The following is a 111,203-nucleotide window of genomic DNA, read 5'->3' on the forward strand; positions in this document are numbered from 1 at the left end:
TCCGCGAACACGCTCAGCAGGTTGCCTCCGACTGCCGCGAGGAGAACGTAGAAGGCGACGGCAGCGAGGCCCACCCAGATCATTCGGGGCACGGACTTGGGGTGGCGGATGTCGCTCATGACGTGATTTCCGATCTGAGAAGTCGTTTCGGCAGGCCGCCCGTTTGGAGCTTCGCTGCCATTCGAGCCGGTTGCCTCTCCCACCGGGGAAGCTTGCGGGACTGCGAACGGGACAATGTTGTCATGCGACCCACTGTGCTCGGTCTGTCAGCCGGTGAGTGCTCGGCGGCTGAGGACGGCAGCGCGAGTCGCCCGGGATCGCACCTGAGTGCATCCCGCTACGGCCAGCTCGGCTCCTCCTCGGGGAAGATCGCGAGCTCCCGCACCTCCACGCCTTGCGGCTGCTGCAGCACGAACACGACCGACCGGGCGACGTCGGCCGGGTCGTTCAGCTGCGCATCCGGGCCCGGCTTGTACTGCTCCGTGCGTCCGTCGAAGAACTTCGTGCGCATGCCTGCCGGGATGAGGGTCGTGACCCCGAGCCTGCCCCGCGTCTCCGCGGCGAGGGCGCGCGAGAAGCCAAGCACCGCGAACTTCGACGCCGAGTAGGCCGTCGCGTCCGACAGCGGACGCAGCGCGAGCGACGAGGCCACCGTGACGACGCGGCCGTGCGACGCCTCCAGGTACGGCAGGGCCGCGCGCACCGTCGAGACCGTGCCGAACAGGTTGACGGCGACGATCTTCTCCCACTCCTCGCCGCTCAGTTCCTCGAGCTTCGCCGGCCGGTCGATGCCCGCGGCCGTGACCACCGCATCCAGACCGCCGAGCTCTTCCGCGACCTCGATCACCGCGCGCTCGACGGCAGGCCGGTCGGTGACGTCGACGTCGCGGGCGAGCACACCGGACGCGACGCCGCCAGTGTCGAGATCGAGCACGATGGGCGTACCGCCGGCCTCGGCGACCGCGTCGGCGACGGCGGCACCCAGGCCGGACGCGCCACCCGTGATGAGCACACGCCCGACGGGGCGAAGGGGAGTTGCTGGCATGGAGATTCCTCCTTTGATCGTGGACTTCATTAATGGAATGGGTCGAGCGGGAAGGGAGCGCCTGATCAGCCGACGGCCGCGAGCGCCGCGGCGAGCGACGTCGTCGAGTGCCCGAGGTGGAAGGGAACCGTGACCGTGCGCCCACCCCACTCGGCGAGGAGCTTCGTCTCGGGGAGGGCGTCCACGCTGTAGTCGCCGCCCTTCACCCAGACATCCGGGCGCAGGCGTGCCAGGAGCGTCTCCGGGCTGTCCTCCTCGAAGACGACGACCGCGTCGACCATGCGCAGCGCGCTGAGCAGCTCGACGCGGTCGGCTTCGCCGATGATCGGTCGCTGCTCGCCCTTCAGGCGGCGCACCGAGTCGTCCGAGTTCAGGCACACGATGAGGCAGTCGCCGAGCCCGCGCGCCGTCTCGAGGGTGCGCACGTGCCCGGCGTGGAGCAGATCGAAGCATCCACCGGTCGCGACGACCGTGCCGCCTCGGGCGCGCACCGACGCGATCAGCTCCTCGGCAGCGCCGCCCGGAAGCTGGGAGGGGTGCGGATCGGGTCGGACGACGGATGCGACGCCGCCAGCACGCAGGAACGCGCCGGCCGTGTCGATGGCCGCGCGAACCGCATCCTCGAGGTCGTCGCCGGCTGCGATCCGCGTCACCGCAGTGGCCGCGAACCGGTCACCTGCACCGCACGTGTCCGCGGCCTGCACCGGTTCCGCAGGCAGGACCACCGGCTGCCTTGCCTCCCCGGTGCCGTCGTCGGAACGTGCGAGGAGCGCCCCGCGCTCCCCGAGGGTGACGGCAACGGCGTCGCATCCCCACCGCTCGAGCAGCTGCGCGGCGGCGACGGCGGGGTCGGTCTGCCCGGTGAGGCCGCTCGCCTCGGCGAGGTTCGGGGTGACGAGGGTCGCTGCGGCGACGGGCCGTTCGCCGCGTGGATGCGGATCCCAGACGAGCGGGGCCCGCCCTGCGACGGAGTCCAGGGCTGCCCGGATCTCCGGGCAGCGTGTCACGCCGCGGCCGTAATCGGCGACGAGGACGGTATCGGCGGCGGCGATGGCGGCGAGCATCTCCGGGCTCGCCGCGACCGGTGGCGGGGGAGCGCAGCCGTCGTCGATGCGCGCGAGCGCATGCCCGGCGGCATGGAGGCGCGTCTTGACGGGCGTCGGCGCGTTCGATGGGCCTGCGACGACGCGTACCCCCGCGAGCGCTGCCCGCAGGGTGCGGGCCGCCGTGTCATCGGCGAGCACCGTGACGAGCTCGACCTCGTGCCCGTCGGCGGCGAGCAGCGTGGCCACGAGGCCGGCACCTCCGGCCCGGTGCGTGCGGCTGTCGAGCTGCACCACGGGAACCGGAGCGTCCGGAGCGAGCCGCGTCGCGGAACCATCGAGGTCCTCGTCGAGGAGCGTGTCACCGACCACGGTGATCCTCATCGGGTGCCCCTCCGTTCCTCCTGGCCGCGCACGACGCCATCGAAGACCTCGCACAGGGCGTGGATGGCGGCGAGCTGGCACTCCTGCACGTGGGGAGACGGCGCATCCAGGCAGATCGCGTCGTCGGCGACCTCGGTGAGGGGGTTCGGCCCGGCCCCGGTGAGCGCCCAGGAGGTGGCGCCGATGTCTCGGGCGGCCGACGCCGCGCGCAGCAGGTTCTCGCTCGACCCGCTGGTCGACAGCAGCAGGAGGAGATCGCCCGAGCGGGCATGGGCCTGCACCTGCCTGGCGAACACCTGCGCGTAGCCGTAGTCGTTGCCGAGCGCCGTCAGGCTGGACGTCTCGGCGCTCAACGCGATCGCCGAGAACGCCTGCCGGTCGCCGCGGTACCTGCCGACCAGCTCAGCGGTCAGATGCTGCGCCTCCGCAGCCGAGCCGCCGTTCCCGGCCACGAGCAGGCGGTGGCCGCGCCGGAGTCGCCGCGCGAGCTCGAGCCCCCACTGCTCGAGGTGCTCGGCGTGCAGCTCGGTGGCGTGGGCGGCGTCGCGCAGGCCGCGCAGGTGCTCGCGGACCACCTCGCCGGGTCGCGCCAGCTGACGGTCGACGGTCCCCGCGACGGTCTGCGCCTCGGTTCCCGTCTCCGCGTTCGCGACCCGCGCGCCGACGGCGGTCACGAGGCGGCCCCTGCGAGCTGCTGCGACCGCTGGCTGGCCAGCGCCATCGTCTCCGCGTAGATCTGCTCGGTCGTCGCCGCGACCCGGTCCCACGTGTACCGGGTCTCGACCCTCGCCCGCCCGGCTCTGCCCATGGAGGCGCGCAGCGCAGCGTCGGTGAGGAGCTTCACGAGTCCATCGGCGAGCGCGCGCTCGTCGCGTGGCCGCACGAGGAGCCCAGTGGACCCGTCGACGACCGTATCCGCCAACCCGCCGACACGCGCCGCAACGACGGGCGCACCGCACGCCATGCTCTCGAGCGGCACGATCCCGAACGGCTCGTACCAGGGCGTGCACGCCACCACGTCCGCAGATCGCAGCAGCGAGGGCACGTCCTTCCGCGGCACCTGCCCGCGGAAGCGGACCCGGTCGGCGACGCCCAGCTGACTGGCGACCTTGCGAAGACGCTCGACCTCCGGGTCGGGAGTCACGCCCGCGCCGGAGGCGCCGACGACGACGAGCTCCACGTCCGTCACCCCGCGCTTCGGGAGCAGCGTCATCGCCCGGATGACGAGCTCCACGTCCTTGCGCGGCACGAGCCTGCCGATGCTGAGGATGCGCAGCGCCGCACCGCGCCGGTCGACGGGGCCGTCCAGGGTGAACTCGTCCAGGTCCACACCGCAGGGCGCGATCCGGACGCGGTCGCGCCTCACACCCATCGCGGTCAGTTCGTCGACCTCGTCAGCGCAGGTGGCGACGACCATGTCCACTTCGCGACCGACGCGTGGTTCCAGCCAGGCGCGCTGCGGCGGGCTCGTGTCCGCCGCCCCCTGGTGCCGTCGCTTCACCGTGCCCAGCGCGTGGAACGTCTGCAGCACCGCGGGCGGGGACGCGGATGCGCGGGCCGCGTCGGCGGCGGCGAGACCTGACATCCAGAAGTGGCCGTGCACGACGTCCGGCGGGCCGTTCGCCGCCCAGTCCGCGGCGACACCGGCCGCCAGCTCGGGCATGTACGGCAGCAGGTCATCCTTCGGGATGCGCGCCGCGGGCCCGGCGGGCACGTGGACGACCTCGACGCCGGCGTCGAGCTGCACCCGCTCGGGGAGGGCCTCGTCGTCGCGTCGCGTGTACACCGTCACCGCGTGGCCGCGTCTCGCGAGTGCTCGCGAGAGCGCCGCGACGTGCACGTTCTGTCCGCCCGCGTCGACGCTGCCGGGGGTGGCCAGCGGGCTCGCGTGCTCGGAGATCATGGAAATCTTCATCGGTTCGCTCCTTCGCTTCTGTGGTGTGCCTGGTTGCTGTGGTTCGCGGTGCGGTTGCGTCTGGCCGCGAACGCGTCGAGCTCGTCGTGGAGCAGCGCATCCCACGCGTCGAGGAAGCGCTGCAGGCCGAAGTGCTCGAGCACGAATGCTCGGGCGTTCGAACCGCGGCGCCTCGCCTCCTCCGGGTCCTCGATGAGCCGGACGGCTGCCGTGCGGAGCTCGCCGATGTCCGTCGAGATGGCGCCAGCCTCCGGCGGCACGGCCCGGTGCGCCTCCGTGGTGGCGAGGGCGAGCACGGGCATCCCCAGGTGCATCGCCTCGAGCAGGGAGAGGCCGAGTGAGGTCCAGCGGAACGGATGCAGGTAGGCGCGCCTGCGGGCGAGCTCCGCGTGCATCCGCGCCGTCGGCAGGTCGCCGACCGCTCGAATCGCGCTGCCGGGCAACGCTGCGGGCAGCAGGTCCGCGGCGATGCCGAAGGCGTCGACGGGCGCGACCTCCGCGAACGAGGGCAGCAGGTCGGTGCCCGTCACCCGCCAGCGGCGCACTGGCTCGTTGATGACGACGCCGAGCGCGGGCAGCTCACCGGTGTAGCGGTGACCGGGGTCGGGCACCCCGTGCTCGATGACCCGCGTCGCGGCCGGCCCGCAGTCCCAGACGAGGTCGTTGAAGTGCGTGACGTGCACGATCGTCACCGCGTCGTCGGCGAGGGGATGCCGCTCGGTGACCGGGAACATCTTCGGAGTGTTGTGCTCCACGAAGACCGCCGGGATGTCGTGGCCGGGGGTGCGCCCGAGATGCTCGATGACCAGCCCGAACTCCTCGAGTCGCTGCAGCACGACGATGTCGACGTGTTCCTCACGCAGCAGGGCGAGGGGGACCGCGCGCGCGTGTGCGGGCAGCGGCGGCGGCTCCTGGCCGGGAGCGACCGGCACCAGGTACTCGTGCGCGCCCGACAGGAAGCCGTTCGCCCACCCGCCATGCATGTACCAGACGAGAATCCTCATCTTCGAAGTCTTGCTGCTCCTCCTTCTCCAGAAAGGTGGTTGACAGATCGGAGAACTTCCGCTGCACTGACCCCTGTCAGGCACGGGTGGCCGGGTATCGGGCACTCCCTGGCGCGGGAGTTTCGGCACGGCGCATCCTGGTCGCCGAGCACGACGGAGGGCACCAGGTAGGGGCCCCAGCGGATGCTCGGCACCACCGGTGCGAAGAGACTCACGATGGGTGTCCCCACGGCGACCGCGAGGTGCGCCGGGCCGGTGTTGCCGACGACGACGACCTGCGCCGCCGCGAGGACGCCGGCGAGCTGAGGAAGATCGCAGCGTCCCGCCAGGTCGAGGGCCCCGGGGGCGGCGGCGCGGATTCGGGAGGTCAGCCCGCGTTCCGCCGAGGACCCCGTGAGCACCACTCGCGTGCCCTGCGCGGCGAGGGCCGCGGCGGTCTCCGCATACCGCTCGACCGGCCAGGTCCTGGCTGGGACCGCGGCGCCCGGATGCAGGACGACGAAGGGTTCCCGACCCAGGACGTCGGTCATGTCCGGGACGTCGCGGACGCGCATCCGGGCGTCGTCGCGCTCCGGCAGCGGGAAGCCCGCGGCTGCGGCGATGGCGAGCGCCCGCTCGGGCTCCGGGATGTCCTCGGGGAGGTCCTCACCCGGCCGGAGGCGAACGTCGAGGAGCGACCCCGGGTAGTCCACGGAGGCGCCGGCGATCCGAGCCACGCCCGCGAGGCGGAGCGCGAGGGCAAGGGGCAGCGGGGACTGGTGGAAGGACGTGAGGATCACGGCCTCGTCGACGTCCGCCGCTCGCACGAGGCGCAGCAGCTCAGCCAGATGCTCCTCGTCCGTGGTCGGCGCGGGGTTGGAGATCCACGGCGCATCCCAGACCAGCACGCGCTCCACGCCCGGCAGCATCCGGGCGGCGTCGGCGCCCCTCGGGCCGCACAGCATGACGACCGGTGCCTGGCTCGCCACGGCGCGCACGGCGGGGCCGCCGAGCAGCACATCCCCCATGCTGTCGAGCCGCGCGACGAGCACCCGACGCATCAGCCCTCACTCCGCTCATCGCTCGCGCGGGCGGGCAACGGTGCGCCGCCCGCCAGCAGCAGTTCGACGGCGTCGGCGAGGGTGCCGGAGACGGACGGTGCAGCGGCGACCTCCTCCGGGCGAGTCGCCGGGGTCGGGACGAGCACCGACCGTGCTCCCGCCGCGTGCGCGGCAGCCAGGTCAGCGGCGATGTCGCCGACGACGGCCACCTCGCTCGCCTCGAGGCCGAGCGCAGCCGCGGCCGAGCGCACCATCCCGGGCTTCGGCTTCCGGCACTCGCAGCCATCCTCAGGACCGTGCGGGCAGTACCGCCACACGTCGAATCCGCCGAACAGCTCGTCGACCCTGGCGTTGACGGCCTGCACCTGCGCCTCGGTGAGCAGTCCTCGGGCGACGCCCGACTGATTGCTGACGACCCCGACGCGCAGACCCGCCTCGCGAACCCGAGCAACAGCGTCGAGGGCCGTCGGCATCGGCTGCACGAGCGACGGATCACCGTTGTAGGGAATGTCGACGACCAGCGTCGCGTCGCGGTCGAAGAGCACCGCTCGAAGCGGAACCGGATCTGGCACGGGGCCTCCTCTGCACGGAACGGGTTCCGGAGTAGTAGACACACGAAGCCTGAAGATTCCTCACAGCCGTCGTCCGTTCGCGTATGCAGAATCGTCGGATGCGCACATTCGCGGAGCCAGCAGCCCGGCGCGACAGCGGCCGGCCGCCCACCCTTCTGGCCCTGCGGGCGCTGAAGCTCGGTGATCTGCTCGTCGCCGTGCCGGCCCTGAAGGCTCTCAAGCGCGCACATCCAGGCCACGAGCTCGTCTACGCGGGCCCGGCCTGGCTCGCCCCCGTGCTCGAGCTGATCCCAGCGGTCGACGCGCACCTGCCGACCCCGGGGCTCGATGATCTGCTTCCTCTCCCGCCAGGCACGGTCGATGTCGCCGCGAACCTGCACGGCAACGGGCTCGAGAGCCGCCGCATCATCTCCGCACTCCAGCCCCGCCGTCGGATCGTCCACGGCGCGCCCGCCGATCCGACCGCCGGTCTCGAGGCCGACGCGGGCCCCGGATGGCAGGACGGAGTGCTGGAGCGGCACCGGTGGGCGCGCCTCGTGAACGCGTTCGGCGCAGCTGCCGACCCGGACGACGTCGGCATCCTCGTGCCGGCCGCGCCCCCGCCGGTCCTCGGGGCGGCGGTCGTGCACGTCGGGGCCTTCTACGGGTCACGCCAGTGGCCTGTGGAACGCTTCGCCGCGGTCGCGAAGGCGCTCACGGCGGACGGGTTGCGCGTCGTCGTCACGGGGGACGGCGGTCGCGATCTGCCCAGAGCTCGGGCCGTCGCCGCGGCCGCTGGCCTCGACGCCACCGCCGTGCTCGCCGGCAGCCTCGACCTCACCGGCTTCGCCGCCACGATCGCGGCGGCCGCCGTCGTCGTGACGGCCGACACGGGGGCCGCGCACCTCGCATCCGCCTACGGAACCCCGTCCGTCGTGATCTTCGGGCCGGCCCCGCCCGAGGAGTGGGGGCCGCCGCCCGGACCGCACGTCGTGCTCACCGATGCGCGTCTCCGCCGCGGCGACGCGTTCGCCAGCGAACCCGACCCCGCCCTGCTCGCGGTCGGCGCGGACCAGGCGCTCGGCGCGGCCCGAAGGGTGCTGCGTTCGTGCTGAGCCGCGCTACTGAGTCTCGTCGAGCGGATGCGCGATGGTCGGGATCGAAGCCGTGAGCGGGCGCCCCTCCCGCTGCAGCTTGCGCTTCCGCAGCTGCCAGAGCACGGTGAGGATGAGGAACCAGACGGGAGCCGCGAGGAACGGCAGGCGCGTGTCGTCGCCGTAGATGAGCGTGCCGGCGATGAAGGCGAAGAACGCGAGCACCAGCCAGGGCGCGACGCGTGCCATCGGCATCTTGAACTTCGAGGCCAGGTGCTTCTCAGGGAAGCGTCGGAGGTACACGATGTAGCTCACGACGATGGAGCCCCACGTGAAGAGGATGAGCGTCGCGCACATCGACGAGACGAACGTGAAGGCCGCGATGACCTCGTCGCCCGCGAAGAGCAGCGGGATCGCGGAGAACAGGAAGACGCAGGTGAAGAAGACGGCCTTCGTCGGCACGCCCTGCCTGCTGGTCGACGCGAACGCCTCCGGTGCGTGCCCATCCTTCGAGAGGCCGAAGAGCATCCGCGTCCCCGAGTACAGGCCGGAGTTGGCGCTCGACGCGGCCGAGCTGAGCACGACGAGCTGGATCGCGAACGCCGCGAGGCCGAAGCCGGCGATCGCGAGCGTCGACACGAACGGGCTCTTCCCCGGCTCGATCTTGTCCCACGGCGTGACGCTCATGATGACGATGAGGGCGCCGACGTAGAAGATCAGGATGCGTGCGACGATCGAGTTGATGGCCTTCGGCAGCGTCTTGCGAGGGTTCTCCGTCTCCGCGGCGGCCGTGCCGACGAGCTCGACGCCGATGAACGAGAAGATGCCCATCTGGAAGCCGAGCACGAACCCGCTCGCGCCCATCGGGAACATCCCGCCGTGCTCCCACAGATTCGAGAGGGTCGCGGTGTCGCCGTCGGGGCTCTGGAACCGGGTCAGGATGAGCACGATCCCCACGGCGATGAGCCCCAGGATGGCGACGATCTTGATGATCGCGAACCAGAACTCGGTCTCGCCGAACCACTTCACGGGCTGCAGATTCAAGACCGTGAGAACGACCACCGCGACGAGCGCAGGCAGCCAGCTCGGGATGTCGGCGTTGAACCACTGCACGTACGCGGTGATGGCGACGATGTCGGCGACGCACGCGATGACCCAGGAGAACCAGTAGTTCCAGGAGACGAAGAACCCGGCCCATGGGCCGAGCATGTCCTTCGCGATGTCGCCGAACGTCTTGTAGTGCAGGTTCGAGAGCAGCAGCTCGCCGAGGGCGCGCATGATGAAGAAGACGAAGAACCCGATCACCATGTAGACGAAGACGATCGACGGCCCCGACACGCTGATGAGCTTCCCGGAGCCGAGGAAGAGCCCCGTCCCGATGGCGCCGCCGATGGCGATGAGCTGCAGGTGCCGATTCTTGAGGCCGCGCTGCATCTCGCCCTGCGGAGGTTTCGCGGTTGTGCTCGCGGTGGTCGTCGTGGACATGACACTCCTTTGTGCTGATGCCTTGATGGTGAAGCTGGCTGCTGGGTTGACGGGGATCGAGGTCTGGCGGCCGCTGCCGGCCGCAGGGTCAGGCGACCACGCGGAACGTGGTCAGGGCCGGGTCGTTGGCGCCGCGGACGTATCCGGAGGGGGCTGACCCCGTGTGCCTGAGGTAGTCGACGACCTCCTGGCTGAGCACCTCGCCCGGCAGCACGTTCGGCACACCCGGCGGGTACGCGGCCAGGGAGTCGGCGGAGATGCGGCCGACCGCCTCCGTGTACGGCACCGTCTCGACGGCGCTGAAGAACGCGTCCGAGAGGCCCATGGCCCGCTCGCAGCTCGCGGGCAGCGAGACCGGGCGAACCGGCTCGACCTCCGCCTCCGGCAGTGCCTGCAGGGCGCCCCAGAGCCGGTCGACGTCGACCCGCGCCGTCGCGCCGACGAGCACGAGCAGGGCTGAGGGGGTCGAGAGCTCGCAGTACACGCGGTGGTCGCGCAGCAGCTGGTAGTGCGCATCCGTGCCCGTGATGCCGGCGCCGCGCGTGTCGATGGCGATCTTGAAGGGGTCGTTCGCGATGGCGTCCAGGCTCGCGAGGATGTCGGGCGTCGCGTCCCGGTAGCGACGGTCGTCGTGCACGAGCCCGCGGATGCGCTGGGCGGAGGTGAGGGCCGCTTCGACCGCGTCCGGCCGTGTCACGAGGTGCCTTCGCGCTTCGTCGAGCGAGGCGAGGAGGAGGGCGCTGCAGCTCGTCGACTGGTACGAGCGCACGACCCGGTCCACGAGCGACTCGAGCCGCTGGGCCTGCGGCCCGTGCCCGAGCTGCAGCATCGCAGACTGCGTGAGCGAGCCCGCCCCCTTGTGGGTGCTCGAGATGACGAGGTCGGCGCCCAGCCGGGCCGCGTTCGTGGGCAGCGCCGGGTGCATCCCGAAGTGCGAGCCCCACGCCTCGTCGACGATGAGCGGCACCCCGTGACGGTGCGCGACGTCGGCGATCGCGGCGACGTCGGCGACGGCGCCGAAGTAGCTCGGGGTGACGATGTAGACGGCCGCAGACTCGGGATGCTCGGCGAGGGTCGCGGAGACCTGCGCCGCGGTCACGCCGTGGGCCGCCCCCAGCCCGGAGTCGACGGCCCCGTGCACGAAGTGCGGGGTGAGGTTCGCGTGCGTGATGCCGTCGATGACGCTCGAGTGCACGCTGCGCTGCACCGCGAACTCCGCACCGAGGCCACGGACGACGGTCGTCGCGACATGGTTGCCACCCGATGCGCCGTTGGTCGTGAACCAGACGCGACTCGCACCCCACGCATCCGCGGCGAGATCCTGGGCGCGCATGAGCGGGGTGACGCGGCCCGGCGTCGTGAGGCGCCACGTCTTCTGGTCGACGCCGCTGAAGAGCATGGGGAAGTCGAGGGTCAGCGCGTCGGCACCCACGAGGCTCGCCACGCCGGGCGCGTTCAGGGCCTTCGCATGGTGCGCTGGCACGTGCATCCGCTGCCAGTCGTGGGAGGCGAGGGAGCGGAGGGCGTCGGCGTACGGGGTCTCGAACTGCGCTCGCGGGATGTGCCGGTCGGCTGCCGCCGTGGTGTCGTCGTCTTGAGCGGCGCTGCTCGGGACGGGTGCGTAGAGGATGGACATGGGTTCAGGTTAGGAACGAAGTCAGGACGGCGATATAGCAGGATCCTGCCGCCAGTGACATACGGTCTATGTGTGATGAACCTGCAGCAGTTCCGTGTGCTCCTCGCCGTCCAGGAGCACGGGAGCCTGACGGGAGCGGCGAAGGCTCTGCAATACGGGGTGCCGACGGTGACGCACCACCTGCGCAGTCTCGAGTCGCACCTCGGCGCCCGGCTCGTCGTCCGCGGGCGACGTGGCACGTCGCTGACTCCGCTCGGGGAGTCGTTCGCCGCAGATATCGCGCAGGCGGTCGCGCGCATCGACCGGGCAGAGCAGACGGTCGCCGACCAGCGCGACGCCGGCGTCGTCACCCTGCGGGTCGGCACGTTCGCGTCGATGGGGTCGCGCCTGCTGCCCGCCGCGATCGCCGCCCTGCAGAAGCGAACGTCGGTGCGCGTCGAGGTGGTCGAGGGGGAGCCGACCGAGATCGTGCGGATGCTGCGCAGCGGCGAGGTGCACGCGGGGCTCATCTTCGACGTGTCCGTCGAACCCGCGTTTGCCGTCCCCGATCTGGTGCTGCAGCGGCTGCTCACGGAGCCGTACCGCGTGATGGTTGCGCGGGACAGCGAGTGGGCGGCGCGCGACAGCATCGACTTCGCCGACCTGCGGGATGTGCCCTGGGTGTTCAGCCGCAGCAACGACGAGGCCTCGGACCGTGTGCTGCGCCGAGTCGGTCAGTCGCTCGGCTACCCGGTGCGTGAGCTGATGCGCACCGACGACCTGTACATGATCCACGGCCTCGTCGCAGAGGGGCTCGGCTTCGCCCTCTCGACGGATGCCGCCATCGACCCCGACTTCGACGTCGTGCTGCGGCCCGCCGTGCAGGACCTGGGGGAGCGGCACGTGTCGTTCGTCACCCGCCGCGGTTCCGTGCCGACGGCCGCGGGCTGGCTCGCGGAGATCCTGCTCAGCGGCCGAGGGCCTGCAGCGGGTCGCCCGTGAGTCGGAACGTGTCCCAGTCGTCCATCGGGAACGCCCCGAGGCTCGTGTAGAACCCGATCGACGGCTCGTTCCACTTCAGCACCGACCACTCGAGGCGCCGGTACCCCTTCGCGACGCACTCCTGCGCAAGCGAGCTCAGCAGCGCCTTCCCGATGCCCCCGCCACGCGCATCCTCCCGCACGTAGAGGTCCTCCAGCCAGATGCCGTGCTCGCCCTCCCACGTCGAATAGCTCAGGAACCAGAGGGCCATGCCCTGCAGGCGCGGAGCACCCGCCCGGGCATCGGCGTCGGCCTCACCTGGCGCTTCGGCGACCGTCGCGAACACGGCAGGGTGCTCGCCGAAGAAGCTCCGATGGAGCTGCTCCTCGGTGGTCTTGACCGCGTCCGGTTCGCGCTCGTAGATCGCGAGCTCGTGGATGAGGTCCAGGATCTGCGGGACGTCGGCGGGGGAGGCGGGGCGGATGATCGGCTCGGTCACGGCACGACGCTAACAGCAGGCGCGGGCGTCAGGCCCAGCGCACCCAGTTCGCGCCGCTGCCCGTCTCGACCTGCTGCAGCTCGGTGAGGTGGTCGCCGCGGACTTCGTACAGCGCGACCTCCGTCGCTTCCTCGCCGGCAGCGACGAGGAAGCGTCCGTCGGGGCTGAGCGCGAAGCCTCGCGGCTGCTGCTGCGTGACCGTGAACGCGCGCGCGTCCTCGAGCGAGCCGTCCTCGGAGACCTTGAGGGGCGCGAGCGTGCTCGTCGTGCGCTCAGAGGTCCACAGGTACTGCTCGTCGGCACCCCAGTGGATGTCGGCTCCCCAGATCGAGCGGGGCTCAAGGGGGTTCCCGCCGAGGGCGCCCGGCTGGAGCCCCTGCAGCGCATCCGCGAAGCTCGCCGCGTCGGTGAACGACAGGACGCCCGTTGCCTGGTCGCGCTCGAAGCGCAGCACCTCGCCGCTGAACTCGGTGATGACGTAGGCAAAGCTCTCCGCGCCGTTCAGCACGATGTGCCGCGGGCCGCTGCCTGCGGGGGCTGCCGCCCCAACGGGGTCGAGTGGCTCGAGCTCGAGGTCGTCCGTGATCGCGTACTGGCCCACGAGGTCGTCGCCGAGCGAGACGAAGTACGCGAAGCGGCCGTCGGCGCTCGCCGCGACCGAGTGCAGGTGACGGTGCTCGACGATCGACGTCGGCTCGCCGACCTCGCCGTCGGTGACCGGCGCGATCAGGCCGTAGTTCGCCGAGTAGGCGGCGCCGAGCAGCACGGACCCGTCCCTCGTGAGGGCGACGTAGTTGAGGCCGCCGCGAGGCGTATCGCGTCGCGAGACCTCCGTGAGCTCGCCGGACTCGCGGTCGAGGCGCAGCGTCACGATGCCTGCCGGGCTGCCCTTCACCGAGGCGTAGACGAGGTCGCGAGCGGCGTCGACGACGAAGTTCGAGCATCCGGTGAGTCCCGGGGCCACGGAAAGCCGGGTGAGGGAGGCACCGTCGAAGCGGAACACCGAGATCGAGCCTTCGCCTGCGTTCGCGACGAGTAGAAGTGGGGTGGTCATGCAGTCTCCTTCTGTGGTGCTGTGGCCGCGCGTGCGGCCGCGACGACGAAGAGCACGTCGGCGCTGTGGTCGAGGCGGCGGTCCCGCTGGGCGGTGTCGTGCTCGCGGATGATGCGCTCGAACGCCACGAACTCCTCCACCATGCGGTGCGGGTGGTTCGTGAGGTCGACCTGCTTGGCAGCGCCGCCGCGGGTCTCGTAGCTCACCGAGGCCATGACGTTCGGTGAGCCGTCGACGACGATCCACCCGTCCTCCCCTTGGATCTTGCTGCGAATGGGGCCGTCAGAGTCCTTCGCGCAGACGCAGACGGCCGTGGTGTCGCCGTAGTCGAGGACCAGCACGCCGGACGTGTCGACGCCGCGCTGCACGTTCGCGGTGTAGGTCACGTTCTGTGGTCTGCCGAGCAGCCCGACGACGAAGTGGATGGCGTAGATGCCGAGGTCCATGAGCGCGCCGCCGCCCTGCGCGGGGTCGAAGGCCGGCAGCACGGTGCCCTCGCGGAACGCGTCGTAGCGGGACGAGTACTGCGAGTAGTCCGACTGGATGAGCTTGACCTTGCCGACCAGGTCGAGGTGCTCCGTGATCCACCGGTAGTTCGCGAGGTACTGCGTCGTGATGGCCTCGATGAGGATGAGGTCGCGTTCCGTCGCGAGGGTGCGCAGCTCCCGCAGCTCCGATTCCTCGAGCACGAACGGCTTCTCGCAGATCACGTGCTTCCCCGCCTCGAGCGCTTTGCGGGACACCTCGAAGTGCAGCGAGTTGGGCACGGCGACCCAGACGGTGTCGATGGAGGTGTCGGCGAGGCACTCGTCGAGGTCCGTGTGCACGCGTTCGATGCCGAACTGAGCCTGGAGCTTCTCGAGGTGCTCACGCCGGGGAGGTCGTCCGTAGATCGCGGCGAGCTCAAGCCCGGGGATGTCGGCCACATGGGGGAGGAAGTCGGCGACGATCTGCCCGGCGCCGATCACGGCGAGCCTCATCGGAGGGTCCTCGGGTGCGCGGCGAGCGTGGGGAAGGGCGTGGGATGCACGCTGTCGATCCTATTCGGGGTGCAGCGGATGTCGGCTGCTCCGCCCGTTCACGAGCGGCGGGTAGCACCGTCCGCTGCGAATGCGGGCTGGATCGCGGAGGAAACGTCCAGGGCATCACCGCGTCGCCCGCCACCGCGGGGAGGGGAGTTCTCCCCGCCTCCCGCTCGGGCGCTGCAGTGCCCGTGCATCCCAATCTGCGGGTCTACGCTCGCCGACATCCCGGACCAGCCGGGCCTGTCGAAGGAGTTCTCATGCGTCGAATCGCCTCAAGCATCACCGCAGCCCTCTTCGCCGTCGGCATCGCCGTCTCCGCCCCGGCGATCGCGAACGCTGGCACCGAGCAGATGTACTGGACCGGCGGATCTCTCGCCGACTGCCAGGCAGTGCAGCGCACGTACATCAGCTCGTGGACGAAGATCACCGAGTCCTGCCACCGCAACGGCAACGGCTACTCGTTCACCTGGGCCTCGCTGTAGGCATCTAGCCGCGGCGGGGTGCCTGGCTCGGTGAGACGACGCTGAGCGTGACCGTCCGCTTGTCCGGGTCGGCCGACTCGACTCGGACCACGACCGGCGCGCCCAGCTCGAGCGCTGAGGCGTCGCCGACGACCCTCGCCCTCACTGCTGGGTCTCGCAGCAGCACGGTTGCCTTCGCCCTCCGCCCATCGGCCCCGCCGGTCGGTGAGGACTCGACGACGATCCCGTCGAGCTCCTCGCTGACCAGCGGTCCGAGCAGCACCGCCTCGAGCAGGTCGACGGTTCCTCGCTCGTAGGCGTTCGCGCGCTGCGACCCGTCAGCCATCTCGCCCGGGAGCGCATCGAGCGCATCCACCACCCACGACGGCACCTCCCGGCCGGCGCAGTATGCGAGCGCGATCTCGGTGCCGTACCGGTCGACGAGGCGTCGCAGGGGCGCTGTGACGTGCGCGTACTCGGCGGCGATGGCGCTGTGGGATGCGCCGCTCGGCACGTCGGGGTTCTCCGGCGTCCCGAAGGCCGCGTATCCCGCCCCGCGGAACAGTCGGGTCGCTTCGGTCGCGAACGCCGCGTACTCGGGTCGCGACGGGTCGATGGTTCGCACGAACTCGGCGTATGAGGTGCTCGGGGACCAGTCGAACCCGAGGGCTGTGGCCACGCGGCGCAAGCGCTCGACGTCTTCGACGCGAGCCTCGTCGAGGGTGCGCCAGATGCCGACCCCGGCGCGGCGATGCAGCCTCGCCGCGGCGATGCCGGTGAGCAGCGACAGCTGCGCGTTGAACTCCTCGCTCGCCAGCGGCTCGCGCAACACCAGCCGGTAGCGGGACCCGTCTTCGCTGCGCTCGATCTCCTGATCTGGCACCTCGAGCGTCGCACCACCGCGGTCGAACTGGGCGTCGATGCGCAGCTGCCCGATCTCGGCGAGCAGCAGCAGGAGCTCACCGGCTGATCCGTCGTCGAGCTGACGCTGCACGGACCCGTAGTCGAGCTGCGCCCGAGAACGCACCATGGATCGACGCACGTCGATGTCGTCGAGCAGCTCACCCGACGCGTCGAGCCGCATCCGCCACACCACAGCCGGCCGGTCGACGTCGGGCAGCAGGCTTGCGGCGCCCTCGCTGAGCACGGCGGGATGCAGGCCGAAGCGGCCGTCGGGGCCGTACACGGTGAGGGCGCGGCGGTGCGTCTCGGCGTCGAGCGCGCCTCCGGGCTCGACGAACGCCGCCACGTCCGCGATGGCGTACAGCACCTCGTACGCCGCGGCGCCGTGCGCTCCGCCACCCTCGGCGGCTTCGACTCGGCGGAGGAAGAACGCCTGGTCGAGGTCTCGCGAGCCAACGGGATCAAGGGTCACGAAGGGCAGGTCGCGGAGGTCCTGCCTGGCGTCGCCCTGTGCGACGTCGAACGTCTGCGCCGCCGCGGCTTCGGCTTCGGCCAGCGCGTCGGCCGGGTAGTCGACGGGAATCTCGAGCTCCGCGCGGAGCTGCTCGAGGTAAGGGGCGAGCACGTCGGCGGCCGCGCCCGCCTGCACCGCGCGCTTGCTCATAGGGTGCTCAACTCCGGAGCGTGGACTCGGCTGTTCGACTGCATAGCGTCAACGTAGCCGGTGCCGCCGACATCCGAGCCGAGCCTGCATCAAGAGCCCAACCTGCGCGAGTGAGGGCTGGATGCGCGGGTGCTCGCGCCGGCTCGCCGGAGACGTGGGGGTGCACGTGGATGCGCCCGAGGGCGAGTCCTCGAAGTGGGTCACCTTCCAGACGCTGCGACTGCTCGATTGCCCCGGATTGCACCCAGTCCTCTCACTGATCACCTTGAGGGCTGGGCCAGATCGTCTCGATCACGTGTGTGCCTGGCCCAACCTGCCGCTCATCCATGCCGGGAATACGGAGCACCCCATTGACTGGTAAGTCGGCCGTGACAGTCAGAATGCCGTCGGAGATGTCCCAGCGCACCCGAACGTTGCCCTCGGTGAGTTCGAGAGACGTGTCGGCCGATTGGATTCCGCCCCCGGGTGAGGGGGCTACGAGTACAGCCGCGTACCCGGGCTCGGCTGGTGCAATACCTCCGATGTGACGGTGGATCCAGTCGGCGACCGAGCCGAGCGCGTAGTGATTGAAGCTCGTCATCTCGCCAGGATTGATACTCCCGTCGGGAAGCATCGAGTCCCAACGCTCCCAGACGGTTGTTGCCCCCATGCGGACGGCATAGAGCCACGAAGGGCACTCCTCCTGGAGCAGCAGCGCGTAGGCGTCATCGATGTGTCCAGTCATCGAGAGCGCCTCGGTCACGAAGGGTGTCCCAGCGAAGCCGGTCGAGATCGTGTGTTTGTTGGCGCGCACGAGCGCGGAAAGACGGACCCCGGCGAGCGGCAGTTCGTCAGCATCGAACAGCCCGAACACAATCGCAAGAGAGTAGGCGGTCACGGTCTCGGTCTCAAGGATCCCGTCGCGGACATATCGCCGACGGAACCCATTTCTCATGCGTGCAGCGAGGTCCCCGAACCGAGCGGCCTCAGAGTGCTTCTCGAGCAGCGTCGATGTATCGCGAAGCAGGGCGAAGGTGCGAGCACCGCTCGCTGTCGCAACAAGAGCCGTCGGGGTGAGGGCCGCCGCGGGATCTTCTGGTGGCGCGGCCGGGTCGAGCCAGTCGCCGAACTGGAACCCGTGGTCCCAGGTCCCGTCGTCACTCAGTACGGATGCGACAGCTTCACCGTGCGCGGTCATGACCGCGTAGTGGGAGGCCAATCGCTCGAGGTCAGCGTCGCGCTGGAACAGGGACCACGGCACCCAGACCGCTGCGTCCCCCCAGATCGCCGTCGGATCGGGCGACCCGAGGACCGGATTGCCTGACGCCCCGGGCTCCAGCTTGAGCGAGTCGGGAACGACGAACGGGACGATCCCACCTGCGTGCGTCGTCTCCTCGTGGACGTCCACGAGCCAGTCACTCAGGAAATCCTGAACGTCGAACAGGAAGGTGGCTGTCGGCGCGAAGACGGCGATGTCACCGGTCCACCCCAGTCGTTCGTCTCGTTGTGGGCAGTCCGTGGGCAGACCAACGAAGTTGCCGAGGAGTCCACGCACCACATTGCCGTGGAAGCTGTTGAGGAGGGCGTTCGAACTCGTGAACGTACCTGTGCGTCGGAGGCGCGAGCCGACTCGGATCGCACGTATCGCGGATGCGAGCTCCTCGTCCGTCCCTGGCCACCCGCGCACCTCTGCGAACTGGAAACCGTGCAGCGTGAAGGTCGGTTCGAACTCGTCGGCGCGGCCCGACAAGATGAAGCGGTCCGTTGCTTGAGCGGAGCGCAGGGGACGAGTTCCGAGCTCCCCCTCTTCGAGAACCTCAGCGTGCCGGATCTCGATGACGTGTCCAGCCGTTCCTTGAACGCGAAGCCGCGTCCAGCCGACGAGGTTCTCGCCGAAATCGACGAGCACACGCCCGGCGCGCGAACGGAACACCTTGCCGGGCGCTATCTCTTCGAGTCGTTCGATGGGCGGGCCCAGGTAGTCGTCGAAGCGGATTTCCTGAACTGCTACGACTTCGGTGCGGCCTGCCGACTGGTTCGAAGAAATGCGTGCATCGATGGTCTCCCCGTCGTAGAGGTCCGCGGAGGTGCTCGGGTCTATTGAGCTTTCCCATGCGCCGTCAGTGGCGATGACCTGGACGGTTCCGTCGTCGTAGGTGATGATCAGCTGGGCAGCGACGGCAGGGCGGTCGCCGTAGAGGCTTCGGTTCCCGCCCCATCCGAGGCGTCCCGCGTACCAGCCTGGAGCGAGCCGCAAGTCGATGGTGCTGCCGTTCTTCACGCGGCCCGTGACGTCCTCCTCTGCCACGCGGAGGCGCCACTCGTAGCTCGTCCAGCCAGGAGTGAGGAGAGCTGGACTGGTTGGGACATCGTCGATCCGTGCCTCGACGACGCCGAGCGCTGTGTATCTCAGGAGAGCAGACCGAATGGGCGTGTTCTCGGCGGTGAGTGAGATCTTCGTGCTGAAGCGAACGACACGATCTTGGGCGTGGGCGTCGAATGCAGGGGCGATGAAGGAACTGGCGAGGTCAGACAATGGTCTCTTTCTTGATCTTGTCGGCGGCGGCGGCAGGGTCGAAGTCGTCGGATTTCGCGATGCGGGGAATCCAGAAGAGGCCGATGGCCATGGCGACGGCCGACGCTGCCGTGATAGCGGCGAAGAGCGCTTGGGGGCCGGCGCTCGCAAGAGCTGGGGTGACGAGCGCGACGGCCGCTGCCACGATACGTGTGAACGCGATCATGATCCCCTGCGCGCTTGCACGGTGAAGCGTCGGGAACAGCTCCTGCGACCAGACCTTGAAGATGGGCTCGCCGGCGAGGTTGCCACCGAACGCGAAGAGCAGCGCTGTGAGCATCAGAGACGGGAGGTTGACGCCGACGATGGCCGGAATGCCATATGCGAGCAGCGTGAGCGCCGCTCCAATGGAGAAGCCCAGCATGCGGTAGCGGGTGTCGACGAGCCGCATCGTGATGTACAGGGCGCCGATACCGATGATCGCTTGCGCGATGTTGATCAGGGAGGCGGTCTGAACCGTCGAGCCAGCGACCTCGACGTAGAGGTACTGCGAGAACTGCCCATTCGTGTTCGCGGCGAGGTTTGAGATCGCGTAGAAGAGGCCGACGGCCACCAGCGGCACGATGTAGCGGGAACGAAGGAGGCTGGATAGCGCGCCAGCGTCGCGGAAGGCGCTGCCCGAGGCTCTCGCCGTCGCTATCGACTCGGTGCGCGTCTGCTGAGCCGCAGCCCAGGTTTCGGACTCGGGCAGTGTCGTGCGGAGGAGGATGACGATGATGGCGATGGCCGCGAGGACTGCGTAGATGATGCGCCCGCCGGTGGCACCCATTCCACCTACGATCGCGCCCATTGCGTTGACAGCGAGAATGCCTCCCACCCAGAGCACGTGCGTGAAGGACACAAGCTTCCCACGGCGATCGGCAGGTGCGCTTTCGGAGATCATCGCGATGGATACCGGCAGGTCGGCTCCAGCAGCGAAGCCGAGCAAGACCAGGCCTATCGCGATCATGACGGGAGTCGTCGCTGCAGCAAGCAGGATAGCCCCGAGTACGTACATGATGATGGTGACGGTGAAGACACGCCTGCGCCCGTACCTGTCACCGAGGCGACCTCCGACAATCGCGCCAACCGCGATCATCGCGGTCAGCAGCGCAGAGAACTGGCCGATGCTGTCAGCCGTCAGATCGAATTCGTCACGGTAGAGAACGAGCACTGTTCCGGTGGCGACGATCGCGGCGGCATCAAGGAATGAGGCCATACCGGCGACGATGGTGACCCACCAGGGGGAGCGGGCACTCTGGCGATCTGACATGGTTCTCCTTTGAACGTTGGGTCGTGGGCGTTGTTCGCCAACTGGGGCGCGTAGAACGTTCTACGTAGAACGTTCTACGCGATCGTAGAGTGGGGCCCGCGGCCCGTCAAGGCGCTCCCCGAACTTTTACCGCGCTCTTGCTTGGCCGGTCGATCCACGCACGCGCAAGGTGGGTTCGAGCAGGATGTCCTGAGGTGCACGACGTCCGGCTATTCGCTCGAGGAGCATCTTGCTCGCGTGCTGCCCCATGAGATGGCCCTGCTGATCCACGCTCGTGAGCGAGAACGGTGCCAGGGAAGCGACGGGACTGTTGTCGTGGCCGACGAGAGAGAGATGTTCTGGCACGGCGAAGCCAGCGCTATGTAAGGTGCTGTTCAGTCCGAGGGCGACCACATCTGACCCCGCGTGGACGGCGGTGACGCCTGTATCTGTCAGGAGCTGGCTGCCCGCGTCATGTCCGCCTTGCACACTCCAGGCTGCCTCGATGATCCTCATGCTGCGCTCCAGGTCGCGAATAGTCATCGACGCTTCGAATCCGCGACGTCGGAGGACGTCTGGCAGGGTCGGCGGGTCGTCCGAGCGGAGGTTCGAGACGAACGCGATGGTCTCGTGGCCGAGACGCACGAGATGGTCCACGACGAGCTCGGACCCGCGGGCGTCGTCACCAGCAACGGTGTCGTAGTTGAGCCCGGGCCCATGCCGGCCGATCACCACGATCGGGATCGTCGAGGCAAGGGCCTCCAACTGCTCCTCAGAGAATCGCGGCGAGACGAGGATGAGCCCATCCACGTCGTGATCCATCAGCAGGTCGGCCATGTGCTGCTGTTTGGCGGCGTCCACCCCAGCGGGGGAGATCAGCACGTCGTATCCCTCGAGGTCGAGCACCGATCTTGCACCCTCGAGGAGGAGCGCGTTGAAAGGGTTCTCGATGTCGCCGAGCACGAGGCCGACGCTGTAGGTGCTCCCGCGCAGCGCGCGCGCAGATTTCCGTGGCCTGTAGCTGAGCTCGGCAATCGATGCACTCACTCTTGCGCGCATGTCCTCACTGACGCCGGCAGCGTTGCGAATCACCTTCGAGGCTGCTGCGGTCGAGACCCCTGCGTGGCGAGCCACGTCCACCAACGTCACTCTCCCCGCCGCCTTCGGTGGTGCGCCTGACGATTCGCTCATGAGAGCATTCTCTCCTCTTGCGGCGCCTGGCGGTCCGCAGGCCGGGTCGACACGTCCGTCAGGGCCCGACTGCGCCGACGGTGCCGGGATCGTTCGACGCTCTGAGCGGAACCGGATGCGCTCCATACGTTTTCCATAGACCGATACGTCACGATGAGCGCATGGTTGACTTCAACAAGATTCTCGGCGCGGCCTCCAAGGCCCTTGGCAACTCCGGTGGCTCCGGCAACTCCGGCAACCGGGGCGGCGGGAAGAGCGGCTCCGGGGACTGGAAGGACATGGTCCGCAAGGTCGCCGACCAGGTGACCGGCGACGGTCAGCAGTCGCGCGGCCAGCAGGGCTACCCGAGCCAGCAGGGCTACCAGAACCAGCAGGGCCACCCGGGGCAGGCGCCCCAGTACGGCCAGTCCGGCCAGCAGCGCCAGTACGACCAGCGGCCGCCGAGCGCACCGAGCTACGGCTCACGACCCGGCGCGAGCGCTGGGGCTGGAACCGCTGCCGACAAGGCGGCCATCGCGAAGTACGACTACCTCCTCAAGACGGCTGCGCCCGATCAGCTCGAGCAAGCCCACCGCGAGGCGTTCCAGCGTCTCACCCCAGAGCAGCGCGACCAGGTGCGCGAGCGCCTGAGCGCCGAGTCCGGCCCGTACGACCGCCCCCAGTCGAGCTCGCCGGATGACCTGGCGCGGGCGGCGACGCGCGGAGAAGTGCAGCGGCCCGGGTTCATGGCGAAGGTGCTCGGCGCGGGAAAGCGCATCGCCTCCTCGCGTGGCGGTGGCAACTTCGCTCCCGGTTCCAGCCGTGGGGGCTCCTCCCGCTTCGGCCGAGGCATGGGCGTCGCGGGCGCTGGGGCCGCTGCGGCCGGTGCTGGCGCGCTCGGCGGCATCGCGCTCGGCGTCGTCGGAGGGGCCGTGGCGAGCTCCGTCGCCCTGCCTCTGCTCGGCGACGCGATGGCATCCGGCATCGACTTCGACGCTATCGCCGCGTCCGGTATCGAAGGCTTCGAGGGGCTCGCCGCCGACCTCGGCGAGTTCGGCGGCCTCGGCGAGACCGTCTCCGGTCTCGGCGAGCAGGTGGGCGGGTTCGGCGACCAGTTCGCCGGTGCCGGCGAGCAGCTCACGGGAGCGGGCGACCAGTTCCTGGGCGGCGTCGAGGAGCAGGCGGGCAACTTCGGCTTCGACATCCCCGGCCTCGGAGACCTCTTCGGCAAGTAGTCCACGCCCGTTCGGCGGCGTGGTTCACGCTCGGCTCCTGTGCTCGCGATCGGCAGAAGCATCACGGAAGTAGGCCACGATGCCCGCGTCCCGGGTCGCCGACCGCGGCGCCGAGACGCGGGCATCGCCCGTTAGGCTCGGGTGATGGCGAACCGCAGCTATCTCTACGTTGTCGACGAGATCCCAGGGCAAGGGGCCCCGCTCACGAGGGTCACGGGTCTCTCAGAGTGGAAGTGGGACGTGCCGCTTGTGCACGAGCTGCTCGTCTCCGGGTCCGGTCGCCTCGTTCCCTCGACGATCTGGGATGCGCCGGCCACCGCGATCCTCGGCGACTACGACCAGGGCGTCGCCAACCTCGAGCGCCTCTTCGCGCAGCTCCCGCACGACGAAGAGACGCAACGGCAGATCGCCGAGGCGCGCAACGCGTTGAACGACCCCGCGAACCGCGGTCGCTACCTGCTGCTCGAGGTCGCCGAGATCCACGTGCTCAGCGTCACGGACGACGACAACCCCTTCCCGGAGATGCTGACCGAGGCGCAGGGCATGGTCCACGGCGACGACGCGAGCGTGGACTCGCTCATCCGCTACGCGCTCGGGCTTCCCGCCGAGAAGCTCCAGCAGCTCACCGGCTCCGGGTCGTGGGCGAACAACCTCTACTTCGAGCCATCCGGGGCGCCGCAGCAGGAACAGGTGCCGGTGCCGGATGCCCTGCCCGAGGCCCAGCCAGCGCCGCCGGCCGCCCCCCAGCACGCTGCGCAGGCACAGCAGCAGGCACCGCAGCTCCCGCCACCGACGGGCCAGCCCCAGCAGGTTCTCCTCGTCCGGCCCCTGGCGAACGGGGCCGTGCAGTGGGGCGTCGGGCTGCTCGCGCTCATCCCGTTCCCGTTCGTGAGCGCCATCGTCGCCGGCATCGTCATGACGGCGGTCGGACGGTCGCGCGGGCCCGCGACTGAGGCTGGGGAGCGGAACCGCACGAACGCCGCCAACTGGGGGATCACCTACCTGATCTCCTCGGTCATCCTCATCGCGCTGCACATCGCGTTCCTCTTCACCTTCGACGACGAGTACTCGTCGACGTTCTACCCGATCGGAATCCCCATCACCATCTGGTTCGCCCTCTCGGTGACGCACGTCGTGCTCTCGATCGTCGGCCTCGTGAAAGCGTCGAAGGGTGTCGTCTTCAAGCCCATCGCGCTGCCGTTCTTCAGTCCCCGCGCTCGTCTCTGGTGAGTCGAAGGCGCTGACGCGCACTCGCATCCGCCTGCGCCGCCTGCCGTCGTGCAGTCGGCGGCTGAGGGATGCGTGAGAATAGTCGCGAGTGCTGCCGACGCAGGTCGGCGGCTGCAAGGGGAACTCAGGCTGGGGGGCCGAAATATGCCGATCAATGACAACGAGGTGAGGCTCGCGGCGCTCGAGGCGCTGCCGAGCTGGTCGTGGGGCGACTTCGCGAAGGATCCGCCGCAGACGGTGCAGCTCATGCGGCTCGAACCCAACGGGTGGCACGCGCTCATCGCCTACCTCGCGGGGCCGAGCTGGGTGTACCAGGAGCCTGCCCGCTCCGATCCGGTCGCTGCGACCGGCGGCACCGACCAGCGCGTCGATGCGGCCACGGCGGGCACCGTCTCGGGCGATGCGGACGGCACAGCGGCCCACGACGAGATGGCCAGATACCTGGCGGACGCCGGAGTGCCCGAGCCGCCTCGACAGGTGCAGTGGATGCTCTGCCTCCCTCAGGGGGTCACCGAATGGGAGCTCGAGCACGCGTGCCGACTCGCTGCGCAGGAGGTCGACCCGAGAGATCACCGCCGGATCGCGCACGAGGTGCACGCCTCGCTGCGGGTGCTCCTGAACGGGCGGATGCCGCCGCTGTCCTGGTGATCCCGGCTACGGCGGGCGCAGCGCATCGATGAGCTCGTGGGTGGCGCACTGCGCGGTGGTGGTGGCGCTCAGTCGACCTCGTGCGTATGTGGTGGATCCAGGTGCGTTCGCCGCGGCGCATCCGCGGCCCGCAGGTACTTGCGCAACGCCCTGATCGAGAGGATCAGGGCCCAGACCACGAGCACGAGAATGGCCAGGATGACGGCGAAGTACAGGACCATGAACGTCGTGTGCATTGGGTTGAATCCGAGCATCACCCGACGCTACGACGCTCGACTGAGTGAGCGGTCAGCGGCCGCGCGCGTGGGTGATCGCGGGCCGCGGGTATGAAGTCGGGGTCCGTCACTTCGTGTGACGGACCCCGACTCCGAGGGCTCTCTCGCCCAGGTCGAGTGGGCGTGGCGGGCGGTTCCTCAGCTCTGCGTGACGGCAGCTGCCTGACGGCCGCGGCGGGCGGCGATGAACGAGCGCACCCCGGCCGTGATGAGGGCGACGAGCAGGACGAGCATGATCGTGCTGCTGATGATCGCGCCAGGGCGCTCGGCCGTGCCGGCGATGAGGTCGCCGAGCTTCGCGACGTTCATGAGCGAGCCGAGCGCGCCGAGAAGCGCGACGGCGAGCGCACCGTGGATCGCGTGCTTGCGGAGCTTCGGGTTCCGCGCGATGAGGCCGGCGATGACGAGCAGCACGCCGACAGCTGCCGGGATGAGGGCCGTGAGGCTGCCGGTGTCGCTGACGAAGTACGCGACGGCACCCGTCACGACGAGTGCGGCACCGATGAGGATGGTGAGGAGAGGCATGCGGGACGGGATCCAATCTCGCGGTAGGCCAGCGGCATCCCAGGCGGACCGCTTCGCGCGGGCTCAGCCCTGGCGCGTGACGGCCGGCGACAGGGGAGTCGCTGGTCGTTGGTGTCTGGTCCCACGACTGTACCAGTCGGTCGGTTTCTGATCGGCGTGGAGGGTGCCGCTCTGCCGTCGTATGCGACCCGGGAAGCGGCGTAGTCTTCTGCCTTGTGAACTCGAAGGCCTCAGGTCAACGGCGATCGCTTCGGCGCTCGATGCGTCTCTCTCCTGCGCAGGCGATCGTCGGCGGGTTCGGTGGAGCCAATGGCGTCGGTGCGGTGCTCCTCTGGCTCCCGATCTCCCGCAGCGATGGGACCTTCACGGACCCCGTGGACGCGATCTTCACCGCCACTTCCGCGCTCTGCGTGACCGGGCTGACGGTCGTCGACACGGCCGTGCACTGGAGTCCCTTCGGGTTGGCAGTGATCTTGGCTCTCATTCAGATGGGGGGCCTCGGCATCATGCTTCTGGCCGCCCTCGTCGGGTTGCTGCTCGCGCGGAAGCTCTCACTGGCGTCTCGCCTGAACACCATGACCGAGGCGAAGTCGACCGGCGGGTACAGCGTGAAGCGAGTCGCGACCGGCATCCTCTTCACGTCGCTCACCATAGAAGCAGTCACCGCGGTGGCGCTGTTCTTCCGCTTCCTCCTTGGATATGGCTACTCTCCCGGCGAGGCTGCCTGGAACGCGGTCTTCCACGCGATCTCATCCTTCAACAACGCCGGATTCGCGCTCTTCAGCGACAACATGATCGGCTTCGTCGCAGATCCCTGGATCTGCCTGCCGATGTGCGCGGCGATCATTCTGGGTGGTCTCGGCTTCCCGGTGCTCGTGCAGCTGCGCCGCGAGCTGAAGACCCCGCTTCATTGGACGATGAACACTCGGATCGTCGTGACGGGAACTCTGGTGCTCCTCCTGATGGGGACGGCATACATCACCGCCATCGAATGGAACAACCCGAGCACGCTCGGCTCCGCTGATCCTGCGACGCGCGTCCTCGCCGGGTTCTTTCACGCCGTGCAGGTTCGAACGGCTGGCTTCAATTCGATCGACATCGGGCAGATGCACGACGAGACGCTGCTGGGTATGGATGTGCTGATGTTCATCGGCGGCGGCCCGGCAGGGACGGCGGGCGGAATCAAGATCACGACATTCGCAGTCCTCTTGTTCATCGTATGGACGGAACTTCGAGGTGGTACCGCCGTCAACGTATTCGGCAAGCGACTCTCGCGCGCCGTGCACCGCGAAGCCATCTCGGTTGCGCTCATCTCCATCGCGGCCGTCATGGGCGGAACCATTGCGATCCTCGCTTCCACCGACTTCGACCTTGACGCGGTTCTGTTCGAAGCTGTTTCCGCGTTCGCGACGGTCGGCCTCTCGACGGGCATCACGCCCCAATTGGACGCGGGCGCGAAGCTCATCCTCGTGGCCCTCATGTTCCTCGGTCGAATCGGCCCGTTGACGTTGGGTTCCGCGCTCGCGCTCCGCGACCGTCGAGTCGCCTACGAACTTCCCAAAGAACGCCCTGCCATCGGCTGACGCCAGACAACGAAACGGACACGGATATGGTCAAGTTCCTCTCATTCGGCGACAACTCGCACCGCATCGCCGAAGCCGATTCAGTCGCCGTCATCGGCCTCGGAAGGTTCGGCAGTTCACTCGCGCTAGAGCTCATGGCCTCCGGCACCGAGGTGCTCGGTATCGACGCCAATGAAGAGGTCGTCCAGGACCACAACGCTCGGCTCACTCAGGTGGTCCGTGCGGATGCCACGAAGGAGGAAGTGCTCCGCCAACTCGCGATAGACGAGTTCGATCGCGCGGTGGTGGCTATCGGCCACGACATCAAGGCATCGATCCTCGTGGCTTCGCTGCTGCTTCAGCTGAAAGTTCCGGTCATCTGGGCGAAGGCGCTCGACGAGCAGCACGGCCGCATTCTCGAGCAGCTCGGTGTGCAGCACGTCGTCTACCCGGAGAAGGACATGGGCAGGCGGGTTGCGCACCTGGTGCGAGGAGCAGCCGCAGACTATCTGGAGTTGGAGCCGGGGTTCGCGATCATCAAGACGGGCGTGCCCTCAGAGCTCCACGGCCGTCCCCTCGGCGAGACGGACCTGCGGCAGCGTCACGGGGTGACGGTGGCGGCGCATCGGCGCCCGCAAGGCTCCTGGAAGACCGCCGACAACAGCACCGTGCTCGGTGTGAAGGAGACGATCCTCGTCATCGGGCAGACCCGCGAGGTCGAGGCGTTCGCGCAGTTGCGCTGAGACGCGTCGTCGGCGCAGAAGGCGCGAAGAGGTCCGTCAGAGGCGGGCGGCGCCCTCGATCGCGTCGCGCCCCGACTCTCGCGACTCGAACGCGCCGAGGAAGGTGCCCTGGCCGTCATGGGCGCGGAACTCTCCCTGGACGAGCTCGACGAACCCGGCGAAGTCGTCGCCCGTCGGGGTCTCGCGCATGGCCACCCAGAGCCCGTTCGCGGGGGAGAGCCAGCGCAGTCGGCGAGGGTTCGCCTCTACTGCCGACTGGGGTGTCGACGGTCGGGGGATCTCGAGCAGGCTCATGGGGTTCCTCGGTTCGAAGTGGCGGGTGGGATAGTTAGGTTAGCTAGCTATTCCTGAGAGCGGGCATAGGGGTGTCTGAGGGCGGTGCTGCGGGTCAGGCGACGGCGTCGGGGGACTCGGGGAGCGTCTGTCCGCCGTCGACGACGATCGTCTGACCGGTGATGAACGCGGCTTCCCTGCTCGCGAGGAACGCCGCCGCGAAGCCGATCTCCTCCGCGCGGCCCAGTCTCCGCAGTGGCACGGCCGACGTCATCGACGCGAGGTAGTGCTCGCCCATCTCCTCGAGTCCAGCCGACTCGACGTTGCCCGGCAGTACCGCGTTGACGGTGATCGCGTGCTTCGCGAGCTCGATGGCCGCCGAGCGCATGAAGCCCAGCTGGGCTGCCTTGGACGCGCCGTAGTGCGACCACCCGGGGTAGCCGGTGATGGGGCCCGTGATGGATGAGGTCACGACGACCCGGCCGCGTCCCGATTCCTTGAGCGCGGGCAGGCACGCCTGGACGGCGTAGATCGTTCCCTTCACGTTCGTGTCGAGCACCTCGTCGAGCTGTGCGGGCGTCATCGTGGCGAGTTCGGCCTGCGGGAAGATCCCCGCGTTGGCGCACAGCACATCGATACCGCCGAACACGCTGGTGACGGATGCGGCCAAGGCGTGGCAGGACTCCGGGTCGGCCACGTCGACCGTGAGGCCGACCACGCGCCCTGGGGCCTCTGACCCCGCAAGCTCTTCGAGCGCCGCGACGGCCGCATCCACTCCCAGTCGGGAGCGGCCGGCGACGGCGACGCGCGCGCCCGCCTGCACGAACACAGCCGCGATGCCGAAGCCAATGCCCTTGGTGCCCCCGGTGACGACGACGCGGGTGTCGGACAGGTCGAAGAGCGGTGCAGCTGGCATGGGGCGCCTTTCGTGGATGGGTGGGTGCGCCCATTCCATCGCGACGAGTGGCTGCTGCGGCCGGTGCGAAACCTCCCCGCGATTGCTCGTAACCCAGTGTTTACGCCGAGCCGCGCCGTCACCACCAGAAGGGCGGCTGGGTGACGTACGGCGCTTCGAGCCGCGCCACCTCGTCGTCGGTGAGCGTCAGCTCGAGCGCGGCGACGGCGTCGTCGAGGTGCTTGGCCTTCGTCGCGCCCACGATGGGCGCGGCCACCGCGGGATTGCGCAGCACCCAGGCGAGCGCGACCCGCGCCATCGGCACCTGCCGTTCTGCGGCGACCTGCTCGACGACATCGATGATCGGACCATCGGTGTCGGTGTCGAACGCCTTCGCGACCGTGTCGACCTCGGCGCGCGACGACGATTCGCCGCGTGGGCGAGTCAGGCGCCCCTTGCCGTTCGGCGAGTAGGGCACGAGGCCGACTCCCATGTCGGCGCACATGGGGATCATCTCCCGCTCCTCCTCGCGCTTCAGCAGGTTGTACTGGTCTTGCATGGCGACGAAGGGTGTCCATCCGCCGACCGCCGCGGCCTGCTGCAGCTTCGCGAACTGCCACGCGTACATGGACGATGCGCCGAGGTAGCGCACCTTGCCGGCGCGCACGAGGTCGTCGAGCGCCTGCATCGTCTCCTCGACCGGGGTCGCGTCGTCGAAGCGGTGGATGTAGAGCACGTCGATGTGGTCGGTTCCGAGCCGTTCGAGGGAGGCATGCGCCTGCTCGAGGATCGCCTTCCGGGACAGGCCGGAACCGCCCGGGCCGTCGTGCATCTTGCCGGAGAGCTTCGTCGCGAGCACGATGTCTTCGCGTCGGCTGAAGCGGCGCATCGCGCGGCCGATGATCTCCTCGCTGGTGCCCTGCTGGTAGACGTTCGCGGTGTCCCAGAAGGTGATGCCGAGCTCCACTGCTTGGCGAAGCAGTGGAGCGGCGGTCTCGTCGTCGAGGGTCCAGCTGTGCAGGCCGCGATTCGGGTCGCCGAAGCTCATGCAGCCGAGGGCGAGGCGGCTGACGCGGAGGCCGGTTCGGCCGAGGTTCGTGTACTCCATGTCAGGAGCGTATGGCGGACCACCGACATCGAGGGAGTTCCTGCGAGTACCCGTTACGCGATGCCCGGCTTGCTGGCTCTTCCCACCCGACGACAGACCTGGGGGTTGTGCAGGTGAAGGCACGCGCGGAGATGTGCAACTGCGAGGTCTGCGGATGTGGCTTCGCCAGACCTGGGGGTTGTGCCTGCCTTTCGGCGGGCACGGGTGCGCAAGGGCAATGTCTGCGCGCCGCCGCGCGCGCCGGCTCCCCCGCCGTAACCCAGTGTTTACAGGGGCGAACGCTCTGGAAACATCCGTCTGTCTACTATTGGCGAACAAGGTTTCATGTCAGGTAACATCAACAACATGCGGGAGACGACCATGACGCAACTAGCCCCCAAGCTGGTCGAGGCCACCCCACCAAGCGGGGACAGCCTCGCGACCGGCGACCGCATCACGCTCCGCGACCTCGCGCGGGCGCACGGCGTGAACTTCATCCTCGCCACCTTCGTCGACCTCAACGGGAAGCCGTGCGCGAAGCTCGTCCCGACCTCAGCGGCCGACGAGCTCGAAGCGGGCGCCCTCGGATTCGCGGGCTTCGCCGCCGGCCTCATCGGCCAGGAGCAGCACGACCCCGACCTCATCGCGATCCCCGACCTCGACTCGTTCACGCCGCTGCCGTTCGTCCGCGAAGGCCTCGCGCTCGTGCACTGCGACCCGCACGTCAACGGCCAGCCGTGGCCGTACGCGCCCCGCAACATCCTGAAGCGCGCCATCGCCGAACTCGCCACGCGCGGCATGACAGCCAAGGTCGGCGCCGAGGTCGAGTACTTCCTCGTCGACCGTGCCGACGACGGCACCCTCGCCCCGGCCGACAAGCGCGACAACGGCCCGCGCCCCTGCTACGACGCCCGCGGCGTGACGCGGATGTACGACCACCTCGCAGCTGTCTCGACCGCCATCAACTCGCTCGGCTGGGGCAACTACGCCAACGACCACGAGGACGGCGCCGGCCAGTTCGAGCAGAACTTCGACTACGCCGACGCCCTCACCACCGCCGACCGGGTCATCACGCTCCGCTACATCCTCAACGTGCTCGCCGAAGAGCGCGGCATGACGGCCACGTTCATGCCCAAGCCCTTCACTGACCGAACGGGAACAGGCCTGCACCTGCACCTCTCCCTCTGGAGCGAACAGGACGAGCCGCTCTTCCCGGCGACGGCGGCCGCCGACGTCGAAGCGGATGCGCGCGGCCTCGGCCTCTCGCCCGTCGCGTACGGCTTCGTCGCGGGCCTCCTCGAGCACGCGCCCGCATTGCAGGCGTTCCTCGCACCCTCGGTGAACTCGTACAAGCGCATCGGCACGGCGACGTCGAGCTCCGGGGCGACCTGGTCGCCTCGCAAGGCGTCATACGGCGGCAACGACCGCACGCACATGGTGCGGGTGCCGGACAACAAGCGCGTCGAGCTCCGTTCAGGTGACGGCGCCGCCAACCCCTACCTCGCGGTCGCCACGTCGATCATGGCGGGCATCGACGGCATCGACAACAGCATCGACCCGGGCAACCCGTCGGGGCCAGGGCAGGCACCGGAGGGCGCCGCCGTGCTCCCCGCAACGCTCCTCCACGCCGTCGAAGCGCTCCGCCACGACCCCGTGATCCTCGCCAGCCTCAGCGGCGACGAAGCCACCGGCCGCTACTTCGCCGACGCCAAGGAGACCGAGTTCCTCACCTGGCACGCCCAGGTCAGCAACTGGGAGCTCGACACCTACCTCACCGCCTTCTAACCGCCCGCATCCAGAAGCCAGACCAGCTCACCCCTTCGAAAGGACCACGCCCGTGTGTGGAATCGCCGCGCTGCAGTTGCGCAACCCCCAGCTCAGGCCGCAGATGGGCGACCTGCTCTCGACCATGCTGTGCGAGATGGTCGACCGCGGACCCGACTCCGCCGGCCTCGCCGTCTACGACAACCCCGACCTCACCGGCAGTGCGGCGTCGACCCTCAGCCTCCTCGGCGGCACCCAGCTGCTCACCGCAGAAGAGCTGACGGCAGAGCTCGAGCGCACCCTCCCAGCAGGCGCCACCCCCAAGGTCTCCGTCGTCGGCGACACGACGCTCGTCAGCGGGGAGCTGTCGACGAGCATCCTCGCGGATGCGGTCAGCGCCGCCCTCCCGACCGCCACCATCATCGGCCGCGGCGGCCACCTCGCCGTCATGAAGAGCGTCGGCAACCCCATGGATGTCGCCTCCAACCACGGCCTGGAATCGATGTCCGGCAGCCAGGGTGTCTCCCACACCCGCATGGCCACCGAGTCGGCAGTGACCGCCGGCGGCACGCATCCGTTCGCCGTCGCCGACGACCTGTGCCTCGTGCACAACGGCTCCTTCTCGAACCACGCGTCCATCCGCCGCGAGCTCAAGCGCACAGGCGTGCAGTTCGACTCCGAGAACGACACCGAGGTCGGCGCCCGCTACATCGCCTCCCGCCTCGAACAGGGCGACACCCTCGAGGAAGCCCTCATCAACCTCGGCGACGTCTTCGACGGCTTCTACACGCTCGTCGTCACCACCGCCGACAGCATGGCCATCGTGCGCGACCCCATCGCCTGCAAGCCCGCCATCGTCGCCGTCACCGACGACTACGTGGCCATGGCCTCCGAGTACCGCGCCCTCGCGCAGCTCCCCGGCATCGAATCGGCCGACATCTTCGAACCAGTCCCCGGAAAGGTCTACACGTGGTCACTCTAGACAGCACCCAGTACGCGGCAGCCCCAGCGGCTGCGCCCGCCCCCACGTCGCCTCCGGCGGCGGCCAGCATCACCACAATCGACCTCGCCGGGCAGGATGTGCGGGTCGTGAACGCGGCAGTGCAGACGGCCGAAGACGGAACCAGGTGGCGCATCCAGCACCCCGCCGGCAAGCACAACGTGGCAGTCGGCATCACCTCCGCCATCGACGTCACGATCGACGGACACGTCGGCTACTACGCCGCCGGGATGCACCAGCAGGGCTCCGTCACGATCAACGGCAACGCCGGCGTCGGGCTCGCCGAGAACATCATGAGCGGCACCGTGCACGTCACGGGCGACGCCTCCCAGTCGGCGGCCGCCACCGGCCACGGCGGACTCGTCGTCATCGACGGCAACGCGGGAGCCCGCTGCGGCATCTCCATGAAGGGCGTGGACATCGTCGTGGGCGGCAGCATCGGCCACATGTCGGCGTTCATGGCGCAGGCCGGACGCCTCGTCGTGTGCGGCGACGCGGGCGAGGCCCTCGGCGACTCCATCTACGAGACACGCATCTACGTGCAGGGCACCGTCGAATCGCTCGGCGCCGACTGCATCGAGAAGCCCATGCGCGACGAGCACCTCGCTGAACTCGCCGAGCTGCTGCTCGCCGCCGGCCGCGACGACGACCCCGCAGCATTCAATCGCTACGGCTCGGCCCGCAAGCTCTACCACTTCAACGTCGACAACGCCTACTAGGCCGAGCAGAGAGAGCCAGCCATGACGCTCATCGAACAGCCCACATCCACGGCCACGCAGTCACCCGCACAGCTCGCCGAACTCGGCCTCCGCGAGTCCGCGACCTTCGACCGCGCGACCATCTCCGACATCCAGCGCGCCGCCCGCACCGGCATCTACGACATCCGCGGGTGGGGAGCGAAGCGGCAGCTGCCGCACTTCGACGACCTGCTGTTCCTCGGCGCATCCATGTCGCGATACCCGCTCGAGGGGTACCGCGAGCGCTGCGGCACCGACGTCGTGCTCGGAGACCGCTTCGCGTCGAAGCCGCTGCACCTCGACATCCCCGTCACCATCGCGGGCATGAGCTTCGGGGCCCTCTCCGCGAACGCCAAGGAAGCCCTCGGGCGAGGCGCGTCCGAGGTCGGCACCTCGACGACCACCGGCGACGGCGGCATGACGCCCGAAGAGCGCGGCCAGTCGAAGCACCTCGTCTACCAGTACCTGCCCTCCCGGTACGGCATGAACCCCGACGACCTGCGCAAAGCCGACGCGATCGAGATCGTGCTCGGCCAGGGGGCGAAGCCAGGCGGTGGCGGCATGCTGCTCGGGCAGAAGATCACCGAGCGCGTCGCCGGGATGCGCACCCTGCCCATCGGCATCGACCAGCGCTCCGCGAGCCGCCACCCCGACTGGACGGGCCCCGACGACCTCACGATCAAGATCGCTGAACTCCGCGAGATTACCGGCTGGGAGAAGCCGATCTACGTGAAGATCGGCGCATCCCGTCCGTACTACGACACGGCGCTCGCGGTGAAGGCCGGTGCCGACGTGGTCGTGCTCGACGGCATGCAGGGCGGCACGGCTGCGACGCAGCAGGTGTTCATCGAGAACGTCGGCATCCCGACGCTCGCCGCCATCCCGCAGGCCGTCGCGGCGCTGCAGGAGCTCGGGATGCACCGCAAAGTGCAGCTCATCGTCTCCGGCGGCATCCGCACGGGCGCCGACGTCGCGAAGGCCATGGCGCTCGGCGCCGACGCGGTCGCCATCGGAACGGCCGCGCTCATCGCACTCGGCGACAACGACCCCCGCTACCAGCAGGAGTACGCCGACATCGGCTCAGCGGCGGGCTTCTACGACGACTTCCAGGACGGGCGCGACCCCGCCGGCATCTCGACGCAGGACCCAGAGCTCGCCTCTCGCCTCAACCCCGTCGAGGGCGGGCGGCGCCTCGCGAACTACCTGCGCGTCCTCACCATGGAGGCGCAGACCATCGCCCGCGCGTGCGGCAAGTCGCACATCCGCAACCTCGAGCCGGAGGACCTCGTCGCCCTGACCGTCGAATCGGCGGCCATGGCCAACGTGCCGCTCGCCGGCACCAGCTGGATCCCCGGCAAGCAGTACTAAAGGCAGGGGGGAGGTGGGGCCCGTCCGCGTCGGACGAGATCTTCATCCGCCGCGGACGCCAATCACGGTGACGTGGGCGGCCTCCGCGGTGATCAGTAGCCCGATCCGCAGCTGTCGTCACTCTGACTGTCAATTCGCGCACCTGCGCCGCCGCCGCCCCCGCCTCGTACCCTCTGCCACAGTCCCGCTTGGCCAATTTCCGTGATCAGAGGGCGCCCCGAGTGGCTAGCGAGCTGGAAGCTCGGGTTTGATCACGGAAGCTGGCCAGCGACTGACCAACTCACCCTGCCGCGTATCGTGGACGGCGGGAGCTCCGAGCCTGACAACCTGGCCGAGCCCCCGCCGCGTGCATCCACTTCGCAACGTCGCAGAAAGCAGGACAGCAGTGACCTCCAACTGGGCTGGCAACATCACCTTCGAGGCGGAGCGCGTCGCCCCGACGAGCACGGCCGAGGTCAGCGAGGTGGTGCGCGCCGCGGTGGCTGCCGGGCAGTCGGTGCGGGCGCTCGGCAGCGGGCACTCCTTCAACCGGATCGCCGACACGAGCGGAGTGCAGGTGTCGACGCGGGGGCTGCGCAGCCCGCTCCGCATCGACGAGGACCGGCGCTGGGTGTCGATCGGCGCTGGCACCCGCTACGGCGAGCTCGCGATCGACCTCGCCGAGCACGGCCTGGCGCTCGCGAACCTCGCCTCCCTCCCGCACATCTCCATCGCGGGGGCGGTCGCGACGGGCACCCACGGTTCCGGCAACACCAACCGGAGCCTCGCCGCCGCCGTCGCCGCCATCGAGTTCGTCGCAGGAGACGGGGAAGTGGTCGTGCTCGAGCGGGGCGACGAGGGCTTCGACGGGGCCGTCGTCTCGCTGGGCGCACTCGGAATCGTGACGCGCATCCGCCTCGACGTCGTGCCCCACTTCGAGGTGCGGCAGCGGGTCTTCGAGAACCTGCCGTTCGCGGCGCTGCTCGAGAACTTCGACGAGATCACCGGCGCCGGGTACAGCGTGAGCGCCTTCACGACGTGGGCCGAGCCCGAGGTCATCGACCAGGTGTGGGTCAAGCAGCTCGCGAGCGAGCTCGCGCCCGGCGACTTCTACGGGGCCACGCCCGCGACTGAGGCCCTGCACCCCATCCGCGGTATCTCCGCCGTGGCCTGCAGCGAGCAGTTCGGCGTCGCCGGCCCCTGGTACGAGCGGCTCCCGCACTTCAAGCTCGAGTTCCAGCCATCCAACGGGGCCGAGCTGCAGAGCGAGTACCTCATCCCGCGGCTCCGGGCGCAGGACGCGCTGCTCGCGCTCGCGGGCATCGCCGACCGCATCCGCCCCCACCTGCTCGTCAACGAGGTGCGCACGGTCGCGCGCGACTCCCTCTGGCTGAGCCCCATGCACGGCAACGACGTCGTCGGCCTGCACTTCACCTGGAAGCAGGACCCGGAAGTCGCCGAGCTGCTGCCGCTGCTCGACGAGATCTTCGAGCCGCTCGGCGGTCGCCCCCACTGGGGCAAGGTCTTCGACGACCGGATCGACGTCGCCGAGCGGTACCCGCGCATCGGCGACTTCCGGAAGCTCGTCGGGCGCTACGACCCGAACGGCGTCTTCGCCAACGACTTCACGCGACGCGTGCTGCGGTAGGGCGCGCCAGCGGCTGGGCTGGGGTGTTCGGGCTGTCGCTCGTCCGCGCGTGACCGCCCTTGCCGAGGAGGCCTGACCAACATCAGTGCAATACGGACGCGTTTCGAGCCCTAACGCGCGCAACGGCCCGTTTCTGCACTGAAGTTGGTCACGGGGGAGTTCGCTTGGCATTGCCGCGCCCCACTGCGCCTCGGTTTTCCCTGTTGCGTTCTCACGCGGTCGTGCTAATTTACATTTGTAAATTAGTTCTGACCGAGGAGAGCCGTGATCCAGGAAGACGCGAGGTTCGTCCGTTCGCGGGCGGCACTCATCGCTGCCGTCGTCGAACTGCTCGATGAGGGACGCGACGCAGCTCAGCTGAGCATCACTGACATCGTCGGCCGGGCCGGGGTGAGCCGCCCCACCTTCTACAAGCATTTCGACGACACGGCCGCGCTCATCCGCGAGGCTGCCTTGCAGCGTCTGCAGTCGACCTTCGATCGGATCCCGAGCGTCGGCGACGACCCCTCCTGGCCCACCTTCGTGCGAGGCACGCTTCGCGCGCTCCTCCGCGAGCTCGACGCGGACGCCCCCTTCTACCGAGCGGCCCTCGAGAGCAGCTTCGGCCTCCTCACGGGCGACGTGATCGCCTACCTCGCCACGAGGCTCCTCGAGTCGTCACCGCTCGGCCCCGTCATCCGCCGGCGCCCCGGACCAGACACCCCCAGGGACCGAGCCGAGTTCCTCGCGGCCGGCGCCATGTGGCACGTCACCCGATGGCTCTTCGCCGACGCCAAGACCACCGCCAAGGCCGATGCCGCAGCCGAGGTCACGGCGGCCATGGGCAACGCCCCCGGCTCGCCGGCCGCTGCTCGCGCATCCACCGACGAGCTCGTCGAGCGCCTCTCCTCCCTGCTTCTCGCATCCTCCGGCGCGACTGCCGCCGAGCTTGACGCCCTCCGCGCCGAGCACGTTCGCTCATAGGACTTCACACCCACATGCGTTCCTTCTCTCTTCCCGCCTTCGTGCGCTCGCACCGGCGGACGCTCATCGTCATCGTCGGCATCGCGCTGATTCCCCTGATCTACGCGGGTTCGCTGATCTGGTCGAACGAGGACCCGACACACCGCCTCGACCACATCAACGCGGCCATCGTGAACAGCGACCAGGCGGCGACCCCCGCGACCACCACCGACGGTGAGCCCGCCGACCCCGTCGATCTCGGCGCGACGCTCACCGAGAAGCTCGTAGACAGCACCGAGTCGAACAACTTCAGCTGGCACGAGATGTCGGCCGATCAGGCGCAGAGCGAGCTCGAGTCGGGCAAGGTGCTCGCCGTGCTCGATATCCCAGCTGGCTTCTCCGCGGCAGCGGTCTCGGCGGGCGGCGACGACCCGCTGGACGCGGCCATCGCCCGCCTCTCCATCACCACGAACGACGGCGCAAACATCATCGTCGGCAACATCGCGTCGACGGTCGGCACGACGGTCGCCGACGAGCTGGCGACAGAGGTCTCCGACGAGTACCTCCGAAACGTCTACGTGGGCTTCAACGACATCCACGAGAGCGTCTCCGAGGCGGCCGACGGGGCGACAGAGCTCAACGACGGTGCCGAGCAGGCACGCACCGGCTCCGGCCAGCTCGTCGTCGGGCTCGGCCAGCTGCGCGAGGGAGGGTTGAGCCTCGCCGACGGCAGCGCGACGCTCGCCGACGGAGCGTCCCAGGTGGATGCTGGCGTGCAGCAGCTCAACGCCGGTCTCGTCACCGCCAACTCAGGTGCGCAGACGCTCAGCTCCGGTGCGGCATCAGCGAATTCGGGCGCGCAGCAACTCAACACGGGAGCTGCGACCGCGAACGCCGGTGCACAGGAGCTGAGCACGAAGCTCGCAGAAGCAAGCTCCGGTGCGCAGCTCCTCAGCGATGGGCTCGCGGAGTTGAACTCCAAGACGAGCGGCCTGCCCGCGAACATCACGACGCTCACGACAGGGGCGACGACTCTTGACGCTGGCGCGACAGCGCTCGCGGGTGGCCTCGAGACCGCCGTGGCATCCAGCAGAGAGCTCAACGATGGAGCCGTTGCCCTCGCCGCCGGAGCTGGGGACCTCTCAAGCGGAATCGATTCGCTGCTCGCCAACTACGACTCCCTGTCCGACGCCCAACGCAAGGAACTGCTGACGCAGCTCTCCACCGCTGGCCAGACCCTCGGCTCGAAGTCTGGCGAACTCAGCGCCGGGACATCCGCGCTCGTCGGTGACGCCGCCGCGGGGACCGGGCTGAGCTACCTCCAGGCGAAGTCGACCGAACTCGCGGCTGGCGCCACCCAGCTCTCCGACGGCGTCTCACCGCTCAGCGGCAACGTCGACGAGCTCGTTGCAGCGGTCTCAACGGTTTCGAGCAAGTCGGCGGAACTCGCGACCGGGGTGGAGCAGCTCTCCACCGGCGCTTCCACGCTCGCGACGGGCACCCAGTCGCTCGCCGACGGAACGTCGACGCTGGCGACTGGAACCCAGTCGCTCGCCGACGGCGCGTCCTCGCTCGCGACGGGCACGCAGACACTCGCGGACGGCGCATCCACGCTCGCGCAGTCGACGCCGAAGCTCGCGTCGGGTGCATCTGAGCTCTCGTCGGGCGCGACAACCCTCGCTGACGGAACCGCCGACGCCGAGTCGGGCGGCGCCGAGCTGAACGACGGCATCACGCAGCTCGCCGACGGCAGCAAGACGCTCGCGGATGGCCTCGACGACGGGGTCTCCGACATCCCGAGCTACACGGATGCGCAGGCCGATCATCTCGCCGGCGTCACGTCGACGCCAGTGGAGATCACCAAGACCCGCCTCAACGAGGTGCCCGCGTACGGCTACGGTCTCGCGCCCTACTTCATGACGCTCGGCCTCTGGGTCGGCGCGCTCGCCTTCTACCTGATGTTCCCGCCGCTGCGGGAGCGTCTCGTGCTCGGCCGCCAGCCCGCGATCGTCGTGGCGCTGCGCAGCTTCGCGCCCGGCGCTCTGCTCGGCGCCGCGCAGAGCCTGCTCATGCTCACGATCGTTCGCTTCGGACTCGGGCTCGAGCCCGCCGACATGCTCGGCCTCGTCGCACTCGCGCTGCTCACGAGTGTCACGTTCGTCGCCGTCAACCAGGCGTTCAATGCGCTCCTCGGCCCTCCCGGGCGCTTCCTCGCGCTCATCATGATCGTGCTGCAGCTGTCCTCGGCGGGCGGCACCTACCCGGTCGAGACGGCGCCCGCGTTCTTCCAGCTCATCCACTCGTGGCTGCCGCTGAACTACGCGGTCACCGCGTTCCGCTCCCTCGTCGCCGGTGGTCCGATCGGCATCGGCGAGGCGTACGGGATGCTCACCGTCTGGCTCGTCGCGGCCCTCGCGCTCACGACGCTGTCGATCGTCATCAAGCGCCGCCGGGAGCGCCTGAAGCCGGCGGTTGCGCCCGCTGCTGCGCGCATCCCGGAAGCCTCCGCGGTCTAGGGGTTCCGCGACTGGCGCAGGGGCGATTCGGGGTGGCTTCTTCGGGATGGCTTGCAACCCATCCCGAAGCGTGCGGGCCATCCCGAAGCTGCCGTCAGGCGGGCCGCGGCGTCCGGCGCCTAGTTGTTCGCCGCGTTGGCGGCGACGCTCGCCGCGACTGCAGCGTTGATCGTGATGGCGTTCATGGTGCGGGCGACGGCCGAACTGGCCGCGGTGGCTCCCCAGTCGCCGGCTTCGAGGGCCTTGGCGCGGTTGATGACGTCGTTCTCCCAGGGGAGCTCCCGGTGCAGTGTCGGCATCGACCCGCTCGCGGAGATGAGCGCCGCGAGGGCAGCGGTTCGCGCGTCGGGTTCCGCGCCGTCGATGAGCACGGCCTGCACGCGGCTCATGAGCGTGGCACGGCGTCCGGTGTCGCCCAGGCTGAGCGTCGTCTTCGGGATGAACCCGAACGTCTTGCCCTGCTCGCGGGTGAGGTCGCCGCGGAGGATGAGGCTCTCGAGCAGCTGCCCGCGGAGGTTCGGCCCGATGGCGGCGAGCATCCCTTGCACCTCGCGGCGCTTGTCCCGCGAGTACTCCCAGGCCGACCGCAGAATCTCGTCCTCGGGCGCCTCATCGCCGACCGAGAGCACAAGCGTGCCGCGGAGCCCCGCCTGCTCGATCCCGATCTGGTCGTTCAACGCCAGTTCGGTGAGCACCGCCCCGCCGAGTACGTAGAAGAGCGTGCCCTCGCCGCCGATGGTGCCGTCGTCCGGGTTGAAGAGCAGCAGCAACAGGTCTTCCGCGAGCAGCCGCTGCCGCTCGCTGGCGTGGCCGGCGCCGGTGTCGTCGGCGTCGTGGATGCGGTCGTGCGGTTCCATGGATCCCCCTGGCTGGTGCGCGAGTCGTCGTGCGCGCCAAGCTAGCATCCGGGCCTCGGACGGACGCTCGACGGTTCTTCTCAGCCCTCCGCGCGGTCTCCGTACGCGGTGACCGACAGGAAGCGGGCGGGAAGCTCGATGAGCTCTTCCGGCCCGTGGGGGCCCTCGCCGTCGAACTGGAGGGTGTCGCCTGGGCCCATCTCGTAGCGCGCATCCCCGTGCCCGTAGGCCATGCGGCCTTCGAGCATGTAGAGCAGCTCGGTGCCTGGATGCTGGAACAGGGGGAAGACCTCGCTCGCCTCGGTGAGGGTCACGAGCACGGCTTCCATGCGCTTGTGCTGGCCGCGCAGGGCGCCGAGGAGCTCGTAGAGGTGGCCGGATCGTGAGCCTCGGCGCACGATCTGCGCGCCGTGGCCTGCTGGCACGTAGACGGCTTCGCGGTCGGAGTCGACGCCGCGGAAGAGCGCCGTGACGGGCACGTCGAGGCCGTGGGCGAGGCGGCCGAGGGTGGTGAGGCTGCAGGAGGTGAGCGCGTTCTCGATCTTCGAGAGCATGGCCTTCGAGATGCCGACCTTGTCGGCCATCTCGGCGACGGACAGGCCGGTCGCGAGCCGGTACGCGCGCACCTGGGCGGCGATGGCACGCTCGAGGTCGCCCGGTTGCGGCCCGACCGTGGCCGGGTCGATCTCGCGGTCCACCGAACCCACGCCGATCTCGTCGTGGTCGTGTGCGTCGCTCATGCAGCCTCCGGGGTTTCGCTCAAGCCTAGCTTTCGAGCGTTCGGGAGCCGGACGCCTGGCATCGTTTGGCGTTGGGTGCGTCTTGCCCCTAGCGTTGCGGCATGATGAGCGCGAGCGCAGGGGCAGAGCGTGGCTGGGTTCTGCGCGCGGCGGTCAGGGCCGGGCTGCTGACGGTCATCGCCGGGTTCCTGGCTTACATGCTGCTGATCTTCCCGGGAGCGGCGGCCGCTTCCGACGTCGATCGCGACTCGGCCGAGGGCGCCCGCCTCGCCGGCACCCTCATCCCGATCGCCGTGGCGAGCATCGCTGCCGCGCTGGTGCTTGGGGTCTGGCTGACGCTCGACGTTGCTCGGGCGATCAGCCTCAGCTTCCGGCGCGCGGGATCGAGGGGTGAGCGGATGCGGTTGCGAGCGTCGCTGCCGTGGGTCGCCGCGCTCGCGGTGCTGGCCGCGGTGGGCTGTGCGACGCTCAGCGTCGCCGTCATCGTGGACAGCATCGTCGCCGGTATCGGCGTGGATGCGGATCAGACCAAGTACTGGGGGAGTACCGGCGCGATCATCGGGGACGCGTTCGGCGCGGCCTGCATCCCGTTCGTGCTGGCGACGGGTGTCGCGCTGGTCACGTGGACGATCCGCGCGGCGACGAAACTTGACCGCCACGCGAAACCCGCCGGGAGTAGCGTTGCGACGTGACTTCTTCTTCGTTCAATGACCTTCTGACCGCCCAGATCGGCAACGAGTTCTCGGCATCGCAGCAGTACATCGCGATCGCCGTCTGGTTCGACAACCACGATCTCCCGCAGCTCGCGGCGCACTTCTATCAGCAGTCGGTCGAGGAGCGCAATCACGCGATGATGCTCGTGCAGTACCGCCTCGACCGCGACCTCGGCGTCACGATCCCCGGCGTCACTGCCCCCAGGACCGAGTTCGCGAACGTCGTCGAGCCCATCGAGCTCGCGCTCGAGCAGGAACGGGAGGTGACGTCGCAGATCGAGGCGCTGTTCCGCGCGGCTCGTGCGGATGGCGACGCGATCGGCGAGCAGGCGATGCTCTGGTTCCTGAAGGAGCAGGTCGAGGAGGTCGCCTCCATGTCGACGCTCGTCACGATCGCGAAGCGCGCCGGCGACAACCTCTTCGATATCGAGAACTTCATCGCCCGCGAGACCGTCGGCGACAGCGGGCAGGACGCGGACGCTCCCGCCGCGGCTGGCGGGGCGCTCTAGGACTCGCCGCGGGGCAGATCGCGCAGTCGTCAGCCGGATCGCTTCGGGGCAGGGGTGACGCGTTCGGTGTGCCCTCTCCCTGGGGTGCTAGGCGACGATGACCTCGTGGCCGAGGGCCCGGAGCTGCTCGATGTGCTCTGGTAATGCGGACTCGTCCGTGACGACCGCCCAGGAGGGCGGCATGGAGAGAGACGCCTGTCCGACGGACCGCCCGAGCTTCGATCCGTGTGCCAGTACATAGACCTGGGTGACGCGACGCCCGATGATCTCCTTGAGGCGTGTCTGCTCGGTCTCCATCTCGCACAGCTGCCCGTCGGCGGAGACGGAATCGGCGCCGAGGAACGCGATGTCGCCCCGCACCCGTTCGAGCGTCGCTTCAGCGAGCGCGCCCACGAAGCTGCGGCTGAGCTTGCGGAGGCGACCCGCCACGGCGATGACCTGCACGGGCGACTTCTCGTCCGAGAGGTCGTTGATGACCTGGAGGTTCGGGGTCACGACCGTGAGTTCTTCCCGGTGCCGAAGATGCGGGGTCATGGCAGCGATCGTCGAACCCGCGTCGAGGATCAGGGTCGCTCCGGCGGTGATGCGATCAGCGGCGAGCTTCGCGATGGCTCGCTTCTCTGCTTGTGCCTCGCCTGCTCGTTCGGGCAGCGAGGATTCACCGTGCCCGTTCACGGCGATCACGCCACCGTAGGTGCGAGCGAGGAGACCTGCCTCGCCGAGGCGAGTGAGATCGCGGCGGATGGTTGACGGCGTCACGTCGTAGCGTGTCGCGAGATCATCGACGGTCGATGGCCCCTCAGCCGTTGTGCGCTGCAGGATGTCCTGGCGTCGTTGCTGCGCGGACAGTCGGGGATTGCTCATGGTTGAGAGATTACGCGTGCACGGGGGCCAGCACGATCGCCTGGCGCATCGCCTCGACCATGCTCCGTGTATCTACGACGCCCTTGCCTGCGATGTCGAAGGCGGTGCCGTGGTCGACGGAGGTGCGTGGCACGGGGAGTCCGACGGTGATGTTCACCCCGGCTTCGATGCCGAGGACCTTGATCGGTCCGTGACCCTGGTCGTGGTACTGGGCCACGACCAGGTCGTAGTCGCCTCGTCCCGCGAGGAAGAAGAGCGTGTCGGCTGGTAGGGGGCCTTCTGCATCGATGCCGTCGGCCCGGGCTGCGTCGACGGCTGGCGCGATCTTGAGCGCCTCTTCGTCGTAGCCGAAGAGGCCGTTCTCACCGGCGTGCGGGTTGATGGCGGCGACGCCGATGCGCGGTTCGGTGATGCCAGCTCCGCGCAGGGCTGCGTGGCCGCGTCGGATGGTGCGCTCGACGAGTCCCGGCTCGATCTTGGCGATGGCGTCGATGAGTCCGATGTGGGTCGTCACGTGGATCACGCGCAGCTTCGGCGTGGAGAGCATCATGGACACCTCTTCGGTGTTCGTCAGCTCGGCGAGCAGCTCGGTGTGCCCCGGGTACTTGTGGCCGGCGGAGTGGAGCGCGGACTTGTTGAGCGGTGCGGTGCAGATCGCCTGGATGCTGCCAGCTTCCGCCAGCTCGCAGGCCACGCGAATGTACTGGAAGGCGGCGTCTCCGGCGACGGCGGAAAGTTCGCCGAAGGGGAGGTCCTCCGGGATGAGGCCGAGGTTGATGACGTTGATGACGCCGGCCTCCGTGCGGGCATCGTTCGGGTCAGTGATCTCGTTGAATTCGGCTTCGAGGCCGAGAGCCTGCGCTCCGCGTCGGAGGCGGGCCGTGTCGCCGATGACGACGGCGCGGCAGGTCGAGGTGATCTCCGGGTCGAGCAGAGCGGCGACGGTGATCTCGGGCCCGACGCCTGCGGCGTCGCCCATGGTTACTCCAATGGTGGGAAGGCTCATGGAAGCCACCTTTCGTTATGGTCGTTTGCGGCTGGGTTGGCCGTGTTCATCGGCATTGCGGAGGCCCGCCGCTGGATGGCGGTGGTTGCGTTGAGGAGGGCGCTCGGGCCACCGAAGCTTCCGGGCTTGGTGGCGATGAGACGCCCGTCCGCGCCGCGCATCGTGACGATGCCCGGTTCTGGTCTGCCGTCGGAGTCGTGGACGGGGCGGGGGTCGGTAAGGGTTGTGATGCGCAACTCGTCGAGGAACGCGCCGGCGGTCTCCCCGCCCGTGAGCACGAGGTCATGGTCGGCGAGGGCGCTGGCGCAGGCTTTCGCGAACGCTCGGGCGTAGCCCGGTCGGTCGTGGACGGTGGCGACCGGGTCAGCCTGGAGCACCCAGATGCTGGACGCGGGCTTGACCGGGACAGTGGCCTCACGGGGGTCGAGCCGGGTGATGGTGGCGCCGGCGGCGCGCAGGGCCTCGACCTGTGCAAGAGCGTTGGGTTCGGGCGAGCCCACCACGACGGCGACCGGTCGGGAGTCGAGGGCACGAAGTGGGGGAGTGGGTGAGCGGTGGTCTGCCTCCGCTGTCGACGTCTCGCGCTGCGCGGCTGCGAGCGCACGGGCGAGGTCTGCTGCTCCTGCAGCGGTGACAGGGGTGGCGACGTTCAAGATGCCGAGGGCCAGCCTCGCGAGGTCGGTGGCGGTCTCCGCATCCACGAGGATGCACTCGTAGGTCTCGGCGAGCTGGGTGAGTCGCCGGCCGAGGGCCCATGGCGTCGAGAGCGCGCGCAGCTCGTCGAGGTGAATCGAGGTGGTGGTGAGGTCGCCGGTGACGTGTTGGAGGTGCTCGGGTGCCTCGGTCCCCTCGCGCTGCCAGGCGGCGGTGGTCGCGAGCGGTTCTCCACCGACGAGCGGGCGGCCCGCTCGGACGGTGCGGCCGAGGCTCGGGGCCGCCGAGGTCATGACGATGCGACCTCGTGCGGCGAGCGGGCGCAGCTCCGTTGCGATGTTCCCACGCAACTGGGAGTCGATCTTCTTCACGAGCAGGCCGGGGCGGGTGCTCAATGCGTCCAGAACGGAGCGTGCGCGTGCTTCGGCAGCGGCGGGTGTCAGCGAGCGGCTGTCGGTGTCGACGACGAGGGGAGCTGTGGACGAGGCAAAGGCGCTGGCGGCGGATGGGTCGCGGAGGAGCTTGCTCGCGGGCCCGAGGGCACCCGCGGCCTCGACTGCACCGCTCAGATCGTCGGCGATGACCGTGAGCTGCATGGCAGGTCCTCTCCGTCAGTAGAGCGGTTGCTTCAACGCAGGCCGCAGTGTTGCGTGTTGTGAGCAGTCTGACGCAGTTTGGGGCCGTAATCAAGCTCCAATTGCGCGAAGTGTGCGATCTGCTTGCGCGAAACACGCTGGCGGTGTCAGACTGTCTCCGTCGCAGCGTGGCACACCCCACACCCAGCAACCGGGCGGGGCCGTCGGCGCCGCATCCATCTGCACATTTCGCGCAAGGAAGCCGAACATGACCGAACAGGCCAACACCAGAATCGCCATCGCCGGTGATCCCGTGAAAAGCGAAGACCCGTACCACCTCGACCCGGCCGATGCGATCGAGCCGCCCACGACATTCCGCGGCCGACTCAAGTACCTCGGTCCGGGACTCGTCATCTCGGCGGCCGTCGTCGGCTCCGGTGAGCTCATCACGACCACCGCTCTGGGGGCCAAGGCGGGCTTCATCCTGCTCTGGCTCGTCATCATCTCGACCGGAATCAAGGTCTGGGTGCAGCTTGAACTCGCACAGTGGACGATCCTGGCTGGGAAGCCCGCGCTCGAGGGCTACAGCAAGGTCGGGCCGCGGATCGTCGGGCGTGCAGGGTGGATCAACCTGCTCTGGGTCCTCATGGACTTCGCGAAGGTGCTGCAACGCGGCGGCATCATCGGCGGCGCGGTCGCCTGCCTGAGTCTCGCATTCCCTGTCATCGGCGAACCACTTGGTCTGCCATCCCTCATCTTCTGGACGGTCTTGAGTCTCGCCGTCGTGCTCAGCCTGCTGCTGACCAACAAGTACAGCGTCGTCGAGCGGCTCTCGGTCGTGGCGGTCGTGCTGTTCACGATCATCACGGTGGCGCTCGCGCTCGCGCTGCCCTTCACCGGCTTCGCCTACAGTGCGGCGGACATCGCAGGTGGCCTCACCTTCGCACTCCCCGTCGGGGCCATCGGCTTTGCTATCGCCATGTTCGGCATCACGGGAGTCGGTGCCGACGAGATGACCACGTACACCTACTGGTGCATGGAAAAGGGATACGCGAGGTATGTCGGCCCGGACGACGGCACCCCCGAGCGAGCCCGGCGTGCCCACGGCTGGATCCGCGTGATGCGCACCGATGTGCTCGTCTCATGGGTCATCTCCACGGTCTGCACGATGAGCTTCTATGTCATCGGCGCGGCTATCCTGCACCCCCAGAACCTCGTCCCGTCCGGCAACGACATGATCGTCACGCTGTCATCGATGTACACATCGGTCATGGGGCCAGCCGGATACTGGATCTTCATCGTCGGGGCTTTCATGGTGCTCTTCTCCACCTTCGTCGCTTCGACGGCCAGTGTTCCCCGTCTCTGGGCGAACACCGCAGCCATCCTGGGCTTCTACGACTGGGCCGACCTGGCGACGCGCAAGCGCATCATCCGCGTCCTGACGATCATGTTCCCGATCATCTGGGCCATCAGCTACCTTGTCATCCAGTCACCGGTGCTGATGGTGCAGATTGGTGGCATCGCCAGCGGCATCTTCCTCGTCGCAGTGGTCATTGCCGTCTGGCACCTGCGCAAGCAGGAGGTTGCCCCAGAATTCAAGTCCAACCATTTCTTCACCGTCATGCTCGGGGTCTCCTCGTTCGCGGTCGCCGCACTCGGCATCTACTCCGCGCTTGAGATCTTCGGCCTCGGGATCGGAGCCTGATGCGACTGCGCGTCCTCACCCCATCATTCGGCCGGTACTCGAGCGAACCGGCCGCGCTCGCCGCTGAACTCGGGGTCGAGCTCGAGTACCAGACCGACGGTCATCCGAAGGCCGCTGGCGACGTCGTCGCCGCGATCGGTGACGCACCTGCGGTGCTCGTCGGCCTCGATGAGGTCTCCGCGGAAGTGTTCGCGGCATGTCCTCAGCTGAGGGTCGTCGCGAAGCACGGCGTCGGCACCGACAACATCGATCTTGCGGCTGCTGCGGCAGCTGGTGTGGTGGTCGTCAACACCCCTGGTGCGAATGCGGACGCTGTCGCAGACCTGACGCTGGGCCTCATGCTCGCGGGGTCGCGGCGCATTATCGAAGCTGAGCGGAGTCTGCGGGCTGGGAATTGGGACGTCTTCCTGGGGGCTCAGCTCGGTGGGAAGCGCCTCGGTGTTCTCGGGTTCGGGCGGATCGGACGTGCCGTCGCGCATCGTGCGGTCGCGTTCGGGATGCGCGTCGCGGCCTACGACCCGTACGTTCCCGCATCGGTGCTCGAAGAGGCGGGCGTCGAGGCGGGTTCCCTCGACGAGATCGTCGCCTCGAGCGATATCCTCACGCTGCACCTCCCCGGAGACGGTGGTCCGCTGCTGACTCGCGAACGGCTCCTGCGCATGCCGCACGGTGCGGGGCTCGTCAATGCGGCCCGTGGCGGGCTGGTGGACGAGTCAGCGCTGGCGGAAGCCCTGGAGTCCGGGCGGCTGGCCTTCGCGGCGCTCGATGCTCTGGAGCATGAGCCGCCGCGTGCTGACGATCCGCTGCTGGTGGCGCCGAACCTCATTCTCACACCGCATATCGGCGCGTTCACGGATGCGGCGAACACGGCGATGGGGACGATGGCCGTTGCAGAGGTGGCGAGAGTGCTCGACGGCGGGAAGCCGCGCTTCCGCGTCGTTGGTTGATGCTCGTTGGCCGTTCTCAGGCAGCGAAGGCGGGGCCGCATCCAGTGGATGCGGCCCCGCCTCGTTGGTCGCCTGGTGTCCGTCAGCGGAGGCCGCGGGCCAGGTCGGCCTCCACGGTCTTCTTGACGGCCGCGATCGCTTCGTCCGACAGCTGGTTGAAGGGAGCGCGGCAGGGGCCCAGGCCGGCACCGCGCTGGTTGGCGGCGTGCTTCACGACCGAGTTCGGGTTGCCGAGTGCGAGGCAGTTCCGGATCGGGCGGATGCTGTCCTGTGCCTTGCGGGCTTCATCGAAGCTTCCAGCCCGGAACAGGTCGTAGATGCTGGCCATGACGCTCGGGTAGACGTTCGCGATGCCGCTGATGCCGCCCGTGCCGCCAGCCTGCAGTGCCCAGAGGTTCAGTGAGTCGTTGCCCGACATGACGGAGAACGTGGCGCGGTCGGTGCGTTCGAGGTATTGGAGGATGGTGTCGAAGTTGCCGCTCGAGTCTTTCACCGCGACGATGTTGTCGACGTGCGCGAGACGCTCGATTGTCGCGGGGGCGACGCTCACGCCGGTGCGGGCGGGAATGTTGTAGACGATGACGGGCGCGTCAACGGCGTCGGCGACGGCCCGAAAGTGTGTCTCGAGCTCCTTCTGGGATGCAGCAGCGAAGTACGGAGCGATGATTGAGAGACCATCGGCGCCCGCCGCCGCGGCATCCTTCGCGATGCTGATCGTCTCGCTGGTGCTGACAGCCCCGGCGCCCACGATGACGGGCACTCGACCGGAGACCTGGTCGATGACCACACGTGTGACGTGGGCCCGCTCGGCCGGTGACTGGACGAAGAACTCACCGTTCGTGCCGAGCGCGAAGATGCCGTGCATGCCGGCTGCCAGCTGCGTGTCGAGGTGCGCGCGCATGGCGCCCTCGTTGAATGTCTCGTCATCGTTGAAGGCGGTGGCGACGGCGGCGAAGATGCCTGAGAACAAGGGATTCCTCTCGTTGGGTCGTCGCCTTCGCGGCTGCGCGGAGGCGACGACGGTCGTTGACTCAGCGGTTGTAGAGCGGCATGGTGCCGCGGATGCTCGTGGTGGCGACGTCGATCGCTTCGAGGATGTCTGGGGCAAGCTGCCCCTTGCTGACGGCCGCGATGTTGGAGCGGAGTTGCGCAACGGTGCTCGTTCCGAGCAGGATCGCGTCGGTGACGGGTGAATGCGCTGCCCACCGGAGTGAGAGCTCTGCCTGAGAGATGCCCGCGGCGTCTGCGATATCCGCGATTCTCTCCGCGGCCGTGGTGACGGTCTCGGACAGGTATCGCTGGCGGTACATGTCCGCGAGCACGGAGCCCTTGAAGCGGTCCGGTGTTCCTGCCGATGATGGGCGCCGCGCGAGGAGTCCGCCTGCGAGTGGGTTGTAGACCATGGTCGCGACGTCGTGTGCGCGCGCCGCTTCTGTCCACTCGTCCTCGATGCGCCGCGCGAAGATGCTGTAGACGTTCTGCGCGACGGCGGGTCGGGGAGCACCGGCGTGCGCAGCCGCAGCGATGAGGTCCACGACCTGCCAGGCGGCGAAGTTGGAGACTCCGAGGGCTCCGATCTTTCCTTCGGCGTGCAGCTCAGCGACGGTGCTCATGGTTTCAGCGAGGCTGGCGCTGCGGTCGGGCTGGTGGAGGTAGAAGAGATCGATCCTGTCGACGCCGAGGCGTCGGAGGGAGCCTTCAACGCTGTCGCGGAGGCCCTTGGCTGAGAGCGGAGAGTGGTCTCCTGCGTCGGCGTGCGGCATCCCGGCCTTGGTCGCGAGCACGATGCGCTCTCGGAAGCGCGCGACCGCGGGCGCAATGAGAGATTCCGTCGTGCTCTTCGCGTATCCGTTGGCGGTGTCGATGCCGGTGATCCCGGCTTCGACGGCACTCTCGAAGATCTCGAGGGCGGTCGACCGTTCGACGGTGTCGCCGAACGACATGGTGCCAAGTACCAAGGGCGTCAGGGGTGTTGAGGTTCCGTCGAGTGGCAGCGGTTGTGCGCGAGTCATTGGGTTCTCCTCGTCGAGTCGGATGTTCAGCGTCTCACGGTTGCACGTTACGCGCAACAAGATGCGTGCTCTGCGCACTCTGGCGCTTGTGTTCCCTCCCGTGCCGCACTGGACGCGTCACGTACGCTGGAGCGGTGCATCTCGAACCGACAACGAAGGCCGCGCGTGCGCAGCTGACCGAGCTGGCCGAGTGCGCTGCTGCGGGTCTCGAGCCCGCCGTGCCACTGTCGCCCGTGGATGAGCGGCTCGTGCGCGTCTCCCGATCGGCGGCCGTGCTCATCCTGTTCGGGATGCTCGACTCGCTCCCCAGCGACCGCGACGCCCAGTCGAGTGCCGTGTCTCGTGACCTCGACGTGCTGCTGCTCGCGCGCGCGTCGACGCTGCGCTCGCATCCTGGGCAGGTCGCGTTTCCCGGCGGGCGCGTCGACCCGGAGGACAAGGACGCGGTTGCCGCCGCGCTGCGCGAGGCGGTGGAGGAGACGGGGCTCGACGCCGACGGCATCGACGTGCTCGGCCCCCTCGAACCGGTTCCCCTCACCTACTCGCGGCACCTGGTGACGCCGGTGCTCGCCTGGTGGCGCCGCACCTCCGCCGTCGGCGTCGTCGACGAGGCGGAGTCGGCCGCCGTGTTCCGCGCGCCCGTCGCCGACCTGCTGAACCCCGCGAACCGCGGCGTCACCGTGCTTCGACGTGACGGGGAGGAGTGGCGCGGCCCCGGCTTCCTGGTGCGCGATGACAGTGGCGAGCACCTCGTCTGGGGTTTCACGGCGATGCTGCTCGACGGCATCTTCGACCGCCTCGGCTGGACCGAGCCGTGGGGCGAGGCGCAGGAGTTCGAGCTCCCGGAGGGCTGAGCTCGCTCGCGCCCTCACATGCTCCTTCCCGCGCGGCACGCTTGTCGGAGAGCGGGGCACGGATCGGGTCGTCGCCACATCCAACCGCACGCTCGGGATGGAGAACTCGCTTCGTGCTGGAAAGTTTCCCGCAACGAAGCGAGGTTGCCATCCCGAAGCCGGGGTGCGGTCGGCCTGAACGTCTCGGGATGGGATACACACTTCCGGATGGGTGGCAAGCCATCTCGAAGCGTGGAACTCATCCCGAAACCGGGGGTGGTGGATGCGAGGTGCTGTCGCGCCCGCCGCGCAGACCCCTAGAAGATCATCGGGCGGTCGTCGTCGAGGGACGTCTCGAGGTCGAGCTCCACGACGACGGGCACGTGGTCGCTCGGGCCGTCGCCCTTGCGCTCGTCGCGTTCGATGGATGCATCCACGACGAGGTCGTCGAACTCCTGGTTGCCGAGGATGAAGTCGATGCGCATGCCCTCGTTGCGGGGGAATCGGAGCGACTTGTAGTCCCAGTAGGTGTAGCCCTCGACGCCGCGCGAGCGGACGGTGTCGACGAAGCCGGCTTCGAGGAACGCCTCGAACGCCGCGCGCTCGGGTGCAGAAACGTGGGTGGAGTCGACGAACGCGGCGAGGTCCCAGACGTCGATGTCGAGGGGCGCGATGTTGAAGTCGCCCATGAGCGCGAGCGGGGTGTCTGGATGCGCCTGCCGCCACGTGGTCATGTCGGCGAGCAGCGCCTTCAGCCAGGCCAGCTTGTACGGGTAGTGGTCGTTGGTGAGCTCGCGGCCGTTCGGCACGTAGAGCGACCACAGGCGCACGTCTTCGACGGTGACGCCGAGAGCGCGGGCCTCGAGTGGGAGCGTGCCCTCGGGTGTTGCCTTCCCGAACCCTGGCATGTCCGCGAACGTGATCGCGGGGTCGCTCATGGGCAGGCGGCTCGCGAAGGCGACGCCGTTCCACTGGCTGAGGCCGTGGATCTCCAGCTCGTACCCGGCGTCCTCGAACACCTCGCGGGGGAACTGCTCGGGCTTGCACTTGATCTCCTGCATCGCGAGCACGTCGATGTCGGCGCGCACCATCCAGTCGATGACTCGTCCCGAGCGGGCGCGGATGGAGTTGACGTTCCAGGTGGCGATGCGCATGGGGTCAAGGCTATCGCCCGACATCCTCACTTGACGCAAACTAGTTTGCGGCGCAAACTGGTTTGCATGGACACCAACGACCGCCGGACTCCCGCCGAAGCCAGCACCCAGCAGGCTGGTGACGACGACCGTGCCCTCGCACCGAGCGAGATGCTCGCCCTCATGCGCGACCAGCAGCGCACGACCCGCACTCGCCTCGACCGGGCGCTGTACATCCTCCTCGGCACCTGGGCCGTGGCCTGGCTGGTCGGCTTCCAGGCTCTCTGGAGTGCAGAGGATGGGGGTGGGAGCCCGCTCGTCCGCATCCCCACCGTGACGGCCTTCGTCGTATTCGGAGCCCTCATGGTCGTCGGCGTCATCGTCTCCGTGATCTGCGGGGTCTCGATGGGGCGGGGGATGCGCGGCCGCAGCAACACGGCGGGCACGCTCTATGGGTTCTCGTGGTCCATCTCGATGATGGGCGCCTGGTTCTTTGCGGCCTCGCTGCTGCGTCAGGTGGAGGACCCAGCCCTCGCGCCGCTGCTCATGCCGGGCATCTTCGCCATGACGATCGGCGTGCTCTACATGGCGGGCGCCGCCATGTCCCGCTCCGGGTCGCAGTTCGCCCTTGGCGTCGCCGTCGTCGCGCTCGCCGTCGTCGCCACGGCGTTCGGTGCACCTGCCCACTACCTCATCTACAGCACGGCAGGTCCGCTCATCTTCCTCACGTTCATCGTGCTGCTCCGCACTGGCGCCATCTCGAGCGATCCGGGCCAGCGGGAGCCGGTCGGGCAGGGCGAGGTGCACGCATGAGCGACCCGAGCGCCGAGTTCGACCCGATCATCCACGCGCCCGCCCGACTGCGCATCATGACGACCCTCGCCGAAAGCCTCGACGACGGCGACGAGATGACGTTCTCGAAGCTGCGCAGCCTCCTCGACATGACGGCTGGCAACCTCACGACGCACCTCTCGAAGCTCGAGGATGCCGGCTACGTCGTCATCAACAAGGCCTTCGCGGGCCGTAAGCCCGTCACCTATCTGACCATCAGCCCCGCCGGTCGAGCCGCGTTTCGCAGCTACCGGACGGCGCTCCTGAAACTCCTCGGGGGATGACATGAACGCCAAGCCCGCCAGCATCGTCGAGGTCGACGATGCGGTCAAGCGATTCGGTCGGCACGCGGCCCTCGACGGAGTCTCGCTGGCCGTCGCCGCCGGCGAGTGCGTCGGCCTGCTCGGGCCGAACGGCGCGGGCAAGACGACGCTGCTGTCGCTCCTGCTCGGCCTGCGCTCGCCGACGTCCGGCACGGTGCGGCTCTTCGGCGGTGACCCGCTCGACGTCCGCACGCGCACCCGGGTGGGGTCGACGCCGCAGGCGAGCGCGCTGCCGGAGGCCCTCAAGGTGCGGGAGGTGCTCGACTACGTCGCGGCGCACTACCCGCAGCCCGCGGCCAGGAACGAGCTGGTGGATGCGTTCGACCTGGGCCCCCTGCTCGGCAAGCAATGCGGCTCGCTCTCCGGCGGACAGCAGCGCCGTCTCGCGGTGGCGCTCGCGTTCGTCGGCGACCCCGACCTCGTGCTGCTCGACGAACCGACGACGGGCCTCGACGTCGACGCCCGCCGCAGCCTCTGGGACGCGCTTCGCGCCAAGCACCGAGCCGGATGCGCCGTGATCGTCACGAGCCACCACCTCGAGGAGATCGAGCAGCTCGCCGAGCGGGTCGTCGTCATCGACCACGGCAGGGTCATCACCGACGGCACTCTGGCTTCGGTGGTCGGCAGCGTCTCCCGCCGCCGGGTCACGATGCGGGGCGTCGATGCTGCCCGCATCCAGGCGATCGACGCCGATGCCCTCACCGAGACGGCGGATGCGGGGCTCGTGACCGCGCTCGTGCGCGACTCGGACGCGTTCATCCGCTCGCTCGTCGCATCCGGTGCGCCCTTCACCGACCTGACGGTGCGCGGGGCGACGCTCGAGGAAGCCTTCCTCGCCATGACGCAGCACGGCGAGGCCTCGCCCGCCGTCAAGAACGCCCAGAACGGGAGTTGAGGACCATGTCCACTGCAGCACTCATCGCCACGCACGTGAAGTACTCGCTCATCGAGACGGCGCGTGTGCCCATCGCCGTCATCGGGTCGCTCGTCTTCCCGACGCTCGCGTTCTGCTTCTTCGTGCTGCCGCAGCGCGCGATCGCCGAGGATCCGGTGATCGCGACGCAGGCCGTCGCGTCGATGATCGTGTTCGCCTTCATGACCAACGGGCTCTTCAGCCTCGGCCTCGACCTCGCCGAGCAGCGGTCGAAGCCGTGGGTGCCGTACCTGCGCACCCTGCCCGGGAAGCCGTCGGCGCGCATCGCGGGGCTCGTCATCGGCACGCTCGTGATGGCGGTCGTCTCGATCGTGCCGCTGCTCATCGTCGGCGGGCTCTTCACGGCCGCCGCGCCGACCCTCACGCAGGTGGTGCTGGGGCTCATCGCGGTTGTGCTCACGGCGGTTCCGTCCGCCCTCATCGGCGCGATCGTCGGCACGACGGCGGGCCCGAAGGCGGCGATCGCGATCACGCAGGTGCTCATGTTCCTGCTCGCCTTCGGTGGTGGCCTGTTCCTGCCGCCCATGATGTTCCCGGGGTGGCTGGACGCCGCCTCGAAGGTGCTGCCCGTGCGGCAGGCGCGCGAGGTGGTCATCGCGGTCGTCTCCGGCGGAGAGTTCCCCATGTGGGCGCTCTTCGGCCTCCTCGCCTGGACGGCCATGCTCGGATTCCTCGCGGTGTTCTTCTACAAGCGGGACGAGGGTCGGAAGTTCTCGTAGGGGCCGTGGACAACCTGGCCATGAACGCTGAAAATCTCCATCAATCTGGCCGAACGAACGCCACTTAGACGGAATCCATGTAAATGGATCTTCTCCCTTTGTTGCGGTCCAGAATCACCGCTACAGTGATCGCGTCGGCGCAAAGGGGCCCGACTCGGATCGAGGGGTGGCAGGGTGAAACACGCGCAGCCTGGCAACGAATCCGTGGTCAGCGTTGAGTCGGACAGCGACCGACCCGTCCGGCGCCGGGGCTTCTCCGCCACCGTCGCGTTGGTCATCGTCGCCACGCTGGCGGTAGCCGCATCCCTCGTCGCCTTCTCCGTCTTCCGCCCCACCCCGCCCGGACTCGCAACGGCCTCCGTGCCTTCAGAAGTGCAACTCGTGGCCGAGGAACTGACCGACGCACGAGCCGTAGAGCTGACTGCACAGCTGGGTGACGACGCCTCCTTGCCGTCACCGACGAGCGGCACACTGACCGACTCGTCCTGCACTGCAGGCGGCGACCTCGTCTCAGGGGGGAGCTCCTTCAAGGTCGGCGAGACTCCGCTCGTGAGTCTCCACACGTCCACGCCGCTCTGGCGGGACCTTAGCTATGGCCTCAAGGGTCTCGACGTCACCGCACTGCAGGTGGCGCTTGCGGGCCTCGGCTACGACGTGTCCGAGACTGACACCTTCGACTGGCAGACGTGGTCTGCCTGGGACGACCTCGTCGAGTCGGTGTACGGCGACACCAAGCAAGGCGAGCTGGCACTCGCACAGGTGCTCTGGCTCCCCTCGGCGACGATCTCGGTGCAGTCCTGCCCGGTCCCGCTAGGACAGACAGCCGCGCAAGGCGAGGCTCTAGTCGACCTCGCGAACCCACTCCTATCGGCCTCCGTGAAGAGCTACCCGACAGACCTCGTGCCCGGTGCGCGAAAGCTGACGCTTGAGGGCGTCGACGTCGCGATCGACGAGGCGGGAGCCGTGACGCCTGAAGGGCTCTCCGTGCTGGCCGGCACGAATGCGTTGGCGAAGTACGCGGCGAGCCCTGACGATGCGAGCATCCAAGCGGAGCTCGTGCTGGTCGGTGCGACCACCGTCTACGCGGTCCCCCCGGCCGCGGTCGCGATGACCAGCGAAACAGGTGGATGCGTCGCGACGCCGGACGGCGGGTCGCTCCCGGTGGCCGTCGTGTCCTCGAAGCTCGGTCGCACCTACGTCTCGTTCCCGGAGCCGCCGACAGCCGCGGCCGTCAAGGCCGTCGCGACGAAGGACCTGGCATGTTCGTGACCCTCACCGACGTCGGACATCGTTACCCCGGCCATCCGCTGCTCTTCGAGAACGTCTCCGCGCGCCTTGACCCTGGCCATGTCTACGCGCTCACGGGCCCGTCCGGATCAGGGAAGTCGACGCTGCTCGGGATGCTCGCCGGCTGGATCCCACCCGTGCTCGGCAACATCACGCGTGTCGGCGTGGAGCGGATCGGCTGGGTGTTCCAGAACCCGCACGGCGTTGCGCGGAGGACGGCGCTCGACCACGTGGCGCTTGCGTTCGTCGCACGGGGGGAGACCCGTTCGGCTGCGGATGCTCGCTCCCGCGAACTCCTCGAACGCTTCGGCCTGGGACGCGTAGCCGATCGCCAGTTCAGGGCTCTCTCCGGAGGGGAGGGGCAGCGGCTCATGCTCGCACGCGGCATCGCCGCTGCCCCCGACCTGCTCCTGGTCGACGAGCCGACGGCGCAGCTCGACCTGCGCACGGCAGCTTCCGTCAGCGACGCCCTCGGGCGCATCGCCACCGACGGCACAATCATTGTCGTCGCCACGCACGACGCCCGCACGAGAGACGCCTGCACGGACGTCATCGACCTGGGGGCGTTCCAATGAGCTCGATGCGGTTCCGCGAGGTCAGACGTGAAGCTCGCCGAAACCTGTCGTCGGGCGCGAGCCGGGCGGTGCTGCTCATGCTTCTGGTCGCGGCGGCCTCCACGTCGTTGGCGGCGCTCGACGCTGCCGAGATGACCGGCGTCATCCGGGCCGCGGAGGAGTTCCGGGCGCGGGGAGCGTCCATCACGATCCTGACTGCCGACGGCAGCGTCGACGGGCGCGCGTGCGACGCGCTCGGTGACGTCGAAGGGGTGCGGGCCGCTGGCGCCCTCGCCGAGAGCGAGACGCCGCTGCGAGTCGCGAGCATCCCACAGAACCCGCTGACCTTCTTCCGGTCGTCGCCCGGCTTCGCGACTATGCTCCCGAAGTCGACGGGCAGTACGGAACCGGGGCTGCTCATGCCGACCGCAGTGGTGGAGACGCTCGGGCTCACGCTGGGCGATCCGATCCAGACCGCGGATGGGCCGACCGTGCTCGGCGGGACGTACGACTACCCGGACGACGGACGTACGACCGGCATGGGGTACGCGGCGATCGCGCCGAGCGCGCCCGACACGAAATTCGACGAGTGCTGGATCGACGCCTACCCGGTCTCGCAGGCGACGACCGATCTGCTCTACACAGCGATCGCGGCCGACGCGAACCTGCCGGACACGGGCCCGCAGCTGAGCCAGCACAACATGCAGCTGGGCAAACCCGCGAGCCCTGAGGTGGCGTTCGGCACGCGGTCGACGGTTGTCTTTCCGCTGGCTGGCTTCGGCATCGGAGCGATGGTCGGCTTCGGGGCCGTTTGGCTGCGGCGGCTCGAGATCGCGTCGGCACTGCACGTCGGTGTGCGCCGTGCCGATCAGACGGTGACGCTCCTGCTCGAGGCGCTCGCCTGGTCGTGCGTCGGTGTGCTTGTGGCACTCCCGGCGATCGGCCTGCTCACCCAGGCCCTGGCGGTGAGCGACCTCATTCCGGTCGCCGCGACCGCTGCATTGACTCCCGCGCTGACCGCATCCGGGGCGATCCTCGGAACGCTGGCGGCGGCCCTGCTCGTCCGAGAACAACGACTGTTCTCGTACTTCAAGGGTCGTTGACGGCACCGGTCAGCGCGGGTCGGCGCCGCCAAGGGGGAGGCGTCGGAACACAGAAAGGGGACGAAGATGTCCACCACAACACTGAAGAACAAGGTCAGCCGCAAGCTCGGCACGCTGCTGCTCGCGGGGGCACTCGCGACGGGAGGCGTCGCGGTCGCGCAGGTCGCGGCGGCACCGGAGGCGGAAGCGGGCGTGTGCGGTTCGACCGCGCAGTGGAACGGCTACGCGCGCACGTACAACCCTTGCGGTTACGGCTACGCGAAAGTCTCGCGCATCGTGAACGGCAGCCCAAGGGCGCAGCACGACTATCGGTACTACGGGTGGGCTTCAGTTTCGTATACCGCGGGCTACCGGAACTACGAACTCACCTACCGGTCCTGACCGTCAGCGTCACGACCGACCGGCGGGGTGTCTTCTCCTAGGGCACCCCGCCCCTGAGTGATCCCAGGAGGATTCATGAAGAGAACGAGAAGAGCGGCGATGCTCGTGTGTGCAGGGGTCGCGGTGACGCTGGGGTTGCTCGGCTGCAGCGGCACCGATCAGGGAGGAGTCACTGGAGGCGAAGTTGCCGGTTCAATGCTCGGCCAGATCATCAGCGACGGCTTGACGAACGCGAAGTCGGAAACGCAGAGAGAAGTGCTCGCGAAGGCTCAGGAGACGGGCGTCATCAGCGAATCGGACTGGAAGGAGGCCAACGCGCGATACGCCGAATGCATGAACGATAAGGGCTACAACGCCGAGATCGTGTACGAAGGGGCGGATGCGTTCCTCCAGACCGAGGAAGCTGCCGGGCAGGGTGACGATCAGGGGGCCGCACCAGATGGCGCGGTGCAAGAGGATGGTCACGAGTGTTACGACAAGACCAGCGCGTTCATCAATGAGGCATATTCGCTCATCAACGGGGGCCAATCAGCGGTCAGCCCAGAGGAGATGCAACGCGCGGTCCTGCAGTGCCTCATCGACCGTGAACTCGTGCCAGCAGACACCACGTACGAGGAGTTTGTCGCCGACCTCGAACAGAACGATGGCAAGCAGTACTCGCCGCAGAGCACCGAGGAAGGCGATCCGTTCGCGGCATGCTGGATGGAGAACTCTTAGGCGCGTTCGTCGGAGGCGCCCTTCAGTCTTGTTCCCTAGCGTCGGGTCATGGACACCGCAGGGGAAGCGACCGTGACCGTGCCGCAGGCCGTGTTCCTGCTGGCTCTCGACGACGAGACGGGGAGGCCGCTCGTCGACAGGTCTGCGTTTGCGCAGGTGCTGTCGGCGGCCGGCCTCATCGAGCTCATCATGCTCGGCAGGCTCCGCATCGCGGGACCAGCAGGGACCGAGGAGGGGGTGGATGCTGACGCGAAGCCCGGCACGTTCGTCGCGGTTGGCCAGCCCCTCGACCCGGTCGCCGCTGGCGCTGACCTCGAGGCGCTCGTCGAGATCGCAGTGGGCCGCAAGCCAGACGCGGCGGTGAAGCTCAGGGAGGGCATCGCTGAAGAGTTCGTCGACGCGGGCGTGCTCGGCCACGAGGAGAAGAAGTTCCTCGGCGGAACCTTCTCGGAGCGGTGGCCGCGCGGCGGGAACGCGCAGCTCGAGGATTCGGTCCAGGCGGAGGCCAGAGCGCTGCTGACGGGCGACGCGGAACCGCGAGAGGCAGACCGGGTCGCCGCTGCGCTCGCGCTGCTCCACGCGGTGCGGGTGCTGCCGCGCGTGTTTCCCGACCTCGACCGTGCATCCATCTCGAAGCGCGCTGAGGAAGTCGTCGACTTGGCCGCTGTCGCGGGCGAGCTCGGCAAGATGATCCGCGAGGCGCAGCTCTCGGTGATCCTCACCCTGTCGACGCTCGCCATCACGACGCGAGACTGACCGCTCCCGAGCCGCCGACGCTTGCTGCCTCGGGCCCTCACCTCTGAAACTCGGGATGGAAAAATCGCTTCGTGTTGGGAAGTTTTCCTCAACGAAGCGATTTTCCCATCCCGAGACGGATCGCCGGGCGGGCGGACCCGGACGGGAGCGTGACCGGGCGAGCGCGCCCGCGCCTCAGCGCACGAGCGAGCGCAGGCGGCGCAGCGCGACGGACAGCGTGGCGAGGCCCGTGTCGTCGCCCGCGTGCACCGCATCCGACGCCTCGTCGAGCGCGCGTGTGGCGGTCGGGCCGAGCCCGGCGATCCACGCGTCGACGCGCGCGTCGGCTTCGGCCCGCTCGGTCTGCGAGATGACGGATGCGGCGAGCTCGACCATGACGGCGTAGAGGTCGTCGCGCATCGCGGCGCGGGCCATGGACCCCCAGCGGTCGTCCTGCGGCAGCGCCGTGACGCGCGTGAGCATGTCGTCGAAGCTGACGCGGGCCGACAGCGAGTAGTAGACGCCCGCGAACTCCTCGAGGTCCCAGCCCTCGTTCCCAGCGCGCTCGATGATGTCGAGCAGCGGCATGAGCTCGAGGAGACCAGCTCCGCGCAGCGCAAGCGCTCGCGGCACCCCGGCCGCCTCGAACTCGCTCACGCGGTCCGCGAAGCGCTCGCGTTCCACGCCCTGCTGCAGTTCGCCGATCCGCGACGCGAACTGAGCGACCGGTTCGGTGAAGCGCGTGATCTCCTCGCCGATGTCGATGCGGTCTGGCCGGTGCTGCACGAACCAGCGGGTGGCCCGGTCGAGCAGGCGACGGAAGCCGAGGTACAGCTCGGTCTGCGTCGCCGTCGAGACGACGTTGTCGGTGGCCTCGATCTCGACGACGAACCCTCGCAGGTCGAAGATCTCGCGTGCCGCGACGTAGGCGCGCGCGATCTCCTCGCTCGTGGCGCCCGTCTCGTCGGCGGCGCGGTAGGCGAACGTGATGCCGCCCCGGTTGACCATGGAGTTCACGACGGAGTTGACGACGATCTCCTGCCGCAGCGGATGCGCGTGCAGGTCGGGTCCGTACTGCTCGCGCACCTCGGCAGGGAAGTACTCGGCGAGGGTGTTCGAGAACCAGGGGTCGTCGGCGAGCTCGGTCGTGGCGAGGTCGCTCTTGAGGGCGAGCTTGGCGTAGGCGACGAGCACGGAGAACTCGGGTCGCGTCAGGCCGCGGCCATCCTCGATGCGGCGCTTGATCTCGGCGTTGCTGGGCAGGAACTCGAGCTCGCGGTCGAGCTCGTCGCGTTCCTCGAGCCACGTGATGAGGCGCTTGTGCGATGGCAGCATGGAGGCGGCGTTCGAGCGCGAGTTGCCGAGCAGCACGTTCTGCTCGTAGTTGTCGCGCAGCACCTGGGCTGCGACCTCATCCGTCATCGCCCGCAGCACCTCGTTGCGCGCCTCCCGGTCGAGGCGACCGTCGCGTTCGACGGCACCGAGGAGGATCTTGATGTTCACCTCGCGGTCGGAGGTGCCGACACCCGCGGAGTTGTCGATGGCGTCGGTGTTCAGGCTCACGCCGGCGAGGGCGGCCTCGATGCGGCCGCGCTGGCTCACGCCGAGGTTGCCGCCCTCGCCCACGACCCGGAGTCGCAGCTCGCGGCCGTCGACGCGGATCGCGTCGTTGCCGCGGTCGCCGATCTCCGCGTTCGTCTCGTCGCTCGCCTTGATGTAGGTGCCGATGGCGCCGTTCCAGAGCAGGTCGACGGGTGCCAGGGGCACGGCCTTCTTCAGCTCGAGCGGGGTGAGGCGCTGCACGTCGGCCTCGAGGCCGAGCGCCTCCCGCATCTGCGGGGTCACGGGGATGGATTTCTGCGTGAGCGGGAAGATCCCGCCGCCCTCCGACATGACGCTGCGGTCGAAGTCGTCCCAGGAGGAGCCGGGGAGGTCGAAGAGCCGCTGGCGCTCGGCGAACGTGGCCGCGGCATCCGGGTTCGGGTCGATGAACACGTGCCGGTGGTCGAACGCCGCGACGAGGCGGATGTGCTCCGAGCGCAGCATGCCGTTGCCGAAGACGTCGCCCGACATGTCGCCGACCCCGACGACCGTGAAGTCCTGGGTCTGCGTGTCGTGCCCCATCTCCCGGAAGTGACGCTTGACCGACTCCCACGCGCCGCGCGCGGTGATGCCCATGCCCTTGTGGTCGTACCCGGCCGAACCGCCGGACGCGAACGCATCGGCCAGCCAGAAGTCGTAGCTCTCGGAGATGCCGTTGGCGATGTCAGAGAACGAGGCGGTGCCCTTGTCGGCGGCGACGACGAGGTACGGGTCGTCGCCGTCGTGGCGGACGACGTCGGTCGGCGGCACGATGTCGGTGCCGACGCGGTTGTCGGTGATGTCGAGGAGGCCGCGGATGAAGGTGCGGTAGGCCGACTTGCCGGCCTCGAGCCACGCGCCTCGGTCGCTCGGGGAGGGCAGCTGCTTCGCGAAGAAACCGCCCTTCGACCCGGTCGGCACGATGACGGCGTTCTTCACCATCTGCGCCTTCACGAGGCCGAGCACCTCGGTGCGGAAGTCCTCGCGTCGGTCGCTCCAGCGCAACCCGCCTCGTGCGACGCGGCCGAAGCGCAGGTGCACGCCCTCGACCTCGGGCGAGTACACCCAGATCTCCGCCATCGGATGCGGCTTCGGGAGCCCGGGGACGCGTGTGCAGTCAAGCTTCATGGAGACCCAGTGCTTCGGCTTGCCCTCCGCATCCACCTGGTAGAAGTTCGTGCGCCAGGTGGCATCGACGATGCCGATCATCGAGCGCAGGATGCGGTCCTGGTCCAGGCTCGCGACGTCGTCGAGCGCGGCCTCGAGCCGTGCCGCCACCGCGCCGAGCTGGGCGTCTCGGTCGCCGCCCAGCTGAGGGTCGAACTTCGTCTCGAAGAGCCGCACGATGTCGGCGGCGATGGCGGGGTTCCCGGTGAGCGCCTGCTCGATGTACTCGACGGAGAAGGTCGCGCCGATCTGGCGCAGGTACATGCTGATGGCGCGGAGGATCACGATCTGGCGCCAGCGGAGCCCACCCAGCAGCACGAGCGAGTTCAGCCGGTCGGTCTCGGATTCTCCCGACCAGACGGCGCTGAAGACCGACTCGAGCTCGGCGCCCCAGTCGGCGTCGTTCCAGACCTCCGCGGCTGGCGCGGTGAGCCCGAAGTCCGAGATGTGCAGGTTCGTGCCGTCCGGCAGGGTGATGACGTACGGATGCTCGTCGACGACGTCGACCCCGAGGTCGGTGAGCGCGGGGAGGACTCTCGTGATGGGGTACACGTGGTGGGACGCGAACGTGAAGTAGCGCTTCCCGGGTTCGTCGTGCTCGGGGGCGTAGAGGTGCACGGCGAAGGGCGTCTCCTCGTCGAGCTGCTCGAGCAGCGCGATGTCGTGCACCGCATCCTCGGGTGGGATGTTCTCCTTGTACCCCTCGGGGAACGCGGACGCGTACCGGCCGAGGATCTCCGCCGCACGCTCCTCGTCGTAGATGCGGTGCAGGCCATCCACGAGCTCCTCGTCCCAGCCGCGGATGGCGCGCTCGATGCGCGGCTGCAGGTCCTGCTCGCTGACCTCGGGCAGCGGGACGCCCTTCGGGGCGCGCACCACGAAGTGCAGCTGGGCGAGCGGGGATTCGCCGACCCTCGTTGCGTGGTCGACCTGGCTGGCGTCGAAGGTCGTGCGCAGAAGCTCCTCGATGCGGAGGCGAACCGTCGTGTTGTAGCGGTCGCGTGGCAGGTAGATGAGGGCTGAGACGAAGCGGCCGAACTCGTCGCGGCGCAGGAAGATGCGGTAGCGGCGCCGCTCGCGCAGGCGGCTCACTTCGGAGGCCACGGCGTGGAGGTGCTCGACGCTGTCCTGGAAGAGCTCGTCGCGCGGGTACTGCTCGAGGGTCTGCAGCAGGTCTTTGCCGGAGTGGGAGTTCGGGGCGTGGCCGGATGCCTGCAGCACGGCGCGCACCTTCGCGCCGACGATCGGCAGCGTGAGGACGGACGCCGCGTAGGCGACCGACGTGAACATCCCGAGGAAGCGCAGCTCGCCCGTGACGTTGCCCGCCTCGTCGAAGCTGCGGATGCCGATGTAGTCGAGGTACACGTCGCGGTGCACGGTGGCTCGCGAGTTGGCCTTCGTGATCGTGAGGAGTCGCGGTTCCCGCGCGGTGCGCTGCGCTTCGGGGGTGAGGCGGGTGCTGGCGGTGGACGGCCTGCGCAGGATGCCGAGCCCGGTGTGGGGGAGCGGGCGCAGCACCTCCTGGCCTTCCTCGTCCGTCTCGAGGGCGTATTCGCGGTAGCCGAGGAACGTGAAGTTGTCTTCGGCGAGCCAGGTCAGGAACTCGACGGCGGAGGCGATCTCCTCCTGCGTGACGCTCGTGGGCGGTTCGGTGCGCAGGTCGGTGACGAGGTCGAGGCAGGCGCGGCGCATGGGGCGCCAGTCGGCGACGGCGGCGTGCACGTCGGCGAGCACGTTGCGAAGCCGGTCGGCGAGCTCCTCGCGGCCTTCGTCTGTGGCGACGCGGTCGACTTCGAGGTGGATCCACGACTCGAGCTCGCCGCCGTGCGTGTGCATCTCGAGCAGCTCGCCGTCGTCGTCGCGGCGCACGGAGACGACGGGATGCGCGAGGAGGTGAACGGCGAGCCCCTGCCGCGCGACGGCGGCCGTGACGGAGTCGACGAGGAAGGGTGCGTCGGCCGTGCAGATGTCGACGATCGTGCGCCGCGAGCTCCAGCCGTCCTCCTTGAGGGTGGGCGTGAAGACGGCGATGAGGGTCTCGTCGCTGCGCCGGCGCGAGGCGAGTCGTCGCATGGTGGCGGCGGCTCCGACGATGTCGCGTGGCTCGCGAGTCGCGATGTCGTCGGCATCGACGTCGTCGATCAGCCGCTCGAGGCCTGCCCGGATGCTCGGCTCGACGTCGTCGAGCGCTTCGCGCAGTCCGGTGAATTCAGTTCCGTGGATCATGCCCTACCCCTTTACAGGCGGGCCCTCATTGGCCCGCCGTCGCACCCCGTGCCTCGATGGTAGCCGGGGCGGGAGGGCTCGGGTGCCGCTCAGAGGGTGACGGTGCGTCTCGTGCGGGCGCTCTCGCGGGCCGCATCCAGGATCTCGACCGTGTGCACGGCCTGCTCGAGTGGCACCGGCGCAGGTCCCTCTCCTCGGACTGCGGCGAGGAACTGGCGGTAGAACTCCGAGTAGTGGCCGCGCGCGGAGGGCACGGCGGTGCTGCCGGCCGCGGTGTGCAGGATGCCCCAGCGCCCCTCGGCTTCGATGCCCCAGTCCGTGGCGGCCGCGGCGGATGCGGGGCGCAGGCCGGCGTCGATCTGCGCGGTCTGCACGTCGTCCATGTGCGACTCGTACGAGCCGAGGTCGCCGTAGGCGATGAGCTCGCGGCCTTCGAGGTGGTTGATCTTGCTGGACGCGACACGGGAGAAGACGCCGTTCGCGTGGTGAAGGGCGACGTCGAAGCCGCAGTCGACGTCGACGCCGTCGACGGTCGCGGTGTCGAGGTGGGCGCTCACGCGCTCGACGCGGCCGAAGAGGAACGCCATCTGGTCGACGAGGTGGCTGCCGAGGTCGCGCAGCAGGCCGTGGGCCGGCCCGGTCTCGAGGGTGCCCGAGTCGTCCTGGTCCATGCGCGAGGAGACGCGCCAGATCTCGCCGAGGCTGCCCGCGTCGATGGTCTGCTTGAGCGTGACGAGGTCGGTGTCCCAGCGGCGGTTCTGGTAGGCGGTGAGGATGCGCCCGCTGCGCGCGGCGGCGGCCTGCAGCTCGCGTGCGCCTTCGGCCGTCGGAGCGAAGGGCTTGTCGGCGACGACGTGGACGCCCCGCTCGAGGGCTTGGAGCACGAGCTCGCGGCGTGTATCCGGAGGCGTGGTGATGACAACCGCGTCCACTCCGGAGTCGAGGAGGGCATCCAGGGAGTCGAACGCCGCAACTCCCGGAGCCTCGGTCGCGAGGATCGCGCGCCGCTGGGGCGAGCGGGTGACGACCCCGGCCAGCTCCCAGCCCTCGACGGCCTGGATGTAGGGCACGTGGAAGCGGTGGCCTCCGGCTCCGTATCCGACGACGCCGATGCGAGATGGGGTGGATGCGCTCATGGGGCTCTCTCTGTTGCACCGACGGCTGGTTCTAATGACAGGACAAGGGTAGGTCAGGGGTGGTCGGGCGGCAACGGCTCGAGTGTCGGAGGTGTGGTGTTGAATGAGCGCAGACAGGAAACAAGGGGTGCGACCGTGGTTGAAGGCAGGAACGGGTATACGCCGCCCGCGGACTACCGGGCACCCGACTTCGTGCGGCAGTGGTCGGACTCCGCGACCCGGGGTGCCGATCGCATCGAGCAGGAGCGCGAGCAGCGCACGAGAGACGGCGAGCGCGACGCCGCTCAGCGCGCCCAGGACGGGCAGCGCGCGCTCGAGCAGAGCTCGCAGGACGCGCAGCGGGCCGCCGGTCAGGTTGCTCGGGATGCGCAGCGCGCGGCCGAGCAGCTCGCGCGCGACGAGGGTCGGGCCGCGACGAGCACCGCCGCGCGTGCCTCCTACGACCTCGACCGCAGCGGGGAAGGCGTGCAGCGTGGCCTCGCCTACTCGCACGGCTCAGCGAACGATGCGCTGCTCCGTCGGCGCGCGCAGCCGCCGACGCAGGCACCGTCGTCGGCCCCGACTCCGCATCCGGGCCAGGCCCCCAGCGCAGGCCAGGCGCCGGTTCCCCCTCCCGCTCCGCAGCAGGCCACACCGGGTGTGCACCCGACGCCCGCCGTTCCCAAGAGCCGCGCTGCTAAAGGGCCGGCCGCGAAGAACGCCGCCCATCTGGGGCAGCCGGGTCTCGGGCCCGGGTTCGCAGTGTTCGCCGGGCTCGCGGCTGTCGTCTCGGCGTTCCTCGGGTACTGGATCCCGGTGGTCATCGCGATCATGTTCTCCGCCGGCCCCATCAAGCGCGGCTTCACGTCCGGGGCGAAGGGCATCGCCGTGTCGATCCTCGCCATCCTGCTGCTGGCGGCGGGCGCCGCTGTCCAGATCCTGCAGGTGCTTCCCGGCGCCTCAGGCACCGACGAGACCGAGGCCGTCACCGAGTCGACACCGGTCGGGTTGGAGGGCGACCCCATCGAGTCGGGCACCCTCCCCGAGTTCACCTTGCAGGCCGGGAGCCCCGTCGGAGGATTCGGCGAAGCCAACCTCGATGTCGTGCTGCCGGAGGGCGCCGGACAGCTGGCTGTGCTGCAGGTCGACGACAAGGTCGGTGGCCTCAGCGCCTCCATGTACAGCGGCGATCAGGTGGTCGAGTTCCAGTACCTGGAGCGGGCGACCGGCGGCACGGCGCAATGGCTCATCAACACCCAGGCGGCCTTCGAGCAGTCGTTCGGCGACGACCTGACGTCGCTGGTCGTCGACCGCATCACGATCATGAGCGAGGGGGAGTGGACGGCCGAGATCCTGCCGGTCTCGGTGCTCCCTCCGTTCGACGTGGCGCTCGACGGGGTCGGCCCGGGGCTCTACCTCTACACGGGTGCTGGCGGAGAGGCATCGATCACATCAAGCGACTACGGCAACTTCGCGATGACGGTGCACAGCTCGGAGTTCGACTACATCACCGCGGAGATCCCGGAGGTCCAGGCGAGGACCTGGCCGGCAGGCCCCTTCGTCATCGAGGTCGTCGAGGCGAACAAGATCGACGGCACACCCCTGCCCTGGAGCATCCAGGTCGCGAGCCCCTAGCTCCCGCGAGCCGCCTGCTCGCTGACCGTCCACCTGGCGACGGCGTGACCGCGTGTGACGCAGCACTGCGCCGCGCGACCCTCTCGGAACTCCCGCGTACCGGCCGCTACTGACGGGCATCCGCTCGCCAATACCTTCTCGACATGCCCTCGAATCCGAGGGCCAGCCCCTCCGCCCGGAGGGTCCGCCGAGAGGAGAACGCGATGTCACAGATCGACACCGCACCGACCACCGACAACCCGCCGTCGACACCGCCGGACGACGCCACACCATTGGCGAGCCGCCGGATGCAGACGCTCGGGCCCGGTGAGCACCTCAAGGTCGTGCACCCGAAGCACTGGGTGCTGTGGATCCTCTCCGCCGTCGCCGTGTTCGCGGTCGCCCAGTTCGCGTGGTCGCTCGTCACGAACCAGCGCTACGAGTGGAACGTCTTCGGCGAGTACTTCTTCAGCCCGATCGTCGTCAACGCGCTCATCCTGACCCTGCAGCTGACGGTGCTCTCCGGCGCGATCGGGTTCATCCTCGGCGCCCTCCTCGCCGTCGCCCGCCTCTCGAAGTCGCCACTGCTGAACTCCCTCTCGTGGAGCTTCATCTGGTTCTTCCGCTCCGTGCCGCTCGTCGTGCAGCTCGTCGTCTGGTACAACCTCGGCTACCTGTACCCGACGCTCGGGCTCGGGACGCCGTTCACGACCGACTTCTGGCTCGTCGAGTTCCCGACGGTGCAGCTCATCTCCTCGTTCGCCGCCGCGACGCTCGGCCTCTCCCTGCACCAGGCGGCCTACTCGGCGGAGATCATCCGCGCAGGGATCCTCTCGGTCGACCAGGGCCAGCTGGAAGCATCCGCTGCGCTCGGCCTCCCCCGCCGGTACCGCTTCTTCCGCATCATCCTGCCGCAGGCGGCACGCGCCATCACGCCGAACGCCTTCAACGAGATCATCGGCCTCGTCAAGGGCACCTCCGTGGTGTTCGTCGTCGCGCTGCCCGAGCTGTTCTACACGGTGCAGGTCATCTACAACCGCAACCAGCGCATCATCCCGCTGCTGCTCGTCGCGGTCGTCTGGTACGCCATCATCACGACGCTCCTCTCGATCGCCCAGTACTACATCGAGCGGCACTTCTCGAAGGGCGCGCACCGCGAGCTGCCGCCGACGCCCATCCAGAAGGCCAGGGCCTGGATCTCCGAGAAGTGGGCGCTGCTCGACGACGGTGAGCAAAGCGGAGGCAGAGAGAACCAGCGCGAGGGCCCGGAGAAGCCGGACGGGGACGTGCGGACCGCGGAGATCAAGAAGGACGTGAGCGAAGCATGAGCCAGGCAACCATCAACCGGAACGTTGAAGCCGAACTCGAGCGCAGCAGCGCAGCATCCGGGCAGGTCAGCGTGTGCGGCGTGAGCAAGTCGTACGGCACCCATGAGGTGCTGCACGACATTGACCTCGAGATCGAGCCTGGCGAAGTCGTCGCCCTCCTCGGCCCCTCGGGCTCGGGCAAGTCGACGCTGTTGCGCACCATCAACCACCTCGAATCCGTCGACGGCGGATCGATCCTCATCGATGGCGAGTACATCGGCTACGTCAGGAAGGGAGACCGCCTCTTCGAGCTGCGCGAAGCAGAAACGCTTCGCCGCCGTACGAGGGTTGGCATGGTCTTCCAGAACTTCAACCTGTTCCCGCACCTCACGGCCCTGCAGAACATCACGGCGGCCCCGGTCGCGCTGCAGCGGGCGTCGAAGACGGATGCGGATGCGCAGGCCCGGGCACTGCTCAAGCGGGTGGGACTCGAGGGCAAGGAGCAACACTACCCGCGTCAGCTCTCCGGCGGGCAGCAGCAGCGCGTCGCGATCGCGAGGGCGCTTGCCCTCAAGCCTGACGTGCTCCTCTTCGACGAGCCGACGAGCGCGCTCGACCCGGAACTGGTCGGCGAGGTGCTCGACGTGATCCGCGAGCTCGCCCACGGCGGCACGACGCTCGTCATCGTGACGCACGAGATCGGCTTCGCACGCGAGGTCGCCGACCGCATCGTGTTCCTCGACGCGGGTCGCATCATCGAGCAGGGCACGCCGGAGCAGGTGCTCACGAACCCGCGGCACCCCCGGACGCAGGACTTCATCCGCAAGGTGCTCTAGCTCGCAGCGGGCGCACCTCTTCCCTCATTCCTCTTCAGAACTTCAGCAACGCATCCACCCCGAAAGGTGCCTCTCATGGCAAAGCTCAACAAGAAGAAGGTCGGCGTCATCGCCGGCGGTGTGGCGGCACTCGCCGTCATCGGCGTCGTCGCCACGACCCTCATCGTCAATGGCCAGTCGGCCCCGGTCACGGCAGCCGAGCCCGACGGGGCCCAGCCGGCAAGCGGACTCATCGAGTTCGACCTGACCAGCGCCAACGTCGACGGCCGCCCGCAGATCGACCCGGTGCCCGAGGCCATCGCCGCGCTCGAGGCGTCCGGCTGGCAGCCCGCGGAGGCCGGCAAGCTCACGGTCGTCGGCAGCGCGTACATCCCGCCGCTCAGCTTCCTCGCCGAGGACGACAACGTGACGCGCCTGGGCAGCGAGGCCGACTTCGCGCAGCTCATCGCCGACGGGCTCGGCCTCGAGCTCAAGGGCGAGGTCGCGGCGTGGGCCGACTGGCCGCTCGGCGTGCAGTCGGGCAAGTACGACCTGATCACGTCGAACGTCACCGTCACGGAGGAGCGCAAGGACCTCTTCGACTTCGCCACGTACCGCGAGGACGTGCTGGGCTTCTACGTGAAGGCCGACAGCGAGATCGAGTCGATCACCGAGGCCAAGGACGTCGCGGGTCTCTCGGTCATCGTCGGCGCAGGGACGAACCAGGAGAAGATCCTCGTCGCCTGGGATGAGGAGAACAAGGCCGCCGGGCTCGAGCCGGTCGACTTCCAGTACTACGAGGACGACGCTGCGGGCACCCTCGCGCTGCAGTCGGGTCGGGTGGATGCGACCTTCGGCCCCAACGCGACCGCTGCGTTCAAGGCGGCGAGCGACGGCGAGACGAAGCTCGTCGGCACCATCAACGGCGGCTTCCCCGCGAACGCGCAGATCGCCGCAGGAACCGCGAAGGGCAACGGTCTCATCGAAGCCGTCGAGATCGTCCTCGACCATGCCATCGAGAACGGCCAGTACGACGCCATCCTCGACCGCTGGGGCCTGCAGGACGAGCGCATCGACACCTCCGAGGTGAACCCGGCGGGTCTCCCGCGCGAGGAGTAGCCACCTCGCACCCGTCAGTGACGGAACCCGCCGTGTCCTCGGAGCCCGAGGGGCGGCGGGTTTCCGCGATCAGTCGGAAGACGTGACCGACTTCAGGAAGTCGATGGTCGACGCGAGCGCGTTCTGCGCATCCGTCCCCTCGAGCTTGAACTGGTACTCGTGCTGCAGCGCCGGCTCGTGATCCTCCGGGTAGAAGACCGTCGTGACCGGCACGCCGAGGCCCTGCAGCTTCTCGGCGAACGGCTGCGACTGGTTCGCGGTCAGCGGGTCATCGTTGCCGCCCGAGATCCACGTCTGCGGGAAGTCGGCGGTCACCGAGTCGAGGGTCGACATCTCCTGCCCGGCGGGAGTGTCCGACCAGTCCTTGTCGCCCTGGTAGGCCCACAGCGCGATCCGGAAGCCGTAGCCGCCGAGGCCGGGCGCGTTCGGGATGCCGCTCACGTCGTAGATGCCGCAGTTCAGCACCATCCCGGCGAGCTGGTCTTGGGCGAGCGCTGGCGTGATGCCGACGAGCTCCGCGTATGCGGGGTTGGTGGACATCGTCGCGAGCTGGCTCGCGAGCTGCGCGCCCGCGGAATCGCCGGCGAGGATGATGCGGTTCGGGTCGATGTTGTACTCCGCGGCGTGTTCCGTGAGGTGCGCGAGGGCATCGTTGAGCTGCGTGAGCGCCGTCGGGTACGTCGCCTCCGGCGCCACGGTGTAGTTGACAGCGACCGTCGTGAAGCCCTCCGCGGCGAGGATCTGCACGTAGGGGTCGACGTTCTGCTTGCCACCCGAGATCCACGCGCCCCCGTGAATCCACACCACGGTCGGCAGCGGCTCCGTCGTGCCCGCAGGCGAGTAGAGGTCGAAGGTCGTGTCCGAACCGCCATCGCCGTACGGCACGTCGAGCTGCGACTGCAGGCTGTCAGCGGTTGGCGCGAAGGCCTCCATCTCGGTCACGGTGCGCTTCGCGTCCAGCTCGAACAGCGCACGGATCACCATGGCGGCCGGCCAGGGCGTCGACACCCAGATGATCGCGCCGACGAGACCGGCCGACAGCACGCCGAGGGGCACCGTCCTGCTCTTGCGGCGGTACCAGGGCTTCTTCGGCGTGACACTGCGGGGGATGCTCACGCGGCCATTCTTCCAGTACGCGTTCCATGCAGACGCACACCGCCGTGTTGTCCGCGAGCCTGGGAATGCAATATGTTGCAGATCACCCCCCTCCCCGATGCACTGACGCCGCGCCGACCGCCCAGATCGGTGGCGTTCCGGCGAGCATCCCGACGCCGAACGGCCCAGACATGTACGCCCTCCTCGTGATCCTCCAGACGGTGGTGCTCCCGTTGCTCTTCGGGGGTGTGCACCTGGGCGTCGCGGGCGGCAACCCCGCGCTCGTCTTCGGGATCTGGTTCGCGTTCTGGGGTGTCGGGTCGCGTCTCATCGTCGCGGGCATCAGCCAGCTCACGAACCCGCTCCGCACCACGCAGACCATCCTCGGGGCCGCAGGCGAGGAACACGACGAGCCCGAGGAGCACGCGGTCGGGGCGGGCCCGCAGACGCTCACCGAGACCGGCCCTGCGACCGGCACTGCGACCGCGCAGGTCGTGCAGGAGCTCGGGCTCGCGAACCTCAGCCTGGGCGCCGTCGCGCTGGTCTCCTCACTGGTCCCCGGCTGGGGACTCATCGGCGCGCTGCCCGGCGCGATCTACCTGGGCCTCGCGGGCATCAGGCACCTCGCGAAGCGCGACAAGAGCAGCAACGAGCTCGTCGCGACCTGGACCGACCTGCTGGTCTTCGTGATCGTCGTGGGTGGCGTCGTCGCGGCCGCCCTCCGCGGCTGGTGAGCGACCCGCTTCCCGGCTCGTCGCATCGCGCGCTGCGATAGCGTCGAGCACACCATGATGCTTCGCCTGGCTCGCGCGCTGCTCGTGCGCAGCGCCGTGCGCGACGTGCGGACGGGGCTCCTGTCGATCGCCGTCACCGGCCAGCCGCCAGGAGGCGGAGCGGTGCTCGCCGCCAACCACGGCTCGTGGTGGGACGCCTATCTCATCGGGCTCTACGCCAGGAACACCGGGTTCGACGTGGCCGTCATGATGGGCGATGAGCAGCTGCGCCGCTTCCCGTTCCTGCGGCTCGTCGGGGCAGTGCCCCCACGGGCGGTTCGCACGCTCGCCGACCGTGCACGCTCCGGCGACTGGGCCCTGATCTTCCCGGAAGGCGAGCTGCGGGCGGGCCGCGGGCTCGCGTCGCTGCATCCGGGAGCCGAGTGGGTCGCGAGGCGCGCCGAGGTTCCGCTTGTCCCCGTCGCCATCCGGGTCGTCATGCGCGGGGCGGCCAAGCCCGAGGCGTTCATCCGCTTCGGCGCTCCCGTGCGCCCCGAGCAGCTCGCAGTCGCGCTCGGGTCGATGCTGGAGGAGCTCGACAGAGCCCTCGACGCCGCCGACCCCGCACGACCCCTGCCGGGGTACCGCATCGTGTTCGACGCGCAGCGATTCCGTCGCGACAGAGTCGGCTTCGCCGGGCGGATGCTCGCGTTCCTGACCAGGCCGGAGGGCTTCCGAGCGAGACCGGCGGGCCTGGGGATGAAGCCCCGGAGCGGCGGGGCTCGACGGGGTCGACGGGGTCGACGGGGTCGCCGGGCGTATCCGGGCGAGCGGGGCGGCCAGTGAACCGGTCGCGCCTGAGCAGTGCCGTCGCGGGAATCTCGGCCGCGTACCTCGGCGCGCGGGCTGTCGTGCTGCTCGCGAACGCGCTGACGCAGCCGAGCCTGCGGGCGGCGGCCGGGACGGCAACCGACCGTGCCCGTGCCCGTGCCCGTGCCAGTGCTGGGGCCGGGCGTGGATCGTCGGTCTCGCCTGCTTCGGCTGAGCGCTCGGGCCGTGCATCCACTCCGCGGGTCCTGCTGCTGATTCCCGCCCGCGACGAGGAATCGACGCTACGGGAGACGCTGCCCGGATTCCTGGGTCAGGGAGCCGACGAGGTGGTGGTGCTCGACGACGACTCGGCCGACGCGACCCGTGCGGTCGCCGAGGCCGCTGGGGCCCGCGTGCTTCGGGGTACGCCGCGTCCGGAGGGGTGGACGGGCAAGAACTGGGCGTGCGCGCAGCTCGCCGCCGCCGCTGGACACCCCGAGTCCGCCGATCGGTGTCCAACATCAGTGCACATCGAGCCCTTCCCGGCGCTTTCGGCCCAGAATCGGGCAGAAGTGCACTCAAGTTGGTCAGGCTCGCGCGAGCCCCACCCGACGCCAGGAGCGCCAGAGACGCCAGGAGCGCCAGAGACGCCAGAAGTGCCAGAGTCGCCAGAGACGCCCGCGCTCGCAGAGCCGTCCGGGATCGCCGAACCGCCCGAGTCGCCGAGCCCCGACGATGTGCTCGTCTTCACGGACGCCGATGTGCGCTGGAATCCCGGTGCGTTGGATGCGCTGCTGGCGACACTGCGCGCGACCCGAGCTGACCTCCTCACGGTCTTCCCGCGCCAGGAGACGCGGACCCTCGGCGAGCGACTCATCACGCCCTTGAATGACGCGGTCGTGCTCGGCTCGGTGCCCGTGGCCCTGCACGGGCGCCGTGCGCCGGTCGTTGCGAACGGCCAGGTCATGGCGTTCACTCGCGCCGCCTACGCCCGCATCGGTGGGCACGCGGCGGTGAGCGGTGAGCTCGTCGAGGACATGCGCCTCGCCGAACGGATGCGCGCCGCTGGCGGCCGAGTTGTGACGGCCCGGGGTGGGAGCGCGATCGGGGTGCGCATGTACGACGGGTACCGGAGCTCGGTGCGTGGTTTCGCGAAGTCGCTCCTCGGCCTCCATCACGGGTCGCGGGCCCTGATGTTGGCGACGAGCCTCCTGACGGTCTGCGTCTACACGCTGCCGTGGCTGCTGCGGGTCTGGCCCGGCGCGGGGGAGTCCAGCACGACCGGGCGCATCCTGCGGCTCGTGCGGATCGTGGGCCTGCTCGATCGCACGGTTTCGAACCTCATCGTGGGACGGCGACGCCCTCTGGACCTGGCCGAGGGGCTGCTCGGCCCGCTCAGCCCGCTGCTGGTGCTGCCCGTATACGCGTTGGCGGGGCGCCGCCGCGTCGCGTGGAAGGGCCGCGCCTACGAGGCGTGACCCATCTGCCGCGTCTACGAGCAGTAGAAGACGTGCGTAGACTTCTGGGGTGACCTCCGCCGGCCTGCTGACCCCCGCCGTGGGGGAAGTGGACCCGCTCGACCTCGACCTCGACCTCGACCTCGACCTCGACCTCGACAGGGACCCCGGCCTCGCAGCGCCGGTCGATGCGCGGCCTCGAGACGCCGCGCGGGTGCGCCGCGTTCGGCTCGCGTTCGTCGCGGCTTCGGTCTCCACCTTCATCGCGTTGGCCTCGCACGTCTTCGCCGGCGGCGGCATGCCCGGCCCGCTCGGTGTCGCTCTGCCGTTTGCGCTGGCCGTGCTCGCCTGCCTGCTGCTGGCGCGCATCCGCACCGACTCGCTCCGCCTCGCGCTCTCAGTCGGCGCGAGCCAGTTCCTCTTCCACACGCTGTTCGTGCTCGGCACGCCGCCAGCTGCCGGCGGTTCGGCCAGCGCTGCGGATGCGCACGTCGGGCACGCCGGCCACGGCCAGCTCGCCGCCTCGTCGGCGATGGCGGACTTCGCGGCGGGCGCTGGCGTCGGCTCCTCGACCTCCGCGCCGCACCTGGGACATGACGGCCCGCTCATGTGGGCGATGCACGCGTTCGCCGCGGTGCTCACGGCGCTTGCCCTGTACTTCGGGGAGGCCCTCCTCGCGAGCGTGAGCCGCGCCGCCGTCGAGCTGCTGCGGCCGCTCGTTCGCAGCATCTCCCTGTTCCTCGTTCGCGCTGTGCGCCCCGCCGCGGTGACCGATTCGGCGCCGCTCGACTTGCCCTGGGTGCCCGCGCTGCCGGTGCGCGCTGAGCGCACCCTGCGGCGCCGAGGCCCGCCCGCGGTCGCGATGCTCCCAGCATTCGCGACCTCGAACTAGCGCCGCAGCTCTCTTCTCAGCTTCCCTGCTGAGCCGCTGTCTGGTGCCGGTCGGCGTCGATCATTCTCCGTCCGCGACGCTCGCGCGCCTTCCGCGCGCCGTCTTCGTGCGCGGGCGGACAGACCCGAGGAACACTCGAGATGTCTTTCGACTCAGCACCAACATCTACAACCTCACCTCTCACGACAGCACACCCCACGCGACCCACTACAACGTCGACCATCCGACTTCACCGCACCACGGCCCCGTGGCGCCGTCCCGGGGCCGCAGCCTCCGCAGTGATCGCACTGCTGATGGCCTGTCTCCTGGGCTTCGCGGGCGCCGCGCCCGCGCAGGCGCACGACCAGCTCATCGAGCTCGCCATCGCCGGACGCGTCGCTCGACACGTCACCGCCTGACATCACGCTCAGCTACTCCGCGAACATCATGGAGATCGGCCCGATGATCGTGCTCCAGGACGCCGCGGGCCGCGACTGGGCGACCGGCGAGCCCGTCATCGACGGGACGACGGTCACGAGCACCATCGACGATGCCCTGCCCGACGGCGCGTACACCGTCAACTGGCGGGTCGTCTCCTCGGATGGGCACCCGATCACGGGCACGATCCAGTTCACGGTCGGCGACCCGACGGACGCGGATGCGTCCGCGGAGCCGGCATCCTCGGACCCGGCCGCCACCGTGGAGGCACCCTCCGCGTCCGGGTCGCCCTCGGGGGCGACGACCCAGCCGACGGCCGAGATCACCTCCCAAGACGCGTTCGACGTGCCGCGGATGCTGCTCATCGGCGGGCTCGGCGCGATCGTCGCGCTCGGCGTCGCCTGGCTGATCGTCCGGGCACGCAAGGGCGGTCGGCCGCAGCCCGAATCGGCTGAGGCCGATACCGATGCGCGCTGACACCGCCGCCACTCCTCCTCTCTTCTCTCTCCGCAAAGGAACCACGCTCATGACCCGCACCACCACGACCCTCCATCGGCCCCTCGCGGCTGCAGCCTTCCTCGCCGCTGCGGCGCTCGCCCTCACCGGATGCGCGGCCGCGAGCTCGACGGCCACCCCCGACGCCGCCTCGGCGGGGCTCGCCGCCGACTCCGTCACCGTCGAGAACGCCTGGGTCAAGGCCGCCGACTCCGGCATGTCCGCGGCGTTCGGCGAGATCGAGAACACGGGTGCGGGGGACGTGACGATCGTGTCGGTCGCGAGCCCAGCATCCACTGCCCTGGAGCTGCACGAGACCGTCGAGAACGAGACGGGCGAGATGACGATGCGTGAGAAGGGCGGCGGGTTCACGATCGCCCCCGGTGAGACGCTGACGCTCGAACCAGGGGACAACCACATCATGCTCATGGACCTGCCCGAGCCCGTTGTCGCGGGGGACGAGCTGAGCTTCACGCTCACGTTCTCGGACGAGTCGACGCTCGACTTCACGGCTCCGGCGAAGGACTACGCCGGCGCCAACGAGAACTACGAAGACGGCGACATGGAGATGGACCACTCCGAGATGGACCACTCCGAGCACGGCGACGACGCGGACAACAGCTAGTGCCCGGCGACCAGAGCCCTGGTCGCCCCCGCCCGACTCGGCGACAGCTCCTCTTCGGGGGTGCTGTCGCCGGGTTCGGCGCGGCCGCGGCCGTCGGCGCCGACCAGGCGATCCGCCTGGCGGGACGCCCGGGGCCAGCGGGAGCGGCGGATGCGGCTGCCGACGCGAGCCCGGCCGGTGACGGTGAGCTGACCGGTTCAGGCGTCGTCCCGTTCTACGGGCCGCACCAGGCGGGCATCGCGACGCTGCCGCAGGCGCACGCGACGCTCGTCGCCCTCGATCTGCGCGACGGCATCAACCGCGACGGACTGCGGCGACTCATGCAGCTCCTGACCGACGACGCGGCGCGCCTCACCCGCGGTGAGCCGGCGCTGGCCGACTCAGAACCCGAACTCGCGCACGTTCCGGCCAGCCTGACGGTGACGTTCGCGTTCGGTCCCGAGTTCGTGCGGCGTGCATCCACCGCTGCAGTGCAGGCGCCCGCGTGGCTGCGCCCATTGCCGGCGTTCGGCATCGACCGGCTGGAGGCGGCGTGGAGCGACGGCGACCTGCTGCTGCAGGTCGCGGCCGACGACCCGTTCACGGTCGCCCACGCGGTGCGGATGCTGCTGAAGGACACGCGCAGCTTCGCGACGGTGCGGTGGACGCAGCCCGGGTTCCGGCGTGCGCGCGGATCGGAGGCCCCGGGCACCACGATGCGGAACCTGTTCGGGCAGGTCGACGGCACCGTCAACCCGGCGCCTCCGACGCTCGACTTCGAGCAGCTCGTGTGGATTCGCGAGGGCGCGTTCGCCGGCGGGACGGGCATGGTCGTGCGGCGCATCCGCATGGACCTCGACAAGTGGGACAGGCTCGACCGCAGCGGACGCGAGCAGTCGGTTGGCCGCACCCTCGCGAACGGTGCCCCGCTGACCGGCGCCGAGGAGCGCGACGAGCCCGACTTCGCGGCCAAGAACGCGGCCGGGTTTCCCGTCATCGCGGAGTTCTCGCACCTGCGGCGGGCGCGCTCGGAGAACACGTCGGAGCGGTTCTTCCGCCGCGCCTACAACTACGATGACGCGCCGAGCAGGGAGCAGATCTCGAACTCGGGGCTGCTCTTCATCGCCTTCCAGGCGGACGTGGACGCGCAGTTCGTGCCCATCCAGCAGCGCCTCGACGAGCTCGACCTGCTCAACGAGTGGACGACCCCGATCGGGTCTGCGGTGTTCGTCGTGCCGCCCGGATGCGCGGAAGGCGGTTACGTCGGCGAGGGGATCCTCGGATGAGCGGACCGCGACCGCGCGCCCGCCGCGTCTCGAGCACGGGGTGGCTCGGGCAGCTGCTGATGCGCCTCCACTTCCTCGCGGGCGTCTTCGTCGGCCCGTTCATCCTCGTGGCGGCGCTGAGCGGTGCGCTCTACGCGCTGACCCCGCAACTCGAGCAGCTCGTCTACGACCACGAGCTGCATGCGCCCGTGGCCGAGAGCTCTCTGCCGCTGGCGGAGCAGATCGAGGCGGCCGATGCCTACGTCGGGCAGGGCGAGACGATCGTCGCCGTCCGTCCGGCCCCGAATCCGGGTGACACGACGAGGGTCATGTATGCGGATGCAGCGCTCGGGGAGAGCACGACGCGGGCGGTCTTCGTCGATCCCGCGACGGCGGAGATCCGCGGGGACCTGCCCGCGTACGGCACCTCGGGTTCGCTGCCGCTGCGCACCTGGATCTCGGACCTGCACCGCAGCCTCCACCTCGGCGACGCGGGCCGCCTCTACAGTGAGCTCGCGGCGTCCTGGCTCTGGGTCGTCGCGCTCGCCGGGGCCGGACTCTGGGCGACCAGGTATCGGCGCGCGCGACGGGCGAGACGCGCCTCGCAGCGACGCGACCTGCTGCGGCCCAACCTCAAAGCAGCGGGGTTCGCGCGCACCCGAAGCCTGCACGCATCCACCGGCATCTGGGTGCTGGCCGGGGCACTCTTCCTCTCAGCGACGGGCATCACCTGGTCCCAGTACGGGGGCGCGAACTTCACGGAGCTGCGCGCGGCCGTGGGATGGACGACCCCCGCGCTGAGCACGAGCCTCGACGGAGCGAGCGACGCGGCCGCAGATGAGCACGCAGAGCATGCCGGCCACGGCCACGGGGGTGGGGCGCCGAGCACCAGAGTCGGCGAGCTGAGCCCGGGCGCCTACGACTCGGTGCTGTCTGTCGCCCGCGAGGTGAACGTCGACACCGGGCTCGTCGAGATCCGGCCCCCGGCGCAGCCCGGGGCGGCCTGGGTCGTGCAGGAGATACAGCGCAGCTTCCCGACGGAGGTGGATGCGGTCGCCGTCGACGGCAGGACGATGCAGGTGGTCGACCGGGTCGACTTCGCCGAGTTCGGGCTGGTCGCGAAGCTCAGCCGCTGGGGCATCGACCTGCACATGGGCTCGCTGTTCGGCCTCGTCAACCAGCTGGCGCTCTTCGCGGTGGCGGTGGGTATCGCGGCGATGGTCGTGTGGGGCTACGCGATGTGGTGGCAGCGTCGGCCGAGGCGCGACCCGTCGCGGCTCGTCGGCGCCGCTCCTCCTCGCGGAGCGCTGCGGCGCGCCCCGTGGTGGGGTGCGCTGATCGCGCTCGCCGCGGCCGTGGCACTCGGCATGTTCCTGCCGCTGATGGGGGTGAGCCTGATCGTCTTCCTGGCCGTCGACGTCACGGTCGGGCTGCTCGCTCGTCGGCGATCGCGTTCCGGGGCGCGGCCGTCCGACCTGCCGCGCGGTCAGCGGGCCGTCGGGGTCAGTCCTGCGAGCGATGGCTCGAGAGCGGGTCGGAGCGTGGGTTCGAGCTCGGACTCGAGGTGACGCCGGGCCACACGTAGTCGAGGCCGCGTTCCGCGTCGGGGAACAAAGCGCCGTAGAACTCCTCGTCCTTGGCGATGAGCTTCGAGCGGTGCGACTCGTGGAGTGCCTCGTCGCCCAGCCAAGGTGGAGGGCCGGACACCCTGAAGTCCGGCCCTCTGCTGGCCGCCGCCTCCTCGAAGACGGCAAGCGTCTTCTCGGCGCAGGTGTCGGCGTAGCCGCGTCCAACCCATTCCGCGCAGAACGCGCCCTGGTAGTCGAGGAGGGCCCGTTCGTAGCCGATCCACATCTTCACGACGGGATGCTGCTGCCACCCGTAACCGGGCACGGTCAGCGCCTTCATGACCTGCAGGGTCTCGACGCGCTGCTTGCCGAGGCGCTGCCGGTCGAGCACCCGCGCGGACTCGCCGAAGTCTGCGTAAGGGAGGAACGTCTGCATCGACCTGTTGTATCGCGCGAGCATCAGCGGATGCGGGGAGCTGGGTGGCAGGTCCGTGCGAAGGCCCCGCGCGCTTGTTCGTATGGATTCCTCGGGGGCCTCTCGGACCGGGCCAAGAATGTCGGTGGTCGGGTGGAGGCTGATCGCATGATCGATGAAGCGCTCGCGACGAGAATCCCGGCGGGGTGGAGGCCACCCGATTCGCTGGTGGAGCGCGTGCGAATGCTCGAGCGCTTCCTGGTGGTCCGGTCGATCGCCGATGCCGACGCTGATCTCGCCCGTGCTCAGGCTGAGCAGGCGCGCGTCTACGCGCTCGCGGCTCGGACGGCCCTCGCCGAGGACGAGCGCGAGGGCACACTGGAGCAGGAGTGGGCGCTTCGCTCGTGGAAGGCGGAGATCGCCGCGGTCACGAGGACTTCGAGGCAGGCGGTGTCTGGCATCATGGGCCGCTCGGCGATCCTCACTGAGGACTTCCCGCTCGTTCATGCCGCGCTCGCGGCGGGCGAGGTGTCCATGGCGCATGCCCGCATCATGTGCGAGGCGGGAACGATCGTCGTGCACGAGGACCCCGCGGAACAGGCCGCGCGTCGCGAGCTGTTCGTGCAGCTTGCGCTGGAGAAGGCGCGTTCGACGTCACCGGGCAGGTTGAAGGACTTCGCGATCAAGCAGGCGGAACGGCTCACAGCGTCGTCGCTTGAGGAACGCTACGAGCAGTCGATGCAGTCCCGAGCCGTGCTCGTCTCGAGTGAGGGGGACGGCATGGGCGCACTCGGTGCGCGGCACTCGCTGCCGGTGCTCACGGCGATCGACGGGCGGTTGTCCGAGATCGCGAAGGCCATCATCGCGGCGCGGGGCTCTGATTCCGACGACCCGCGGACCTTCCACCAGGTGCGGGCCGACGTGTTCGCCGAGCTGCTGCTCACGGGCAGGCTGACGACCTGTCCGGAAGCGGCGGGCATCACCGCGAAGGTGTCCATCACCATGCCGGTGCTCGCGATGCTCCGCGCTCAGCACGGCGACGGCGACGGCGACGGCGACGGCGATGGCGACGGCCGCGCGCTCGATACGTCGCCCGCGCTCCTCGACGGCGTCACGCCCATCCCGATGAGCGTCGCGAAGGCACTCGCGGCCAACGCGCCGGCCTTCGAGCGCATCCTGACCCACCCGATCACTGGAACGGTCGTCGAGGTCGACCGCTACCGGCCGACGGAGGCGATGCGCGCGTGGCTGCGGGCTCGGGATGTGCACTGCAGGTTCCCGGGATGCCGGCTCCCTGCAGAGCGCTGCGACCTCGACCACACGATCCCGGCGTCTGAGGGCGGGCCGACGAGCCTCGTCAACCTCGCTGACCTCTGTCGCTGGAACCACACGGTCAAAGGCAACACCGGTTGGGAGGTCTGCCAGCTGCCCGGCGGGGTCATGGAATGGACGTCGCCCACCGGCATCCTGCTGGAGGATGTTCCCGAACCGAGGGGTGTCACCTTCGGGCCCTCCCCGCCCGGCGAACCGGGCCTCGAGATCGGAGGAGCTGCCTACCTGGTGCAGCCGCCGGAGCCCGGGCTTGCATCGAGGGCCGGCGAGGAGCCGGGAGACATGCCGGGCCTCGACCCTCCGCCCTTCTGATCGGCTCCGATTCGTTCCCCGGCTCCCGTGAACGCCCGCAGCTCCCCGCCGCAGTTCCTTGTCGCCGCCGCACGGAGCGGCGACAAGAGCTGCGGAGCGAAGAACCTGCAGCGGAGAACCTGCGGAGCGGAAAAGCTGCAGAGCGGAAAAGCCGCAGAGCGGAGGAGTTGCGGTGAGGAGGAGTTGCGGTGCGGAGGAGTTGCGGTGCGGAGGAGTTGCGGTGCGGAGGAGCTGCGGTGAGGAGTGCGCTGGTCAGCCCCAGCCCCAGCCTCTGCCTGCGGTGAGGAGTGGGGCTGGTCTGCTCTGCCCGGCCTCTGCAGCTGGTCTGCTCTGCCCGGCCTCTGCTCTGCCCGGCCTCTGCCCTGGACTTATGTCGTCGTCGGCCCGTAGAACCCGTTGATCTCGGAGAGCTCGAGCTCGGCGGTCGCCTGGATGAGGGCGAGCAGGTCGGTGTCGAGGCCGGGCGCGAACTCCTCCAGGCGCTCGTGGGCGATGAACGACGGGGCTCCGGCGGGGGCCTGCTCCGAAGCGTCCAACGTCGTGCCGTCCTTCGAGGGTGAGTCGCCCTGGAAGATCTTCCCAGCTTCCGACTTGCCGTCGAGGTCGAACGAGTACTGCTTGCTCTGCAGGCCCAGGTCGAGCAGCTCCTTCACCTCGGGGAACGACTCGGCGTTCGTCTTCGGGATGGGCAGCAGCGACTTCCAGTTCACGCCGAGCGTCTCGAGGGCTTTCGCGTACGCGTTCTCGTGTGCCTGGTCGCGCACGATGAGGTACGCGATCGTGCCGCGCGCCGTCGGGTTGTCGGTCATCTCGTAGATGCGGCACTTCTGGAGGCGCCCCGTCGATTCGAGCATGAGGTTGTAAAGCAGGTCGAGGGGCAGGTTGCCGGAGTTGTAGACGTAGCTGCCGCTCCACGGGTTGCCCGCCGCATCCACGGGCAGAGCGCCCTGCGCGCCGACCAGGTAGTGGTGGATGTTGCTCGTGTCGAGGGCGATCTTCAAGGGCGTCGCGCCGCCGGCACCAGGCTTGTCGAGCGGGTCGGTGAGCTTGCCCGTGTACTCGGGTGACCCGTCGAGGAGCCGCGAGATGGTCGTGCCGATCAGCTCGACGTGGCTGATCTCCTCGGTGCCGATGCCCTGGATGAGGTCGCGGTACGGCTTCGCCGTCGGGCCGCGGAAGTTCATCGCCTGGAAGAGGTACTGCATCATGGTGCGCATCTCACCGAACTGCCCGCCGAGCCCCTCCTGCAGGGCGTTCGCGGCTGCGGGGTCTGGCTCCCCGTCGGCGATGTCGTTGATCCAGGTCTGTGCGTGGAAGTACATGGGGGAGTCTCCTCGTCATCGTTCCAGTTCGACGCGGATGCGCCGGTATCGAGAGACCATCAACCGCGCCTGTGTTTTCAAGAGGGGTACCGCGAACCGGGGCTGAAGGTGTAGAACGCGCGAAACCGCCTATTCCGCGGGCGTCACCTCGCGCGAGGACTTCGAGCGGCGGGTGACGCGCAGCACGAAGTACGTGGCGACGCCGACGGCGACGATGATGCCGCCGCGCAGCCACACCTCGCCGCTCTGCTGGGTGAGGAGCACGATGCAGGAGATGATCGCGAGCACGGGCAGCACGGTCCAGGCTTTGAAGTGCGCGTGCTCGACCTTGTCGCGGCGCAGCACGAGCACGGCGAGGTTCGTGCTGAGGAACACGATGAGCAGCAGGATGACGACGGTCTCGGCGAGCACGGCGATGCCGCCCGTCGCGGTGAGGACGATCGCGAACACCGTCGTGGCGATGATCGCGACCCACGGGGTCCGGCGTCCGGGGAGGACACGCCCGAGGGCTCGAGGGAGGAGGCCCTGTTCCGCCATGCCGTAGGTGAGGCGGCTCGCCATGATCATCGTGAGCAGGGCGCCGTTGGCGACCGCGATGAGGGCGATCGCGCTGAACAGCCAGGCCGGCACGGGCGCGCCGGTCGCCTCGATGACGTTGAGCAGCGGACCGGTGGACTCGGCGAGCTCGTCGGAGGGGACGGCGATCGAGGCGGCGGTTCCCACGAGCATGTACATGACGCCGGCCGTGAGGAGCGAGAAGAACAGCGCCTTCGGGTAGACCTTGGAGGGCTCACGCACCTCCTCGATGAGGTTCGCGGATGTCTCGAAGCCGACGTAGGAGTAGTAGGCGAGGAGGGCCGCGCCGAGCACCGCGGGGAACGGGTTGATGTCGTCGCCGAACGACACTGCCCGGCTGATGTCGCCGCCGCCGTTGCCCACGAGCACCCCGACGAGCACAACCACGAGGACGAGGCCAGTCAGCTCGATGCAGGTCATGATGATGTTCGAGCGGAGGGACTCCTTGATGCCGCGCAGGTTGACGAGCGCGATGAGCACGAGCAGCAGGGATGCGCCGACGACCGGCGGCAGGTCGATGAACGTGGCGAGGTAGTCGCCGCTGAACGCGAGAGCCAGGCTCGCCGCGCTGACGACTCCCGCCGCGAGCATGCAGAATCCCACCATGAACGACAAGAACTCGGAACGGTACGCGCGCTGCGCGAACACCGCCGAACCGCCGGCCTTGGGGTACTTCGTGACGAGCTCGGCGTAGGACGCGGCCGTCAGCAGCGCCATGCCGAGCGCGACCAGCAGGGGCAGCCAGGTGACGCCGCCCACTTCGCCAGAGATGGTGCCGACGAGCGCGTAGATGCCAGCCCCGAGCACGTCGCCGAGGATGAAGACGAACAGGAGCAGCCCGGTGACGTCGCGCTTGAGGGCCGGGGTCGACGACGGGGAAGGTGTGGGGGACATGCCCCGATTGTTGCCCGCATCCGCAGGGCAGTCCTCGCCCTTGTCAGGTGCGCCACCGTATGCAACCGTGCCGGGCGTGCACCCGCAGCCCTGTGCATCCGAGCCCTGTGCATCCGCAGTGCACGCGACTCCGGCCTGGCCAATGGGCGGGCCTGTTGCTACCGTTGGACCTCGAAGCCCCGGAATCGGGCTTGCGGACGAGGGAGCAGTACCCGCACCACGACAAGACTGACTCAGAAGGAGCCGTCGTGGCTTGGTTCGTGTTGATTCTGTCCGGGATGCTGGAGGCCGTCTGGGCCTCAGCCCTATCCGCCTCGAAGGGCTTCAAGAAGCCCGTCCCCGTCGTCGTGTTCCTGGTGTCGCTCACCATCAGCATGGCCGGCCTCGCGTGGGCGATGACGCAGCTGCCGACCGGCACCGCGTACGCCGTCTGGGTCGGCATCGGGGCGACGCTCACCGTCGTCTGGGCGATGTTCACCAAGCAGGAGCGGGTCTCCGTCGCACGGGTCCTGCTGCTGGTGCTGCTCGTCGGCTCGGTTATCGGCCTCAAGGTGGTGAGCTGACCATGGCTTGGATCGCACTCGTCATCAGCGGCATCCTCGAAGCCGTCTGGGCCACCGCCCTCGGCCAGTCGGAGGGATTCACGCAGCCCATCCCCACGATCGTCTTCTTCGTCGGGGTCGTGCTCAGCATGCTCGGGCTCGGCTGGGCGGCGGCGCGCATCCCGATCGGCACCGCGTACGCCGTCTGGGTCGGCATCGGGGCGGCCCTCACCGTCATCTACGCGATGGCGACGGGTGACGAAGCGTTCTCGCCGTGGAAGGCCGTCTTCATCTCCGGCATCATCCTCGCCGTCATCGGGCTGAAGCTCGTGCCCGACAAGAAGAAGGAAGCGGACGCCGAGCCCGCGGGGCCTCCGATGCTCTGACCTGGGCCGCTCAACCGAGCCAGGCTACGCAGCAAACTTCGGTGACAACTCGCGTCTGACGGAAGCTCAACGGACGTCGACGGCCCCGTTGTCACCGAAGTTTGATGGCTGCGCCGTCGACCGGAGTCGTGAACTGTGATCGTGGCGGCCCTCGGCGCGCATCCAGTGGAGTGTCCGCCGTCGCACGTACGCTGTGGTCTTCGGACTCAGGCGTTCCCACCCGCCGAACCCGCCCGCCGACCCCAGCGCCGACCCCAGGAAGGGCCAGCATCATCGTCTCGCCTGCAAGCTCCTCCGCTCGCACCCGTCTCCTCGTGGCTCTCGGCGCCGGTGTCGCGTCGGCGTCGTTGCTGACGGGATGCGCCGGGTCGTTCTTCTCGCCCGCGTACGGCGAGGACGAGGTCGGCAGCGGGGTGCAGGAGCCGCAGGTGCAGACGGAGCCCTACCTCGACCCTGCCGCTGAGGGCTACCCGGTGGCGCCGCCGCAGCAGCTGCCCGAGTCGGCCGGGTTCGGCATCTGGGATGTGCCGGTCGCGGAGCTCGCTTCGCCCGCCTGGGTGCAGGCGACGTCCGAGGCGACCGGTATCCCGGCCCGCGCCCTCTCTGCGTACGCGGGGGCCGCGATCCGCGTCTCGGAGACGCGCCCGGAGTGCGGCATCGGCTGGAACACGCTCGCCGGCATTGGCGCGGTCGAGTCCAAGCACGGCACCTACGGTGGGTCGCAGGTGGTGGACTCCGGCCAGGTCGAGCCGCCCATCATCGGGGTGCCGCTGGACGGCAGCGAGGGGTTCCTCGCGATCCCTGACACCGACGGCGGCGCCCTCGACAATGACACGGAATGGGATCGGGCGGTCGGCCCCATGCAGTTCATCCCGGAGACGTGGGCGAAGCACGGGCAGGACGCGAACTTCGACGGAGCCGCCGACCCCCACCACATCGACGACGCCGTGCAGACGGCGGCCGCCTACCTGTGCGAGCGGGGCGGCGACCTGACGACGGACGACGGCTGGAACACCGCGATCTCGGCGTACAACCTGCCTGCCGAGTACGCCCGCGAAGTCGCGGGGTACGCGGAGCTCTACGCGAGCTAGGACCCGGGGAGGTCGACCTTGACCTCGGTGCCCTGTTCGCGCCGACGCGCCTACAGCTCCTCGGGGGTGGGCGCGACGACCCCGCCGGGGCTGTTCGCCATGCGCAGGAGACGCTCGACGACGCGGCGGTCGAGGTCGCTGGGGCGCTTGCCCCGGTAGTTGAATAGGACGGGGACGTTCGCGCTCATCCACACCGTGTCGCGGCCGCCGCCGGTGAGCGCGTCGTTGCGCCAGGTCAGGAGGAAGGGTTCTCCTCGTCTGAGCTTCGCGGCGACGACGGCCTCGATGTGCGCGAGTACCCGGTCGTCGAACTCGGCTGGCGTGTTGTCATAGATGAAGGTGCCCATAGTGTTGTCTGGCGCGGCATGCGATGAGCATTGGCGCGCCAGACGACGCTATTGAACCTGGCAGTTAGAGCTGAATCTCTTGACAAGTCATGGAGTTTGTCCTAGGCGGTCTCCGCTTCAGCGCAGGGGATCGCCATGGTCGCGACGAACGCGCCGTCTGAGTGCATGACCGGAGGGGCTGTCTCGTCGAAGATCGCGGCCTCGCCCTCGGCGAGCTCGGTGCCGCCGAGGCTCAGGCGGCCGCTGATGAGGTAGATGGCGCGAACGTCGGGGTCGAACTCGATGGGGTCGCTCACGAAGACCCGGCCGAGGATGATGGGCTGCATCTCCGACTTGCGGGTCACCCGCAGCAGCCTGGTGCTCTTCGCGCGCCCGATTGAGCTGCGCAGGAGGAGGAGTGGCGACGTCGACTCGACGACGATCTGGTGGTCGGCCCGCACCTTCTCCTGCCGGGTGCCGTCCACGAGCCGCAGCTGCGGGCCGCTGATGCCGAGCCAGTGGTCGACGGTTCCCTCTGGCCGGTGCAGGGACTTCACGTTGCGCTTCACGTCGACGAGCGACAGGCTCCACCTCGGGTCGACCTCGTCGTCTGGGTCGCGCCAGATCTCGTGCACGCTTCCGGAGCGAAGGTCAGTGCCGAGCCGTTCCCGTGGCAGCGACTGCGGCGTGACGATCTTCATCGAACGGCATCCAATCTACGAAGCTCAGGTGCTGGGGAACCCGGTTGTCGGGGGAGAGGCCAGAAGGTGGCGGCCAGTCTGCAGACTGTGCCGCCACCTTCATGGTCAGTGAGCGGATGCTCGTCGTGCGGGGCGGATGCTAGACGCGGGCATCCTCGAGCACGTAGCCGGCCTCACCGTGCGAGACGGTGTCGAGGCCAGCGATCTCGTCCTCGTCCTTGACGCGGAAGCCGATCGTCTTGTGGATGACGAACCCGATGATGAATGCGCCGACGAAGGAGTAGGCCATGACCGCGAAGGCTGCGATGGCCTGCACGAGGAGCTGCGTGCCGTCGCCCCCGAGGAAGAGGCCGGTGCCGTTGGCGAAGAAGCCCAGGTAGAGGGTTCCGATGAGGCCGCCGACGAGGTGGATGCCGACGACGTCGAGCGAGTCGTCGAGGCCCAGCTTGAACTTGAAGTCGATCGCGAGGGCGCAGACCACGCCGGCGATGACGCCGAGGAGGATCGCCCAGACCGGGTCGAGGGATGCGCAGGCCGGGGTGATGGCGACGAGGCCTGCGACGGCACCGGACGCGGCACCGACCGAGGTCGGCTTGCCGTCGCGGATCTTCTCGACGACGAGCCAGGCGAGGAGCGCCGCGGCGGGGGCTGCGATGGTGTTGACGACGGCGAGGGCGGCGACGCCGTCGGCGGCGAGCTCGGAGCCGGCGTTGAAGCCGAACCAGCCGAACCAGAGGAGGCCTGCGCCCAGGAGCACGAAGGGCGGGTTGTGGGGGACGTGCGCTCCCTTGCCGAAGCCGACGCGACGCCCGAGGACGAGGGCGAGAGCGAGAGCCGCCGCACCTGCGCAGATGTGCACTGCGGTGCCACCGGCGAAGTCGATGACGCCAACGCCGAAGGTCTCCTGCAGGCCGTAGGTGATCCAGCCGCCGTAGGCGAAGCTTCCGTCGTCGGCGAGGCCGAAGTTGAAGACCCAGCTGGCGACGGGGAAGTAGACGACGGTCGCCCAGATTCCGGCGAAGATCATCCACGAGCCGAACTTCGCGCGGTCGGCGATGGCGCCGGACACGAGGGCGACGGTGATGATCGCGAAGGTCGCCTGGAAGGCGGCGAATGCGAGCGGCGGGTAGGCGGCGTCTTCCGGAACCTCGAGGAGGCTGGAGAGCCCCATCGCGGACGGGTCGATCGCGAAGAGCGGGCTCAGGCCGTCAGCCGCCGGGAAGGCGATCGAGTAGCCGTAGAGCACCCACAGCACGCCGATCAGGCCGATAGCGCCGAAGCTCATCATCATCATGCTGATCACGCTCTTCGCCTTCACGAGGCCGCCGTAGAAGAAGGCGAGTCCAGGTGTCATCAGCAGCACGAGCGCCGCCGCGAAGAGGATGAATGCGGTATTTCCTTGATCCATCGTTGTAGACCTCTCTGCAAGGGACGCCGTGGGCGTCGGGGTGCACTCAGCTTGCGCTCAGGCTGTTTCGCCTGTGCGACCGTGGTGTTACGCGAACGAATGAAGTTCATGTCCGGCGTGTTTCCGCGGTGTCGCACGAACCGCGGCCTCGCCTTGCGCAATGTGACGCCCTGAGTAGTCCGGCGTAGTCGCCGTCTTACGGTTGCGGGCGGGGTCTGCCTACCATCCCCGCATGAGCACCTCGGCCTCCCTCGTCCAAGACGCATCCGTCGATCGCGCCCAGTTCAATCGAGACTGGGAGGCGTGGCACGTCGAGCACGAGAAGCGGCGCACCGACGGGCACGGCTTCCTCGCGGTGACGAGCCTCACGTTCCTCTCGGAGGAGCCGCAGGCCATCGTGGGCATCCCGGGTGCCTGGTCGCTCGAGGACGGTCAGGCCGTTGTCGACCTCGCGGACGGCGAGACGCTGGAGGCCGACGGGCTGCTCCTGCAGGGGCCGCGCCTTCACCGCTTCCCGTGCATCGCCGAGCGCGACGGGGTCAGCGCCCGAGCCGGGAAGGTGCTCATCGAGATCGCCAAGCGCGGCGGCTTCACCATCGTGCGCCCCCGCGACCCCGACTACGGCTATCTGGCCTCCTACTCGGGCACCCCCACCTACCTGCCCAACCTGCGCTGGCGCGCCGAGGGCACTTTCGAGGCGTTCGACGAGCCCCGCGACGTCACGGTCGGCGCGGCCGTCGAGGGGCTCGAGCACGTGTACTCCTCTCCGGGCAAAGTCACCTTCGAGCTTCGCGGGGAGCGGTTCTCGCTCACGGCCTTCAACGGCCACGAGTCTGGCTCACTGCTCGTGCTGTTCACGGATGCGACGAGCGGGATCACGACGTACGCCGCGAACCGCGCCCTGTCCCTGTCGGCCCCGGATGCGGACGGCCGCGTCACGGTCGACTTCAACCGCGCCGTGAACCTGCCGTGCGCGTACACGGTCTTCGCGACGTGCCCGCTGCCGCCCGCCGAGAACCGGCTGCCGGTGGGCATCGAGGCTGGCGAGAAGACCCCGCTGTCCAAGGCCGGCGACGACGCGGGGAGTGAGCCCGCGTGAAGTTCCAGGTCCTCGACATCGTCCCGCACGTCCCGAACCCGGTCACGGGGGAGCAGCTGACACCGTCGGAGCGCCTCCACGAGACGCTCGAGTTCGCGCTCAGGGCCGAGGAGCTCGGCTTCGACGCCTTCTCGGTGGGGGAGCGCCACGCCGGCCGCTTCCTGTCGTCGTCGCCGAGTGTGCTCCTGGGGGCCATCGCCGCGCAGACGTCGACCATCCGCCTGCAGACGGGGGTGACGGTGCTGTCGATCCTCGACCCCGTCCGGGTGGCCGAGGATTTCGCCACCATCGACCAGCTCTCCCGCGGCCGCCTGGAGATCACGATCGGCAAGGGCAACGAGGTCGCCCAGTTCCCGCTGTTCGGCCTCGAGATCGACGACCAGTGGGAGCTGCTCGCTGAGAAGTACGCGCTCCTGCGGCACCTGTGGCGCGAGACCGAGCTCGACTGGCCTGGCACCGAGTTCACGCGCCCGCTCACGAAGGTCACGACCCTGCCCCGGCCATACGCAGGACCGCCCCGCGTGTGGCACGGCTCGGCGACCACGCTCGCATCCGCCGCCCTCGCCGCGAAGTGGGGCGACCCGCTCTTCTCGGCGAACGCCATCCAGCCGCTGCGCAACTACGAGGTACTCGTGCGGCACTACCGCGACGAGTTCGAGCGACACGGCCACGACCCGCGCACGGCGTACGTGGGCGCCGGGGCCGGATCTCTGTTCATCGCGGAGACCAGCCAGGCGGCGAAAGAGCAGTACGGCCCCGTCTACGAGGCCCTCGTCGCCGCGACGAACGTGCCCGGCAACAACTCCGTCTTCCGCGACATCGACCACGCCATCGCCGAAGGGCCCGCGCTCGTCGGCAGCCCGCAGCAGGTGATCGACAAGATCGGACGCTTCCACGGAGCCTTCGGCCACGACCTGCAGTCGATCAGCCTGCCGACGACGCTCCCGCACGAGCAGCAGCTGGAGCAGCTCGAGTACTTCGCGACGGCCGTCATCCCCGCGCTCCGCGAGGAGTTCCCCACGACGCTCTGGGGCGACGGTGACGCGCAGCTCGGTCGGGCCTGCAGTGCAGAGCCCGTTGGAGCATCCGCCGCATGACGCAGACCGCACCCGTCGCGACCCAGGACGCGCACGCGACGCCACCCGCCCCGCTCCGGGTTCGCGAAGCGCAGCCAACGGACTGGCCGGAGGTGGTCAGGGTCAGCGAGGCTGCCTTCGCCGCCGGCCCATACGGGCATCTGCCCGTCGGCGAGGAGCGGAGGCGCTTCGTGCGGGACGTCGAAGGCCGGGCCGCGGCGGGCAGCGTGCTCGTGGCGGAGCGCGCGGGCGAGGTCCTCGGAACGCTCAGCATCGCCCGGGCGGGCACGGGCCCGTCGCGGCTGGCGGTCGCCGACGAGGCCGAGGTTCGGCTCCTCGCCGTCTCACCCACCGCCCAGCGGCTCGGCATCGCGAGGCGCCTCATGCTCGCGGCGAGCGAGACCGCCCTCGGCTGGGGTGCATCCGCGCTTGTGCTCGACACGGGAGACCGCAACGTCGCGGCGCAGGCGCTCTACGAGGGCCTCGGGTACCGGCGCACCAACGAGCCCAGCCAGCCCAGCCAGCCCGGCCAGCCCGGCCAGCCCGGCGGGCCCGGCGTTGCGAGCGAGGGACGCATCCCGCACGTCGACTACGGGCTGCAGCTGCAGCCCGCCCCGGGCGTCGTCGTGCGGCTCGTGCGACCCAGCGAGGTCGACGCCGTCGCCGAGCTGTCGTTGCGCGCCTACGAGCTCGAGTACACCATCTCCGGCAACTACCGCGACGACATCATCTCCGTCGGCGAGCGGGCGGCGGCCCACCAGGTGTGGGTGGCGGTGGATGCGCAGAGCGGTGCGCTGCTCGGATCCGTCGCGACGCCGAAGCCGGGCGAACACCTCACCTCGCTGCCGCAGAGTGATGACGAGCTCGACTTCCGGCTGCTCGCGGTCGACCCGGGTGCCCGCGGGCGCGGTGTCGGGGCCGCGCTCACGACGCTCGTGATCGAGCTCGCACGGCTGCGCGGACTCCGTCGAGTCGTCATGAACAGCGGACCGCAGATGGTGCGCGCCCACCGGCTGTACGAGCGCCTCGGGTTCTCGATCCTCGAGTCGCGCGTGCGCACCGTCGATCCGGGTGACGGCCGCGCGCCGTTCCAGCTGCTCGCGTTCTCGATCGACGTCTGAGGGGCATTCGGCTCTCTGCTGAGGACGAGCTCAGGAGTCTCACAACTCACTTCCTGCGGAAACGTGGCAATCCATGCAGGGGTCGGCTCCGAAACATCTGCGAGTGCACGCGTGTGCCCTTCTTCCTCGGTGATGACGTGCGGCTCCCCGGCGCACCAGCGGGGACGTCATGCAGGGCCGAACCCCCAAGGATCCGTGTGTCCGAGCACCTCCCCTCCCCAGACCCATCATCTTCCCCGACCAGCCGCCGCAGGGTCCTGCAGGGCGCCGCGTGGAGCGTGCCGGTGCTCGCCATGGCAGTGGCGGCCCCCTCGTTCGCCGCATCCGCCGCCTGCACGGGTGCCATCGCCACGTACACGAATACGACGAACTTCACGACGATCACCGTGCCAGCGGGAACTCGGGCCTTCACTTACGTGGTCCGCGGCGCGGGCGGCGGGCGCGGCTCGAGCGCTGGGAGCTCGACCATCCCAGGCAGCCAGGGCGGCATCGCCACGGGACGAGTGGTGTTCGGCGCTGCGCTCACGGTTCCGCTCCCGCTGCGCGTCTACGTCGGTCAAGGCGGCCAGATGGGCTCCAACACCACGGGCACGGTCGCCCTCGGCGGCACCGGCTACGGCGCGGGCGGCAGCTCGACCCCCACGCGTCCAGCGCAGACCAACCAGGCCGTCATCTACACCGGTGGCGGCGGGGGCGGGAGCGCGATCACCCTTTCATCCGGAGCGCCGCTCGTCGTCGCCGGCGGCGGTGGTGGTGGCGGGATCTCCGAGTTCATCACCAACAGCACCAAGCAGCAGGCCGTGCTCTCGGCCCCCTTCCAGGGGCTGCAGTACGGCACGGCGAGTGCCATCGCGGCCCCGAACGGTCGCGGATCCGGCCTTGCCGGGTTCACGGAGAACGTGACCACCTTCTCCGTCTCACCCGGACTCGCACCCAGCGGAGCCGCCGCCGCGACCGGCGGCGTCGCCGGGGGAGCGCAGACCTACTCCACACCTCCCGCCCCGGCCGGCAACCCGAGCAGCGGATGGTCGCAGGTCTCCTCGATCGCCGGCACGGCCGGCGGCAGCTTCAGCACGACCAGTGGCGGCAACGGCGGCAACGGCGCGGCGGTCCTCGGCGCCATCAGCGGCAGCCGCAACCTGAGCGCCTCCGCCGGTGGTGGCGGCGGCGGATACGCGGGTGGCGGCGGTGGCGGCATCGCGCGCGGCCGCTTCGGCGCGCAGACGAACACCTCCGCGGCCGTGTCGACGGGCGCAGCCGGGTCCTCGTTCGTGGCGTCGACCGCCATCAACCAGGGGGCCGTCTCGCTGCGGGTCAACGTCAACGCGTACTCGACCTCCGCGCTCACCCCGAACGTGCAAGCCCTCCGCGGGCACGCCGGGCAGGTGGAGATCCGATACTGCAGTTGACGCTCGCGGCTCCTGGACGTTGCCCAGGAGCCACCGATCCGACGCGGAGGTCGGTTCCGAATGATGGTGGAAGCGTCGCAGGGTGCGGCGCGGGAAGGCAACCAATGACTGAGATCCTCGCTCACCACGGCCTGCTCACCGACACGAAGCTCCACGTCGACGACACGGGCGGAACGGGCCGCCCTGTTGTCCTCATCCACGGCTGGCCCCTCTCGGGAGAGGCCTGGAATCACCAGGTGCCGGCATTCGAAGCGGCAGGCCACCGCGTCGTGACCTACGACCGTCGCGGCTTCGGCCGCAGCGACAAGCCGCTGACCGGATACAGCTACGACGACTTCGCGGACGACCTGCAGGCCGTCCTCGAGGCCCTCGACCTGCGCGACGTGACGCTCGTCGGGTTCTCCATGGGAGGCGGCGAGGTCGCACGCTACCTCGCCAAGTTCGGTGACGAGCGCGTGCACAGCGTGGTCTTCGCATCCGCCGTGCCGCCGTACCTGCTGAAGACGCCCGCCAACCCCGACGGTCCCCTCGAGGCCGGGGAAGCCGCGAAGATGACGGCGGCGCTCACCGCGAACCAGGAGTCGTTCTACGACGACTTCATCACCACGTTCTACTCGGTCGACGGCACCCTCGTCGTCTCCGAGGCGGAGCGGCGGGCAGCTATCGAGCTCACGGAGCAGGCGTTCAAGCCAGCCGCGCTGCAGGCCATGGCGGCGTTCGCGAACACCGACTTCCGCGACGACCTGCAGGCAGTGAAGGTGCCGACGCTCGTCATCCACGGCGATAGCGACGCGACCGTCCCGTTCGAGGGTTCGGGCCTGCGCACGCACGAGGCCATCGCCGATTCAGAGCTGCACGTCGTGGCGGATGCGCCCCACGGCGTCAACGTCAGTCACGCCGAAGAGTGGAATCGGGTCGTGCTGGAGTTCCTGAACCGCTGAGCCTCGCCCCCGTGCTGACCCCGAGACCCGCTCGCCACCTCCTGGCAGGCGGGTCTTCGGCGTCTCACGGGCACCTCACAGAGGGCGTGCGCCCGGTGACAGCGAATGCACCGACATCGCCGTCATCGCAGGGCTCGCAGGATTCGCTGGGAATCGCGGATCGTGCCCCGCAGACGCCGATGAGCCCCCGGTCCGTTTGACAGCAGGTCGACCGGCTTGCTGGGCTGGCCTCAGATCGACTCGCAGGACCGGAAGCATCCCGAGACAACGAAGGCCAGCCAGGCGCCGGCCGGAGGAGGCGTGATGAAGACGAACAGCGTGATTGAGACCAGCGACCTCGACGCGACCGCGTCAACCGCAGTGGAAGGCGCCCGCCCTGCCGCGGCACCCAGCGGCGGCGGGAGCCCGAGCCGCGACGCTCATGGCCTGCCCACGGGGGCCGCCCTCCTGGAGTGGCGCCGCGCGCATCCGGGGGCGACGATCGCCGACGCCATCGCCGCGCACTGACGGGCGCGGCGGGCGATTAGGCTTGGCCCCGTGACGACAGACCGCGACGCCCTCATCGAACTCATCCGCGACGAAGCCGTGTTCCACGGTGACTTCACCCTCACGAGCGGGAAGAAGGCGACGTACTACATCGACCTCCGCAAGCTGAGCCTCGACCACCGCGCGTCTCCGCTCATGGGCCGCGTGCTGCTCGACCTCATCGAGGAGTTCGGGCCCGTGGACGCTGTGGGTGGCCTCACGATGGGCGCCGACCCGCTCGCGAGCGCCGTCATGCACCAGGGGCTCGCGCAGGGCAAGGTCGTCGACGCGTTCGTCGTGCGCAAGGAGCCGAAGGACCACGGCCGCGGCCGCCAGGTCGAGGGCCCCGACCTCCAGGGCAAGCGGGTCGTCGTGCTCGAGGACACCTCCACGACCGGCGGCTCGCCGCTGAAAGCCATCGAGGCGCTCGAGAAGGTCGGCGCGAACGTCGTCGGCGTCGCCGTCATCGTCGACCGCGCCACGGAAGCGCAGGGCATCATCGAGGCCGCGGGCTACCCGTACCGCGCCGCCATCGGCCTCGAGGACCTGGGCCTCGCCTAGGCGCTCACGCGTGACCAACATCCGCGGAGCTGCTGGGCGCCGCAACCGGGGCGTGCTGGCGGCGCTGCTCGGCGTGCTCGTCCTCGGCGGGGTCGCGCTCGGCGTCTGGCTCCAGCCGTTCGGCGACGGGACCGTGCCGCCGGAAGAGACCGCCGGCCCGCCCACGACCACGGTTCCGCTCGCCGGCGTCGATGGCTCCCTGTTGGAGCCGGGCCAGTGCATCCAGGACTTCGTGTCGGCGTGGGAGCCTCGCTTCGAGGTCGTCGACTGCGCCGTCGAGCACTCCGGTGAGCTGCTCGCCGAAGTCGAGGCGACGCCCCTCTCCGAGAGCGACGAGTACCCGGGTGAGGACGCGCTGCGCGATCGCGCCCAGATCACCTGCCAGTCCAAGGATGTCCTCGACACGACCGCCGCGGCAGCAGTCCCCGGACTCGTCATCGAGGCCAGCTACCCGCTGAGCCAGGACGACTGGGACGCTGGACAGCGCAGCTACCGCTGCTTCGCGGCCACGCCCGGGGCCTCCACCACCGGTTCTCTCGCCGCGAGCCAGTAGTCCGGCGGCAGCCCAGGGCGCGACGACTACCCTGATCGCATGACCTTCGTGAGTGAATCCATCGACATCGACGTCCCTGTCGACGTGCTCTTCAGCCTGTACGCGGAGCCGGAGTCGCTCCCCAGCGTGCTCAGCATCGTGAAGCACGTCGAAGTGCTTGGCCCCGACCTCATCCGCTGGGATGTTGAGCTCGTCGGCCAGCGCCGGTCCATCGACGCGAAGGTCGTCGTCAACGAGCCGGGCGAGCGCCTGCGCTGGGAGTCGGTCGAGGGGCGCGCGTCGTTCGCCGCCGAGGTGCGCACCGAGGCGATCACGCCAGCGAGCACCCGCGTGACCGTGGACGCCGAGTTCGACGCCGGTGGTATCGCCGAACGCCTCGGCCTCGCGAAGCCCATCGCCGCGGCCGCCATCGCCAGCGAGCTCCGCAACGCGAAGAAGAGCGCGGAGGCGCAGGCCGCGCAGTAGCGCGTGCGGGAAGCTGGACGGGAGCGGATAGCCCGGTGAGCCTCCGCTGAAGACCCTTGAAGGGCCGCGCGTCATCTGCCCACGATGGACGCATGTCCATGGCAGAACCATTCATCCCCCGCCCCCACGAACAGCGCGAGGTGCCCGCTGCCTTCGAGCCCGGCCCAGGTGCGCCAGGTGCCGCCGGAGCCGAGTCTCCAGCCCAGCAGCCCGACGTCTCGCCGCCGCCCGACCCGGAGGAGCAGGCCATCGAAGACGCGGGCCTCGACGACGACATCAACCGCTGAGCGACCGCAGCCGAGACGGAGGAATCATGAGCGACACCAACGAGTTCTCGAACCCGAGCACCATGCCTGACCGAAACGACCCCGAGCCCGCAGAGCCGGACGCGGTCAACTCGGACACGGTCATCGACGACAAGCCGGACTCCGCTGAGGGCGTCGACGCGCCGGACAGCCCCGTCGACTACGCCATCAAGGTGGCGCGGGGCGACCACTCCACTGAAGCCTGACCCTGCTGTTCGCTCGTCGCGGAGCGTCATGATGTCGCACTTCCCGGAGACCTGTCGTACGCTGACAGCAGAGTCCACGTGCTCCGGGGTCGGTGTAATTCCGAGCCGGCGGTTATAGTCCGCGACCTGCTCCCGCAAGGGAGTGGCTGATCTGGTGAAATTCCGGAACCGACGGTGAAAGTCCGGAAGGGAGGCGCACGTGACGGCACGCCTCGGCGTACCGTCAGCTCGTGGAATCCGCTGACCCGTTCGGCGAACCCACGCGCCTCGTCATCCCCGGAGCTTTCCACGAAAGCCGGGTAGATGAACACGACGTCAGCACGCATCTCCGCACCGATCTCGGTGGCGGTCGCGGTGCTCGCTGTGTGGTGGGCCGTCACGGCCGCCGGTCTCATCTCGCCGCAGTTCCTGCCCGCGCCGGGCCAGCTCGCCGAGCGCTTCTGGCTCGACGTGACGCAGGGGCCCATGCTGTCCCATGCCTGGGTGACGCTGTCTGCGGCCCTGCTGGGCAGCCTCCTCGCGATCCTCGTCGCTGTCCCGCTCGGCTACCTCATCGCTCGCCTGCCCTGGGTCGACGTCGCGATCACCCCGTACGTCGCCGCGTCGCAGGCCGTGCCGGCCATCGCGCTGGCCCCGCTCCTCGTGCTGTGGATCGGCTACGGCCTCGCGCCCACGGTCGTGCTGTGCGCCATCATGTCGTTCTTCCCCATGATCGTCACCACGGTGCTCGGGGTGCGGCAGCTGCCGCAGGATGTCATCGAGGCCGGCCGCATCGACGGCGCCAACTGGTACCAGCTGCTGTGGTGGGTCGAGGGCCCGCTCGCGCTGCCAAGCGTGCTCGCCGGCATCCGCGCCGGCGTGACGCTCTCGATCACGGGCGCCGTCGTCGGCGAGTTCACGATGGGGGGCCGGGGCCTCGGGATGCTCCTCACGCTCAACCGCGACGCCAACGACATTCCGGGCATCTTCTCCACGCTCCTCATGCTCGTGGTCCTCGCCGTCGCCCTGTACATCCTCATGCGCCTGTTCCAGAACGCGGTCACCTGGAACGACGACGAGCCCAAGACGAGGCGACGCGCCCGCGTGCTCGCCGACGAACCCCTCCCAGCCTGACCCAGACCCGCTGACCAAAACCGCCTGACCCTGCCCATCTCGACCAGGAGACGCTCATGAACCTTCACCTCACCACCCCGGGCCGCGCTGCTCTCGGCCCTCGGGTACTGCGCTCCCTGGTCGCTGCCGGTGCTGTGGCGGCTGTGGCCGTGCTCGCCGGATGCTCGCCATCGTCCGATGGCAACGCCGCGAACGCGACGGCCGAGCCCGCGGGGGCCGCCACCATCGGTCTCACGTACACCCCGAACATCCAGTTCGTGCCGTTCTACGTGGCCGAGGCGAAGGGTTTCTTCGAGGATGAGGGCGTCGATGTCGAGCTGCGCCATCACGGTGAAGGTGAGGACCTCTTCGGGGCTCTCGCGAACGGCACCGAGGACTTCGTGTACGCGGGCGGCGACGAGATCACGCAGGCACGGGCCGCCGACATCCCGGTCACCTCGGTCGCGACGCTCTACAACACGTACCCGGCGACGCTCATCGTGCCGGAGGACTCCGACATCAAGACGGCCGCGGATGCGCGCGGGAAGACGATCGGCACGCCAGGCCCCTACGGGCAGACGTACTTCGCGCTGCTGTCGCTGCTGCAGAGCAACGGGCTGACGGCGGACGACGTGAAGATCGAGCACATCGGCTACACGCAGCAGGCGGCGCTCACGACCGGCGCCGTCGACGGGGTCATGGGCTACGTCAACAACGACGCGGTGCAGTTCGAGAAGGCCGGCTTCCCGGTGCGCACGATCGAGATCGCGCCCGCCGACGCGCCGACCCTCGTCGGGCCGTCGCTCGGAGTCGCCGACTCGATCATCGAAGGCGACGACGCGACGATCACGCCCGTGCTCGAGGCGCTGGCCCTGGCGACGCAGTATGTGATCGACAACCCGGACGAGTCCATCGACATCGCCGCCGAATACATCCCGACCCTCTACACGGACGAGGCGAAGAGCGACGCGCTTGCGACGCTCGAGGCCACCATCCCGTTCCTGTCCGCGCAGGACGGGCAGCCGCTCTTCACGAACGACGCCGAGGTGTGGGCCACGATGGCGACGTTCATGAGCGAACAGGATCTGCTCGAGAAGCCCCTCGAAGGCGACGCGTTCACGAACGCGTACGTGCCGCAGGGCTAGGAGAGGCGCTGCTCCCGGTCCTGGTGCCGTTCGGTGACGCGGGTGAGCCGGATGCATCGTCCTGCCGGTAGGGGGTGCACCTCGCTCACTCTGACGCCGCCGTCGCACCGTGCTGGGCTTCGTCGTCGGGCTCCCCGTCGCGTTCCGCCATCCGCTTCTGGACGGCGGACGTGACGGGGCCGGTGAGGAGCAGCAGCAGCCACGTGTAGCGGGCCGGGTCTGGCCCGAAGAGGAACGCGACCGGGATGGACAGGGCGAACACGGCCGGCACCACGAACGTGAAGGCCGAGCGGCGGCGCGCCGCCGCAGTGTCCTCCGTCAACCCGCGGCGCACCGCGATGACCCAGATCACGTGCTGCGCGAGGGACGCGCAGATGATGCTCAGGGCGTAGACCACGACGGGCAACGGCTGCGAGTCCAACGTCGACTCGCTCATCGACGCCGTCGTGAACGGCAGCACCACGATGAAGAACATGGCAACGATGTTGGCGTTCAGCACCGCGCCGTCGAGCGCATCCACCTGCCCCATGAGGCGGTGGTTGACCTTCCAGAAGTTCGCGATCACGAAGAAGCTGATCGTGAACGCCAGCAGCTGATCGAGCACACCGGAGCCGGCGAACGCATCCCAGCTCGCCCAATGCTCCGCCGTCGGCGGCTTGATGTCGACGATCAACAGGGTGATCGCGACCGCGTAGATGGCGTCGAAGAAGGTCAGCCCTCGGTCGAACTCGATGGTGCCGCGTGCGTAGCTGCGTGAAGCCATGTGGGGATGCTCCGTGCTCGGTGAGGACGCTAGCTCAGGCCGCTAGTCGAGGGTGCGGATGACCCGCGCCGGGTTCCCGACGGCGACGACGTTCGGCGGCAGATCCTTCGTGACGACCGCTCCGGCACCCACGACCGTGTTCTCGCCGATCGTGACGCCGGGGCAGACGATGACGCCCCCGCCGAGCCACACGTTGTCACCCAGCGTGATCGGCTCGCCGGCCTCAAAGCCCTCGCGTCGAGGCTCAGGGTCGAGCGGATGCGTCGGCGTGAGCAGCTGCACGTTCGGACCGATCTGGCAGTGCGCCCCGATCGTGATCGGCGTCACATCCAGGGCGACGAGACCCACGTTCACGAACGTGCCATCGCCGATCGTGATGTTCGAGCCGTAGTCGACATACAGGGGCGCCTTCACGGCGACCCCCTCGCCGAGGCTGCCGATCAGCTCCGCCAGGATCGCGGACGCGCGCTCCCCGTCCACCGGGAACGTCGCGTTGTACTCCGCCTGCAGCCGGGTGGCGCGCTCCGCACCCGCTGCCAGCTCCGGGTCGTCCGCGTGGTACAGCTCGCCTGCGAGCATCCGCTGCTTCATCGTGCGGCCGTCGTCGAGGTTCACCATCATGGCGAGAACACTAGCGTGCGCGCTCAGCGCAACGAATCACGTTAATCTCGACAGGTGACCTCGCTGTGGAACGCCGCCGGCCCCGACCTCGTGGTGCACGGCGACAACCTCGACGCCATGCGCCGCCTCCCCGACGGCGCCTTCCAGGTCATCTACCTCGACCCGCCCTTCAACACCGGCAAACAGCAGAAGCGCCAGTCGATCAAGGTGAAGCGGCAGTCCCCGGCTGAGGAAGCCGTCGAGGCCGCCGAACTCGGCGAGGCGCTCGCACACGACGAGGCCCCAGCATCCACCCCGCTGACCCGCACCGGATTCCAGGGGCGCAGCTACGAGCACACCCTCGGCGAGCTGTCGGCATTCAACGACGAGTTCGCCGACTACTGGGGCTTCCTCGAACCGCGTCTCGTGGAGGCATGGCGGCTCCTCGACGAGACCGGCACCCTCTACCTGCACCTCGACTTCCGCGAGTCGCACTACGCGAAGGTCGTGCTCGACGCGCTCGTCGGGCGCGACAAGTTCCTCAACGAGATCATCTGGGCCTACGACTACGGGGCGCGCACCTCGAAGCGCTGGCCCGCGAAGCACGACACGATCCTCGTGTACGTGAAGAACCCGAAGCGGTACCACTTCGACGCCGCCGAGGTCGACCGGGAACCCTACATGGCACCAGGCCTCGTGACCGAGGCGAAGCGTGAGCGCGGCAAGCTGCCCACCGACGTGTGGTGGCACACCATCGTGTCGCCGACCGGCAAGGAGCGCACCGGCTACGCCACACAGAAACCGGCCGGACTGCTGCGGCGCATGATCCGAGCATCCAGCCGCGAGGGCGACTGGGTGGCCGACTTCTTCGGCGGATCCGGCACGACGGCAGCCGTCGCCCGGGAGTGCGGCCGCCGGGTCGTGACCGTCGACGCCTCAGCGGATGCGCTCCGCACGATGCGAACACGCCTCGGCCCAGAGCGCGTCGAGTACCGCAAGCTCACGAAAGACGGCTCGCGCCTGCTGTCGGCCGCACCCAAGCGGGCCAAGCGGAGCCGCTGAGTCGCTGAGTCGCTGAGTCGCTGGGCTGCTGAGCCGCTGAGGCTGGCAGGTTGGCCCAGTTTGCGGGGCTAGCGTGTCTGGCCGGGGTCCGTTGAGGACGGGCCGTTCCAGGCGTCCGGAGCTGAGTACGGGTCAGACTGCGGCGCTGACGGGTACTGGTTCGGTGCGTAGTACTGGCCCGGTGCCTGGGGCTGTGTCGGGGGCTGGCCGTACCCCTGCACCGGAGCCTGGTACGGCTGGCCCTGGTAGTACCCCTGGTTGGGCGCGGGGTACTGGCCGGTCCCGTCGAAGCGCGCACCGGCGGGCACGGACGGCAGGCAGGCGAACACGACGAGCGCGATCGGGCCGAAGAAGGGGACGAGGCCGAGGAACGCGAAGAAGCCCGAGAAGTTCGCGTCGTGGAGTCGGCGCACCTGCATGGAGATCGTGGGCAGGAGCAGTGCGAGGTTGACGAGGAGGCTGAACAGGCCGAACAGGCCACCGCCGATCGCAACCCAGGTGGGGGTCGAACCGCTTCTGAAGTCCAAGCCCATGGCGATCACGTTGAAGACCATGGTGAGCCCCGCGAGGGCAAGCGCCACCCACCAGTACTCGCTGCGACTCGCTCGGCCGCGGTAGACGAACGTCTTCTTCACGAAGCGAACGATCGCCTCGGGGAACGGAGCCCCGTAGTAGGGCTGCTCAAGGGTCGGCCGGCCGGCCGGAGCGTGTCCGTAGGTCATGTCGTTCCTCCGTGGTCGCGCGAATGCTGCAACGCCACACCCTAGTGCAGGGTGGAAGAGCGGCTCAGGGCGGTGACCGTCTCGAACACGTCGGCCAGGGTTTCGGCGACACCGCCGAGGTCGAGGGAGGTCGTGGATGCTCCCCACGTGAACCGCAGGGCGGTGCGGGCGTCGTCCTCGGGGATCCCCAACGCGAGCAGCACGTGCGATGGCTCGTCGTGGCCGGCCGCGCACGCCGCCCCCGCAGACGCGAGCACGCCTCGCCGCTCGAGCTCCAGCAGCACCGTCTCCCCGTTCACCCCCGGAAGCACAAACGACGCGTGGCGGGGGAGGCGAGCCGACGCGTGGCCCGTGAGCCGCGCATCCGGGATGCGCGAGAGCACGTCGGCGACGAACACGTCGCGCGGGCTCGAGGGCAGGTCGCCGATGCTCGCAGGCGGCCGATGCTCAGCTTCCGCGCGCCGGTCAGCATCCGCGAGCCGCAGCGCGACCGCGAACGCCACCGCGAACGCCACATTCTCCGTGCCGGATCGGCGCCCACGCTCCTGCCCGCCGCCATGGATGAGGGGCTCGAGCGGACGCCGCGAGCGCACCGCGAGCACCCCGACACCCTTCGGAGCGCCCAGCTTGTGACCCGACAGGCTCACCGCATCCACCCCCGTCGCTGTCATCGAGACGTCGAGCGAGCCAGCCGCTTGGATCGCGTCGGTGTGGAACGGCACCCCGCGCGCCTGGGCGACGGCGACCAGTGCCGTGATGTCCTGCACCGTGCCGACCTCGTTGTTCGCCGTCGCGAGCGACACCAGGGTCGTGTCCTCACGGAGGGCCGCGGCCAGGGACTCCTCGCTGACCAAGCCAGCCGCATCCACGTCGACGAACGTCACCTCGAAGCCGTGGAGACGCGCGAGGTAGTCGGCGGATGCGAGCACCGACTCGTGCTCGACGCGGCTCGTCACGAGGTGCCGCCCGCGCGGTTTCCCGAGGGCGATGCCCTTGATCGCGAGGTTGTTCGCCTCGGTGCCTCCCGACGTGAAGACCACCTCGGACGACCGGCAGCCGAGGACAGCCGCCACTGCCGTGCGGGCATCGGCGAGGGCGGCGGAGGCCTGCTCGCCGAGCCCGTGCGTGCTCGACGGATTGCCGAACGACGCGGTCAGGAACGGCCACGCCGCGGCGAGTGCCTCCTCCCGGACGGGAGACGTCGCGGCGGCATCGAGGTGAAGCATGTCAGCGCCCGGCCTCTGGTCTGGGCTCGGCCGCGGCCTCGAGCGCCATGTCGAGGCCCAGGTCGATGGCTCGCGCGCTGTGAGTGAGGGCGCCGACCGAGATGACGTCGACACCCGTCTCCGCGATCGACGCGACCGTGTCGAGGTTCACTCCGCCACTCGCCTCGACGACCGCCCGCCCGTTGATGAGCGCGACGCCCTCACGCAGCTCGGCCAGCGAGAAGTTGTCGAGCATGATCGTGTCCACGCCGGCCGCGAGGACCGGGCCGACCTGGTCGAGCCGGTCGACCTCCACCTCGACGTGCGTCGTGTGGCCCAGCTTGTCCTTCGCCGCGAGCAGCGCCTCCGTCAGACTGAGGCCCGACTGCTGCAGGAGCACGGCGAGGTGATTGTCCTTCGCCATGACGGCGTCCGACAGCGAGAAGCGGTGATTGCGGCCGCCACCGCTCGCCACGGCGTGCCGTTCGAAGGCCCGCAGCCCGGGGGTCGTCTTGCGCGTGTCCGTGATGCGCGCTGACGTGTGCGCGACCGCGTCGACGTAGCTGCGAGTGAGCGTCGCGACGCCGCTCATGCGCTGCGCGAAGTTCAACGCCACCCGCTCCGCCGTGAGCACCGAACGCGCGGGGCCCGCGACGGTCGCCAGCACGTCCCCTGCGGCGAACTCGTCACCGTCGTCGGCGTGCAGATCGACCTGGATGCGCGCATCCGTGAGCCGGAAGGACCCCGCGAACACCTCGATCCCCGAGAGCACGCCGGCCTCGCGCGCGACGAGGGTGGCACTCGCGGTGGCGTCGTGCGGGATGAGCGCCGAGGCCGTGACGTCACCCCAGGGGGCGTCCTCGAGCAGAGCGGCGCTCACGGTCGTCACGATGTGGGCAGGGGTGAGCATCAGCGCGCCATGGCTCTCTCTAGATGGGGAAGATGGGTGTGGGTGTGGGGCTCACGAGCGGAGGGGTGGTCTGCCCGGAAGTGCGCGCCGGCTGACGCCCGACGGGTCAGCGCGGCCTCCACCGTGAGGCGAGCGAGCAGGAGCAGGTTGCTGTCCTCACGGTCGGCGACCGACGAGTCCGGTCCGGCGGCGTCTCGGTCGCCCGCCCAGGCGGTGATGACCCGCTTGGCATCTTCGAGTGCGGCGCCGCTGCGGTGCAGGCCCGAGTTCGCCCACATGAGCGTCTGCAGCGCGGCCCGCGAGAAGGCAGGAGCCGCATCGCTGGCCGTCCGCTGTCCAACATCAGTGCGATTCTGCTCAGAACTCGGCCGAAACGCTCGAATCGAGGCGTTCGAGCACTGAAGTTGGTCAGGGGACGGGGAGTCCGCGACGTCCGAGACGCGGCCGAGACCGCGGGCGGGTTCGTGAGCAAGGCCGTGAGCGGAACCTGGGTCGGCCCGCGGCGCCTGGCCGAGCTGCGCCTGGCCGAGCTGGGCCTGGCCGAGCGTTCGCTGGCCGAGCCGGGCCTGCTCGCGCAGCGCCTCCGCGACGCGGTGCCCGAAGACGGCACCCTCAAGGAGTGAATTCGATGCAAGACGGTTCGCGCCGTGCACGCCCGTGCGGGCCGTCTCGCCCGCCGCGTAGAGGCCCGGGATGCTCGTCCTCCCGAACAGGTCGGTGACGACACCGCCCATCAGGTAGTGCGCTGCGGGCGTGACCGGCACCGTCTCGAGCGACCAGTCCAACCCGGACCCGTCGATGCGCGCCGTGATGCTCGGGAAGCGGCGCTCGAGGAACTCCCGGCCCAGATGCGTCGCGTCGAGACGCACGGGGCGTCCGCCTTGCTTCGCCATCTCGTCGGCAATGCCGCGCGCAACGATGTCGCGCGGGGCGAGCTCGGCATCGGGGTGCACGCCGACCAGAAACCGTTCGCCCGCATCGTTGAGCAGCACGGCGCCTTCGCCGCGCACGGCCTCCGAGATGAGTGCGCCCCCGGATCCGGCGAGCACGGTCGGGTGGAACTGCACGAACTCGAGGTCAGAGATCTCGGCTCCGGCCCGCGCGGCGACTGCGATGCCGTCGCCCGTCGCGACCCCGGGGTTGCTCGTGTGCGCGAAGAGCTGGCCGGCGCCGCCTGTCGCGAGCACGATCGCATCCGCCGGGAACGGGCGTGGGGCGTCATCCTGGCGGCCGTCTGCGCGGCCTGTGCCGCTTGCGCCGTCCGCACAGCCTGCACCGCCCGCGCTCTGCAGCCACGCGCCGACCACGCGCGGTGCTGCGGAAGCCGCGTCGCTCGCGGAAGCCGCGGTGTCGGGCTTCGGCGTGGTCGCCGTCGGAACCCCGTCCAGCATCAGGTCCACAAGGAACGTGTGCTCGAGCAGCCGGAGTTTCCCGCGCACGGCCGCCGCGCGGACGGCGTCGCTCAGCGCTCGCTGGATCTCGCGCCCGGTGCCGTCTCCGAAGGCGTGCAGGATGCGCGGATGCGAGTGCGCCGCCTCGAGCCCGCGCGCGAGCTGCCGCAGATGGTCGCCTTCTGGGACGGGAAGCGGCCCTTCAGGGCGACTCGTCGATGCGGGCGAGGAAGAAGGTGCTGCGCTGTCGCTCGCGGCGGCGGCGGCCTCAGCGACGGGAACCCGGTCGAAGCGCGTGCCGAGGGCGATCAGGCCGCGGATGCGCGCATCCGCCGACTCGCAGAGCACCTGGGTCGCTCGCCGGTCGCCGAGCCCGGCACCAGCTGCGAGCGTGTCGCGCACGTGCGACTCGACGCTGTCACCAGCGCGAGCATCAGCACCAGCCGCGAGTACTGCCGCGATCCCGCCCTGCGCATGGGAGGTGGCGGTGTCGCCGATCGTCGACTTCGTGGCGACCACCACGTCGTGCCCGTCGGCGGCCGCCGCCAGCGCCGCGGTCAGACCCGCGATGCCGGTGCCCACGACAAGCACCCGCAAGCGCCCGCCCGCCTGAGGCGAGGGGGCAGCCTCGGACGCGTCTGCGCCTCCCGGCAGCCCAGCATCCCCGACCACGTCAGGACGCCATCGTCGTGTCCGGCCGGGCCGCGAGCATCCGCTCGACCGCGACCCTGGCCGGCTCGGCGACGCTCGCCGGCACGCTGATCTGGTTGCGCACCTCGCCGGCCACGAGCCCCTCGAGCACCCAGGCGATGTAGCTGGGGTGGATGCGGTACATCGTCGAGCAGGGGCACACGACCGGGTCGAGGCAGAAGATCGTGTGCTGCGGGTACTCGGCGGCGAGGCGCTGCACGAGGTTGATCTCGGTGCCGATCGCGAAGACAGAGCCGTCGGGGGCGGCCGCGATGGCCTTCGTGATGTAGTCGGTGGAGCCGTACTCGTCGGCGGCGTCGACGATCGCCATGGGGCACTCGGGGTGCACGATGACGCGCACCTCGGGGTACTCCGCGCGGGCCTTCTCGATCTGGGCGACGGTGAAGCGCTTGTGCACCGAGCAGAAGCCGTTCCAGAGAATGACCTTGGCGGCGTCGAGCGTCTCGGGGGTCTGCCCGCCGAGCGGGCGGCGCGAGTTCCAGAGCGGCATCTCCTCGAGCGGCACGCCCATGGCCTTCGCGGTGTTGCGGCCGAGGTGCTGGTCGGGGAAGAACAGCACCCGCTGCCCGCGCTCGAACGCCCACTTCAGCACGGTCTCGGCGTTCGATGAGGTGCAGACGATGCCCCCGTTGCGCCCGCAGAACGCCTTGAGTTCGGCGGAGGAGTTCATGTAGGTGACGGGGATGACGGGCACGCGGCCATCGGCGCCCGGCTGCGTCCCGTAGAGGTCGGCGAGCTGCTCCCAGCACTCTTCGACGGAGTCGCTGTCGGCCATGTCTGCCATGGAGCATCCGGCCGCGAGGTTCGGGAGGATCACGACCTGCTCCGGCGCCGACACGATGTCTGCCGTCTCGGCCATGAAGTGCACGCCGCAGAACACGATGGCCTCTGCCTCCGGCTTGGCTTTCGCGGCATTGGCGAGCTGGAAGGAGTCGCCGATGAAGTCGGCGTACTGCACGACCTCGTCGCGCTGGTAGAAGTGGCCGAGGGTCACGACGCGGTCGCCGAGGGCCGCCTTGGCGGTGAGGATGCGGGCGTGGATCTCCGCGTCACTCGCGGTCCGGTACTCCTCGGGCAGCAGCTCCTGCCTTGGTGCCGTCGGCGGGAGCCGGTCGGCCATTGACGCCCCAGGCCCGTAGGACGGCGCTTGCAGGTCGAACGCCCACGGCGACTTCACGAGCTCCGGTGAGCAGCTCTCGCCGGTCTGCTTGCCGCTCTGGATGCGCGTGATCGTGGTGTGCACTGAGGCGGTTGTGGTCATGGGGTCTGCCCTTCGCGGCGGGGGAGGTCTTGAGGAGGGGGCTCTGCTCGGACGGGGCGGGTGCCTCGATATACCTGTAGAGCTTCGGGGGCCGGTGCCTGGTGCCGGCGAGGGTCTCGCCGGTCTCGGCGAGCGAGTTCGAGGCGAGCAGGTCGCGGCGGAAGTTGGCGGCGTCGATGGGGCGGTCGAGGACGGCTTCGTAGACCTCCCGCAGCTGGGCGATGGTGAAGGATTCGCCGAGGAAGCTGTGCGCGATGGAGCTGTACTCGACCTTGTTGCGGAGTCGCCAGAGGGCGTAGTCGATGATGCGTCTGTGGTCGAAGGCGAGGGGCGGGAGGTCGTCGACGGGGTGCCAGCGCACGTTGTCTCCGAGGCGGGCCGAGCTCGCCTCGTCGTTGCCGACGAGCGCCCAGTAGACGACGGACACGACCCGTGGGTCGGCACCGAAGACGCGGTCGGCGTCGCCGAAGGCGTAGAGCTGCTCGAGGTACTTGGGGGCGAGGCGCATCGTCTCGAAGAGGGTGCGCGATGCGGCGGCGGCGAGGTCCTCGTCGCCGAGGGGCCCTCCTGGCAGGGCGAGGAGGTCGATGAACGGCTGTCGCTGCCGCCGGACGAGCGGCACCCAGATCGTGGGCGCGGAGGCGCGGTGGGATGAGGGAGGTGACGGGCGCAGCGCGAAGATCACCGTGGAGACGGCGAGGGTCGCGTTGGTGGGTGGCATCCTCCACCTCCTCTCTACTTAGAGTCAGTTCGACTCTAAGTGCAGTGTACGCCACGCCCGCCTAGGCTGTGGCGGTGAGCGATCAGCAGCAGTTCGGCAGCGAAGACGACGCCCCGCACGGGGTCGGCCCCTGGCCCGGCGGCCGCGAGGAGTGGCCGGAAGGGCCCTGGTATGACGCGGAGCTGCTCGAGCACGGCGACCGGCGCAACGTCATCGACCGCTACCGGTACTGGTCAATGGCCGCGATCGTCGCCGATCTCGACACGAAGCGCCACGCGTTCCACGTCGCCATCGAGAACTGGCAGCACGACATGAACATCGGTTCGATCGTGCGCAGCGCCAACGCGTTCGCGGCGGACACTGTGCACATCGTCGGCAAGCGCCGCTGGAACAAGCGCGGCGCGATGGTCACCGATCGGTATCAGCACGTCGTGCACCACGAGAGTGTCGCCGCGTTCATCGACTGGGCGAGGAGCGAGGAGATGCCGGTCCTCGCCATCGACAACGTGCCTGGCTGCGTTCCCATCGAGACGTACGAGCTGCCGGAGCGGTGCGTGCTGCTGTTCGGGCAGGAGGGGCCCGGGGTCTCGGATGAGGCGGTCGAGGTCTCGGATGCGGTGCTCGAGATCTCGCAGTTCGGCTCGACCCGCTCGATCAACGCCTCAGCTGCGGCGGCTGTCGCGATGCACACCTGGGTGCTGCAGCACGTCGACTTCGCCTAGGGGGCGGTGCTCGGCTCGCTCGTCGCCAGCCCCGCGGCGCCTGCGAGGATCAGTGCCAGGCCTGCCGTGAAGCGATCCGTCGGATCCTGCGGGCCGAGCGGGTCAGGGGTGCGGGTCTGGAGTGCGCCGACCGCGGCGGCGTGGGCTTGCTGCTGCTCGTGGAACACCTGCCCGATCGTGTAGTGCACGACCGCGTCCGCACAGGTGCGGCTGCCTGCCCTGCCGAGCCCGAAGTCGCTGCGGGCCGCACCGGCGATCATCCGCAGGAGGTCGACCGTCAGCAGGTCGAGGGCGAATGAGCTCGAGACGAGTTCAGCGCCATCCCTGCGGGAGAGGAGCGCTGTGCGGAGCTGTATCGCGAGGGTGCGCGTCTGCTGCGTGCCTGGCTCGCCCCCTGCCCCCGGGAAGATCCACGTCTCGGCGGTGAGGGGATGCAGGATGCGGTCGCTCACGGCAGCGAGCAGCGACTGCTTGTTGGGGAAGTGCCAGTAGAGCGCGCTCGGCTGCACCTCGAGGTAGTCGCTGATGCGTCGCATCGAGAGGTTCGGCAGGCCGTGCTCGTCGAGCACCTCGAGAGCGGTGGTCACGATCTCCGAACGGCTGAGCTTCTCGAGGCCGGAGCCTCCGGCTGGACCGCGGGGTGTCATGGGGCTAATCTACTGAACACTGTTCACTGAACACCGTTCAGGAGATCTGAGAGAAAGGTCCCACCCCTATGAGTGTCGAATCGATCAGCCCCGCCGGGCGTCCCACCAGCGGCGCCGTGCCGCGCGTTCTTGCCGACCTCGTGGCAGG

General features: G+C 69.4%; 108 protein-coding genes, 1 pseudogene and 2 riboswitches (1 of these 111 running past the window's edge). Of the genes and pseudogenes, 62 read left to right on the top strand and 47 right to left on the bottom strand.

Annotated elements, in window-relative coordinates:
- Window positions 1–337 precede the first annotated feature (337 nt).
- The 7 genes from F8O03_RS00005 to F8O03_RS00035 all read right to left on the bottom strand — a co-directional run bounded on the left by F8O03_RS00005 (window position 338) and on the right by F8O03_RS00035 (window position 7,003).
- Window positions 338–1,045 carry an SDR family oxidoreductase gene (locus F8O03_RS00005; protein WP_151421846.1) on the bottom strand — a complete coding sequence of 236 codons (708 nt, stop codon included), beginning with the start codon at window positions 1,043–1,045 and terminating at the stop codon, window positions 338–340.
- 65 nt (window positions 1,046–1,110) lie between these two features.
- On the bottom strand, window positions 1,111–2,472 hold the full coding sequence (gene rfaE2, locus F8O03_RS00010; RefSeq protein ID WP_151421847.1) for a D-glycero-beta-D-manno-heptose 1-phosphate adenylyltransferase: 1,362 nt from the start codon (window positions 2,470–2,472) through the stop codon (window positions 1,111–1,113).
- Complete coding sequence (locus F8O03_RS00015) at window positions 2,469–3,146, bottom strand: D-sedoheptulose-7-phosphate isomerase (RefSeq protein ID WP_244295750.1); 678 nt, start codon at window positions 3,144–3,146, stop codon at window positions 2,469–2,471. Before F8O03_RS00015 ends, rfaE2 begins: the two co-directional genes overlap by 4 nt.
- Complete coding sequence (locus F8O03_RS00020; RefSeq protein WP_151421848.1) at window positions 3,143–4,387, bottom strand: glycosyltransferase; 1,245 nt, start codon at window positions 4,385–4,387, stop codon at window positions 3,143–3,145. The genes F8O03_RS00015 and F8O03_RS00020 overlap by 4 nt, the downstream gene beginning before the upstream one ends.
- The gene (locus F8O03_RS00025) at window positions 4,384–5,391 is read right to left on the bottom strand and encodes a glycosyltransferase (RefSeq protein ID WP_151421849.1); all 1,008 of its coding nucleotides are present in this window, start codon (window positions 5,389–5,391) and stop codon (window positions 4,384–4,386) included. The genes F8O03_RS00020 and F8O03_RS00025 overlap by 4 nt, the downstream gene beginning before the upstream one ends.
- A complete protein-coding gene (locus F8O03_RS00030) occupies window positions 5,388–6,431 on the bottom strand; it encodes a glycosyltransferase family 9 protein (RefSeq protein ID WP_151421850.1) in 1,044 nt (347 codons plus the stop codon). Before F8O03_RS00030 ends, F8O03_RS00025 begins: the two co-directional genes overlap by 4 nt.
- A complete protein-coding gene (locus F8O03_RS00035) occupies window positions 6,431–7,003 on the bottom strand; it encodes a D-glycero-alpha-D-manno-heptose-1,7-bisphosphate 7-phosphatase (RefSeq protein ID WP_244295753.1) in 573 nt (190 codons plus the stop codon). Before F8O03_RS00035 ends, F8O03_RS00030 begins: the two co-directional genes overlap by 1 nt.
- 98 nt (window positions 7,004–7,101) lie before the next feature.
- Here F8O03_RS00035 and F8O03_RS00040 point away from each other — a divergent pair, with 98 nt between their 5' ends.
- Window positions 7,102–8,097 carry a glycosyltransferase family 9 protein gene (locus tag F8O03_RS00040; RefSeq protein WP_151421851.1) on the top strand — a complete coding sequence of 332 codons (996 nt, stop codon included), beginning with the start codon at window positions 7,102–7,104 and terminating at the stop codon, window positions 8,095–8,097.
- Between the two features lie 6 nt (window positions 8,098–8,103).
- Here F8O03_RS00040 and F8O03_RS00045 read toward each other — a convergent pair whose 3' ends face one another.
- Both F8O03_RS00045 and F8O03_RS00050 read right to left on the bottom strand, forming a co-directional pair.
- Complete coding sequence (locus F8O03_RS00045; protein WP_151421852.1) at window positions 8,104–9,561, bottom strand: amino acid permease; 1,458 nt, start codon at window positions 9,559–9,561, stop codon at window positions 8,104–8,106.
- An 88-nt stretch (window positions 9,562–9,649) separates the two neighbouring features.
- Window positions 9,650–11,197, bottom strand: coding sequence for an aminotransferase class I/II-fold pyridoxal phosphate-dependent enzyme (locus F8O03_RS00050; RefSeq protein ID WP_151421853.1), 1,548 nt, complete (start codon window positions 11,195–11,197; stop codon window positions 9,650–9,652).
- 75 nt (window positions 11,198–11,272) lie between these two features.
- On the opposite strand from F8O03_RS00050, the gene F8O03_RS00055 reads away from it, so the two are divergent.
- Window positions 11,273–12,178 (top strand): LysR family transcriptional regulator, encoded by a 906-nt coding sequence (locus F8O03_RS00055; RefSeq protein WP_151421854.1) that lies wholly within the window; start codon window positions 11,273–11,275, stop codon window positions 12,176–12,178.
- Here the strand turns inward: F8O03_RS00055 and F8O03_RS00060 are convergent.
- From F8O03_RS00060 to F8O03_RS00070, 3 genes are read right to left on the bottom strand one after another with little or no spacing between them, the layout of a single operon-like run.
- Window positions 12,144–12,656: a GNAT family N-acetyltransferase gene (locus F8O03_RS00060; protein WP_151421855.1), complete on the bottom strand. Its 513-nt coding sequence runs from the start codon at window positions 12,654–12,656 to the stop codon at window positions 12,144–12,146. The genes F8O03_RS00055 and F8O03_RS00060 overlap by 35 nt on opposite strands.
- Window positions 12,657–12,684: 28 nt before the next feature.
- On the bottom strand, window positions 12,685–13,710 hold the full coding sequence (locus tag F8O03_RS00065) for a lactonase family protein (RefSeq protein ID WP_151421856.1): 1,026 nt from the start codon (window positions 13,708–13,710) through the stop codon (window positions 12,685–12,687).
- Entirely contained in the window at window positions 13,707–14,690 is a 984-nt protein-coding gene (locus F8O03_RS00070) for a Gfo/Idh/MocA family protein (RefSeq protein WP_151421857.1), read from the bottom strand. Before F8O03_RS00070 ends, F8O03_RS00065 begins: the two co-directional genes overlap by 4 nt.
- A gap of 302 nt (window positions 14,691–14,992) precedes the next feature.
- Here F8O03_RS00070 and F8O03_RS00075 point away from each other — a divergent pair, with 302 nt between their 5' ends.
- Complete coding sequence (locus F8O03_RS00075; RefSeq protein WP_104254665.1) at window positions 14,993–15,217, top strand: hypothetical protein; 225 nt, start codon at window positions 14,993–14,995, stop codon at window positions 15,215–15,217.
- A gap of 4 nt (window positions 15,218–15,221) precedes the next feature.
- On the opposite strand, the gene F8O03_RS00080 is transcribed toward F8O03_RS00075, so the two are convergent.
- The 4 genes from F8O03_RS00080 to F8O03_RS00100 all read right to left on the bottom strand — a co-directional run bounded on the left by F8O03_RS00080 (window position 15,222) and on the right by F8O03_RS00100 (window position 21,739).
- The gene (locus F8O03_RS00080) at window positions 15,222–16,763 is read right to left on the bottom strand and encodes an RNB domain-containing ribonuclease (RefSeq protein WP_151421858.1); all 1,542 of its coding nucleotides are present in this window, start codon (window positions 16,761–16,763) and stop codon (window positions 15,222–15,224) included.
- A gap of 253 nt (window positions 16,764–17,016) precedes the next feature.
- On the bottom strand, window positions 17,017–19,278 hold the full coding sequence (locus F8O03_RS00090; RefSeq protein WP_167516422.1) for an alpha-L-rhamnosidase: 2,262 nt from the start codon (window positions 19,276–19,278) through the stop codon (window positions 17,017–17,019).
- A complete protein-coding gene (locus tag F8O03_RS00095) occupies window positions 19,271–20,569 on the bottom strand; it encodes an MFS transporter (protein WP_151421860.1) in 1,299 nt (432 codons plus the stop codon). Before F8O03_RS00095 ends, F8O03_RS00090 begins: the two co-directional genes overlap by 8 nt.
- Before the next feature lie 126 nt (window positions 20,570–20,695).
- Window positions 20,696–21,739, bottom strand: coding sequence for a LacI family DNA-binding transcriptional regulator (locus F8O03_RS00100; protein WP_167516423.1), 1,044 nt, complete (start codon window positions 21,737–21,739; stop codon window positions 20,696–20,698).
- Window positions 21,740–21,900: 161 nt separating this feature from the next.
- Here F8O03_RS00100 and F8O03_RS00105 point away from each other — a divergent pair, with 161 nt between their 5' ends.
- From F8O03_RS00105 to F8O03_RS00115, 3 genes are all read left to right on the top strand, one after another.
- Complete coding sequence (locus F8O03_RS00105) at window positions 21,901–22,953, top strand: hypothetical protein (RefSeq protein WP_208851760.1); 1,053 nt, start codon at window positions 21,901–21,903, stop codon at window positions 22,951–22,953.
- A 144-nt stretch (window positions 22,954–23,097) separates the two neighbouring features.
- Window positions 23,098–24,183: a DUF4870 domain-containing protein gene (locus F8O03_RS00110; RefSeq protein ID WP_151421862.1), complete on the top strand. Its 1,086-nt coding sequence runs from the start codon at window positions 23,098–23,100 to the stop codon at window positions 24,181–24,183.
- Between the two features lie 144 nt (window positions 24,184–24,327).
- Complete coding sequence (locus tag F8O03_RS00115) at window positions 24,328–24,831, top strand: DUF5956 family protein (RefSeq protein ID WP_151421863.1); 504 nt, start codon at window positions 24,328–24,330, stop codon at window positions 24,829–24,831.
- A gap of 68 nt (window positions 24,832–24,899) precedes the next feature.
- Here F8O03_RS00115 and F8O03_RS00120 read toward each other — a convergent pair whose 3' ends face one another.
- Window positions 24,900–25,085, bottom strand: a complete 186-nt coding sequence (locus F8O03_RS00120; protein WP_151421864.1) for a hypothetical protein — start codon at window positions 25,083–25,085, stop codon at window positions 24,900–24,902.
- 159 nt (window positions 25,086–25,244) lie between these two features.
- Window positions 25,245–25,631 (bottom strand): hypothetical protein, encoded by a 387-nt coding sequence (locus F8O03_RS00125; RefSeq protein ID WP_151421865.1) that lies wholly within the window; start codon window positions 25,629–25,631, stop codon window positions 25,245–25,247.
- 260 nt (window positions 25,632–25,891) lie between these two features.
- Between F8O03_RS00125 and F8O03_RS00130 the strand changes: the two genes are divergently transcribed.
- Both F8O03_RS00130 and F8O03_RS00135 read left to right on the top strand, forming a co-directional pair.
- Window positions 25,892–27,214: a TrkH family potassium uptake protein gene (locus F8O03_RS00130; RefSeq protein WP_151421866.1), complete on the top strand. Its 1,323-nt coding sequence runs from the start codon at window positions 25,892–25,894 to the stop codon at window positions 27,212–27,214.
- A gap of 26 nt (window positions 27,215–27,240) precedes the next feature.
- Window positions 27,241–27,936, top strand: coding sequence for a potassium channel family protein (locus F8O03_RS00135; protein ID WP_208851761.1), 696 nt, complete (start codon window positions 27,241–27,243; stop codon window positions 27,934–27,936).
- Window positions 27,937–27,972: 36 nt separating this feature from the next.
- Here F8O03_RS00135 and F8O03_RS00140 read toward each other — a convergent pair whose 3' ends face one another.
- From F8O03_RS00140 to F8O03_RS00150, 3 genes are all read right to left on the bottom strand, one after another.
- Window positions 27,973–28,230: a hypothetical protein gene (locus F8O03_RS00140; RefSeq protein WP_151421867.1), complete on the bottom strand. Its 258-nt coding sequence runs from the start codon at window positions 28,228–28,230 to the stop codon at window positions 27,973–27,975.
- A 94-nt stretch (window positions 28,231–28,324) separates the two neighbouring features.
- Window positions 28,325–29,125: a 3-oxoacyl-ACP reductase FabG gene (fabG, locus tag F8O03_RS00145; protein ID WP_151421868.1), complete on the bottom strand. Its 801-nt coding sequence runs from the start codon at window positions 29,123–29,125 to the stop codon at window positions 28,325–28,327.
- Between the two features lie 118 nt (window positions 29,126–29,243).
- Entirely contained in the window at window positions 29,244–30,212 is a 969-nt protein-coding gene (locus tag F8O03_RS00150; protein ID WP_151421869.1) for an aldo/keto reductase, read from the bottom strand.
- Window positions 30,213–30,536: 324 nt separating this feature from the next.
- On the opposite strand from F8O03_RS00150, the gene glnT reads away from it, so the two are divergent.
- From glnT to F8O03_RS00185, 7 genes are all read left to right on the top strand, one after another.
- Window positions 30,537–31,976 (top strand): type III glutamate--ammonia ligase, encoded by a 1,440-nt coding sequence (glnT, locus tag F8O03_RS00155; protein WP_244295755.1) that lies wholly within the window; start codon window positions 30,537–30,539, stop codon window positions 31,974–31,976.
- 52 nt (window positions 31,977–32,028) lie between these two features.
- Window positions 32,029–32,937, top strand: a complete 909-nt coding sequence (locus tag F8O03_RS00160; RefSeq protein ID WP_151421870.1) for a class II glutamine amidotransferase domain-containing protein — start codon at window positions 32,029–32,031, stop codon at window positions 32,935–32,937.
- On the top strand, window positions 32,925–33,674 hold the full coding sequence (locus F8O03_RS00165; RefSeq protein WP_151421871.1) for a GltB/FmdC/FwdC-like GXGXG domain-containing protein: 750 nt from the start codon (window positions 32,925–32,927) through the stop codon (window positions 33,672–33,674). Before F8O03_RS00160 ends, F8O03_RS00165 begins: the two co-directional genes overlap by 13 nt.
- A 21-nt stretch (window positions 33,675–33,695) precedes the next feature.
- Window positions 33,696–35,060 (top strand): FMN-binding glutamate synthase family protein, encoded by a 1,365-nt coding sequence (locus F8O03_RS00170; protein WP_151421872.1) that lies wholly within the window; start codon window positions 33,696–33,698, stop codon window positions 35,058–35,060.
- Between the two features lie 385 nt (window positions 35,061–35,445).
- A complete protein-coding gene (locus tag F8O03_RS00175) occupies window positions 35,446–36,687 on the top strand; it encodes an FAD-binding protein (protein ID WP_151421873.1) in 1,242 nt (413 codons plus the stop codon).
- A gap of 264 nt (window positions 36,688–36,951) precedes the next feature.
- Window positions 36,952–37,650: a TetR/AcrR family transcriptional regulator gene (locus tag F8O03_RS00180; RefSeq protein ID WP_151421874.1), complete on the top strand. Its 699-nt coding sequence runs from the start codon at window positions 36,952–36,954 to the stop codon at window positions 37,648–37,650.
- 14 nt (window positions 37,651–37,664) lie between these two features.
- On the top strand, window positions 37,665–40,145 hold the full coding sequence (locus F8O03_RS00185) for a YhgE/Pip domain-containing protein (protein ID WP_151421875.1): 2,481 nt from the start codon (window positions 37,665–37,667) through the stop codon (window positions 40,143–40,145).
- A gap of 119 nt (window positions 40,146–40,264) precedes the next feature.
- Here the strand turns inward: F8O03_RS00185 and F8O03_RS00190 are convergent, their stop codons facing one another.
- Together F8O03_RS00190 and F8O03_RS00195 are read right to left on the bottom strand one after the other, a co-directional pair.
- Window positions 40,265–41,002 (bottom strand): GOLPH3/VPS74 family protein, encoded by a 738-nt coding sequence (locus tag F8O03_RS00190; protein WP_151421876.1) that lies wholly within the window; start codon window positions 41,000–41,002, stop codon window positions 40,265–40,267.
- Window positions 41,003–41,082: 80 nt separating this feature from the next.
- Complete coding sequence (locus F8O03_RS00195) at window positions 41,083–41,742, bottom strand: helix-turn-helix domain-containing protein (RefSeq protein ID WP_104254650.1); 660 nt, start codon at window positions 41,740–41,742, stop codon at window positions 41,083–41,085.
- A 101-nt stretch (window positions 41,743–41,843) separates the two neighbouring features.
- On the opposite strand from F8O03_RS00195, the gene F8O03_RS00200 reads away from it, so the two are divergent.
- Both F8O03_RS00200 and F8O03_RS00205 read left to right on the top strand, forming a co-directional pair.
- Window positions 41,844–42,434 carry a hypothetical protein gene (locus tag F8O03_RS00200; RefSeq protein ID WP_151421877.1) on the top strand — a complete coding sequence of 197 codons (591 nt, stop codon included), beginning with the start codon at window positions 41,844–41,846 and terminating at the stop codon, window positions 42,432–42,434.
- Complete coding sequence (locus F8O03_RS00205; protein WP_151421878.1) at window positions 42,431–42,964, top strand: ferritin; 534 nt, start codon at window positions 42,431–42,433, stop codon at window positions 42,962–42,964. The genes F8O03_RS00200 and F8O03_RS00205 overlap by 4 nt, the downstream gene beginning before the upstream one ends.
- A gap of 87 nt (window positions 42,965–43,051) precedes the next feature.
- Here the strand turns inward: F8O03_RS00205 and F8O03_RS00210 are convergent, their stop codons facing one another.
- Genes F8O03_RS00210 through F8O03_RS00220 form a run of 3 tightly spaced genes read right to left on the bottom strand, consistent with a single transcriptional unit; the run spans window position 43,052 to window position 46,084 of the window.
- The gene (locus F8O03_RS00210; protein WP_151421879.1) at window positions 43,052–43,828 is read right to left on the bottom strand and encodes a DeoR/GlpR family DNA-binding transcription regulator; all 777 of its coding nucleotides are present in this window, start codon (window positions 43,826–43,828) and stop codon (window positions 43,052–43,054) included.
- A gap of 10 nt (window positions 43,829–43,838) precedes the next feature.
- Window positions 43,839–44,834, bottom strand: coding sequence for a 4-hydroxythreonine-4-phosphate dehydrogenase PdxA (gene pdxA / locus F8O03_RS00215; RefSeq protein ID WP_151421880.1), 996 nt, complete (start codon window positions 44,832–44,834; stop codon window positions 43,839–43,841).
- Window positions 44,831–46,084, bottom strand: coding sequence for a four-carbon acid sugar kinase family protein (locus F8O03_RS00220; protein ID WP_151421881.1), 1,254 nt, complete (start codon window positions 46,082–46,084; stop codon window positions 44,831–44,833). The genes pdxA and F8O03_RS00220 overlap by 4 nt, the downstream gene beginning before the upstream one ends.
- A 247-nt stretch (window positions 46,085–46,331) precedes the next feature.
- Between F8O03_RS00220 and F8O03_RS00225 the strand changes: the two genes are divergently transcribed.
- Together F8O03_RS00225 and F8O03_RS00230 are read left to right on the top strand one after the other, a co-directional pair.
- Window positions 46,332–47,768: an Nramp family divalent metal transporter gene (locus F8O03_RS00225; protein ID WP_151421882.1), complete on the top strand. Its 1,437-nt coding sequence runs from the start codon at window positions 46,332–46,334 to the stop codon at window positions 47,766–47,768.
- On the top strand, window positions 47,768–48,715 hold the full coding sequence (locus tag F8O03_RS00230) for a phosphoglycerate dehydrogenase (RefSeq protein WP_151421883.1): 948 nt from the start codon (window positions 47,768–47,770) through the stop codon (window positions 48,713–48,715). The genes F8O03_RS00225 and F8O03_RS00230 overlap by 1 nt, the downstream gene beginning before the upstream one ends.
- 82 nt (window positions 48,716–48,797) lie before the next feature.
- On the opposite strand, the gene F8O03_RS00235 is transcribed toward F8O03_RS00230, so the two are convergent.
- Both F8O03_RS00235 and F8O03_RS00240 read right to left on the bottom strand, forming a co-directional pair.
- The gene (locus F8O03_RS00235) at window positions 48,798–49,685 is read right to left on the bottom strand and encodes a dihydrodipicolinate synthase family protein (RefSeq protein ID WP_151421884.1); all 888 of its coding nucleotides are present in this window, start codon (window positions 49,683–49,685) and stop codon (window positions 48,798–48,800) included.
- 61 nt (window positions 49,686–49,746) lie between these two features.
- Window positions 49,747–50,727, bottom strand: a complete 981-nt coding sequence (locus F8O03_RS00240) for an aldo/keto reductase (RefSeq protein WP_151421885.1) — start codon at window positions 50,725–50,727, stop codon at window positions 49,747–49,749.
- Between the two features lie 134 nt (window positions 50,728–50,861).
- Here F8O03_RS00240 and F8O03_RS00245 point away from each other — a divergent pair, with 134 nt between their 5' ends.
- Entirely contained in the window at window positions 50,862–51,581 is a 720-nt protein-coding gene (locus tag F8O03_RS00245) for an NUDIX hydrolase (RefSeq protein WP_425280943.1), read from the top strand.
- Between the two features lie 296 nt (window positions 51,582–51,877).
- Here the strand turns inward: F8O03_RS00245 and F8O03_RS00250 are convergent, their stop codons facing one another.
- Entirely contained in the window at window positions 51,878–52,714 is an 837-nt protein-coding gene (locus tag F8O03_RS00250; protein ID WP_151421886.1) for an exodeoxyribonuclease III, read from the bottom strand.
- A gap of 66 nt (window positions 52,715–52,780) precedes the next feature.
- On the opposite strand from F8O03_RS00250, the gene F8O03_RS00255 reads away from it, so the two are divergent.
- The 10 genes from F8O03_RS00255 (at window position 52,781) to F8O03_RS00300 (ending at window position 60,298) form a co-directional block, all read left to right on the top strand.
- Complete coding sequence (locus F8O03_RS00255; protein ID WP_151421887.1) at window positions 52,781–53,506, top strand: hypothetical protein; 726 nt, start codon at window positions 52,781–52,783, stop codon at window positions 53,504–53,506.
- A complete protein-coding gene (locus tag F8O03_RS00260) occupies window positions 53,503–53,808 on the top strand; it encodes a winged helix-turn-helix domain-containing protein (RefSeq protein ID WP_151421888.1) in 306 nt (101 codons plus the stop codon). The genes F8O03_RS00255 and F8O03_RS00260 overlap by 4 nt, the downstream gene beginning before the upstream one ends.
- Window position 53,809: 1 nt before the next feature.
- Window positions 53,810–54,742 (top strand): ABC transporter ATP-binding protein, encoded by a 933-nt coding sequence (locus tag F8O03_RS00265; protein WP_151421889.1) that lies wholly within the window; start codon window positions 53,810–53,812, stop codon window positions 54,740–54,742.
- A gap of 5 nt (window positions 54,743–54,747) precedes the next feature.
- A complete protein-coding gene (locus F8O03_RS00270) occupies window positions 54,748–55,500 on the top strand; it encodes an ABC transporter permease (RefSeq protein WP_151421890.1) in 753 nt (250 codons plus the stop codon).
- Between the two features lie 174 nt (window positions 55,501–55,674).
- Window positions 55,675–56,769, top strand: a complete 1,095-nt coding sequence (locus F8O03_RS00275; RefSeq protein WP_151421891.1) for a peptidoglycan-binding domain-containing protein — start codon at window positions 55,675–55,677, stop codon at window positions 56,767–56,769.
- Window positions 56,760–57,362 (top strand): ATP-binding cassette domain-containing protein, encoded by a 603-nt coding sequence (locus F8O03_RS00280; protein WP_151421892.1) that lies wholly within the window; start codon window positions 56,760–56,762, stop codon window positions 57,360–57,362. The genes F8O03_RS00275 and F8O03_RS00280 overlap by 10 nt, the downstream gene beginning before the upstream one ends.
- A 5-nt stretch (window positions 57,363–57,367) precedes the next feature.
- Window positions 57,368–58,444, top strand: coding sequence for a hypothetical protein (locus F8O03_RS00285; protein ID WP_151421893.1), 1,077 nt, complete (start codon window positions 57,368–57,370; stop codon window positions 58,442–58,444).
- Between the two features lie 66 nt (window positions 58,445–58,510).
- Window positions 58,511–58,825 carry a hypothetical protein gene (locus F8O03_RS00290; RefSeq protein ID WP_151421894.1) on the top strand — a complete coding sequence of 105 codons (315 nt, stop codon included), beginning with the start codon at window positions 58,511–58,513 and terminating at the stop codon, window positions 58,823–58,825.
- A gap of 75 nt (window positions 58,826–58,900) precedes the next feature.
- Window positions 58,901–59,542, top strand: a complete 642-nt coding sequence (locus tag F8O03_RS00295; protein ID WP_151421895.1) for a hypothetical protein — start codon at window positions 58,901–58,903, stop codon at window positions 59,540–59,542.
- 48 nt (window positions 59,543–59,590) lie between these two features.
- Entirely contained in the window at window positions 59,591–60,298 is a 708-nt protein-coding gene (locus F8O03_RS00300) for a GOLPH3/VPS74 family protein (RefSeq protein ID WP_151421896.1), read from the top strand.
- Window positions 60,299–60,472: 174 nt separating this feature from the next.
- Here F8O03_RS00300 and F8O03_RS00305 read toward each other — a convergent pair whose 3' ends face one another.
- Window positions 60,473–65,251, bottom strand: coding sequence for an NAD-glutamate dehydrogenase (locus F8O03_RS00305; protein WP_151421897.1), 4,779 nt, complete (start codon window positions 65,249–65,251; stop codon window positions 60,473–60,475).
- Window positions 65,252–65,340: 89 nt separating this feature from the next.
- Entirely contained in the window at window positions 65,341–66,387 is a 1,047-nt protein-coding gene (locus F8O03_RS00310) for a Gfo/Idh/MocA family protein (RefSeq protein WP_151421898.1), read from the bottom strand.
- Window positions 66,388–66,522: 135 nt separating this feature from the next.
- On the opposite strand from F8O03_RS00310, the gene F8O03_RS00315 reads away from it, so the two are divergent.
- The 4 genes from F8O03_RS00315 to F8O03_RS00330 all read left to right on the top strand — a co-directional run bounded on the left by F8O03_RS00315 (window position 66,523) and on the right by F8O03_RS00330 (window position 71,221).
- Window positions 66,523–68,001, top strand: coding sequence for a hypothetical protein (locus tag F8O03_RS00315; RefSeq protein WP_151421899.1), 1,479 nt, complete (start codon window positions 66,523–66,525; stop codon window positions 67,999–68,001).
- Window positions 68,002–68,204: 203 nt separating this feature from the next.
- Complete coding sequence (locus F8O03_RS00320) at window positions 68,205–69,308, top strand: amino acid ABC transporter permease (RefSeq protein WP_208851762.1); 1,104 nt, start codon at window positions 68,205–68,207, stop codon at window positions 69,306–69,308.
- Window positions 69,305–70,123: an amino acid ABC transporter ATP-binding protein gene (locus F8O03_RS00325; RefSeq protein WP_151421900.1), complete on the top strand. Its 819-nt coding sequence runs from the start codon at window positions 69,305–69,307 to the stop codon at window positions 70,121–70,123. Before F8O03_RS00320 ends, F8O03_RS00325 begins: the two co-directional genes overlap by 4 nt.
- 75 nt (window positions 70,124–70,198) lie before the next feature.
- Window positions 70,199–71,221 carry an ABC transporter substrate-binding protein gene (locus F8O03_RS00330; protein ID WP_151421901.1) on the top strand — a complete coding sequence of 341 codons (1,023 nt, stop codon included), beginning with the start codon at window positions 70,199–70,201 and terminating at the stop codon, window positions 71,219–71,221.
- Between the two features lie 69 nt (window positions 71,222–71,290).
- On the opposite strand, the gene F8O03_RS00335 is transcribed toward F8O03_RS00330, so the two are convergent.
- On the bottom strand, window positions 71,291–72,337 hold the full coding sequence (locus F8O03_RS00335; RefSeq protein ID WP_244295758.1) for an alpha/beta hydrolase: 1,047 nt from the start codon (window positions 72,335–72,337) through the stop codon (window positions 71,291–71,293).
- A 65-nt stretch (window positions 72,338–72,402) separates the two neighbouring features.
- Here F8O03_RS00335 and F8O03_RS00340 point away from each other — a divergent pair, with 65 nt between their 5' ends.
- From F8O03_RS00340 to F8O03_RS00380, 8 genes are all read left to right on the top strand, one after another.
- Complete coding sequence (locus F8O03_RS00340) at window positions 72,403–73,050, top strand: hypothetical protein (protein ID WP_151421902.1); 648 nt, start codon at window positions 72,403–72,405, stop codon at window positions 73,048–73,050.
- Window positions 73,051–73,104: 54 nt separating this feature from the next.
- The gene (locus tag F8O03_RS00345) at window positions 73,105–73,875 is read left to right on the top strand and encodes a lysophospholipid acyltransferase family protein (protein ID WP_151421903.1); all 771 of its coding nucleotides are present in this window, start codon (window positions 73,105–73,107) and stop codon (window positions 73,873–73,875) included.
- A complete protein-coding gene (locus F8O03_RS18175) occupies window positions 73,872–75,317 on the top strand; it encodes a glycosyltransferase family 2 protein (RefSeq protein ID WP_208851763.1) in 1,446 nt (481 codons plus the stop codon). The genes F8O03_RS00345 and F8O03_RS18175 overlap by 4 nt, the downstream gene beginning before the upstream one ends.
- A 49-nt stretch (window positions 75,318–75,366) precedes the next feature.
- Window positions 75,367–76,188 carry a hypothetical protein gene (locus F8O03_RS00360; RefSeq protein WP_151421904.1) on the top strand — a complete coding sequence of 274 codons (822 nt, stop codon included), beginning with the start codon at window positions 75,367–75,369 and terminating at the stop codon, window positions 76,186–76,188.
- A gap of 399 nt (window positions 76,189–76,587) precedes the next feature.
- Window positions 76,588–77,082: a copper resistance CopC family protein gene (locus F8O03_RS00365; protein WP_244295939.1), complete on the top strand. Its 495-nt coding sequence runs from the start codon at window positions 76,588–76,590 to the stop codon at window positions 77,080–77,082.
- Between the two features lie 49 nt (window positions 77,083–77,131).
- Entirely contained in the window at window positions 77,132–77,725 is a 594-nt protein-coding gene (locus F8O03_RS00370) for a copper chaperone PCu(A)C (protein ID WP_151421906.1), read from the top strand.
- A complete protein-coding gene (locus tag F8O03_RS00375) occupies window positions 77,725–78,990 on the top strand; it encodes a Dyp-type peroxidase (protein ID WP_151421907.1) in 1,266 nt (421 codons plus the stop codon). The genes F8O03_RS00370 and F8O03_RS00375 overlap by 1 nt, the downstream gene beginning before the upstream one ends.
- Window positions 78,987–80,537, top strand: coding sequence for a PepSY-associated TM helix domain-containing protein (locus F8O03_RS00380; RefSeq protein ID WP_151421908.1), 1,551 nt, complete (start codon window positions 78,987–78,989; stop codon window positions 80,535–80,537). The genes F8O03_RS00375 and F8O03_RS00380 overlap by 4 nt, the downstream gene beginning before the upstream one ends.
- On the opposite strand, the gene F8O03_RS00385 is transcribed toward F8O03_RS00380, so the two are convergent.
- Window positions 80,473–80,973, bottom strand: a complete 501-nt coding sequence (locus F8O03_RS00385) for an MSMEG_6728 family protein (RefSeq protein ID WP_151421909.1) — start codon at window positions 80,971–80,973, stop codon at window positions 80,473–80,475. The two genes, F8O03_RS00380 and F8O03_RS00385, sit on opposite strands and share 65 nt — an antisense overlap.
- Before the next feature lie 147 nt (window positions 80,974–81,120).
- Between F8O03_RS00385 and F8O03_RS00390 the strand changes: the two genes are divergently transcribed.
- Window positions 81,121–82,596, top strand: coding sequence for an HNH endonuclease signature motif containing protein (locus tag F8O03_RS00390; protein WP_167516424.1), 1,476 nt, complete (start codon window positions 81,121–81,123; stop codon window positions 82,594–82,596).
- A 368-nt stretch (window positions 82,597–82,964) separates the two neighbouring features.
- Here the strand turns inward: F8O03_RS00390 and F8O03_RS00395 are convergent, their stop codons facing one another.
- Both F8O03_RS00395 and F8O03_RS00400 read right to left on the bottom strand, forming a co-directional pair.
- Window positions 82,965–83,918: a manganese catalase family protein gene (locus F8O03_RS00395; protein WP_104251455.1), complete on the bottom strand. Its 954-nt coding sequence runs from the start codon at window positions 83,916–83,918 to the stop codon at window positions 82,965–82,967.
- Between the two features lie 129 nt (window positions 83,919–84,047).
- Window positions 84,048–85,388, bottom strand: coding sequence for an APC family permease (locus F8O03_RS00400; RefSeq protein WP_151421911.1), 1,341 nt, complete (start codon window positions 85,386–85,388; stop codon window positions 84,048–84,050).
- A gap of 171 nt (window positions 85,389–85,559) precedes the next feature.
- A riboswitch (guanidine-III (ykkC-III) riboswitch) is annotated at window positions 85,560–85,626 on the top strand.
- Between the two features lie 10 nt (window positions 85,627–85,636).
- Between F8O03_RS00400 and F8O03_RS00405 the strand changes: the two genes are divergently transcribed.
- The 3 genes from F8O03_RS00405 to F8O03_RS00415 all read left to right on the top strand — a co-directional run bounded on the left by F8O03_RS00405 (window position 85,637) and on the right by F8O03_RS00415 (window position 87,407).
- A complete protein-coding gene (locus F8O03_RS00405; protein WP_104251750.1) occupies window positions 85,637–85,951 on the top strand; it encodes a DMT family transporter in 315 nt (104 codons plus the stop codon).
- A gap of 2 nt (window positions 85,952–85,953) precedes the next feature.
- Entirely contained in the window at window positions 85,954–86,316 is a 363-nt protein-coding gene (locus tag F8O03_RS00410; RefSeq protein ID WP_151421912.1) for a DMT family transporter, read from the top strand.
- Between the two features lie 314 nt (window positions 86,317–86,630).
- Complete coding sequence (locus F8O03_RS00415) at window positions 86,631–87,407, top strand: lytic transglycosylase domain-containing protein (protein WP_244295762.1); 777 nt, start codon at window positions 86,631–86,633, stop codon at window positions 87,405–87,407.
- 50 nt (window positions 87,408–87,457) lie between these two features.
- Here F8O03_RS00415 and F8O03_RS00420 read toward each other — a convergent pair whose 3' ends face one another.
- From F8O03_RS00420 to F8O03_RS00430, 3 genes are all read right to left on the bottom strand, one after another.
- Window positions 87,458–87,754 carry a DUF7882 family protein gene (locus F8O03_RS00420; protein ID WP_151421914.1) on the bottom strand — a complete coding sequence of 99 codons (297 nt, stop codon included), beginning with the start codon at window positions 87,752–87,754 and terminating at the stop codon, window positions 87,458–87,460.
- 101 nt (window positions 87,755–87,855) lie between these two features.
- Window positions 87,856–88,434 carry a hypothetical protein gene (locus F8O03_RS00425; RefSeq protein ID WP_151421915.1) on the bottom strand — a complete coding sequence of 193 codons (579 nt, stop codon included), beginning with the start codon at window positions 88,432–88,434 and terminating at the stop codon, window positions 87,856–87,858.
- A 139-nt stretch (window positions 88,435–88,573) separates the two neighbouring features.
- Complete coding sequence (locus F8O03_RS00430; protein ID WP_151421916.1) at window positions 88,574–89,842, bottom strand: ammonium transporter; 1,269 nt, start codon at window positions 89,840–89,842, stop codon at window positions 88,574–88,576.
- 232 nt (window positions 89,843–90,074) lie between these two features.
- Here F8O03_RS00430 and F8O03_RS00435 point away from each other — a divergent pair, with 232 nt between their 5' ends.
- From F8O03_RS00435 to F8O03_RS00495, 13 genes are all read left to right on the top strand, one after another.
- Window positions 90,075–90,941: a DUF1684 domain-containing protein gene (locus F8O03_RS00435; RefSeq protein WP_151421917.1), complete on the top strand. Its 867-nt coding sequence runs from the start codon at window positions 90,075–90,077 to the stop codon at window positions 90,939–90,941.
- A complete protein-coding gene (locus F8O03_RS00440; protein ID WP_151421918.1) occupies window positions 90,938–92,038 on the top strand; it encodes an LLM class flavin-dependent oxidoreductase in 1,101 nt (366 codons plus the stop codon). Before F8O03_RS00435 ends, F8O03_RS00440 begins: the two co-directional genes overlap by 4 nt.
- Complete coding sequence (locus F8O03_RS00445; RefSeq protein ID WP_151421919.1) at window positions 92,035–93,138, top strand: GNAT family N-acetyltransferase; 1,104 nt, start codon at window positions 92,035–92,037, stop codon at window positions 93,136–93,138. Before F8O03_RS00440 ends, F8O03_RS00445 begins: the two co-directional genes overlap by 4 nt.
- A 197-nt stretch (window positions 93,139–93,335) precedes the next feature.
- Window positions 93,336–94,547: a hypothetical protein gene (locus F8O03_RS00450; protein ID WP_151421920.1), complete on the top strand. Its 1,212-nt coding sequence runs from the start codon at window positions 93,336–93,338 to the stop codon at window positions 94,545–94,547.
- Window positions 94,548–94,651: 104 nt separating this feature from the next.
- Window positions 94,652–95,488 (top strand): alpha/beta fold hydrolase, encoded by an 837-nt coding sequence (locus tag F8O03_RS00455; protein ID WP_151421921.1) that lies wholly within the window; start codon window positions 94,652–94,654, stop codon window positions 95,486–95,488.
- 303 nt (window positions 95,489–95,791) lie between these two features.
- Window positions 95,792–95,995: a hypothetical protein gene (locus tag F8O03_RS00460; protein WP_151421922.1), complete on the top strand. Its 204-nt coding sequence runs from the start codon at window positions 95,792–95,794 to the stop codon at window positions 95,993–95,995.
- A 30-nt stretch (window positions 95,996–96,025) separates the two neighbouring features.
- Complete coding sequence (gene pyrE, locus F8O03_RS00465; protein ID WP_104251465.1) at window positions 96,026–96,574, top strand: orotate phosphoribosyltransferase; 549 nt, start codon at window positions 96,026–96,028, stop codon at window positions 96,572–96,574.
- Window positions 96,575–96,584: 10 nt separating this feature from the next.
- The gene (locus tag F8O03_RS00470; protein ID WP_151421923.1) at window positions 96,585–97,127 is read left to right on the top strand and encodes a septum formation family protein; all 543 of its coding nucleotides are present in this window, start codon (window positions 96,585–96,587) and stop codon (window positions 97,125–97,127) included.
- Window positions 97,128–97,166: 39 nt separating this feature from the next.
- Window positions 97,167–97,592: an SRPBCC family protein gene (locus F8O03_RS00475; protein ID WP_104251467.1), complete on the top strand. Its 426-nt coding sequence runs from the start codon at window positions 97,167–97,169 to the stop codon at window positions 97,590–97,592.
- Window positions 97,593–97,690: 98 nt separating this feature from the next.
- Window positions 97,691–97,879, top strand: coding sequence for a hypothetical protein (locus tag F8O03_RS00480; RefSeq protein WP_146079037.1), 189 nt, complete (start codon window positions 97,691–97,693; stop codon window positions 97,877–97,879).
- Window positions 97,880–97,905: 26 nt separating this feature from the next.
- Entirely contained in the window at window positions 97,906–98,103 is a 198-nt protein-coding gene (locus F8O03_RS00485; RefSeq protein WP_151421924.1) for a hypothetical protein, read from the top strand.
- Window positions 98,104–98,178: 75 nt separating this feature from the next.
- Window positions 98,179–98,305: riboswitch (FMN riboswitch) on the top strand.
- Between the two features lie 101 nt (window positions 98,306–98,406).
- On the top strand, window positions 98,407–99,216 hold the full coding sequence (locus tag F8O03_RS18490) for an ABC transporter permease (protein ID WP_151421925.1): 810 nt from the start codon (window positions 98,407–98,409) through the stop codon (window positions 99,214–99,216).
- A gap of 56 nt (window positions 99,217–99,272) precedes the next feature.
- Entirely contained in the window at window positions 99,273–100,340 is a 1,068-nt protein-coding gene (locus F8O03_RS00495) for an ABC transporter substrate-binding protein (protein ID WP_151421926.1), read from the top strand.
- 85 nt (window positions 100,341–100,425) lie between these two features.
- On the opposite strand, the gene F8O03_RS00500 is transcribed toward F8O03_RS00495, so the two are convergent.
- Together F8O03_RS00500 and F8O03_RS00505 are read right to left on the bottom strand one after the other, a co-directional pair.
- Window positions 100,426–101,103, bottom strand: a complete 678-nt coding sequence (locus F8O03_RS00500) for a TMEM175 family protein (protein ID WP_151421927.1) — start codon at window positions 101,101–101,103, stop codon at window positions 100,426–100,428.
- A 42-nt stretch (window positions 101,104–101,145) separates the two neighbouring features.
- Window positions 101,146–101,724: a sugar O-acetyltransferase gene (locus F8O03_RS00505; RefSeq protein ID WP_151421928.1), complete on the bottom strand. Its 579-nt coding sequence runs from the start codon at window positions 101,722–101,724 to the stop codon at window positions 101,146–101,148.
- A 54-nt stretch (window positions 101,725–101,778) separates the two neighbouring features.
- On the opposite strand from F8O03_RS00505, the gene F8O03_RS00510 reads away from it, so the two are divergent.
- Window positions 101,779–102,765 carry a DNA-methyltransferase gene (locus F8O03_RS00510; protein ID WP_425280944.1) on the top strand — a complete coding sequence of 329 codons (987 nt, stop codon included), beginning with the start codon at window positions 101,779–101,781 and terminating at the stop codon, window positions 102,763–102,765.
- Window positions 102,766–102,833: 68 nt separating this feature from the next.
- Here the strand turns inward: F8O03_RS00510 and F8O03_RS00515 are convergent, their stop codons facing one another.
- The 6 genes and pseudogenes from F8O03_RS00515 to F8O03_RS00550 all read right to left on the bottom strand — a co-directional run.
- Window positions 102,834–103,487 carry a DUF805 domain-containing protein gene (locus F8O03_RS00515; RefSeq protein ID WP_151421929.1) on the bottom strand — a complete coding sequence of 218 codons (654 nt, stop codon included), beginning with the start codon at window positions 103,485–103,487 and terminating at the stop codon, window positions 102,834–102,836.
- A gap of 41 nt (window positions 103,488–103,528) precedes the next feature.
- On the bottom strand, window positions 103,529–104,713 hold the full coding sequence (locus F8O03_RS00520; protein WP_151421930.1) for a cysteine desulfurase family protein: 1,185 nt from the start codon (window positions 104,711–104,713) through the stop codon (window positions 103,529–103,531).
- Between the two features lies 1 nt (window position 104,714).
- Window positions 104,715–105,602, bottom strand: a complete 888-nt coding sequence (nadC, locus tag F8O03_RS00525) for a carboxylating nicotinate-nucleotide diphosphorylase (protein WP_151421931.1) — start codon at window positions 105,600–105,602, stop codon at window positions 104,715–104,717.
- On the bottom strand, window positions 105,602–107,665 hold the full coding sequence (locus F8O03_RS18180) for an L-aspartate oxidase (RefSeq protein WP_208851764.1): 2,064 nt from the start codon (window positions 107,663–107,665) through the stop codon (window positions 105,602–105,604). Before F8O03_RS18180 ends, nadC begins: the two co-directional genes overlap by 1 nt.
- Before the next feature lies 1 nt (window position 107,666).
- Window positions 107,667–108,965, bottom strand: a complete 1,299-nt coding sequence (nadA, locus tag F8O03_RS00545) for a quinolinate synthase NadA (RefSeq protein WP_151421932.1) — start codon at window positions 108,963–108,965, stop codon at window positions 107,667–107,669.
- Window positions 108,966–108,999: 34 nt separating this feature from the next.
- Window positions 109,000–109,686: pseudogene (locus tag F8O03_RS00550) on the bottom strand (NUDIX hydrolase); the annotation flags it as partial.
- Window positions 109,687–109,760: 74 nt separating this feature from the next.
- Between F8O03_RS00550 and F8O03_RS00555 the strand changes: the two are divergent.
- On the top strand, window positions 109,761–110,408 hold the full coding sequence (locus F8O03_RS00555; RefSeq protein ID WP_151421933.1) for an RNA methyltransferase: 648 nt from the start codon (window positions 109,761–109,763) through the stop codon (window positions 110,406–110,408).
- Here F8O03_RS00555 and F8O03_RS00560 read toward each other — a convergent pair.
- Entirely contained in the window at window positions 110,405–111,055 is a 651-nt protein-coding gene (locus F8O03_RS00560; RefSeq protein ID WP_151421934.1) for a TetR family transcriptional regulator, read from the bottom strand. The genes F8O03_RS00555 and F8O03_RS00560 overlap by 4 nt on opposite strands.
- Window positions 111,056–111,123: 68 nt before the next feature.
- Between F8O03_RS00560 and F8O03_RS00565 the strand changes: the two genes are divergently transcribed.
- On the top strand, window positions 111,124–111,203 hold the start of the coding sequence (locus F8O03_RS00565) for a biotin transporter BioY (protein WP_151421935.1). It continues 565 nt past the right edge of the window; 80 of the gene's 645 nt are visible here — the first part of the coding sequence; its start codon is at window positions 111,124–111,126; the stop codon falls past the right edge of the window.

Origin of the sequence: Pseudoclavibacter terrae (genome assembly GCF_008831075.1) — a bacterium.
GTDB classification, from domain to species: domain Bacteria; phylum Actinomycetota; class Actinomycetes; order Actinomycetales; family Microbacteriaceae; genus Pseudoclavibacter; species Pseudoclavibacter terrae.

What these genes read in the sequence shown, in the direction of transcription:
- F8O03_RS00005 (WP_151421846.1), bottom strand. Translation starts at nt 1,045, where the DNA reads ATGCCAGCAACTCCCCTTCGCCCCGTCGGGCGTGTGCTCATCACGGGT.
- rfaE2 (WP_151421847.1), bottom strand. Translation starts at nt 2,472, where the DNA reads ATGAGGATCACCGTGGTCGGTGACACGCTCCTCGACGAGGACCTCGAT.
- F8O03_RS00020 (WP_151421848.1), bottom strand. Translation starts at nt 4,387, where the DNA reads ATGAAGATTTCCATGATCTCCGAGCACGCGAGCCCGCTGGCCACCCCC.
- F8O03_RS00025 (WP_151421849.1), bottom strand. Translation starts at nt 5,391, where the DNA reads ATGAGGATTCTCGTCTGGTACATGCATGGCGGGTGGGCGAACGGCTTC.
- F8O03_RS00030 (WP_151421850.1), bottom strand. Translation starts at nt 6,431, where the DNA reads ATGCGTCGGGTGCTCGTCGCGCGGCTCGACAGCATGGGGGATGTGCTG.
- F8O03_RS00040 (WP_151421851.1), top strand. Translation starts at nt 7,102, where the DNA reads ATGCGCACATTCGCGGAGCCAGCAGCCCGGCGCGACAGCGGCCGGCCG.
- F8O03_RS00045 (WP_151421852.1), bottom strand. Translation starts at nt 9,561, where the DNA reads ATGTCCACGACGACCACCGCGAGCACAACCGCGAAACCTCCGCAGGGC.
- F8O03_RS00050 (WP_151421853.1), bottom strand. Translation starts at nt 11,197, where the DNA reads ATGTCCATCCTCTACGCACCCGTCCCGAGCAGCGCCGCTCAAGACGAC.
- F8O03_RS00055 (WP_151421854.1), top strand. Translation starts at nt 11,273, where the DNA reads ATGAACCTGCAGCAGTTCCGTGTGCTCCTCGCCGTCCAGGAGCACGGG.
- F8O03_RS00065 (WP_151421856.1), bottom strand. Translation starts at nt 13,710, where the DNA reads ATGACCACCCCACTTCTACTCGTCGCGAACGCAGGCGAAGGCTCGATC.
- F8O03_RS00070 (WP_151421857.1), bottom strand. Translation starts at nt 14,690, where the DNA reads ATGAGGCTCGCCGTGATCGGCGCCGGGCAGATCGTCGCCGACTTCCTC.
- F8O03_RS00075 (WP_104254665.1), top strand. Translation starts at nt 14,993, where the DNA reads ATGCGTCGAATCGCCTCAAGCATCACCGCAGCCCTCTTCGCCGTCGGC.
- F8O03_RS00080 (WP_151421858.1), bottom strand. Translation starts at nt 16,763, where the DNA reads ATGAGCAAGCGCGCGGTGCAGGCGGGCGCGGCCGCCGACGTGCTCGCC.
- F8O03_RS00095 (WP_151421860.1), bottom strand. Translation starts at nt 20,569, where the DNA reads ATGTCAGATCGCCAGAGTGCCCGCTCCCCCTGGTGGGTCACCATCGTC.
- F8O03_RS00100 (WP_167516423.1), bottom strand. Translation starts at nt 21,739, where the DNA reads ATGAGCGAATCGTCAGGCGCACCACCGAAGGCGGCGGGGAGAGTGACG.
- F8O03_RS00105 (WP_208851760.1), top strand. Translation starts at nt 21,901, where the DNA reads ATGGTTGACTTCAACAAGATTCTCGGCGCGGCCTCCAAGGCCCTTGGC.
- F8O03_RS00110 (WP_151421862.1), top strand. Translation starts at nt 23,098, where the DNA reads ATGGCGAACCGCAGCTATCTCTACGTTGTCGACGAGATCCCAGGGCAA.
- F8O03_RS00115 (WP_151421863.1), top strand. Translation starts at nt 24,328, where the DNA reads ATGCCGATCAATGACAACGAGGTGAGGCTCGCGGCGCTCGAGGCGCTG.
- F8O03_RS00120 (WP_151421864.1), bottom strand. Translation starts at nt 25,085, where the DNA reads ATGCTCGGATTCAACCCAATGCACACGACGTTCATGGTCCTGTACTTC.
- F8O03_RS00125 (WP_151421865.1), bottom strand. Translation starts at nt 25,631, where the DNA reads ATGCCTCTCCTCACCATCCTCATCGGTGCCGCACTCGTCGTGACGGGT.
- F8O03_RS00130 (WP_151421866.1), top strand. Translation starts at nt 25,892, where the DNA reads ATGCGTCTCTCTCCTGCGCAGGCGATCGTCGGCGGGTTCGGTGGAGCC.
- F8O03_RS00135 (WP_208851761.1), top strand. Translation starts at nt 27,241, where the DNA reads ATGGTCAAGTTCCTCTCATTCGGCGACAACTCGCACCGCATCGCCGAA.
- F8O03_RS00140 (WP_151421867.1), bottom strand. Translation starts at nt 28,230, where the DNA reads ATGAGCCTGCTCGAGATCCCCCGACCGTCGACACCCCAGTCGGCAGTA.
- fabG (WP_151421868.1), bottom strand. Translation starts at nt 29,125, where the DNA reads ATGCCAGCTGCACCGCTCTTCGACCTGTCCGACACCCGCGTCGTCGTC.
- F8O03_RS00150 (WP_151421869.1), bottom strand. Translation starts at nt 30,212, where the DNA reads ATGGAGTACACGAACCTCGGCCGAACCGGCCTCCGCGTCAGCCGCCTC.
- glnT (WP_244295755.1), top strand. Translation starts at nt 30,537, where the DNA reads ATGTCAGGTAACATCAACAACATGCGGGAGACGACCATGACGCAACTA.
- F8O03_RS00170 (WP_151421872.1), top strand. Translation starts at nt 33,696, where the DNA reads ATGACGCTCATCGAACAGCCCACATCCACGGCCACGCAGTCACCCGCA.
- F8O03_RS00185 (WP_151421875.1), top strand. Translation starts at nt 37,665, where the DNA reads ATGCGTTCCTTCTCTCTTCCCGCCTTCGTGCGCTCGCACCGGCGGACG.
- F8O03_RS00190 (WP_151421876.1), bottom strand. Translation starts at nt 41,002, where the DNA reads ATGGAACCGCACGACCGCATCCACGACGCCGACGACACCGGCGCCGGC.
- F8O03_RS00195 (WP_104254650.1), bottom strand. Translation starts at nt 41,742, where the DNA reads ATGAGCGACGCACACGACCACGACGAGATCGGCGTGGGTTCGGTGGAC.
- F8O03_RS00200 (WP_151421877.1), top strand. Translation starts at nt 41,844, where the DNA reads ATGATGAGCGCGAGCGCAGGGGCAGAGCGTGGCTGGGTTCTGCGCGCG.
- F8O03_RS00210 (WP_151421879.1), bottom strand. Translation starts at nt 43,828, where the DNA reads ATGAGCAATCCCCGACTGTCCGCGCAGCAACGACGCCAGGACATCCTG.
- pdxA (WP_151421880.1), bottom strand. Translation starts at nt 44,834, where the DNA reads ATGAGCCTTCCCACCATTGGAGTAACCATGGGCGACGCCGCAGGCGTC.
- F8O03_RS00220 (WP_151421881.1), bottom strand. Translation starts at nt 46,084, where the DNA reads ATGCAGCTCACGGTCATCGCCGACGATCTGAGCGGTGCAGTCGAGGCC.
- F8O03_RS00225 (WP_151421882.1), top strand. Translation starts at nt 46,332, where the DNA reads ATGACCGAACAGGCCAACACCAGAATCGCCATCGCCGGTGATCCCGTG.
- F8O03_RS00230 (WP_151421883.1), top strand. Translation starts at nt 47,768, where the DNA reads ATGCGACTGCGCGTCCTCACCCCATCATTCGGCCGGTACTCGAGCGAA.
- F8O03_RS00240 (WP_151421885.1), bottom strand. Translation starts at nt 50,727, where the DNA reads ATGACTCGCGCACAACCGCTGCCACTCGACGGAACCTCAACACCCCTG.
- F8O03_RS00250 (WP_151421886.1), bottom strand. Translation starts at nt 52,714, where the DNA reads ATGCGCATCGCCACCTGGAACGTCAACTCCATCCGCGCCCGCTCGGGA.
- F8O03_RS00255 (WP_151421887.1), top strand. Translation starts at nt 52,781, where the DNA reads ATGGACACCAACGACCGCCGGACTCCCGCCGAAGCCAGCACCCAGCAG.
- F8O03_RS00260 (WP_151421888.1), top strand. Translation starts at nt 53,503, where the DNA reads ATGAGCGACCCGAGCGCCGAGTTCGACCCGATCATCCACGCGCCCGCC.
- F8O03_RS00265 (WP_151421889.1), top strand. Translation starts at nt 53,810, where the DNA reads ATGAACGCCAAGCCCGCCAGCATCGTCGAGGTCGACGATGCGGTCAAG.
- F8O03_RS00270 (WP_151421890.1), top strand. Translation starts at nt 54,748, where the DNA reads ATGTCCACTGCAGCACTCATCGCCACGCACGTGAAGTACTCGCTCATC.
- F8O03_RS00280 (WP_151421892.1), top strand. Translation starts at nt 56,760, where the DNA reads ATGTTCGTGACCCTCACCGACGTCGGACATCGTTACCCCGGCCATCCG.
- F8O03_RS00285 (WP_151421893.1), top strand. Translation starts at nt 57,368, where the DNA reads ATGCGGTTCCGCGAGGTCAGACGTGAAGCTCGCCGAAACCTGTCGTCG.
- F8O03_RS00290 (WP_151421894.1), top strand. Translation starts at nt 58,511, where the DNA reads ATGTCCACCACAACACTGAAGAACAAGGTCAGCCGCAAGCTCGGCACG.
- F8O03_RS00295 (WP_151421895.1), top strand. Translation starts at nt 58,901, where the DNA reads ATGAAGAGAACGAGAAGAGCGGCGATGCTCGTGTGTGCAGGGGTCGCG.
- F8O03_RS00300 (WP_151421896.1), top strand. Translation starts at nt 59,591, where the DNA reads ATGGACACCGCAGGGGAAGCGACCGTGACCGTGCCGCAGGCCGTGTTC.
- F8O03_RS00305 (WP_151421897.1), bottom strand. Translation starts at nt 65,251, where the DNA reads ATGATCCACGGAACTGAATTCACCGGACTGCGCGAAGCGCTCGACGAC.
- F8O03_RS00310 (WP_151421898.1), bottom strand. Translation starts at nt 66,387, where the DNA reads ATGAGCGCATCCACCCCATCTCGCATCGGCGTCGTCGGATACGGAGCC.
- F8O03_RS00320 (WP_208851762.1), top strand. Translation starts at nt 68,205, where the DNA reads ATGTCACAGATCGACACCGCACCGACCACCGACAACCCGCCGTCGACA.
- F8O03_RS00325 (WP_151421900.1), top strand. Translation starts at nt 69,305, where the DNA reads ATGAGCCAGGCAACCATCAACCGGAACGTTGAAGCCGAACTCGAGCGC.
- F8O03_RS00330 (WP_151421901.1), top strand. Translation starts at nt 70,199, where the DNA reads ATGGCAAAGCTCAACAAGAAGAAGGTCGGCGTCATCGCCGGCGGTGTG.
- F8O03_RS00340 (WP_151421902.1), top strand. Translation starts at nt 72,403, where the DNA reads ATGCAATATGTTGCAGATCACCCCCCTCCCCGATGCACTGACGCCGCG.
- F8O03_RS00345 (WP_151421903.1), top strand. Translation starts at nt 73,105, where the DNA reads ATGATGCTTCGCCTGGCTCGCGCGCTGCTCGTGCGCAGCGCCGTGCGC.
- F8O03_RS00370 (WP_151421906.1), top strand. Translation starts at nt 77,132, where the DNA reads ATGACCCGCACCACCACGACCCTCCATCGGCCCCTCGCGGCTGCAGCC.
- F8O03_RS00380 (WP_151421908.1), top strand. Translation starts at nt 78,987, where the DNA reads ATGAGCGGACCGCGACCGCGCGCCCGCCGCGTCTCGAGCACGGGGTGG.
- F8O03_RS00385 (WP_151421909.1), bottom strand. Translation starts at nt 80,973, where the DNA reads ATGCAGACGTTCCTCCCTTACGCAGACTTCGGCGAGTCCGCGCGGGTG.
- F8O03_RS00390 (WP_167516424.1), top strand. Translation starts at nt 81,121, where the DNA reads ATGATCGATGAAGCGCTCGCGACGAGAATCCCGGCGGGGTGGAGGCCA.
- F8O03_RS00395 (WP_104251455.1), bottom strand. Translation starts at nt 83,918, where the DNA reads ATGTACTTCCACGCACAGACCTGGATCAACGACATCGCCGACGGGGAG.
- F8O03_RS00400 (WP_151421911.1), bottom strand. Translation starts at nt 85,388, where the DNA reads ATGTCCCCCACACCTTCCCCGTCGTCGACCCCGGCCCTCAAGCGCGAC.
- F8O03_RS00410 (WP_151421912.1), top strand. Translation starts at nt 85,954, where the DNA reads ATGGCTTGGATCGCACTCGTCATCAGCGGCATCCTCGAAGCCGTCTGG.
- F8O03_RS00420 (WP_151421914.1), bottom strand. Translation starts at nt 87,754, where the DNA reads ATGGGCACCTTCATCTATGACAACACGCCAGCCGAGTTCGACGACCGG.
- F8O03_RS00425 (WP_151421915.1), bottom strand. Translation starts at nt 88,434, where the DNA reads ATGAAGATCGTCACGCCGCAGTCGCTGCCACGGGAACGGCTCGGCACT.
- F8O03_RS00430 (WP_151421916.1), bottom strand. Translation starts at nt 89,842, where the DNA reads ATGGATCAAGGAAATACCGCATTCATCCTCTTCGCGGCGGCGCTCGTG.
- F8O03_RS00435 (WP_151421917.1), top strand. Translation starts at nt 90,075, where the DNA reads ATGAGCACCTCGGCCTCCCTCGTCCAAGACGCATCCGTCGATCGCGCC.
- F8O03_RS00445 (WP_151421919.1), top strand. Translation starts at nt 92,035, where the DNA reads ATGACGCAGACCGCACCCGTCGCGACCCAGGACGCGCACGCGACGCCA.
- F8O03_RS00455 (WP_151421921.1), top strand. Translation starts at nt 94,652, where the DNA reads ATGACTGAGATCCTCGCTCACCACGGCCTGCTCACCGACACGAAGCTC.
- F8O03_RS00460 (WP_151421922.1), top strand. Translation starts at nt 95,792, where the DNA reads ATGAAGACGAACAGCGTGATTGAGACCAGCGACCTCGACGCGACCGCG.
- F8O03_RS00475 (WP_104251467.1), top strand. Translation starts at nt 97,167, where the DNA reads ATGACCTTCGTGAGTGAATCCATCGACATCGACGTCCCTGTCGACGTG.
- F8O03_RS00480 (WP_146079037.1), top strand. Translation starts at nt 97,691, where the DNA reads ATGGCAGAACCATTCATCCCCCGCCCCCACGAACAGCGCGAGGTGCCC.
- F8O03_RS00485 (WP_151421924.1), top strand. Translation starts at nt 97,906, where the DNA reads ATGAGCGACACCAACGAGTTCTCGAACCCGAGCACCATGCCTGACCGA.
- F8O03_RS18490 (WP_151421925.1), top strand. Translation starts at nt 98,407, where the DNA reads ATGAACACGACGTCAGCACGCATCTCCGCACCGATCTCGGTGGCGGTC.
- F8O03_RS00495 (WP_151421926.1), top strand. Translation starts at nt 99,273, where the DNA reads ATGAACCTTCACCTCACCACCCCGGGCCGCGCTGCTCTCGGCCCTCGG.
- F8O03_RS00500 (WP_151421927.1), bottom strand. Translation starts at nt 101,103, where the DNA reads ATGGCTTCACGCAGCTACGCACGCGGCACCATCGAGTTCGACCGAGGG.
- F8O03_RS00505 (WP_151421928.1), bottom strand. Translation starts at nt 101,724, where the DNA reads ATGATGGTGAACCTCGACGACGGCCGCACGATGAAGCAGCGGATGCTC.
- F8O03_RS00515 (WP_151421929.1), bottom strand. Translation starts at nt 103,487, where the DNA reads ATGACCTACGGACACGCTCCGGCCGGCCGGCCGACCCTTGAGCAGCCC.
- F8O03_RS00520 (WP_151421930.1), bottom strand. Translation starts at nt 104,713, where the DNA reads ATGCTTCACCTCGATGCCGCCGCGACGTCTCCCGTCCGGGAGGAGGCA.
- nadC (WP_151421931.1), bottom strand. Translation starts at nt 105,602, where the DNA reads ATGCTCACCCCTGCCCACATCGTGACGACCGTGAGCGCCGCTCTGCTC.
- nadA (WP_151421932.1), bottom strand. Translation starts at nt 108,965, where the DNA reads ATGACCACAACCGCCTCAGTGCACACCACGATCACGCGCATCCAGAGC.
- F8O03_RS00560 (WP_151421934.1), bottom strand. Translation starts at nt 111,055, where the DNA reads ATGACACCCCGCGGTCCAGCCGGAGGCTCCGGCCTCGAGAAGCTCAGC.